The following is a 111,930-nucleotide window of genomic DNA, read 5'->3' on the forward strand; positions in this document are numbered from 1 at the left end:
ATGGATGCTTGGCCCCGTTGCCTGGAACGTCTGGAAGCTGAATTTCCAGCCGAGGACGTTCACACCTGGTTGAAACCGCTGCAAGCCGAACAGCGCCATGACAACAGCATGGTCCTGTACGCCCCGAACGCCTTCATCGTCGAACAGGTGCGCGAGCGCTACCTGGCGCGGATCCGCGAACTGATGACCTATTTCGCCGGCAGCGGCGAAGTGGCGTTGCAGGTCGGCTCGCGTCCGCGCGCGCCGGAGCCGGTGGCCCCGGTCGCCAGCGATGCGGCCGCCGCGCGCACGCCGCCGGCGCCGTTGCTGGAACCGTTCGCCGGCAACCTCGACTCGCACTACACCTTCGCCAACTTCGTCGAAGGCCGCAGCAACCAGCTCGGCCTGGCCGCGGCCACGCAGGCGGCGCAGAAACCCGGCGACCGCGCGCACAACCCGCTGCTGCTGTACGGCAGCACCGGCCTGGGCAAGACCCACCTGATGTTCGCCGCCGGCAACGCGATGCGCGAGCAGAACCCCAACGCGCGGGTCATGTACCTGCGCTCGGAACAGTTCTTCAGCGCGATGATCCGCGCGCTGCAGGACAAGACCATGGACCAGTTCAAGCGCCAGTTCCAGCAGGTGGACGCGCTGCTGATCGACGACATCCAGTTCTTCGCCGGCAAGGACCGCACCCAGGAAGAGTTCTTCCACACCTTCAACGCGCTGTTCGACGGCCGCCAGCAGATCATCCTGACCTGCGACCGCTACCCGCGCGAGGTCGAAGGGCTGGAGCCGCGGCTGAAGTCGCGCCTGGCCTGGGGCCTGTCGGTGGCGATCGATCCGCCCGATTTCGAGACCCGCGCGGCGATCGTGCTGGCCAAGGCGCGCGAGCGCGGCGCCGAGATCCCCGACGACGTGGCGTTCCTGATCGCCAAGAAGATGCGCTCCAACGTGCGCGACCTGGAAGGCGCGCTCAACACGCTGGCCGCCCGCGCCAACTTCACCGGCCGCGCGATCACCACCGAGTTCGCCCAGGAGACGCTGCGCGATCTGCTGCGCGCGCAGCAGCAGGCGATCGGCATCCCCAACATCCAGAAGACCGTGGCCGACTACTACGGCCTGCAGATCAAGGACCTGCTGTCCAAGCGCCGCACCCGCTCGCTGGCGCGGCCGCGGCAGGTGGCGATGGCGTTGACCAAGGAACTGACCGAACACAGCCTGCCGGAGATCGGCGATGCGTTCGCCGGCCGCGACCACACCACCGTGCTGCACGCCTGCCGGCAGATCAAGCACCTGATGGAGACCGACGGCAAGCTGCGCGAGGACTGGGACAAGCTGATCCGCAAGCTGAGCGAGTAGCGGGCCGGCACTGCGCCGGAGAGGCGCGGATCTGCACCCTTGCGAACGCTCCGGTGCGGCATGGTCGGAAGCGCCGGATAAATCGGTGCATGACTTCGCGACAAATCCGGTAGAAACTGTGGATAAAGTGCAGCGCGGCGGCGCCGGCAAAACTATCCACAGGTTTCCCCACCCCTTCAGGGGCAGTAATACCCGGGATTGAGAGGGCGAAAAACCCTTGCATTCCAGATAGTTAAGCTACCTTTGCACCGAAAATCGCTCTACCATCACCACCAAGCTTTTGATTTATTCCATATCTTTTTAAAGCATAGGGGCACGGAACCACATGCGTTTCACACTGCAGCGCGAAGCCTTCCTCAAGCCATTGGCGCAAGTCGTCAATGTGGTCGAACGCCGCCAGACCTTGCCGGTTCTGGCCAACTTCCTGGTGCAGGTGCACGACGGGCAACTGTCGCTGACCGGTACCGACCTGGAAGTGGAAATGGTGTCGCGTATCGCGGTCGACGACGCCCAGGACGGCGAAACCACGATTCCGGCACGCAAGCTGTTCGAGATCATTCGGGCGCTGCCCGACGGCAGCAAGATCACCGTCTCGCAGACCGGCGACAAGATCACCGTGCAGGCCGGACGCAGCCGCTTCACCCTGGCCACGCTGCCGGCCAACGATTTCCCCTCGGTCGACGAAGTGGAAGCCACCGAGCGGGTGCTGGTGCCGGAAGCGGCGCTGAAGGAACTGATCGAGCGCACCGCGTTCGCGATGGCGCAGCAGGACGTGCGCTACTACCTCAACGGCCTGCTGTTCGACCTGCGCGACCAGACCCTGCGCTGCGTGGCCACCGATGGCCATCGCCTGGCGCTGTGCGAGACCGAGCTGGAGAACGCCGGCGGCGCCAAGCGCCAGATCATCGTGCCGCGCAAGGGCGTGACTGAGCTGCAACGCCTGCTGGAAGGCGGCGATCGCGAGGTCGAGCTGGAAGTGGGCCGTAGCCACGTGCGGGTCAAGCGCGACGATGTCACTTTCACCTCCAAGCTGATCGACGGCCGTTTCCCCGATTACGAAGCGGTGATCCCGATCGGCGCCGACCGCGAGGTCAAGCTGGATCGCGAGGCGCTGCGCGCCGCGCTGCAACGTGCGGCGATCCTGTCCAACGAGAAGTACCGCGGCGTGCGCGTGGAAGTCTCGCCGGGCCAGCTGAAGATCAGCGCGCACAACCCCGAGCAGGAAGAAGCGCAGGAAGAGATCGAGGCCGACACCAAGGTCAGCGACCTGGCGATCGGCTTCAACGTGAACTACCTGCTCGACGCGCTGTCGGCGCTGCGCGAGGAGTTCATCGTGATCCAGCTGCGCGACGCCAACTCGTCGGCCCTGGTCCGCGAGGCCAGCAGCGCCCGCTCGCGCCACGTGGTGATGCCGCTGCGCCTCTGACCTGCGCAGGGAGTTAGTGTTCCACGTGGAACACAACAAGAAACCCGGCCTCGTGCCGGGTTTTCTTTTGCCCGGGTGAGCCGGCGCTCTTGACGCCCCGACTTGCTCCCTGTGGGAGCGACTTCAGTCGCGACGGGGGGACTTACCGCTGCCGATCGATGTCTCCAGGAACACGCCTTTGGGCGCGAATGGCCTCGCAGGACCAGCCATTCCCCAGGCTCGCCGACCGCATCGACCCAAACCCCGATCGCCAGGCGCCGCCCGCGACAGGACGTTCGCGACAGCTTTGGGTATGCTGCCGCCCTACCCTGATGAGCCGACCCGCGTGCGCCCGGTGCGAGCGCCTCGCCCCGATTCCGCGTATGCACGTCTCCCGCCTCGATCTTCATCACCTGCGCCGCTTCGCCGCGCTGGAACTGGCGCCTGCGCCGGGCTTGAACCTGATCACCGGCGACAACGGCGCCGGCAAGACCACCATCCTCGAGGCCATGCACCTGATGGCCTACGGCCGCAGCTTCCGCGGGCGGGTGCGCGATGGCCTGGTCAGCCAGGGCCAGGACGCACTGGACGTGTTCGTCGAATGGCAGGAACGCGGCCCGGAGCCGCAGCAACCGCGCCGCCGTCGCGCCGGGCTGCGCCATAGCGGGCAGGACTGGCGTGGCCGGCTCGATGGTGAAGACGTCGCCTACCTCGGCACACTCTGCGCGGCGTTGGCGGTGGTCACCTTCGAACCGGGGAGCCATGTGCTGGTCAGCGGCGGCGGCGAACCGCGCCGGCGTTTCGTCGATTGGGGCTTGTTCCACGTGGAACCTGACTTCCTGGCGCTGTGGCGTCGCTATGCGCGGGCGCTCAAGCAGCGCAATGCCCTGCTGAAAAGCGGCGGCGGCGGCGCGGCCCTGGATGCCTGGGACCACGAGCTGGCCGAGGCTGGCGAACCGCTCACCTCCCGCCGCGAGCACTACCTGGAACGCCTGCTGCAGCGCCTGTTGGCGCTGGGCCCGGGGTTGGCGCCAGCGCTGGGCATGCAGCACCTGCAGTTCGCGCCGGGCTGGCGCCGCCACGAGGTGCCGCTGGCCGATGCGCTGTTGCTCAACCGCGAGCGCGACCGCCAGTACGGCTATACCTCGGTCGGGCCGCACCGTGCCGACTGGAGCCTGGAGTTCGCGGCCATCCCCGGTCGGGACGCGTTGTCGCGCGGCCAGGCCAAGCTCACCGCCCTGGCCTGCCTGCTGGCCCAGGCCGAGGACTATGCCGAGCAACGCGGCGAGTGGCCGGTGATCGCCCTGGACGACCTGGCCTCGGAACTGGACCAGCACCACCAGCGGCGCGTGCTGCAGCGGCTGCAGGCCGGGCCGGCGCAGGTGTTCGTCACCGCGACCGAAACCCCGCAGGCCCTGGCCGACATGGCGTTGCCGATCGCGCGGTTCCACGTGGAACATGGGCGCCTGCTGGTCCAGCCTTAGGCTCGCGGGGGCTGGGTGCCCGTGGCTGCTATAATTCCTGTCATTCCCTTATCGAGCGGCGCGAACCGGCCCCGGCCTGTCTTCGCCGCCTTGTGGAGCCTACGGCACGCGCAATGACCGACGAACAGAACACCCCACCAAGCACCGGCAACTACGACGCGAACAGCATCACCGCCCTGGAAGGCCTCGAGGCGGTTCGCAAGCGGCCTGGGATGTACATCGGCGACGTCCATGACGGCACCGGCCTGCATCACATGGTGTTCGAGGTCGTCGACAACTCCATCGACGAGGCCCTGGCCGGACACGCCGACCACGTCTCGGTGACGATCCACGCCGACGGTTCGGTATCGGTGTCGGACAACGGGCGCGGTATCCCGGTCGGCAAGCACGAGCAGATGAGCAAGAAGCTCGGCCGCGAGGTGTCGGCGGCCGAGGTCGTGATGACCGTGCTGCACGCCGGCGGCAAGTTCGACGACAACAGCTACAAGGTCTCCGGCGGTCTGCACGGCGTCGGCGTCAGCGTGGTCAACGCGCTGTCGGAGAAGCTGCTGCTGGACGTGTTCCAGGGCGGCGCCCATTACCAGCAGGAATTCAGCAACGGCGCGGCCGTCGCCCCGCTCAAGAAGCTGGGCGAGACCGGCAAGCGCGGGACGACCGTTCGTTTCTGGCCATCGGTCCTGGCGTTCCACAACAACGTGGAATACCACTACGACATCCTGGCGCGTCGCCTGCGCGAGCTGTCCTTCCTCAATTCCGGGGTCAAGATCGTGCTCGCCGACGAGCGCGGCGAAGGCCGCCGCGACGACTTCCACTACGAAGGCGGCATCCGCAGCTTCGTCGAGCACCTGGCGCAGCTGAAGACCCCGCTGCACCCGCACGTGATCTCGGTCAGCGGCGAGCACAACGGCATCACCGTGGAAGTGGCGCTGCAGTGGACCGACTCCTACCAGGAGACGATGTACTGCTTCACCAACAATATCCCGCAGAAGGACGGCGGCACCCACCTGGCCGGCTTCCGCGGCGCGCTGACGCGCGTGCTCAATACCTACATCGAGCAGAACGGCATCGCCAAGCAGGCCAAGATCAACCTGACCGGCGACGACATGCGCGAAGGCATGATCGCTGTGCTGTCGGTGAAGGTGCCGGATCCGAGCTTCTCCAGCCAGACCAAGGAAAAGCTGGTCAGTTCCGACGTGCGGCCTGCGGTGGAGACCGCGTTCGGCGCGCGCCTGGAGGAATTCCTGCAGGAAAACCCCAACGAGGCCAAGGCCATCGCCGGCAAGATCGTCGATGCCGCACGCGCCCGCGAGGCCGCGCGCAAGGCGCGCGACCTGACCCGCCGCAAGGGCGCGCTGGACATCGCCGGCCTGCCAGGCAAGCTGGCCGACTGCCAGGAGAAGGATCCGGCGCTGTCGGAGCTGTTCATCGTCGAGGGCGACTCGGCAGGCGGCTCGGCCAAGCAGGGCCGCAACCGCAAGAACCAGGCGGTGCTGCCGCTGCGCGGCAAGATCCTCAACGTGGAACGCGCGCGCTTCGACCGCATGCTGGCCTCCGACCAGGTCGGCACGCTGATCACCGCGCTGGGCACCGGCATCGGCCGCGACGAGTACAACCCGGACAAGCTGCGCTACCACCGCATCATCATCATGACCGACGCCGACGTCGACGGCGCGCACATCCGCACCCTGCTGCTGACGTTCTTCTACCGGCAGATGCCGGAGCTGATCGAGCGCGGCTACATCTACATCGGCCTGCCGCCGCTGTACCGGCTCAAACAGGGCAAGCAGGAGCTGTACCTGAAGGACGACAACGCGCTCAACGCCTACCTGGCCAACAGCGCGGTCGAGGGGGCCGCGCTGATTCCCGCCAGCAACGAGCCGCCGATCACCGGTGCGGCGCTGGAGAAGCTGCTGCTGCTGTTTGCCAGCGCCAACGAGGCGGTGGCGCGCAATGCGCACCGTTACGATCCGGCGCTGTTGACCGCGCTGATCGACCTGCCGCCGCTGGACGTGGCGCAGCTGGAAGCCGAGGGCGACCGCCACCCGAGCCTGGAGGCCCTGCAGGCCGTGCTCAACCGCGGCAGCCTGGGCACCGCCCGCTACGAGCTGCGCTTCGAATCGGCAAATGAGCAGAAATCGGCGACGTTGACTGTTGTTCGTCGCCACATGGGCGAAGAACTGATCAGTTGGGTGCCCATGGCGGCTTTCGAAGGCGGCGAACTGCGTCCGCTGCGCGAGGTCGCGCTGGCGTTGAACGGGCTGGTCCGCGAAGGCGCGCAGATCGTGCGCGGCAACAAGACCCAGTCGATCAGCAGCTTCGCCCAGGCGCATGCCTGGTTGTTCGACGAGGCCAAGAAGGGCCGGCAGATCCAGCGCTTCAAGGGCCTGGGCGAAATGAACGCCGAGCAGCTGTGGGAAACCACGGTGAACCCGGATACGCGTCGCCTGCTGCAGGTACGCATCGAGGACGCGGTGGCCGCCGACCAGATCTTCAGCACCTTGATGGGCGACGTGGTCGAGCCGCGCCGCGATTTCATCGAGGAAAACGCGCTGAAGGTCGCCAACCTCGACATCTGACGCGGCATCGCCGCCCCCCGGCTCGTGCCGGGGGCCGGCATCGTTCCGCTCCCCTAGCCTGCTCTCGCCCAGGATCGCGATGACCTCGCTGCCGTCGCCTACGCCCGCCACGCCCCCGCTCACCCAGGCCGCGCCGCCGTCCGGCTGGGGCAAGCCGGTGCTCGGTTTCGTCCTCGACGTGCTGCTTGCCGCGGTCGTGCTGTTGGCCGTCAGCGTGCTGTCCGGCCTGGTCTGGGGCGTGGTGCGCGGCTTCCAGGTCACCATGGAACTGCGGGCGCAGGGCATTGCCGCCGATCGGCTGGCCTCGGCCGTGGCCTCCCAGCTCGGCCAGCCTGGGGCGCTGGCGCAGCTGCTGATCGCCCTGGTCAGCACCCTGTCCGCGGCCTTGCTGCTGTACTTCCTGCGCCGCCCGGCCAGCGCGGCCGAACGCCGCGCCTCCTGGCAGGCCGCGCGCGTGCCGGCGACCTGGGGTTGGGCGCTGCTGGTCGCGGTGGCGGTGTTCGTGGGCAGCAGCGTGCTGTCCAACCTCGGCGCGCAGCTGGGGATCAAGCCGGTGCCGACCAACCTGCCGCTGATGCGCGAAGCGATGACGCAGATGCCGCTGTTCCTGGTCGTGTTCGCGGTGCTCATCGCCCCGGCCTACGAGGAACTGCTGTTCCGCCGCGTGCTGTTCGGGCGCCTGTGGGATGCCGGCCGGCCGCGGTTGGGCATGGTGCTCAGCGGCGCCGCATTCGCGCTGGTGCACGAATTGCCCGGCACCACCGGTAATGGCGTGGCCGAAACCCTGCAGCTGTGGCTGGTCTACGGCAGCATGGGCGCCGCGTTCGCATGGCTGTACAAGCGCACCGGCACCTTGTGGGCGCCGATCGCCGCGCACGGGCTGAACAATGCCGTCGCTGTCGCGGCGTTGTACTGGTTTGGCACAACTTGAAGATTTGTTTGACGAAAAGTTAAGACGTGTGCCACCACACTGCGATGCGTGTCATAGGGGGACCCGTATGAAGAAGGTTGTACTGGGGGCATCGATCGCGGTGCTGCTGGCAGCGTGCGCGACTACCACTTCGCCGACCGGGCGTACCCAGGTCGTGGGTGGCGTATCGCAGCAGGAACTCGATCAGCTCGGCCTGAAGGCCTTTGCCGAGACCAAGGCCAAGGAGCCGATCGACTCCGATCCGAAGCGCAATGCCTACGTGCGCTGCGTGGTCAATGCCCTGGTCGCGCAGTTGCCGCCGCAGTGGCGCGGCACCGCATGGGAAACCGCCCTGTTCGACGACAAGGAACCCAACGCGTTCGCGCTGCCCGGCGGCAAGGTCGGCGTCAACAGCGGCATCTTTACCGTGGCCAAGAATCAGGATCAGCTGGCGGCGGTGCTCGGCCACGAGATCGGCCACGTGATCTCGCGTCACCACGAAGAACGCATCACCCGCCAGATGGGCACCCAGACCGGTCTCAGCCTGCTCGGCGCGCTGGCCGGCGCGCGCTACGGCAGCGCCGCGGCCGACACGGTGGGCCAGGTCGGCGGCATGACCGCGCAGGCCGCGTTCCTGCTGCCGGGTTCGCGCACCCAGGAAAGCGAGGCCGACGTGGTCGGCCAGCGGCTGATGGCGCAGGCCGGGTTCGACCCGGCGCAGGCGGTGGATCTATGGAAGAACATGATGGCCGCCGGCGGCCAGCGCCCGCCGCAATGGCTGTCCACCCACCCCGATCCCAGTGCCCGCATCGGCGAACTGCAACGCGATGTCGCTACGCTTGAGCCCGTGTATGCGCAGGCGCGCAGCGCCGGGCGGACGCCGAAGTGCGGTTGAGCGCATCGGCGCCGCCGCGCATGGGCGCGCGCCGTGCATGGCAATGCGTCCTAAAAACGTTTTCACCACGTACAGGTTTCTGTTAGTTTTGCTGGCTCGGCCCTGGATGGCCGCTCCGTCTTCCGTGCCGCTCAGGGCGGTTCCACCGAGGTGATCCATGAAATTCAGTATTCGCAAGCAAGCGCTGTTGTCCCTGGTGATCACTGCTGCCCTCGGCGGCGCGGTGGTGACCGACGCTGTCGCGCAGTCCGATCGTTCCGAGCAGCGCTCCTCGCGCAAGTCCAAGAACGAAAAGGCCGCGGTGATGTTCCCCAACGCCACCCGCCAGGAGCCGACCGGCAAGCCGTCGGCCAAGCTCGGCAGCAAGCTGCAGAAGCTGATCGACACCTATAACAAGGGCGAGGACTACGCCGGCGTGCGCACCCAGGCCGACGAGATCCTGGCCAATAGCGCGGCCAACGAATACGACAAGTCGATCGCCGCGCAGCTGGCCGCGCAGGCCGCCTACAACCTGGACGACAGCAAGGCCGCCAAGCAGTACCTGCAGCAGGCGATCCAGTTCAACGGCCTGGACAACAACGGCCACTTCCAGTCGATGCTGATGCTGGCGCAGCTGCAGCTGCAGGACGACGAGACCGCCGCCGGCCTGGCCTCGCTGGACAAGTTCCTGGCCGAATCCAAGTCGACCCGCCCGGAAGACCTGATCCTCAAGGGCCAGGCGCTGTACCAGACCGAGCGCTACCAGGAGGCGATCCCGGTGCTGCAGCAGGCCATCGCCGCGTCGCCCCAGCCCAAGGACAGCTGGAACCAGCTGCTGATGGCGTCCTACGCCGCCGCCGGGCAGACCGGCGAAGCGGTCAAGGCCGCCGAAGCGCTGGCGGCGAAGACGCCGAACGACAAGAAGGCCCAGCTCAACCTGGCCAGCATGTACATGCAGGCCGACCAGATGGACAAGGCCGCCGCGGTGATGGACAAGCTGCGTGCCGCCGGGCAGTTGACCGACGAGAAGGAGTACAAGCAGCTGTACTCGATCTACGCCAACACCGACAAGAAGGAAAAGGACGTCATCTCGGTCATCAACGAAGGCCTGCAGAAGGGCATCCTCAAGCCTGACTACCAGACCTATCTGGCGCTGGCGCAGTCGTACTACTACACCGACCAGGTGCCGCAGGCGATCGAGAACTGGCAGAAGGCCGCGCCGTTGTCCAAGGACGGCGAAACCTATCTGAACCTGGCCAAGGTGCTGCACCAGGAAGGCCGCATCCCGGAAGCCAAGCAGGCTGCACAGCAGGCGCTCGCCAAGGGCGTCAAGAAGCCGGAAGACGCCAAGAAGATCATCAATCTGAAGTAAAAAGCAAAAAAAGCCCCCGAAAACCAGTGCTTAAAGTAGTGCAGGTCGCAGGGATTGGTATAAGCTTGGAGGTTCCTGCGGTGTCAAGCCGCCTGAACTGGGATTCAGATTCGTCGCGAATCCCGGCCCCCCTAAATCGAGTCATTGGCGCATGACGGAACAATTGGTCATCAATCGGCATTACGACAGAGATGAAGCTTCCGGCCTCAGCTGGCCGCGCATCATCGGTATTGCCTTCGTAATCGCGCTGCATCTGGCAGCGCTGATGTTGTTGCTGATTCCAGCCGTTGCGCCGAAGGCGGCAGCGGAGAAGGAACGCAACATCGTCGTCACCCTGGTCGACGCCCCGCCGCCGCCGCCCCCCCCGCCGCCGCCGCCGCCGAAGCCGCCGGAGACCCCGCCGCCGCCGGTCAAGAACCTGGCCCCGCCGAAGCCGACCCCGTTGCCGCCGCCGCCGGAAGCCCCGGTGATCGACGTGCCGGAGCCGCGCCCGAGCGACATCGCCACGCCGCCGTCGCCGCCGTCGCCGCCTGCTGCCGCGACCGACATCGGCGCCAGCGTCGATATTTCGTCGAAGAACATGAACCCGCCGAAGTACCCGCCGTCCGCATTCCGGTCGGGCGCGGAAGGCGAGGTGATCCTGATCATCGATGTCGATGCAAACGGTAACGTCACCAACGTTTCCGTCGAGAAATCCAGCCGCAATCGCGATCTGGACCGCGCCGCCATGGAAGCAGCGCGCAAGTGGCGGTTCAATTCCGCTGTCGTCAATGGACAGAAGACCGCCGGCCGCGTCCGCGTACCGGTCAACTTCGCGCTGAACTGATACAAAGGCAGCAGGCCGGCGCACCCGCCGGTCTGCAGGCCCTGTCTACTCTTTGCACCACCCTCATCACCACACACAACAAAGGTAAGCGTCATGCTGCAGGAAATTTTCATCGCCGCTGCTGCGGGGGGCAACAACGCATCGAACGCCCTGTCGCAGATGGGCTTCGAGCACCTGATCACCGAGATGACCTCCAAGCCGGGTGACTTCGCCGTCTCCTGGGTGGTGCTCATCACCCTTATCATCATGTCGGCGTCGTCCTGGTACTGGACCGTCATCAACATCTTCCGCGCCACCCGTCTGAAGGGCCAGGCCGATCGCGTCACCAGCCTGTTCTGGGACACCCCGAACGCGCAGGACGCCATCCGTGCGATGGAAGAGCAGCCGGCCAGCGAGCCGTTCTCGAAGATCGCGCTCGACGCCGCTCAGGCCGCTGCGCACCACCAGCGCGCCGAAGCCGGTGCCGGCACCGGCCTGGGCGAGACCCTGAGCCGTTCGGAATTCGTCGACCGCGCCCTGCGTCAGGCCGTGACCCGCGAAAGCACCAAGCTGCAGTCGGGCATGACCCTGCTGGCCACCGTCGGTGCGACCGCGCCGTTCGTCGGTCTGCTGGGTACGGTGTGGGGCATCTACGGCGCGCTGATCAAGATCGGTGCCACCGGCTCCGCCTCGATCGACGCCGTTGCCGGCCCGGTGGGTGAAGCGCTGATCATGACCGCGATCGGTCTGTTCGTCGCGATCCCGGCCGTGTTCGCGTTCAACTTCTTCAGCAAGGTCAACAGCTCGACGATCGCCAAGTTCGATACGTTCGCCCACGACCTGCATGACTTCTTCGCCACTGGTTCGCGCGTTCGCTGATCCGCGGTCGAGTAGTCCACGCAACGATTAACGGAGCCCGTTATGGCTTTCAGTAGTGGTAACAGCGGCGGCCCCATGGCCGACATCAATGTCACGCCCCTCGTGGACGTGATGCTGGTGCTGCTGATCATCTTCATCATCACGGCACCGCTGATGTCCCACAAGGTCAAGGTGGAGTTGCCCGAAGCCAACCTCAAGCAGAACCCGGACGAAGCGGAAAAACGCCCAAATCCGATCACGCTGGCGGTCAAGGAAGACGGGTCGCTGTACTGGAACGACGAGCCGATTTCCAAGGAAGCCCTGGAATCGCGCTTCTCCACCGCTGCCCAGCAGACCCCGCAGCCGCCGCTCAACCTGCGTGGCGACCGCACGACCAAGATGCGTACGATCAACGAGATCACCAAGATCGCGCAGGGTCAGGGCATGCTGGACGTCGGCTTCGTTGCGACCAAAGAGAAGGGGAACTGAGCCATGGCGTTCAGCTCAGGAAGCGGCCGTGGTCCCATGGCCGACATCAACGTCACGCCGCTGGTCGACGTGATGCTGGTGCTGTTGATCATCTTCATCGTGACCGCGCCGATCATGACCTACCCGATCGACGTGGACCTGCCGCAGCGAGTGATCAACCCGCCGCCGCAGTTGCGCGATCCGCCGCCGCCGATCGATCTGCGTATCGATGCGTCGAACCAGCTCTTCTGGAACAACAGCCCGGTGGCTGTGACGGCGCTTCCGCAGATGATGGAAAACGAAGTACAGCGCGATCCGACCAACCAGCCGGAACTGCGCATCGATGCCAATCCGGATTCCGAATACGAAGTGATGGCCAAGGTGCTGGCCGCCGCCAAGAATTCGGACATGAAAAAGATCGGCTTCGTGCAGCAATAAGCTCTACCGCAACACCTCAGTCATGACGCGACTGCAACGCCACCGGCAACGGTGGCGTTTTTTTTGGGCGGCGTCGTGCAAACCGGCAGGAGATCGACGCCGGCATACGACTGCTCGCAGGTTCGGCAACGCGCCGTCGGACCCATTGTGGGAGGCGACTTCAGTCGCGACGGGCTGCACCCTCAATGCAACGCTTGTCGACGACCGACGACCGTTTGCGCCGAAAGCCGATGCTTCCCTCCTCTCGGCCCATAAGCAGAAAACCGCGTTGGCAGACGGCTGCGCGATGCGCCGCGGTGCCGCACCGCCAATCACGCCCCACGGCATCTCCAGCGTCCTGCGCCTGGCCCCTCGCGCGACGCCCGGTCCCAGGTGTAGGCTGGAGATGCGACACCACAACCACAGGACAGGAGGCAGGCCATGGCTTTCAGTACCGCAGGGAACCGGGGACCGTTGTCGGAAATCAATGTCACGCCGCTGGTCGATGTCATGTTGGTGCTGTTGATCATCTTCATCGTGACCGTGCCGCTGGTGACGCGGCCGATCACCATGAACCTGCCGCAGCGTGTCGACACGCCGCAGCGGCCGCTCGAGCCGCCGCCGCCGATCCAGTTGCGCCTGGACGCCAGCGGCCAGCTGTTCTGGAACGCCAGTCCCCTGCCCTTGGCCGAGCTGCAGCCGCGGCTGCAGGAGGCGATGGCGCAGGCCGCCGGCAACACCCCGGAGCTGCGTATCGAGGCCAACCCCGATGCCGAATACGAGGTGATGGCCAAGGTGCTGGCCGCGGCCAAGAACGCGCAGGTGGACCGCATCGGCTTCGTGCAGTGATACGTTCTAGCGCAACAGCTCCGCCATGACGGACTGCAAACGCCACCGGCAACGGTGGCGTTCTTCTGTTTGGCGATGGAGCGAAAACAAAAGTGCCAGTGTCGGTTTTGCTGTGGCGTCGATTGGGCCGATATAGCTTCTCGAGAAGAGCGAGCTTCCGATCGCCACGGTGCAGCGCACGCCCAATCCATATGAAATGGATTGGCTCCCGAATGCGCGCGCTCCGCTGTTACCGTCCAGCGCGGCACTAGCGCCGGCTGACAATGCCCATCGTGGGAGCGACTTCAGTCGCGACGAACTCTATCGATAAGGCCCGTCGCGACTGAAGTCGCTCCCACAGGTCGCAATTGGCATGGCGATTCGCAACGGGGCGGCCCAGGCCATTGGTTCCGACGGCCTCAGGTTCGGCAGGCTCGCCCGTTGCCGATGGCCTGCTCTCCCCCAGAGACTCCCGCACAAGCTCCCGTCTCTGCTCGAAACGCAGATGGGCTACCGCGCAGTGGCCAGGATCTCGAGATACGCCTTCACCGTGGCATCGAGCCCGGCGTACAGCGCCTCGCCGATCAGCGCGTGCCCGATCGACACCTCCAGCACCTGCGGCACCGCGGCAAGGAACGCGCCAAGGTTGGCTTGGGCCAGATCGTGCCCGGCATTGACGCCGAGACCGGCGGCCTGGGCACGGCGTGCGGCCGCGGCGAAAGCGGCCGGCGCTGCGGCGTCGCCGCGGTCGAACGCTTCCGCATACGGCCCGGTGTACAGCTCGACGCGGTCGGCACCGAGTTCGGCGGCGCGTGCCAGGTCCGGGTTGTCGGCATCCACGAACAGGCTGACCCGGCAGCCCAGGGCCTTCAGCTCGGCGACCAGCGGACGCAGCCGTTCGCTGTCGCGAGCGAAGTCGAAGCCATGGTCGGAGGTCAGTTGGCCGTCGCCGTCCGGCACCAGGGTGGCCTGCGCCGGACGCACCTGCGCGCACAGCGGAAGCAGCCCCGGATAGCCCGGCCGCGGTGGCGCGAACGGATTGCCTTCGATGTTGAATTCCACGCTGCGCGCGCGGGTCAGCTCGGCCAGCGCCAGCACGTCCTCGGCGTGGATGTGGCGCCGGTCCGGGCGCGGGTGCACGGTGATGCCGTGCGCGCCGGCGTCCAGGCAGGCGCGCGCCGCCTCGAGCACGCTCGGCAGTTCGCCGCCGCGCGAATTGCGCAGCACCGCGATCTTGTTGACGTTGACGCTGAGTCGGGTCATCGGCGGGCGGCGCCTACGAGGAGATCGCGTCGTCGCTGGCCGCGGCGGCCGCCGCGCGGCGCGCCTCGGCCTGTTCGCGCAGCCGGCGCAGCTCGGCCGGATCGATCATCGGCGCCGCATCGCGTTGGCTGGCGTCGCCGATCTTGGCCACGTACCAGCCGCGCGCCCAGGCCAGCAGGAATCCCAGCGCCGCCAACAAGGCCAGCACCAGCAACGACATGTGTGGCGTGGAGAACGCCAGGACGAAGGCAGCGAGCGCGAGCAGCAGAAAAAGCCAGTACATGACGATCTCCCCAAGGATGGGCGCAGTGTAGCGCCGCCCGGGCGACCGGTTCCACGGCGAACCGTCGGAACGGGCGCCGTGCCGCCATTCAAGCCGAGCCCGCAGGGTCTCGCTCGCATACGTCCGCGGCCGCCTCGTCCGGGCGTGGACGTCCCCGCTCGCTGGCATGCGCAAGCAAGGCGCGACCTGTCCGGGGATCGACGACGCGCCTACAGCAGCGGCGAGGTCAGCCGCGCCATCGCCTCGGGCAACCGGTAGCGCCACAGCGAGCGCTTGCGGTCGTCGCGCACCTGCACCGCATCGGCGATCTCGCGGCCGATCAGCGTGGCCAGCTCCTGGGTCATCTGCCGGTCGCGGAACATCGCCGAGACTTCGAAATTGAGGCGGAAACTGCGGTTGTCGAAATTGGCGCTGCCGACGATGCACAGTTCCTCGTCGACGATAAGCGCCTTGCTGTGCAGCATGCGCGGGCCGTACTCGTAGATCTTGACCCCGGCCTGCAGCAATTCGTCGAAATACGAGCGCGCCGCCAGCGTCACCAGCCGCGAATCGCTGCGCTTGGGCACCAGCAGGCGCACGTCGAGCCCGCCCAGCGCGGCCGAGGTCAGCGCCATGCGCGCGGCCTCGCCCGGCACGAAATACGGCGTCACCAGCCACACCCTGCGCTGCGCCTCGTAGATCGCCGCCACCTGCATGCGGTGGATGCTCTCCCACGACGAATCCGGACCGGACACCAGCACCTGCGCCTGGATCGCGCCGTCGTCGCGGCCGGGCATGTCGTGCGGCCAGATCTTCGCCATGTCGAAGGCGTCGCGGCCCTGGCGGGTGGCGTACAGCCAGTCCTCGACGAACACCAGCTGCAGGCTGCGCACCACGTGGCCCTCGCAGCGCACATGCAGGTCGCGGTAGGCGTCGGGGCGCAGCGCCTCATTCTCCTCGTCGGTGACGTTGATGCCGCCGGTGAAGCCGATGCGCCCGTCGATCACCACGATCTTGCGGTGGGTGCGCAGGTTGACCCACGGCCGCTTGAACTTGAACGGGCGCAGCAGCTGGGTGGGATGGAACCAGGCCGCCTCGCCGCCGGCGTCCAGCAGCGGCTGCAGGAAGCGCTTGCGCACCTGCGAGGAGCCCACCGCATCCAGCAGCAGGCGCACCTTGACCCCGGCGCGGGCGCGCTCGACCAGCGCATCGCGGATGCGCGTGCCGCTGCGGTCGGGATTGAAGATGTAGTACTCCAGGTGCACGTGGTGCTGCGCGGCGGCGATGTCGCGCACGATCGCCTCGTAGGTGGCGGCGCCGTCGACCAGCCATTGCGCGGTGGTCGCCGAACTCGGCGCCAGGCCGGTGGTGGCCTGGGCGATCTTGGCCAGCTCGGTGCAATCGGCGTCGGGCGGGCAGACGCTGCTGTAGTGCTCCATGCCCGAGCGCGAGCGGCCGCGGCGCAGGCGCTGCCGCTTCACCTTCTGCGGCCCGAGCAGGTAGTAGATGACGAAGCCCAGGTACGGCAGCGCCGCCAGCGACAGCACCCAGCTCAGCGTGGCCGCCGGCTCGCGCTTCTGCAGCACGATCCAGCCGCTCAGCCACAGGATGTACAGCAGATAGGCAGCGGTGAGGTAGGCGCCGAAATGGGGAATGCCGGTCAGCCAGTCCCAGGTGTTCTGCAGGGTCGCGAATACGAACATCGGCGGATTCTACGGGGCCGGCGCGGCTCCTGCGCGTGGCGCTGAAAGATTCAGCGTTGCCCGCATGCCGTCGCAGTGGCTGAGACCGTGGCGGCGTAGCCTGTGCGCATGAGCACGGCCATCAAGGGACGCGGCGCCGGCAGCCACCTGCCCGGCCGCTTCGAACGCACCATCAGCCAGGCCGAGGACGACGGCTGGCATCCCGACGACAGCGAGGAATTCGCCGCGCCGCGGCTGCGCACCGAGGTGCGCGAGGAGACCGCGCGCAGCATCATCAGCCGCAACCAGTCGCCGGACGTGGGCTTTTCGCAGTCGGTCAATCCGTACCGCGGCTGCGAGCATGGCTGCAGCTACTGCTTCGCGCGTCCCAGCCACGCCTATCTGAACCTGTCGCCGGGGCTGGACTTCGAGACCCGCCTGTTCGCCAAGACCAACGCGCCGGAACTGCTGCGCCGCGAACTGGCCAAGCCCGGCTACGTGCCCAGCCCGATCGCGCTGGGCATCAACACCGACGCCTACCAGCCGATCGAGCGCAAGCTGCAGCTGACCCGGCGGCTGATCGAGGTGCTGTGGGAAACCCGCCATCCGTTCTCGCTGATCACCAAGAACGCGCTGGTCGAGCGCGACCTGGACCTGCTGGTGCCGCTGGCGCGCGAGAACCTGGTCAGCGTGCATTTCTCGGTCACTTCGCTGGACCCGCGCCTGTCGGCGCGGCTGGAGCCGCGCGCCTCGGCGCCGCACGCGCGGCTGCGCGCGATGCGCACCCTGCACGAGGCCGGGGTGCCGGTGGGGGTGATGGTGGCGCCGGTGATCCCATGGATCAACGACCACGAGCTGGAAGCGGTGCTGGAGGCGGCGCATGCCGCCGGCGCCGACTCGGCTGGCTACGTGCTGCTGCGGCTGCCGCACGAGGTCGCGCCGCTGTTCCGCGACTGGTTGCAGGCGCACCATCCCGACCGCGCCGCGCACGTGATGAGCACGGTGCAGCAGCTGCGCGGCGGCAAGGACTACGACGCCACCTTCGGCAAGCGCATGCGCGGCGAAGGCGTCTATGCCGACCTGCTGGCCCGGCGCTTCGCGCTGGCGCACAAGCGGCTGGGCTATGCCGAACGGCTACGCCGGGGGCTGGACTGCAGCCGCTTCGTCAGGCCTGTGCTGCCGCGTGCGCCCTCGCCGCAGGGGGAATTGTTTTGAGGCGGGGATTGGGGATTCGGGATTGGGGATTCGTAAAAGCACGCAAGGGCTTGCCGCACTAGCCGCTGACTTTGCCCAGAATCCCGGCCGTAAGGCCGCCGCGTTGACCGAAACAGATCTGGCTGGTGACGAGAACGTGTGCCAGCCCGCAGCCAAACGAAGGCCGACTGACGAACAGCCGTCGCAACCCGCTTTTGCGAATCCCCAATCCCCAATGCCTAATCCCGGCCATAAAGCGCCTGCGCCGACTGGAACAGGATCCAGCTGGTGGCGATGAACTTGTCGCCGCCCTGCGGGCGGTTGCCGCGGTGGGTGTGGGTGAACGCGGTCGGCGCGATCAGCAGGCTGCCGGCGCGCGGCGCGATCTTGCGCTGCTGGAACAGGAACTCGGTTTCGCCGTCCTGGAAGTCGTCGTTGAGGTACAGCGTCCACAGCAGATGCCGGTGCAGGGTTTCGGCGCCGGGATCGCGCGGGTACAGCTCACAATGCCAGTACGGATAGCCGCCTTCGCCCGCGGCGTACCACTGCAGGTTGATCGCGCCCGGACGCAGGCAGGTGCGGGCCAGGTTGGACAGCGCCGCGTCGTCGAGCAGCGCGAAATCGTCGGCACCGAGCCGGTGTGGCTGGCCGTCGGCGCCGGGCACCTGCAGCATCAGCGGCGAGATCAGCGCCTGCGGATACTTGCGCAGGTAGCCGAGCAGGCCGGCGAACACCGCCTGCTGCAGCCGCTGCTCCACGTCGCGCCACGGCTCCAGGCCGCTGATGCGCAGGTCGCGGCTATGCTTGAGCTCGGGGAATACGCCGCTGCCGACCTCGCCCGGCTGCAACTGCGTACTGCCGCGCAGGCGGCGCATGATCGCGGCGCAGTCCTCGCGGGACATGGCGCCATCGAAGACCTCGATGAAATCGGGAGTGGAATCGGACATCGCGCGACCTTACCAGCGATCCCGCGGCATCGCAGCTGTGTCGTTGGCATCCCTCCATGTGCGCGCCGACAATGAGCGCCCCGCTGCCCACCTGCCCTCGCCGATGATCCGCACGCTGTACCTCGCCGGCCCCGACGTGTTCCGCCCCGATGCCGCCGCCCGCGGCGACGCCTTGAAGGCGCTGTGCCGCGAATTCGGATTCGATGGCCTGTTCCCGCTGGACCAGGCGGTGCCGGCGCACATCGCCGATCCGGCCGCGCAGGCGCGCTGGATCTATGAGGCCAACATCGGCCTGATCGCGCAGGCCGATGCGGTACTGGCCAACCTGGATTTCTTCCGCGGCCCGGAGCCGGACAGCGGCACCTGCTTCGAGGTCGGCTACGCCGTCGCCCTGGGCAAGCCGGTGTACGGCTACATCCCCGACGACGGCAGCTTCGCCCAGCGCATCCGCGCCCGCCATCCCGGCGCGATCGGCGCCGACGGCCGCGTCGACACCCACGGCTGGCACTTCGAGGAATTCGGCCTGCCGCTCAACCTGATGCTGGCGGTCCCGGCGCCGCTGGTGGTCGGCGACGCGCGGCGCGCGTTGGCGCGGTTGCGGGAGGATCTGGGCGTGGAGGGATAGGTGCAGGCGCGCTGAGCGAAGCGGCATGAGGACCGGTCGCGCGCGCCGTTCGCGTCAACCAACCATAGAAATCGTGACCGTAGAATCGACCGGTTGGACCAGGCGCACCCACTACCGGTACCGCCACGAAGGAACGTTGATCTCCTGGGAGCTCAGCTTCCTTTCGAAGAACTTCCACGAATCGAATAGCCGAGCAACACCAGCCACGCGATCAGGGCCAGCAGCGTCGGCAACTGGAACTTGCTCGACGTGCCTAGGGTGAAACTCCTCGCCGCAAAGAAGATGAGCACCCATAGCGCCACATTGGCGATCACGATCGGCCGGCGCGAACGGTGCCGGGTGAGCCAGGAAATGACGCTCGGCATCAGCGCGACCGGTGCCGTGGCGAAGAAGAACATGAGGAAGACCGTCTGGTTCATCGCAATCCTGTTCCCTGCCGCCCTCCCAAGATGGGGCGTTTCAACTTGAAAGGTACCTTCTTGGGCAGGCTCAGGCGACGCGAACGGACGGCGCGACGGACCAGAACGCGGCGGCGCCGGCAGGCAGCGTAGCCAATACCCGGTCCAGCTCGGCGTTGTCGACGTTCCTGCGCAATGCCTGGGCGACCGCCTGCACCGCGTTGGGCGGGGCGAAATTGTGCGCGGCGCGAACCGAGCGGACTTCCGCCAACAAGTCCTCATCCGGGCCGAACGCCAGGATCGGCGCTTCGCTGTCCCAGCCTTCGACGAACAGCGCACGCAGCACTGGCGGCAGGATGTCGGCAAAACGGAGGCCTTCCTGGACAGTGAGGCGACGCCGGAAGGTGTGCAGCACGCCGACCACCATGTTCCAGGCCATGTTGGTCGTCGCCAGATCCGAAGCGTCACGCGCATCGACCATGAAGCGTTCGAACTCCAGCGATGCGTTTTGGTATGCGAAGGGCCATGTCATGCGTGGATCGCCTGATGCTGTGGCCAAACCGTGCGCCGAAGCGGCCTGGCCGGAGTGAAGGGATGCTCCGCAGCGCAATCATCGCGCGGACGGCAATCGACGGCGGGCTACGGCATCCCTGTCCGCCGCCGCGGCCCTGCCGCTACTGCGGCCGGAAGCGCAACAGCACGACGCCGAACCCGATGAAGATGGTTCCGACGACGCGGTCGAACAGCCGACGCAGGCCGGGCCGGGACAGGTAGCGGCGGATGCCGTGCCCGCCGATGCCGTAGACCGCGTACCAGAACAGCTCGCACGCGGCGAAGGTCGCCACCAGGATCGCGAATTGCGGCCACTGCGGCTGGGTCTTGTCGACGAACTGCGGCAGGAACGCGGCGGCGAACAACAGCAGTTTGGGATTGCTCAATCCGATCGCCAGCCCGCCACGGAACAACTGCAGCGGCGACAGCGACGCAGTCAGGGGCGGTGCGCCTTGCGGGTCCAACGGCGCCTCTCCGCTACGCCAGGCGGCGATTCCCAGCCACAGCAGATAGCCGACGCCGGCGTAGCGCAGCACCTCGAACACGCGCGGCGACGCGTCCAGCACCGCGCCCAGGCCCGCCGCCGACGCCAGCAGCACCAGCACTACCGCCAGCAGGCAGCCGGCCATCGCCAGCAGGCTGCGGCGTACGCCGAAACGCACGCTGCGCGTCATCACGTGCAGCATGTTCGGCCCCGGCGTGCCCGACAACACGAACACCGTCAGCAAGAACATCCACCAGACATGCAGGCTCATGGCGCAGCGGCTCGCGGGAAGTGATATCGCATCGTAGCAACGGCGCGGAACGTACGCCATGCAGGGAGCGCCGTCGCCCGCCACTCACGGAGTGCCGCACGACTTCCAGGCGGCGAATGCCGCTGTCAGGCCTGCGCACGGCGACGGCGAAGCGGGAACCGGCGGCGGTCGAACGGCGTGCAGGCAGTGAGGATCACAGACATCGCTGTTGCCGTCGAATGATCGAGTCAAGCCATGCCGCGATGAGCCCCTGGTATGAGCTTGCTGCTATGCACTGCAACAGCGCATGGCGCATGAGGAACCACGCACGCATGAAGAATCGGAAATTCTATCGCCGATTTATGAAAATCAGGATATGGCTAATACAACAGATCGACGTAATAGATTCTCTTCGCTCCGAAAGCGCCGCATCCCTGGGTCGAGGTGTACTGAAGCACCACGGTTGTCCTGGAACTCGCCGCCGAGAGGATCGCCGAATATTTTTCTTTGGCCAGCTGGTCGCTTGAAAAATCTATGACCCATCTGCCATCGGATGCGCATTCGTTGTTCGTTGGCTGGTCCTCGATCCACACCGATGCGTAACTGCCTTCGACGACCACGCGCGATATCTTTCCTCGCTGAGTGGTGTCCGCAAAAGCAAAGCCGGAGACAAGAAGTAATAGCAGGCCAAGTGCAAACTTCATTCAATCCCCCTGTTCGATCAAAAAATAATGTACCGACTGAATTTCTGGCATCTAAAGCCAGAAGAAATCCCGAGGCACCCGATTCGTGCACATGCATCCGCCATGTGGTGTCTTCCCCCGAAGACAACTACCCACATGCGACACAGGCAGAAGCCGCCTGCGCCGCATGACTGGTAAATGACGACCTAGCCCCGCTTGTCGTCGTATTCCGTATGGTACCGCACCGCCTCGGCCACTTCGTTCTTCGAACCCAGGAACACCGGCACGCGCTGGTGCAGCTGCTCCGGTTGCAGGCCGAGGATGCGCTCGCGGCCGGTGCTGGCGGCGCCGCCGGCCTGTTCGACCAGCAGGCCCATCGGGTTGGCTTCGTACATCAGGCGCAGCTTGCCGGCCTTGCCCGGGTCCTTCTTGTCCCACGGGTAGATGAAGATGCCGCCGCGGGTCAGGATGCGGTGCACGTCGGCCACCATGCTGGCGATCCAGCGCATGTTGAAGTTCTTGCCGCGCGCGCCTTCGCTGCCGGCGAGCAGATCGGCCACGTAATGCTGCATCGGCGCTTCCCAGTGGCGCTGGTTGGACATGTTGATCGCGAACTCGGCGGTGTCCTCGGGGATGCGCATGTCGGCCTGGGTCAGCAGGAAGCTGCCTTCCTCGCGTTCCAGGGTGAAGGCATGGGTGCCGTGGCCCAGGGTCAGCACCAGCATCGTGCTGGGGCCGTAGATGCAGTAGCCGGCGGCGACCTGGGCGGTGCCCGGTTGCAGGAAGTGTTCGTCGCCGGGCTTGTCGGTGCCGGGCGGCGCGCGCAGCACCGAGAAGATGGTGCCGACGGAGACGTTGACGTCGATGTTGGAGCTGCCGTCCAGCGGATCGAACAGCAGCAGGAAGTCGCCGCTGGGATATTTGTCGGGCACCGGCTGGCTGTGGTCCATCTCCTCCGACGCGCAGGCGGCCAGGTGGCCGCCCCAGGCGTTGGCTTCGAGCAGGATGTCGTTGCTGAGCACGTCCAGCTTCTTCTGCGCCTCGCCCTGCACGTTGCCGGTGCCGGCGTCGCCGAGCACGCCGCCCAGCGCGCCCTTGCTGACTGCGATGGAGATGCGCTTGCAGGCGCGGGTCACGATGGTGATGAGCTGGCGCAGCTCCGGGCCGATGCGGCCGGCGTGCTGTTCTTCGATCAGGAAGCGGGTCAGCGAGGTTCGCGACATGGGCGCAGGCAGCCTTTCGTGGGGGATTGACCGCCATTGTCGGGATTGCGGCCCACACTGCCAAGCGCGGCTATGCTGGGCGCAACGGGGAGCGATCATGGCGCTGGAGTTGGAACCTGCACTGGTGCGCACGCTGGCAGCGGCGCTCGGACTGGGTTTGCTGATCGGGCTGGTGCGCGAGCGCGGCGGTGCCGCGCACCGTGTCGCGGGATTGCGCACGCATGCGCTGGCCGCGGTGGCGGGGGCGGTGGCGCTTGGCCTGGGCGAGGCGAGCTTCGTGGTGGTGATCGCGACCATCGGCGTGTTCTCCGCGCTGGCGTATCGCAACACGCGCGCGCGCGATGCGGGTCTCACCGGCGAGGTGACGCTGCTGCTGACCGGGCTGCTCGGTGGCCTGGCGACGCGGATGCCGGCGGTGGCCACGGCCCTGGGAATCGTGGTGGCGCTGTTGCTGTACGCCAAGGCGCCGTTGCACCGCTTCAGTCGCACGGTGCTCAGCCAACGCGAGGTGGCCGATGGCTTGCTGTTGCTCGCCGCCGCGCTGGTGGTGCTGCCGCTGCTGCCCGATCGCGGCTACGGCCCGCTGGGTGCGATCAATCCGGCCAAGGTGTGGCGGCTGGTGGTGTTGGTGATGGTGGTCGGTGCGCTCGGCCACGTCGCGCTACGCGTGGTCGGCAATCGCTGGGGGCTGGCGATCGCCGGCCTGTTGGCAGGCTTCGTGTCGTCCACCGCGGCGGTGCTGGATTTCGGCCGCAAGGTGCGCGCGGATCCGACGCTGCTGCGGCCGGGTGTGGCGGCGGCGTTGTTCGCCAACCTGGCCTCGCTGAGTCTGTGTGTGCCGATCCTGCTGACGATCTCGCCGTCGCTGCTGCAGCTGTTGTGGCCGGAACTGGCCGCGGCCGGGGCCACGCTGCTGGTCGGTGGGGTGCTGGGGTTGCGCGCCGGCGACGGCAACGAACCGCCACTGGCGACCGCACAGGGGCGCATGTTCCGCTTCGGCCAGGCGTTGGGTTTTGCAGCGGTGCTGGCGGGGTTGACCTGGGGATCGGCGCTGCTGGCAGGCTGGATCGGGCCCGCTGGCGCGATCGCCGCTTCGGTCGTCTCGGCGTGCGCCGAACTGCACGCGGCGGTGGCCACGATGGCCACGTTGGCCGGAACCGGCGAGATCGCCGCGGACAGTGCGCGGCCGTGGCTGCTGGGGCTGCTGGCGGCCAGCCTGGGAACCAAATCGGTGATTGCGTGGGTCAGCGGTGGGCAGGCGTATGGCCTGCGCGTGACCGCCGGTCTGCTGGCGGCGCTGCTGGCAGCAGCGGGCCCGCTGCTGCTGCGCTGACGGTGCGCGCGACAGATGTCCATGCTGCCGCTTCAATGTTCTTACTCGCCGCCACGCCTGGCGGCGGAACGCCGCGGAACGCCAGGACCGGCAGATGCAGGTCCTGGCGAGTGCAGCGCCGCCGTGCGGATCAGCCCTTGTGCACGGTGGCCACGGCCTGGGTCACGTAGTCCAGGTTGGCCTGGCTCAGCGCGGCCACGCAGATGCGGCCGGTGCCGACGGCGTAGATGCCGAACTCCTCGCGCAGCCGGTCCACCTGCGCCTTGCTCAGGCCCGAGTACGAGAACATGCCGGCCTGCTGCTGGATGAAGCCGAACTCCGGCGCGCCGAGGGCGGCCAGCTTCTGCACCATGCCGGCACGCAATGCGTGGATGCGTTCGCGCATTTCGGTCAGCTCCTGCTCCCACATCGCGCGCAGTTCGGGGCTGGTGAGCACGCCGGCCACCAGCGCGGCGCCGTGCGTGGACGGGCTGGAGTAGATGGTGCGGATGATGCGCTTGACCTGCGACTGCACCGCCTTGCTCTCGGCCGCGGTGGCCGAGACCACCGACAGCGCGCCGACGCGCTCGCCGTACAGCGAGAACGACTTGGAGTACGAACTGGCGACCACGTAGCTGTCCACGCCGGCTTCGGCCAGCAGGCGTACCGCGTAGGCGTCCTCGTCGATGCCCTTGTCGAAGCCCTGGTAGGCGATGTCGACGAACGGGAACAGGTTGCGTTCCTTCAGCAGCGCGGCGACCGTGCGCCACTGCTCCTGGGTCAGGTCGGCGCCGGTCGGGTTGTGGCAGCAGGCATGCAGCAGCACCACGGTGCCCGGCGCGAGCTTGTTCAGGTCGGCGAGCATGCCGTCGAAGTTCAGGCCGTGCGTGGCCGCATCGAAATAGGTGTAGTCGACCACGTCGAAGCCGGCGGCCGAGAACACCGCGCGGTGGTTCTCCCAGCTCGGGTTGCTGATGGCGATGGTCGAGGTGGACAGCAGCTTCTTCAGCAGGTCCGCGCCCACGCGCAGCGCGCCGCTGCCGCCGATGGTCTGCGAGGTGGCGACGCGGCCGGCGGCCAGCAGCGGCGACTCGGCGCCGAACAGCAGCTTCTGCGTGGCCAGGTCGTACGCGGGCAGGCCGTCGATCGGCAGGTAGCCGCGCGGCTTGGCGTCCTGCGCCAGCTGCCGTTCGATCTGCTGGACGGCGCGCAGCAGCGGAATGCGGCCGCTCTCGTCGTAATAGATGCCCACGCCCAGGTTGACCTTGGTCGGGCGGGAATCGGCGTTGTAGGCCTCGGTCAGGCCCAGGATCGGGTCGCCTGGGACCTGTTCCACGTTTGCAAAGAAGGACACGGCGGTACTCGTTTGGTGGCGAAAGGTGGGGGCCGGGAGGGACCGGAGCCGGCGCGGTCAAACGCCCCATCCTAGCAAACGCAGGTCCTTGCGTGGCGGGGCTTTGCGCTAGGGCGCGTCCTCAATCCCCAAGCAGATCGCGCCACTCGCGTGCGTGCACGAGGCAAGCAGCAGAAGGCGTGGAGGATGGTTCCACCCGGGCGATGACGGAGCGCCGAGGACGCACACGCGCGGCCCTGCGGGTTGGGCCTGACAGACCCAACGCGACCCACTTGGGAATCGATGACACGCCCTGGGCGGCGTGCGGCCGGGCGGCGCTTGGGCGATGATGCACGCATGCCCAATCGCCATCCCCTCGCCCTGCTCTGCGGCCTCTGCGCCGCGGGGCTGTCGCCCGTCGTCTGCGCCGCCGCGGCCGATGCCGATCCCGCCACCCTGCCGGTCGTGCAGGTGCAGGCCGCACGGGTCAGCGGGGTGGACGATTTCGACCTGCCCGCCTCGCTGACCGCGATCACCGTCGGCGACAGCAACCGCACCGGCGTGCAGGTCGCCGAGGCCTTGGCCGGCGTGCCCGGGCTGCTGGCCCGCGACCGCCAGAACTATGCGCAGGACACGCAGCTGTCGATCCGCGGCTTCGGCGCGCGTTCGGCGTTCGGCGTGCGCGGCGTGCGCCTGCTGCTGGACGGCATCCCGGCGACGATGCCGGACGGCCAGGGCCAGCTGTCGCACTTCAACATGTTGGGTGCCGAGCGCATCGAGGTGCTGCGCGGCCCGTTCTCGGCGCTGTACGGCAACTCCTCCGGCGGCGTGGTGCAGCTGTGGAGCGCCGACGGCGCGCCCGACGACCCGTGGCGGCTGCGCAGCACCGTCGGCAGCAACGGCACGTATAGCGCCGGGGCGCAGCTGCAGGGCCAGCAAGGCGACGTGCACTACAACGTGGCCGCCACCCACTTCCGCACCGACGGCTACCGCGACCACAGCCAGGCGCGACGCGAATCGGTCAACGCCAAGTTCGGCTTCGACCTGGCCCCCGGCCGGCGCCTGGACCTGGTGCTGAATTACCTGGACGCGCCGTGGGCGCAGGATCCGCTGGGCCTGACCCGCGCCCAGTTCCATGCCGATCCGCAGCAGGCCACCGCCGTGGCGACCCAGTTCGATACGCGCAAGTCCACGCGCCAGGCGCAGGCCGGGGCGATCTTCACCCAGCAGGTGGACCAGCAGACCTGGCGGCTGATGGGCTACGCCGGGCGCCGCGACGTGCAGCAATACCTGGCGGTGCCGGTGGCGGTGCAGGCCAATCCGCTGCATGCCGGCGGGCTGATCGACCTGGACGGCGACTACGGCGGCGTGGACGCGCGCTGGGCCTGGCAGGGCGAACTCGGCGGGCGACCGTTCCAGCTCACCGTCGGCGCCAATGCCGACCGCCAGAAGCAGCACCGCACCGGCTACGAGAACTTCGTCGGCAGCACGCTGGGGGTGAAGGGCCGGCTGCGCCGCGACCAGGAGGACCAGGTGCAGAACGTGGACCAGTTCGCCCAGGCCTGGTGGCAGTTCAGCGAGCGCTGGTCGCTGCTGGCCGGGCTGCGCCACAGCCAGGTGCGGTTCCGGTCCGACGACGCCTACATCGTCGGCCGCAATCCGGACGACAGCGGCAGCACCGATTATTCGGCGACCACGCCGGTGGCCGGGGTGGTGTTCCGCGCCACTGACGACCTGCGCTTCTACGCCTCGGCCGGCCGCGGCTTCGAGACGCCGACCTTCAACGAGCTGGGCTATCGCAACGACGGCGGCGCCGGCCTGGCGCTGGACCTGTCCGCGGCCAGGAGCGAGAACCTGGAACTGGGCGCGAAATGGCGCGACCAGGCCGGCGCGGCCTGGGAAGCGGCGCTGTTCCGCGCCGATACCGACGACGAGCTCGCGGTGGCCAGCAACACCAACGGCCGCAGCACCTACCGCAACATCGGCCGCACCCGCCGCCAGGGCGCCGAGGCCAGCTACCTGCTGCCGCTGGGCGACACCGCGCAGCTGCAGCTGTCCTACACCTGGCTGCAGGCGACCGTGCGCCAGGCCTACCTGACCTGCGCCAGCAGCGGCTGCGCCACGCCCACCGCGCGGGTCGCGGCCGGTTCGCGCCTGCCCGGGGTGCCGCGCCAGCAGTTCTTCGCGCGCTGGCAGTGGCAGCCGCGCGCCTGGCAGTTCGCGGTCGAAGCCGTGGCCGCCGGCGACACCGTGGCCAACGACCTGGCCACCGAGACCGCCCCCGGCTACGCGCTGCTGAACCTGGAGGCCTCGCGCCGCTGGAGCACCGCGCATGGCGCGCTGCGCACCTTCGCGCGCATCGACAACGCGCTCGACCACGCCTACATCGGCTCGGTCATCGTCAACGACAGCAATGGCCGCTACTACGAGCCGGGACCGGATCGCGGCTATACGGTCGGGCTGCAGTGGGATTTCGCGCATTGAGGCGGCTTTCGAAGTAACGCTCTTCCCTCGGCACCATGATCCTGTTCCGGAAGGTGCCCGGCAGGGACGGGCGAAGCCCATGCAACCGAACGTCGCAAACGTTCGGCGCGTACCTGTCCCCTGCCCTCACGGCCACCCCCGCCACGCTTTGGAGACGCTGATGAAAACCGCATTGCTGCTGGCGTTCGCCGTCCTCGCACCGGCCACCGCGCTGGCCGCTTCCGTCACCGGCACACTGGTCGGCGGAGGCGGTGTCGACGACATGACCATCGTCGTGCGCGCGGCCGATGGCCGGGAAGTCGAAGCGTATTGCGCGACCCGGTGCGGCGACTGGTTCGTCGCCGAGCCGGAGAGCGACGTGTTCGCGCTCAACAAGGCATTCAAGGGCAAGCGGGTCGCGCTGGACTACGCGACCGAAGCCAACGGCGACCGGATCGCCGGCCCGGGTCCGGACGACCGGCTGCTGTTCGTGAAAAGCGTGCGCATCGTTCCGTGAGGCCGCGTTCGCGCGACGCGGCTCCTTGCGGACGTCGGTGGCGCGCAGTGCAGCCGTGGTGCGTCTGCGCGTAAGCGCAAGCCGTGCCGCACGCAGCGCATGACATATGCGCTTTTCACAAACGACCACTAGCGACGCTTAGGTGGGAGCACCGATCGAGCGGCGGTCCGACCTGCGCACCGAGACATGCGTCAACTCGCGTGCCACGCCGCACGCCGCCGCGACGGGTGCCGCCGCATGGATGGTCCGTGCAGGCGCCGACCTCGCGAGACGTTGCCGTGGAAGAAAAACTCGATCGCTTGCTGGCCGACATCGCGCACCTCAAGCAGAAGCTGGAGGCGGACAAGACCGTGGCCGAGCGCATTTTCTGGGTCATGGAGAAGACGCTGGCGCCGCTGGCGATCGCGGTGCTGGCGTTCTACGGCAACACCGCCGCCGACAAGATCTCCGCTGGCCAGCTGGCGCTGGCCAGGCTCGGCGTGCAGGACAAGCAGAACGAATTCGCACGCACGCTGCAGAGCAAGTACGTCGAACTGTTCTATGCCGACATCACCTCGGGCGATCCCGAGCGGCAGGGCAATGCGCTGGGCCTGCTGCGGCTGATGGATCCGGGCCTGGCGCTGCAGCTGGCCACGTTCGTGGCGGCCAACCCCGCCGCGTCGCCGTCGATCAAGACCCAGGCCGAGGCCACCCGGCAACAGATCCAGCGCGACAACGGGAACGGGGCACCGGCAGCGAACGCGCCAACGCTGCCCTCGCCGGCCGCCGCGTCGCCGTCGCTCCCGCCTGCGTGGCCGCGTTGATGCACGAGGGTGCATTGCGCCCGTGCATCCGATGCGGAGCGGTGGCCAGCGTGCGCGAGCGCCGCGATCGAATCGGACTGCCGTGGCCGCCGCCAGCGAATCACGTCAGGCAGGTGCCACGATCCGATGCGCGAGCCGGGAGACACGACGCAGTCGCGATAGGCGAAGTGCCGTGACGAAAATCAGAAAATCCCCCTCGTTCCGTCTACAAAACACGGTTGAGGTGTCTACCGGCCACGGCTGGTTCGCTGGCGGCCGCAGCGCTGGCGGGATTAGTTTAAAGCCGCGTTTCGAAGGACCCTTCCACACCTCAATCGATGCATCGCCGGAGAGAGCACATGGCAGAGAAAGCCGACAAGGCCGTCCTGGCCGAGGGCGTCAGCGCGACGCTCTATCAGGGCACGTTCGTCGTCAACAACGGCACCGGGCAGACCATCACCAACGTCAGCGTCAAACACACCTGCGGAAATTTCGTCAACACATCGGTTGCCGTGTCACTGGCGCCGGGCGAGTCGGCCCCGCCGGTGAAACTGGAAGCGCAGACCGGTTCCAACGACTACTGGAGCCTGTCGTTCCAGATGGGCAACGTCTCGCGCAGCCGCAGCAGCAAGCAATGCAATTACGAGACCGAAGATGCGCCGAACACCTGCGTCATCGCCCTGTACGACGACAGCTTCAGCGTGATCACGCCGAAGAGCTCGCCGTGCCTCAACAACGCCTACGACTGAGCGCAGCCGGCAGCGCGTGGCCATCGCAGGCGACGCGCTGCCGATGCCGCGTCGCGTCCGGCAAGCGCGGACGTCGGCACGCCGCTGGCACGGCGTGGCGCATGCGACGCGCAGGAGATCTTCATGTCGGAGCGATGTCAGTCGCGACAGGCTCTACCGGGAATCCCTGTCGCCACGGAAGTCGCTTCTACCCGGGGCATTTCTACGCATCGGAATGCGCCAGTGCCGCAGCGATGCAGGGACAACGGCAGTGCCTGCATACGCGATCGCTCAACCCGCGCCGAGTCCGAGCCGGCGGTACAGCGTGCTGCGGCTGACGCCGAGCTGGCGCGCGGCGCGGGCGACGTTGCCGCCGCACGCATCCAGGGCCTGGCGCATCGCCGCCAGGGCGAGGCTGTCCAGGTCGGTCGCGTGCGGAGAGGCGCTCGCAGGCATCGCCGGCAGTTCGCCGGGCGATCCGCCCTGCCCTGGCGCCGCATCGCCGCCGGCCGCGCGCATGCCGCGCGCCGCGCCGGGCAGGTAGGCCGGCAACGCGTCGACGTCCACCACGGCACCGGCGTCGCTCAGTGCCACCAAGGTCCGCAGGCAGGCCACCAGCTGGCGCAGGTTGCCGGGCCACGGATAGGCGCTCAGCGTGGCCAGCGCCGCGTCGGTCAGGCGCCGGCCCTGCCCCACCCTCGCCCACAGTTCCTGCACCAAGCCGCGCCGATCCGGATGCACGCTCAGCGCCGGAATCTGCACGCTGTGATGGGCGATGCGGTAGTACAGGTCGGGGCGGAAACGCCGCTCGGCCATCGCCTCGTCCAGGTCGCGGTGGGTAGCGCAGATCAGCGCGAAATCCAGCTTCACCGGCTTGCCGCCGCCCAGCGGCAACAGTTCGCGTTCCTGCAGCACGCGCAGCAGGCGCGGCTGCAGCGCCGGCGGCATGTCGCCGATCTCGTCCAGGAACAGCACGCCGCCGTCGGCCTGCCGCAGCAGGCCGGGGCTGCCGTGCTTGCGCGCGCCGGTGAAGGCGCCGTCCTCGTAGCCGAACAGTTCGGCTTCGATCAGGCCTTCCGGCAGCGCCGCGCAATTGACCGCGACGAACGGCTTGCCGGCGCGCGCGCTGCGCCGATGCAGTTCGCGCGCGAACACTTCCTTGCCGGTGCCGGTCTCGCCCTGCACCAGCACCGGCAACTGCGCATCGAGCACGCGCCGCGCGCGTTCCAGCGCCAGTTCCTGCGCGGCATCGAACAGCGGCGCATCGGCGCCGTGCTGCGCGCGCGTGGCCGCGGACACGGTGATCGGCGGCTGCTGCGAACGCCGCCGCGGCCGCGCGTCGCCGATGCTGTCGACGCGCCCGTGCAGGGCGCGGCCCTGCAGGTCGAACACGCTGCCCTGCTGGCGCAGCCGCGACAGCGGCTCTTCGAACAAGGCCGCGTAGGGCGCGCGGCCCAGGTCGTGCCGCTCCAGCCCGAACAGGCGCAAGCCGGCCTGGTTGGCCGCGACCAGCCTGCCGTTGCGGAACGCGAGCAGGCCTTCGCGCGCCGTGCCGAGCAGCGCCGCATCGTGGTGCACGCGCAGCAGTTCGCAATCGGCGATGCCGTCGTCGAAATAGCGGTGTTCGATGCTGGCCACCGCCATCCGCGCCAGTCCCAGCGCGTGCATGTGCTGCACGCTGGCGTCGCCGGAAATGTCCAGCACGCCGGCCAGCTGGCCGTAGGGATCGAAGATCGGCACCGCGGCGCAGCTGAGAATCTGGTGCGGCGCGAAGTAATGCTCGCCGCCGCGCACTTCCACCGAGCGGCTCTCGACGATGGCGGTGCCGATCGCGTTGGTGCCGACCTGGGTCTCGCTCCAGCACGCGCCCGGCATCAGCGCCACGCGCCCGGCCTTGTCGAGGAAGCCCGGGCTGCCTTCGGCGTCGAGGATCCAGCCGGCCTCGTCGGTGAGCAGCACGATGCTGCCGGTGGCGGCGGCATCGCCGGCCAGGCCTTCCAGTTCGGCGCGGGCCAGCCGCCACAGGCGCTCGTGCGCCTCGCGCAATTCGCGCAGGTGCGGCGCGCTGACCGGCTCGATCGGCGGCGTGCCCTGCGCGGGCAGGCCCAGACGCTGGCAGCGCTGCCACGACTGCAGGATGGTGTCCGGCACCTGGCCGACCGGGGCGCCGCCGCGCTCGAAGAAGATCCGGCGGGCGTGGCCAAGCTGGTGCTGCGATTGCTGTTGCGCCATGACGGCTCCGCTGTCGCAAATTGCGACAGGTGTTGGGACAGGTGTTCCGATAAACACCACATCCGCCGCCGCCGCGCAATCGGCACGCGTGACGCACTGCAACAGGAATGGCGCCGCCGTGTCGATTGGCCGCGGCGCGCGGCCATGACGCGGCGCAACAGCGAAAACCTGGCATCGCTCTTGCGGTTACCGCCTACCTGGATGGGCCTGTGCCCCTTCCTTTCCCACCGCCGCAGGAGACCCCGATGAACGCCGTCACCACCGCCAAGCCGCATGCCACCGATCCGCAATCCATCTTCAAGTCGCGCTACGGCAATTTCATCGGCGGACAATGGGTGGAACCCAAGAGCGGCCGCTACTTCGACAACAGCACCCCGATCACCGGCAAGGTGTTCACCTCGGTGGCGCGCTCCGACGCGCAGGACATCGAGGCCGCGCTCGACGCCGCGCACGCGGCCAAGGACGCCTGGGGCAAGACCTCGGCCACCGAGCGCAGCAACGTGCTGTTGAAGATCGCCGATCGCATCGAGCAGAACCTCGAACTGCTGGCCTATGCCGAGACCTGGGACAACGGCAAGCCGTTGCGCGAGACGCTCAACGCCGACGTGCCGCTGTGCGCCGACCACTTCCGCTACTTCGCCGGCGCCATCCGCGCGCAGGAAGGCGGCATCTCGGAGATCGACAGCGACACCATCGCCTACCACTTCCACGAGCCGCTGGGCGTGGTCGGGCAGATCATCCCGTGGAACTTCCCGCTGCTGATGGCGTGCTGGAAGCTGGCGCCGGCGATCGCCGCCGGCAACTGCGTGGTGATGAAGCCGGCCGAGCAGACCCCGGCCTCGATCCTGGTGCTGATGGAGGTGATCGGCGACCTGCTGCCGCCGGGCGTGCTCAACGTGGTCAATGGCTTCGGCCTGGAAGCGGGCAAGCCGCTGGCCAGCAGCCCGCGCATCGCCAAGATCGCCTTCACCGGCGAGACCACCACCGGCCGGCTGATCATGCAGTACGCCAGCCAGAACCTGATCCCGGTGACGCTGGAACTGGGCGGCAAGTCGCCGAACATCTTCTTCGCCGACGTGATGGCCGAGGACGACGATTTCCTGGACAAGGCGATCGAAGGCTTCGTGCTGTTCGCGTTCAACCAGGGCGAGGTGTGCACCTGCCCGTCGCGCGCGCTGATCCAGGAATCGATCTACGACAAGTTCATGGAGAAGGCGCTCAAGCGCGTGGCCGCGATCAAGCAGGGCAATCCGCTGGATCCCAACACCATGGTCGGCGCGCAGGCCTCCAGCGAGCAGTTGGAGAAGATCCTGTCCTACATCGACATCGGCAGGCAGGAAGGCGCCGAGGTGCTGATCGGCGGCGAGCGCAACGCCCTCGACGGCGAGCTGGCCGGCGGCTTCTACGTCAAGCCGACCGTGTTCAAGGGCCACAACAAGATGCGCGTGTTCCAGGAGGAGATTTTCGGGCCGGTGGTGTCGGTGACCACGTTCAAGGACGAGGCCGAGGCGCTGGCGATCGCCAACGACACCCTGTACGGATTGGGCGCCGGCGTGTGGAGCCGCGATGCGTCGCGGCTGTACCGCATGGGCCGCGCGATCCAGGCCGGGCGGGTGTGGACCAACTGCTACCACGCCTATCCGGCGCACGCCGCGTTCGGCGGCTACAAGCAGTCGGGCATCGGCCGCGAGAACCACAAGATGATGCTCGACCACTACCAGCAGACCAAGAACCTGCTGGTGAGCTACTCGCCGAAGGCGTTGGGGTTCTTCTGAGCGCGCCCGTCGATGCGCAACGGAAACGCGGCGGTAGTGGTACTGCCGATCCATCGGCAGTACCACCCCGCGCCAGCCGCGACCGCTAGCGCTCGTCTGCGCGAGCCGGGCCGTTCCGCACGCGCAGGCGAGGACGCCGGCCGCCAGCGACGGCGGACCTTACAGCGACACGGTGCGCGATGCTTCGCGCGCCGGTTCCTGTTCCACCGCGAGCGGCAGATCCTGGCGGAGCTTTTGCGTCGATTGTTCGAGGGTCTGCTGCGTGGCCTGGTCGCGATCGACGAAGGCGCGCCGATGCGCAGGATCGTCCAGCTTGCCTTCCACCGCGATGAAGCCGTTGCCGTTGGTGCTGGCGACCACATGATCGATGCGCTTCATCCCACTGATGCTGGCGTCATGCGTCACTGCGCCCGCGGCCCGCTCCAGTTCGGCCCGGTCCTTGAATCCGCCCGAAGGCCCGAGCTTCTCCAGGGCTTCGACGGACTGCTGATACATCGGATTCTGGGGATGGGCCTTGTCCGACAACAACAGCGGATGCGCCGAAACGTGCTGCTGCGCCGCCGGTTCGGCGGTAGCGGCGCCAGGACGTTGTGCCTGCGCACCGGCAAGCGCCTTGAGCGTGTCCTTCCCCGCGATGCCGTCGACATCGAGATGATGGTCGCGCTGGAACGCCTCGACCGCGTGCTTGGTGCGGTCGCCGAACTTGCCGTCGGTGCCCAACGCCTTGCCCTCGGCATCGGTGTAGCCCAACTGGTTGAGGCGCTCCTGCAGCGCTTTCACCTCCGGGCCATGTTCCTCCTTGCGCAGGACGCCATCGGCCATCGGCGCTGCACCCGCCGCGCTGGTGCCGCCCGGCGCGGCCACCGTGCGGCCATTGCCAGAGATGTTGGTGACCGAGGCTGGCGCGGTCAGGTTGGGCGAGGCGTGCTGCGGGCGCCGGTCGGTGCTGATGGCGCCGCTGTCGATGTCGCGGATGTAGCGGTCGGCCTGCGGCAGGTAGCTGGTGTTGATATCGACATGCGTATGTTTGCCGAATGCGCTGGGATTGCCCTTGTTGAAGCCGCCCTGGATCCCGACCGACTGGCCGTATTCGATCCGGTCGCCGGTTTCGAGCTGGGTGTTACGCAGGTCCAGGTGCCGGTACTGGGCGATCATCTCGCGGCTGGGATCGGTGGCCGGCTTGTCGTAGATCTGCACGATGCCATCGCGGGGATCGACCTTGCCGATGTAGCCGCTGGCGATGGCCGGCACCGGCACGGCGTTGTTATCGCCGACCTTCAGCACGAAATCCTTGGAGACGTAATGGTCGCCGTCGCGCGAAACGGTCGCCGCGCCGTTGTAGTTGCCGAGCAGTTCCTCGCGCTCGCCATTGACCGTGCCGTAGACCCGGCCGCGCTCGTTGCCGCGGGTCGGATGATGGCGCTCGATATCCTCGTAGTCGTGAACCTGCTGCGTGCCGTGTCCGACGGACTCGACGATCGTGTACCTGGGCATCGTCCTTCTCCTTTTTCCATGGTGCCAACAATTGCGGTGCCTGCGTCGTTGCGGGCACCACGCCGATCAACGCAGATGCTGGACCAACCGCCAGCACTGCTGCGTGTACTCGAACACATACGCCTCGGGCGCGCCGAAGGTCTTGACGACATCATCGTCGGCGGAGAATTCGGCTTTCACGAAGTCCACGCGCATCCGATCGCCGTCTTGCTTGAAATCCATCTTGATCCGGGCCAGTTTGCTCGGGTCCTGATCGGGCTCGTCGTAGGACCAGCTGTAGTCGATCAGGGTCAGCCGGAACGGCTCGTTCGGGCGATTCACCGGCTTGGACGGGTCGCGCAGCTCGCGCTCTTCGACGTGAGGGGCACTGTAGGCGGCGCGCAATGCCGGATCGGCAATGATCGCCTCCAGGAACGTGGTGAATCCGTCTTCCGTCTTCTCGCAGGCTCCTTGCGGCAGCGCGGGGCGGTCCGCGGCCGCGGTGGCCGGTGTCGCCGGTTCCGAAACGGCCGCGGCCATGGCCGTCGGTGCGGGAGCAGGGGCCGCGGTGGCGGTGGGCTCCGAGGGCTTGCAGCCTTGCAGGAGCAGGGCCAGCAAAGCGGCGGTAAGCAGGCGTTGTTTCATGGTGTCGTTCCTTTCCCTAGACCGTTCAGGCGCACAGCGGCCCGCGATACGCGGCGGACCGGCGTCGGGCGGCGATCCGCCGCCCAGGAGCGCAGTGTACGAAGCGCGCGTGAGGATGCCGACGACCGGCTGTTCCCCCCGGCGACCGCGTCCTTCTCGGTGTCCACCCTGCATCCGCCGCCTCCCTGCCGTCGTGCAGGCCGGACGCTGGCGCATGTCGTGTCCGGCCGATGTTCGCGCGATCGCCGTATGCGGGCGGTGGCCGGGAATGAACGGCGCGGTGGCGGTTGACTTCGATCAAGGCAGCGGCGTCGCAGGGCGCCTAGTGTGGACTTAACAACGAACCGGAGTACAGCATGAACAAGACGATGAAAGCCGCCGTGGTGCGCGAATTCGGCAAGCCGCTGACGATCGAGGAAGTGGAGGTGCCGCGGCCGCAGGCCGGCGACATCCTGGTCAAGATCGAAGCCTGCGGCGTGTGCCATACCGACCTGCATGCGGCCGAGGGCGACTGGCCGGTGAAGCCGAACCCGCCGTTCATTCCCGGCCACGAGGGCGTGGGCCATGTGGTCGCGGTGGGCGCCGGCGTGGGCCACGTCAAGGAAGGCGACCGGGTCGGCATTCCGTGGCTGTATTCGGCCTGCGGGCATTGCGAGCATTGCCTGGGCGGCTGGGAGACGCTGTGCGAGGCGCAGCAGAATTCCGGCTACTCGGTCAACGGCGGTTTCGCCGAGTACGCGCTGGCCAACGCCGACTACGTCGGCCATCTGCCGAAGAACATCGGCTTCGTCGAGGTCGCGCCGATCCTGTGCGCCGGCGTCACCGTGTACAAGGGCCTGAAGGTCACCGACACCAAGCCCGGCAACTGGGTGGTGATCTCCGGCATCGGCGGGCTCGGCCACATGGCCGTGCAATACGCCAAGGCGATGGGCCTGAACGTGGCCGCGGTGGATGTGGACGACGCCAAGCTGGCGCTGGCCAGGCGCCTAGGCGCCACGGTGACGGTGAATGCGCTGACCACCGACCCGGTGGCCTACCTGAAGAAGGAGATCGGCGGCGCGCACGGTGCGCTGGTCACCGCGGTGTCGCCGAAGGCGTTCGAGCAGGCGATCGGCATGGTCCGCCGCGGCGGCACGGTGTCGCTGAACGGGCTGCCGCCGGGCCAGTTCCCGCTGGACATCTTCGGCATGGTGCTCAATGGCGTGACCGTGCGCGGCTCCATCGTCGGCACCCGCCTGGACCTGCAGGAATCGCTGGACTTCGCCGAGCAGGGCAAGGTCGCCGCGACCGTGGCCACCGCCACGCTGGAGAACATCAACGAGGTGTTCGCCCGCATGCGCGCCGGCCAGATCGAAGGCCGCATCGTGCTGGACATGGCGGCCTGATGGACGCCGCCACGCCCGCCTCCGGCGTGCCGCTGCAGGTGCTGGCGACGTTGCCGGCGCTGCAGCTGATCGACACGCTGCGCGCGCGGCATGGGCCGTTGCTGTTCCACCAGTCCGGCGGCTGTTGCGACGGGTCCTCGCCGATGTGCTATCCGCAGGACGATTTCATCGTCGGCGACCGCGACGTGCAACTGGGCGAGATCGGCGGCGCGCCGTTCTACATCAGCGCCTCGCAGTTCGAATACTGGAAGCACACCCAGCTGATCATCGACGTGGTGCCGGGGCGCGGCGGCATGTTCTCGCTGGAGAACGGCGAGGGCGTGCGCTTCCTGGTGCGCTCGCGGCTGTTCGGCGACGCGGAGTACGCGGCGTTGCAGGCGGCGGGGAAGGTGTGAGGAGCGGGGATTGGGGATTGGGGATTCGTTGACGGCGGGAGCTGCCGAAGGACTGTAGGAGCGGCTTCAGCCGCGACAGGATCTGTCGATTCATGCAGCCTGTCGCGGCTGAAGCCGCTCCTACAGGGGGGGCGATGGCCTACAGGCCTATGGCGCCTTGGACGGCACGAATGGCGACACCGGATCGCTGGCCGGGAAAGTCTCTTCCAGCGCCTCGTCCTGGTTGGCGTCGCTATGGTGCTTGCGCGCGTGTTCCTCGCTGGCGTTATCCGTGCCGGCGTCGGGCGCATGGCGGTCCGCGCCGGTGCGCGGCTCGTGTTCGACGATGGTCTGCGGGCGGTCGCCGGCGCCGCGATCCTCGCGGTCCTGGCCGTCGCGCTTGCCGCGTTGTTCGCCGGGGACGGGGTCGCTGCGACGCAGCGGGTCGGTGGGTGTGGACATGGCCGATTCCTCCTGTGGGGTAGGGCAACGCTGCGCCCAGTGCAGTGCGTTCCCGGTGAAACCCCTGCGAATCGCACCGCGTCCACATGATTGTCACGAACGCCTAACGGCGCCGGCGCTACTGCTGCCCCTCCCCATGCCGCCGATGCCGCCCGGAGCTTCCGCCATGCGCCCCAGCGCCCGCCCCGAACCGCCGTTGTTCAATGTCCACCTGGATCCGTTGCCGGCCGCGCCGCCGCATGGCGCCGACGCGGCAGGTCCGCGTCCGCACGACGCAGCGGACTACCGCCACTACAGCCTGGCCGACTATCGCCAGCGCCGCGACCGTGACGGCACCCCGTGGCGCGACCTGTGCCCGGCCTATGCCTTCGCGCTGCGCACCCACGCCGGCGGCTGGCCGCGCGCGCCGATGGCCGACACCGACGGCGACCTGGCGGCGCACTGGGAGCAGGTCCGCGGCGAATCGCAGCTGGACTGGCGCCAGGCGCGGCCGGTGATCGAGGATGCGTGGCAGGCGCTGGATCATCTGCCGGCGCCGGCGCTGCGCATGGAGGCGCACTGATGGCGCGCCCGATCTGGACCGGCACCCTGTCCTTCGGCCTGCTCAACGTGCCGGTCGCGCTGATGTCCGGCGAACGCCGCGTCGACCTGCACTTCCGCATGCTCGATGCGCGCGACAAGCGCCCGATCCGCTTCGAGCGGGTCAATGCCGACACCGGCGAAGAGGTGCCATGGAAGGACATCGTCAAGGCCTTCGAGTACAGCAAGGGCAACTACGTGGTGGTCGAGCAGAAGGACATCGCCTCGGCCGCGCCGGAAAGCCACGAGACGGTGGAGGTCGAAGCCTTCGTCGATGCCGCCGACATCGACCTGCGCTACTTCGAGAAGCCCTACGTGCTGGTGCCGGGCAAGAAGGCGGAGAAGGGCTACGTGCTGCTGCGCGAGACGCTGCGCGCCACCGGCAAGGTCGGCATCGCGCGGGTGGTGATCCGCACCCGCGAATACCTGTCGGCGGTGCTGCCGCAGGAAGACGCGCTGGTGTTGATCCTGCTGCGCTATCCGCAGGAACTGGTCGACCTGGAGGACTACACCCTGCCCAGCGGCAAGGCCGCCGACTACCGGATCAGCGCCAAGGAAACCGAGATGGCCGCACAGCTGATCGACTCGATGTCCGGCAAGTGGGATCCGGCGTCCTATCACGACGAATTCCGCGAGCGCCTGCAGGCGGTGATCCAGAAACGGATCAAGGCGCAGGAGGGTACCGCGCAGGTGGAGGACGACGCCGACGCGCCGCAGCGCGAGGATGCCGCCACCAACGTGGTCGATTTCATGTCGCTGCTGCAGAAGAGCCTGGACGCCAAGCGCCGCACCCCGGCGAAGAAGGCGGAGGCGTCCGTGCCGGTGCGCAAGACCGCGAAAACGCCGGCCAAGAAAGCGGCGAAGAAGGCGCCCAAGCCTGGCGCGAAATCGGCGAGCAAGGCCAAGCCGGCGAAGAAGGCCGCCGCACGCAAGGCGCCGGCGCGGCGCAAGGCGGGGTAGGGCGCGATGACGCTGCGCGAGTACGCCCGCAAACGCCGCTTCGGCGCGACGCCGGAACCGGCCGACGACAGCGTCGCGACGCCGTCGCGGCGGCCGATCTTCGTCGTGCAGCTGCATCACGCCAGCTCGCGCCACTACGATTTCCGCCTGGAAGCCGATGGCGTGCTGAAGAGTTGGGCGGTGCCGAAGGGCCCGTCATTGCGGGTCGGCGAAAAGCGGCTGGCGGTGCAGGTGGAAGACCATCCGCTGTCCTATGCCGGTTTCGCCGGCGATATTCCCGAGGGCCATTACGGTGCCGGCCATGTCGATGTGTTCGACCACGGCACCTGGTCGTGCGACGGCGAACCGCTGGCCGCGATCGCCGCCGGCAAGCTGGATTTCGTGCTGCACGGCGAGCGCCTCAACGGCAACTGGAAACTGGTACGCACCGCGTTGCGCGGCAAGCAGCCGCAGTGGCTGCTGATCAAGCGCGACGACGCGTTCGCCGCCGATCGCGATGCCGACGACCTGCTGCAGGATTCGCCCGCGGCGTCTGCGACGCATGTCGCCAAGGCAACCAAAGTCACCAAGGTCACTAAAGGCAGCAAGGCCGGCGCGGCCAGCAAGGCAAAACCCACGCGCGGCCAAGCGTCGGCCGCAACACCCGTAGCGCGACCGCGGCGCAGCGACGCGGCCTGGCGCAAGCGCGCGCTGGCGCTGCAGGGCGCGCACGAGCGTCCGTGTCCGCCAGGCGAGCGCGCACAGCTGACCACCCTGCGCGAGCGCGCGCCCGACGGCGCGCAGTGGCTGCACGAAATCAAGTGGGACGGCTATCGCCTGCTCGCCGATCTCGACGCCGGCCAGGCGACGCTGCGCTCGCGCAACGACCAGGCCTGGACCGAGACCTTCCCCGAGGTCGCCCACGTGGTGCAGGCCTTGCCGGTCGGCGAAGCGCGGCTGGACGGCGAGCTGGTGGTGCTCGATGCCGATGGCCGCAGCGATTTCTCCGCGCTGCAACGGGTCATCGAGGGCAGCTCCAAGCAGCCGCTGCGCTACCTGGTGTTCGACCTGCTCGGCGTGGCCGGCGTGGACCTGCGCGACGTGCCGCTGCTGCAGCGCAAGGAACTGCTGCGCGCGCTGCTGGGCGATGCGCCCGGGGTGCTGGCGTATAGCGATCACGTGCTCGGTCATGGCCCGGAGGTGTTCGCCGCAGCGGCCGCGAAGGGCTACGAAGGCGTGGTCAGCAAGCGCGTGGACGCGCGCCATCACGGCGGCCGCGGCGGCGACTGGGTCAAGACCAAGCACGAGAACAGCGACGATTTCGTCATCGTCGGCTATACCGATCCCAAGGGCGCGCGCAACGGCTTCGGCTCGCTGCTGCTGGCGCAGCGCAGCGATGGCGGGTTGCGCTATGTCGGCCGTGTCGGTACCGGCTTCGACGAGGCTGGCCTGCGGCGGCTGCTTGCGCAGCTGCAGGCGTTGCACAGCGCGCAGGAGGTGGTGGATCTTCCTGCGCATGCGCCGTTCCCGCGGCGCAGCGTGCACTGGGTGCGGCCGCAGCTGGTAGCCGAAGTCGCCTTCCGTGGCTGGGCCAAGGAAGGCCTGTTGCGCCAGGCCGCGTTCAAGCGCCTGCGCGAGGACAAGCCGCTGCAGGATCTCGGCGGCGATCGTGCGCCACCACCGCCACAGGCGGCAGGCCACGGCAGTCATGCCGTGGCGGCGCGCGCTGCGGCATCGGCAAAGAAGACCGCGCCGGCCGCGCGCGGATCGGTCAAGCCGGCGAAACGCGGCGCGTCGGCCGGCGATGGCGCGAAAAACGGCGCCGCCAAGCGCAAACCGGCGGCCGCCAAGTCCGCGCCGCGCGCAAGCACCGCAGCGCAGAAAGCCGCTTCCTCCGCTAGCGCCGATGCCGCGGCGGTTGTCATCACCCATCCCGAGCGCGTGGTGTATCCGGGCGCCGGCATCAGCAAGGGCGAGGTCGCCGACTACTACCGCGCCATCGCGCCATGGTTGCTGCAGGAAGTCGCCGGGCGCCCGCTGTCGTTGCTGCGCTGCCCCGATGGCGCCGGCGGCGAATGCTTTTTCCAGAAGCACAACAACCGCGCGCTCGGCCAGCATGTGCATGCGATCGCGCTGAAGCAGAAGAGCGGCACCGAGGACTACCTGTACATCGACGATCTCGCCGGCCTGCTGGAACTGGTGCAGATGAACACCCTGGAGCTGCATCCCTGGGGGTCCACCGTGGACGATCCCGAGCACCCCGACCGACTGGTGTTCGACCTGGATCCGGGCGAGGGCGTGAGCTGGGTGCAGATCAAGGCCGCCGCGCGCGAGATCCGCACCCGCCTGCGCGAGACCGGGTTGGAAAGCTTCGTGCGCCTGTCCGGCGGCAAGGGCCTGCACGTGGTGGTGCCGATCGTGCCCGGCGCGGACTGGGAGCAGGCGCGCGATTTCTGCGAAGCCTTCGCCCAGGCGCTGACCGCGTCCGCGCCCGACCGCTACGTGGCCACGATGAGCAAGGCCAAGCGCACCGGGGTGATCTTCGTCGATTGGCTGCGCAACGGCCGCGGCAACACCAGCGTGTGCTCGTGGTCGCTGCGCGCGCGCGAGCATGCCACGGTGGCGGTGCCGCTGCGCTGGGAGGAACTGGCGCGGATCGCCTCGCCGCAGGCGTTCCCGCTGGCCAAGGCGCTGCAACGCGCCGCGCGTTTGCGCGAGCATCCGTGGAAGGAGATGGACAAGCTGCGGCAGCGCTTGCCGGGGACGTGAAACGGCGATCGGGCGGATCGCCGTGCGGCTGCCTGCGCATGGCAACCCCGGCAGGAGCCATAGCGGGTCACGTTGGTCACCGATCGTGAAACGTCGACACGGAGACGGCGGCGATGCCCGCTGCCGATGTCAGGTACGGTCGCTACCGATTGCGGCAGCTTCGTCTTCCCGGCTGCGGATGCCGTCGCGACTGAAGTCGCTCCTACAGGAAGCACCGCTTGCTACGGACGGGTTGGTCCTCGCGTCTCCACTGCAGGAGCGACTTCAGTCGCGACGAACGGAGCCCCGATCCATCAGTTGGCACGAACCGCCACATGCCGACCGCGTCCACCGCGACACGCAATCTGCAGGTACAGCCTGTTCCGGGCTGCGGATGCCGTTGCGACTGAAGTCGCTCCTACAGGAAGCGCCGCTTGCTATGGACGGGTTGGTCCTCGCGTCTCCACTGTAGGAGCGACTTCAGTCGCGACGAGCGGAGCCCCGATCCATCAGTTGGCGCGAACCGTCACATGCCGACCGCGTCCACCGCGACACGCAATCTGCAGGTACAGCCTGTTCCGGGCTGCGGATGCCGTCGCGACTGAAGTCGCTACTACAGGAAGCGCCGCTTGCTACGGACGGGTTGGCCCTCGCGTCTCCACTGTAGGAGCGACTTCAGTCGCGACGAACGGAGGCTGCATCTCAACGCTGGTACAAGCCGCTCCATGCCGATACCGCAACCCCATCCGCGGCGAACTGCGCCAACGCCATGCATGACGCGCGCGCTCACCGCGCCTCCGCTTCCTCATGCCGGCCATCGCACGCCTGCCAATGCCTGCCCTTCGGCGTCTGCCCGATCCCGGGGTTGAAGCTGTTGGTCGGGTCCAGCGCGCGGTAGAACGCCGCCAGCGCCGGCTTGGCGCGGTATAGATGGCCGACGTTGTGCTCGGCCGGATATTCCGCACCGCGCCGGTCCAGCAGCGCCCACATCGCATGCTCGATCGCCAGCGGATCGTGGCCCTTGCGCACCAGGTAGTCCTGGTGGAACACATGGCAGAAGAAGTGGCCGTAGTAGAGCTTGCCCAACAGCGCATCCTCCAGTTCCGGCGGCAGCGTTTCCTGCCACTGGCGGTCGTTGCGGCGCAGCGCCACGTCCAGCGCCACGATGTCCTCGACCGTGTCGCGGTGCACCTGCCGATAGCGCACCGCCGCGCCGGCCACGGCGAAACGGTGCAGGAACGCCTTGCGGCCCTCGTCGGCGCCGCAGCGGAAATAGGCGCCGCGGTCGCTGCCGGCGAAGTGGCCGGCGAGGAAGGCGTCGGTCGCGGCGGCGTCCTGCGCGGACACGCGCAGCAGCAGGTGGTGCTCGAAGCGGTCGCGGTAGGCGCGCAGGCGCGGCGGCAGGTGCTCGGGCAGCCGGTCGGTCAGCGCCTGCAATGCGCGATCGGCCAGCCCAGGCAGGCCCAGCGCCTCGCACCAGCCGTCCACGCGGCTCTTCAGCGCGAATGCCTTGGGCACCGCGCCGGTGCCGAAGCGGTCGATCAGCAGGAAGGTGTCCTTGCCGTAGCGCGCGCCGATGTCGAACGCGTCGCGGTGCAGGTATTCGCCGCTGATCGGCGGTTGCGCGAAGGCGGTGAGCAGGCCGCGGCGCAGCGCGGTCAGGTCGTCGGTGGCGTTGCTGCCGATGTAGAAGACCGTACTGTCCTCGCGCGGGAACGTGTCCAGCCGCACCGCGAACACGCACAGCCGCCCGGCCGAGCCGGAGGCCTCGTAGTGCCGCGCCGGGTCGGCGTTGAAGCGGGCCGGCGTGTCCGCGTCCACGTCGCGCACGTGCGCGGCGTAGTCCGGGTCGGAGGCGGCGAGGGCAGGGTCGTCGTGGATGTCGGCGGTGCCGTAGTCGCCCGCCTGCAGCCGTACCAGGATCTGCTCGGGCGTGTCGCCCAGCGCGATGCCGAGATGGTTCACCAGGCGCAACTGGCCGTCCGCACCGAGCTGCGCGAACAGCGCCAGCTGGGTATAGGCCGGGCCGCGCCGCACCAGCGCGCCGCCGGAGTTGTTGCATACCCCGCCCAGCACCGAGGCGCCGATGCACGAGGAGCCGATCACCGAATGCGGCTCGCGCTGCAGCGGCCGCAGCTGCCGTTCCAGTGCATCCAGGGTGGCGCCGGGCAGGCAGACGACCTGGCGGCCGTCGTGCAGCGGCTGCACGCCACGCAGGCGCAGCGTGCTGATCAGTACGATCTGCCGGTCGTAGCCGTCGCCGTCCGGGGTGGAGCCGCCGGTGAGGCCGGTGTTGGCGGCCTGCACGATGACGATGCGCCCGGCGGCGACCACCGCCTGCAGCACCCGCCACAGTTCCAGCAGCGTGCCCGGCCGCGCCACCGCCAGCACCCGGCCCTCGCCGAAGCGGTAGCCCTTGCGGAAGCGCCGCGTCGCGCGGTCGCCGACCAGCACGTGGCGGCGGCCCACCGCGTCGCGCAGCTGGCGCAGCAGGCCTGCTTCGGCCACCGGGACGCGCGTGTCGGACATCGGTGCTACGGCGACACGGTGCGTTCGCGGGTGACCCGCGCCAGCGAGTCGCGCGAAATCGCGCCGATGGACTTGGCGCCGGTCAGCGTCATCGCCACCCGCATCTCCTTTTCCACCAGGGTCAGCAGGTTCTCCACCCCGGCCTGGCCGGCCGCGGCCAGCGCGTAGACGAAGGCGCGGCCGAGCAGCACCGCGTCGGCGCCCAGCGCCAGCATGCGCACCACGTCCAGCCCGCTGCGGATGCCGGAGTCGGCCAGGATCTTCAGCTCGCCCTTCACCGCATCGGCGATCGCCGGCAGCGCGCGCGCGCTGGACAGCACGCCGTCGAGCTGGCGCCCGCCATGGTTGGAGACCACGATGCCGTCGGCGCCGAAGTGCACCGCGTCGCGCGCATCGTCGGGGTCGAGGATGCCCTTGATGACCATCGGCCCGGTCCAGAACTCGCGGATCCATTCCAGGTCCTTCCACGAAATCGACGGGTCGAAGTTCGCGCCGAGCCAGCCGATGTAGTCGGCCAGCCCGGTCGGGCTGCCGCGGTAGGCGGAGATGTTGCCCAGGTCGTGCGGGCGCCCCAGCAGGCCCACGTCCCAGGCCCAGCGCGGATGGGTCACGGCCTGCAGCATGCGCCGCAACGGCGCGTGCGGCCCGCTCATGCCCGAATGCGCATCGCGATAGCGCGCGCCGGGCGTGGGCATGTCCACGGTGAACACCAGCGTGGTCACGCCGGCGGCCTTGGCCCGCTCCAGCGCGTTGCGCATGAAGCCGCGGTCCTTGAGCACGTACAGCTGGAACCACATCGGCCGGTCGATCGCCGGCGCCACTTCCTCGATCGGGCACACCGACACCGTGGACAGGGTGAACGGCACGCCCTTGGCCGCCGCCGCGCGTGCGGCCTGCACCTCGCCGCGGCGCGTGTACATGCCGGTCAGCCCGACCGGGGCCAGCGCCAGCGGCAGCGCCAGGCGCTCGCCGAACAGCTCGGTCTCCAGGCTCAGCGCGGCCATGTCGCGCAGCACCCGCTGGCGCAGCGCGATGTCGGCCAGGTCGGCGACGTTGCGCCGCAGCGTGTGCTCGGCGTAGGCGCCGCCGTCGATGTAGTGGAACAGGAACGGCGGCAGCCGCGCTTCGGCGGCGGCACGGTAGTCGGAAGCGGCGGAAATGATCATCGGCGCGGGTCGTCGGGAGAGGAGGGGAGGCGCGAGGCGCGCGCGCGGCGCGCGTCGTCTTCGTCGAGGCTGCGCAGCGAGGTGTGCACGAAGGCCAGGTGCGCGTGTGCGGCGTCGCGCGCCTGTTCCGGCTCGCCGGCCAGGATCGCGTCGCGCAGCGCGCGGTGCTGCGCCAGCAGCGGGGCGAAGGTGCGCGGCGACTGGAACAGCTTGTGCCGGCTCTGCGAGATGTTGGTCTGCAGCAGGTCGAACAGCCCGCGCATCACCTGCAGCAGCACGCGGTTGTGCGCGGCCTCGGCGATGGCCAGGTGGAAGTCGGCATCGGCGCGCGCCTCGGCGGCCGCATCGCCCTGCGCGTGCGCCTGCAGCATGGCCTCGAACGCAGCGGCGATGCGCGCGCGGTCGGCGTCGGTGGCGCGCAGTGCGGCATGCCAGGCGGTGGCGCCTTCCAGTGCGTGGCGGGTCTCCAGCACGTCGAAGCGGTATTCCGGGTCGCCCTGCAACAGGGGCAGGAACGGTTGCAGCGGCGCCACCACCCGCTCTTCGGGGGTATGCGGGCGCTGCACGTAGGTGCCGCCACCGGCGCGGGCGCGCAGCAGGCCCTGGCTGGCGAGCTGGGCGATGGCCTCGCGCAACGCGGTGCGCGACACGCCCAGTTCCAGCGCCAATGCGCGCTCGGCCGGCAGGCGTTGCTCGGGCTGCAGCCGGCGTTCTGCGATCAGCGCCCGCAGTTGCGCGGCAACGCGATCGCTGAGGCGGGCGCCGCCGGGAGCCGACTCAGCATCCGGCGGCGCCGCATCGCGCGAGCCGCGACTTGCCGCTGGCGGGGTCGTCCCGCCTGTCGTCGCGGGTGCTGATAGATTGGTCATACCAATAACTGCCGATGGCGTACCGGGGCAGCCATTAGATCGCCGCGCATTCCGCAAAGTCAACTGTGGAAGGGGCTTTGCCTCAAAATTTGGTCATACCAATCACAGCATGCCGTAACGCGCCATCGTCGCGGCCAGCACGAACAGCAGCGCCAGCAGCGCCAGTTCGGCGCTGACGATGCGATGCAGCGCGGCCACCTGCACCGGCGGCGGCACGAATCCCGGCTGCAGGCGGGCTTGGCGACGCCAGCGCAGCAGCCGCAGCGTGGGCAGCAGCGACAGCAGCCCGATCGCCGCGAACACGCCCAGCTTGGCCCAGAACCACGGGTTGTGCAGGTAGTAGTCCTGGCCCTTGAGTCCGTAGTGCACGCGCAGGCCGCCGACGACCAGGATCAGCAGTGCCGCCGCCCCGTACGCGGCGTCCGCGCGCAGCAGCCGCGCCAGCCGCAGCGCGTGCGGCGGTTCGCGCAGCAGCGTCCACTCGACCACCAGCGCGGCGGTCAGCAGCAGGAACGCGAGGTGGTGGAGGACGGCGAGGGTCAGGTCGAGCGCGCCCATCGGCCGCCCCTCACCAGACGAACGGCAGCAGCCGCCAGCTGTGCGCGGCGTAGTCGGGGTACTCGCGCGGGAACGCCTGGGTCAGCGCGGCTTCCTCCACGCGGATGCGGCGCAGGAACGCCCAGGTCACCGGCAACACGATCACCAGCAGCGACAGCACGTTGCCCAGGCCGACCGCCAGTCCATAGAACGCCAGCAGCGCGCCGGTGTAGGAAGGGTGGCGCAGATAGCGGTACGGCCCATGGCGGATCAGCCGGTGGTCGTCCTGGATGGTCACGTCCACCGTGAACCAGCGCGCCAGCACCCGGATCGCCCACAGCCGCAGCGCCAGGCCGCCGGCCAGCAGCGCGCAGCCCAGCCAGCGCGCCGGCTCCTGCAGCGCCGGCGCATAGCGCCACACGCCGACGAAGGCCAGCAGCACGCCCACCGCCACCGCCGCGTACAGCACGCGCCACAGCAGCTGCAGCGTGCCCTGGTCGCGCGCGCCGCCATCGGCCGCGCGGCGGCGGTGGCTGAGCAGCATCTCGTAGACGCCCCAGGCCAGATTGAGCGCGATGAATAGCGTATCGGGAAGATGCATGGCATGACTCCGTAGATGGATGGATCAGGAAGAATGCGGAAGGACGGCCAGCACGGCGGATAGGATCAGCAGCCAGTGAACGACGATGTTGGGCCATAGGCGGCCACTGACGATGAACTGCAGGCACAGTGCCAGGCCCCATAGGAAAAACCACCAGAACTGGTCGATCGACTTGAGCCCGTGCTGGAACACGAAGGCCAACGTGGCCACGCCGCTGGAAACCCAGGCACCCAGTCCCCGGCTGCGCAGCGCCTGCAGTGCGAAGCCGCGGTAGAGGAGTTCCTCGCACAGGCCGCCGAGCAACGCCATGCAGATGAACACCATGCGGCTGGCGGTGCTCTGCGGCGCCAGGTTGGCTAGGTCGGAAAGCTTGGCCGGATCGACTGCGCCGGTGAGCCGGAGCGCGAATTCGACCGTTGCCACCAGGCATAGCGCGAACAGCAGGTAGCCGCCGATCAGGGCGACGCTGCCCCGCCGGCCGAACCCATAGCCAAGATCGCGCCAGTGCCAGCCGCTGGCACGCAACACGCAGCGAAGCAGCAGGAGCTGCACGGCATACCAGAGCGTCACCAGGATCCAGAACAGGCTCTGGAAATCCAGGCCATGCGCCAGGACTACGGGTCGGGCGAGCAAAAGCAGCGACAGCAAGGTGGAGCCCAGCGGCAGGCCGAGCAACAGGCCCAGCAGATAGCGCATCGGCATCGGGGAAGGCGGGTTGGGGCGGGTCATGGCGGCGTCCATGCGTTGGTTGTTCAAGTCTGGCCGTCCGCGCCGCTGCCGACAGCAGCCGCTGGTCATCGATCCGACATGCCGGAAGTCACTTTCTGCGCTGGCCCCATTGCCGGCCAGGCGGCGCGCGGTCAGCATGCGCGGCATGAACGGTTTCCTGCGCGAGCTCCTCGAACCCAAGCGCCTGGCGGCGCTGGTTACCGTGGCGACCGTCCTGTGGTCGTTCCAGCTGGAGCCGCAGGCGCCGGCCGCCTGGCGCTGGACCGCGATCGGGGTGTTCGCCCTGCCGCTGCTGTTGAGCGGGACCGTCCTGTCGCCACCGCGCCTGCGCGACGTCCTCGTCTGGCTGCAGGCAGGTGCTGCGCTGGCCCTGGTGTGGATGGAACCGCGCGCCGGCACCGCGCCGGTATTGCTGGTGGTTGTGGTCGCGCGCGTGGCGTTGGTGTGGGAGCCGCGTCGGGTGCTGCTGATGGTGCTGCTGGTCAACCTCGGTACGTTCCTGGTGCTGCACGCGGCCGGATTCCGGCGTGCGCTGCTGGTGACCCTGATCTACGCCGGCTTCCACGCCTTCGCCGCGCTGACCGCGCACTACGCCCGCACCGCCGAACTCGCCCGCGAAACGCTGGCCCGGGTCAACGCCGACCTGCTGGCCACGCGCGCGCTGCTGGCCGACAGCGCCCGCGATGCCGAACGCCTGCGCCTGGCGCGCGAGCTGCACGACGTGGCCGGGCACAAACTGACCGCGATGCGGATCAACCTGCGCCTGCTGCTGGCCGATCCGGACCTGGCGCGGCGCGAGGAACTCGGCGTGGTCGAGCGCCTGTCCGGCGAGCTGCTGGCCGATATCCGCAACGTGGTGCAGTCGCTGCGCGACGACCGCGGCCTGGACCTGGAGACCGCGCTGCGCGCGCTGGCCGCGCCGTTCCCGCGGCCGCAATTGCGGCTGCAGATCGCACCGGACGTGCGCATCACCGATCCGCAGCTGGCCGAGACCCTGCTGCGGCTGGTGCAGGAAGCGCTGACCAACGCCGCCCGGCATGCCGATGCCGATGAGGTACAGATACGTCTGCATCATGAGGATGGGCAATTGCGCGTGGACATCGAGGACGACGGCCGCCGTGCCGAGCGTATCCAGGAAGGCAATGGCATCGCCGGCATGCGCGAGCGCCTGGCCGCGTTGCGCGGCCGGCTCGAGCTGGGCCGCACGCCGCTGGGCGGCATGCAACTGACCGCGCGGCTGCCGCTGTGAGCGCCTTGCGCATCGCCCTGGCCGACGACCAGATCCTGGTGCGCGCCGGCCTGCGCGCATTGCTGCAGACCCAGGGCATCGTCGTGGCCTGCGAGGCCGACGACGGCGAAGCGCTGCTGGCCGCGCTGGCGGCCACGCCGGTGGACGTGGTGCTCAGCGACATCCGCATGCCCGGCCTGGACGGCATCCAGGCGCTGCAACGGCTGCGCGCGCGCGGCGACGCCACCCCGGTGCTGCTGCTGACCACCTTCGACGACGCCGACCTGCTGCTGCGCGCCACCGACGCCGGCGCGCAGGGCTTCCTGCTCAAGGACGCCGCACCGGAGGACCTGCGCGATGCGATCGTGCGCGTGGCCGCGGGCGAGACCCTGCTGCAGCCGGTCAGCACCGACCCGGTCCGCGCGCGCTACCGCTACCGCGACGAGGACGCGCCGCGCGACACCTTCAACGAACGCGAAGTGGCGATCCTGCGCCTGCTCGCCGGCGGCTATTCGAACAAGGAGATCGCGCGCAGCCTGTTCCTGGCCGAGGGCACGGTGAAGAATTACGTCTCCACGATCCTGGACAAGCTCGGCACCCGCGACCGCACCCGAGCGGTGCTCAAGGCGATCACGCTGCGGATCATCTGAGCGGGCGGACAGCGCACGCGTGTCGCGAGACCGGCGGCGGATGCAGTCGCGACTGAAGTCGCTCCCACAATGAAGCCGAGGGCTGCGGAATTCCGGCAGCGAACGTCGCCCCTTGTGGGAGCGACTTCAGTCGCGACGCGCAGATCCGCAACGGCTGCGGCCAAAGCGGCATGCCAGGAACACGTTCCACCGATCGGCCATGCCAGTCCAGCGTCCAGCCTCACAGATCCGCACTAGGACAGCCGCCGCATGCCGCGCCATGTCCATACCATGCCGTCTGCTGCACCCGGCCCTTCTGCGCGCGCCGCGCAGACATTAAGATGCCGCGGGGCATCTTGCCGAGAGGACACCACGTTGATCATCCACCCGAAAGTTCGCGGTTTCATCTGTACCACCACGCATCCGCTCGGCTGCGAGCGCAACGTGCTCGAACAGATCGAGGCCACGCGTGCGCGCGGCGTGCGCAGCGATGGGCCAAAGAAGGTGCTGGTGATCGGCGCCTCCAGCGGCTACGGCCTGGCCTCGCGCATCACCGCCGCGTTCGGCTTCGGCGCCGACACGCTGGGCGTGTTCTTCGAAAAGCCGGGCAGCGACAAGAAGGCCGGCACCGCCGGCTGGTACAACTCGGCCGCGTTCGACAAATTCGCCAAGGCGCAGGGCCTGTACAGCAAGTCGATCAACGGCGACGCCTTCTCCGACGAAGCGCGCGCGCAGGTGATCGAACTGATCAAGACCGAGATGGGCGGCCAGGTCGATCTCGTCGTGTATTCGCTGGCCTCGCCGGTGCGCAAGCTGCCCGGCACCGGCGAAGTGAAGCGCTCGGCGCTCAAGCCGATCGGCCAGACCTACACCGCCACCGCGATCGACACCAACAAGGACGCGATCATCGAGGCCTCGATCGAGCCGGCCACCGAGCAGGAGATCGAAGACACCGTCACCGTGATGGGCGGCCAGGACTGGGAACTGTGGATCGACGCGCTGGCCGCCGCCGGCGTGCTCGCGCCGGGCGCGCGCAGCGTGGCCTTCAGCTACATCGGTACCGAGATCACCTGGCCGATCTACTGGCACGGCGCGCTGGGCAAGGCCAAGGTGGACCTGGACCAGACCGCGCAGCGCCTGCACGCGCGCCTGCAGCAAAGCGGCGGCAGCGCCAACGTGGCGGTGCTCAAGTCGGTGGTGACCCAGGCCAGCGCGGCGATCCCGGTGATGCCGCTGTACATCTCCATGGTCTACAAGATCATGAAGGAAAAGGGCCTGCACGAAGGCACCATCGACCAGCTCGACCGCCTGTTCCGCGAGCGCATGTACCGCGCAGACGGCCAGGCGCCGGCCACCGATGAGCAGAACCGCCTGCGCCTGGACGACTGGGAACTGCGCGACGACGTGCAGGACGCGTGCAAGGCGCTGTGGCCGCAGGTCACCACCGAGAACCTGTTCCAGCTCACCGACTACGCCGGCTACAAGCACGAATTCCTCAAGCTGTTCGGCTTCGAGCGCAAGGACGTGGACTACGACGCCGAGGTCGATCCGGATGTGAAGTTCGATTGCATCGAGCTGTAGGAACAGCCGGGATTGGGGATTGGGGATTCGGGATTGGAAAAGCCGGGATTCGTGAGTGGAGAGGCGGCCGGCAGCGATGCCGGCCGTTTTGCGTTGGGTGTCTGTCGCGGCTGAAGCCGCTCCTACAGGGCAGATGCGCGCTTCTGTAGGAGCGGCTTCAGCCGCGACCGGACCGATGAAATTACCGCGGCGCGCATCGGATCGAAGGTCCGGCCGAGGCCTGGAACCCGGCGCGTTCGATGGCGTCCTGCGTCGCGACTGAAGTCGCTTCCACAGTGGCGACCTGCGCAATCCAGGCGGCGACCCGCGCTCCTTGTGGGAGCGACTTCAGTCGCGACGCGGGAAACCAGGGCCGCCGCGGTGCCGAGCATTGCAGGAAGGTCCGCACCACGCCTCAATGGACGCCGCCCGGCGGCTGAAGCGTGTCGCAGCTCGCGGGTGAAGCCGCTTCTGCAAAGGCCGGGATTGGGGATGGGGGATTCGGGATTCGTGGCGGCGTCGATGTCGCGATTCCCATGGGGCCCTGGCATCGTGACCGCCTCATTTTCCTGTCGCGGCTGAAGCCGCTCCTACAAAAGGACCGCGCGCGCTGCCCCTGTAGGAGCGGCTTCAGCCGCGACAGAAAAACGAATGGCCAGCAACGCCAACCCACACGCAAAAACGCCGCAACCAACGCTCTTACGAATCCCCAATCCCAACTCCCCAATCCCGGCTTTTCACCGCTTCACATCGAACCGCGACGTCCCCACGCAAGCCTGCACATCGGCTTCGCCCAACGGATGGAAATCGCCCGGCACCGAGTGCTTCAGGCAGCCGGCGGCCAGGCCGAAGCGGATCGTGGCGGTGTCGTCCCAGCCCTGGCTCAGGCCATGCAGCACGCCCGCGGCGAACGCATCGCCGCCGCCGATGCGGTCGACGATGCCGGTCAGCTCCTCGCTCGGCGCCTGCGCCACGCGGCCGTCGCGGCGCAGCAGCATCGCGCCCAGGCTGTGGTGGTCCACGCTGTGCGCCACGCGCTGGGTGCAGGCCATCGCCTGTAGCTGCGGGAACGCAACGAAGGCGTCGCGCGCGCCGGCTTCCACCCGCGCCTGCGCGCTGTCCTGCGGATACTGGTGGCCGAGCACCACGCCCAGGTCGCGGTAGTCGGCGAACAGCACGTCGGCCTGCGCCAGCAGCTGGTGCAGGATGCCTGGCGCGTCGCCGTTCCAGGCCTCCCACAGCTTGGGCCGGTAGTTGCCGTCGAACGACACGCGCACGCCGAGCGCGCGCGCGCTGCGCGCCGCCGCCAGCGCAGCGGCCGCGCCGCGTTCGCCCAGCGCCGGGGTCACCCCGGACAGGTGCAGCCAGTCCGCACCCTGCAGCAGCGCCGGCCAGTCGTAGGCCTCCGCCTCCGCCAGCGCGAACGCCGAGCCGGCGCGGTCGTAGGTGACCTCGCTGGGGCGGTGCCCGGCGCCGGTGGTCAGGAAATACAGGCCCATGCGCCCGGGCACGAAGCGCACGCCGCGGGTGTCCACGCCGTGCCGGCGCAATTCGCCGGCGGCCGCTTCGCCCAGCGGGTTGTCCGGCAGCACGCTGACCATTGCCACGTCGTGGCCGAAATGCGCCAGCGACACGCCGACGTTGGCCTCGGCGCCGCCGACATGCACGTCCAGTCGCGGCGATTGCAGCAGGCGTTCGTGGCCGGGGGCGCCGAGGCGCAGCAACAGTTCGCCGAAGCAGACGATGCGGGAGGCGGTCATGGCAGGGAAGATCCTGATCGGTCGAAGAGGGGGCCCAGCATGCCGGGAACGGCCGCCCCGGCCAAGTCCATTGGCTATCGGTGTCATTTTTTGCGGCGACCTACGCCGAGCGGTCGCAGCGGCCGCGCCAAGCCAGGCAAGGCTTTGTGCCGAAAGCCTGCAAATTCGCCGGATTTTCTGTTGCGCTGCAAGATGCCGCAATGTTTCGCAACTGTTAACGTCGGTTTTGACCAGCGGTGTCATCCGCGGCAACAGCCCGAAATATCACGCAGTTCATGTAACCCTTGGGAGGGGAGGACATGCAATCTCGTACCGAACGCCGGAAGACACCGGTTACCTTGCTCGCATTCTCGATAGGTCTGGCTCTGCAGGCCGGCGTGGTTCAGGCGCAGGACGTTCCCGCGCAGGATCCTGCGCCCGCCACCGGCTCCACCGAGCCGGCCACCCAGCTCGACACGGTCACCGTCACCGGCTACCGCGCCAGCGTGGAGAAGGCGCTGGACCTCAAGCGCGGCGAGACCGGCATGGTCGACGCCATCGTGGCCGAGGACATCGCCGACTTCCCCGACCTCAACCTGGCCGAATCGCTGCAGCGCATCCCCGGCGTGGTCATCACCCGCGATGCCGGCGAAGGCCGCAGCATCTCGGTGCGCGGCCTGGGCCCGGACTTCACCCGCGTGCGGGTCAACGGCATGGAAGCGCTGACCACGGTCGGCGGCTCCGACCAGTCCGGCGGCTCCAACCGCAGCCGCGGCTTCGACTTCAACGTGTTCGCCTCGGACCTGTTCACCCAGCTGGTGGTGCGCAAGACCGCCTCGGCCGACGTCGAGGAAGGCTCGCTCGGCGCCACCGTGGACCTGAAGACCGCGCGCCCGTTCGACTACGACGGCTTCACCCTGGCCCTCAACGGCCAGGCCGGCTACAACGACATGTCCGACAAGGCCGACCCGCGCGTGGCCGGGCTGATCGCCAACACCTGGGCCGACGGTACCTTCGGCGCATTGCTGTCGGTGGCGTACTCGGAGCGGCAGATCCTGGAAGAAGGCAGCAACAGCGGGCGCTGGGCCAACGGCCCGAGCAACGGCAACTTCAGCGCCGCCTCGCCGTTCGCCGCCGCGCGCAGCGCCGACGTGTTCCACCCGCGTTTCCCGCGCTACACGCTGATGGAGCACGAGCAGAAGCGCACAGGCGTGACCGGCTCGCTGCAGTGGAAGCCGAGCAAGAACACCGAGTTCTCGCTGGACGGCCTGTACTCCAAGATCGACGCCAAGCGCACCGAGAAGTACATCGAGGCGATCTCCTTCAGCCGTGGCGCCTCGCAGGGCGGCAAGCCGCAGACCATCGTCAAGAACGGCTACATCGATCCGAACACCGGCGCCTTGCTGTACGGCGAGTTCGACGACGTCGACATCCGCTCCGAGCAGCGCTACGACGAGTGGAATACCGTGTTCAAGCAGCTCACCCTCAACGGCGAGCACAAGTTCAGCGATTCGTTCAAGATCGACGGCCAGATCGGTACCTCCAGCTCCAAGCACGAGAACCCGATCCAGACCACGATCATCATGGACAAGCTCAACGTCGATGGTTATTCGTACGACTACCGCGGCAACAGCCGTTCGCCGGTCTTCAACTACGGCGTCGATCCCACCGACGGCAGCGGCTGGACCCTGGCGGAAATCCGCCTGCGTCCGCAGTACGTCGAGAACACCTTCGACACCGGCAGCCTGAACTTCGAGTGGACCCTGGGCCCGGGCTTCAGCCTGCGCGGCGGCGTGCTGGCCAAGGACTACACGTTCAAGACCAAGGAACTGCGTCGCGCCTCGGAAGTGTCGGTCCCGACCTTCGCCGGCGGCACCCGCATCGTGCCGGTCAACATGACCGAGCTGGCCAATCTCGGCGGCGTCAGCGGCAGCCCGGGCAGCTGGGTGGTGCCGGACCTCGATGCGGTGGCCAATGCGCTGGACATCTACAGCGGCACCGGCACCTTCGCCCTGGCCGAGCGCGCGGTGAACACGCGCAGCGTCGAAGAGAAGGACCGCGGCGCCTGGTTGATGGGCCAGTTCGGCTTCGACATCGGCTCGATCCCGGTCAACGGCAACCTCGGCGTGCGCTACGTCAAGACCAAGCAGGAATCCACCGGCTATGCCACGGTCGGTACCGGAGTGGTGCAGACCACGGTCAACCGCGAGTACAACGACACGCTGCCGTCGCTGAACCTGGTCGCCGAACTCTCGCCGGACTTCCTGGTGCGCTTCGGCGCGGCCAAGGTGATGTCGCGTCCGGGTCTGGGCAGCCTGACCCCGGGCGTCACCGTCAATGTGTCCGGCGGCGCGCGCACGGTCAGCGGCGGCAATCCGGATCTGGAACCGATCCGCGCCAAGACCGCCGACCTGGGCTTCGAGTGGTACTTCCAGGATGGCGCGATGTTGGGCGCGGCGGTGTTCTACAAGGACATCGAGAGCTTCGTGCAGACCACCCGCGTGACCCAGCCGTATTCGGCCAGCGGCCTGCCGGCCAGCCTGCTCGACGGCACCGGTGCCAGCGTCAACGACGACTTCGTGTTCAGCGTGCCGCTCAACACCCCCGGCGGCGACCTGAAGGGCGTCGAGTTGAATTACACGCAGCCCTTCGCGTTCCTGCCGGGCAAGTGGAGCAACCTCGGCGTGCAGTTGAACTACACCTACGTCGATTCGAAGATCCAGTACCTGACCTCGACCGGCGCGGCCTCGCTGGAAACCGACCTGACCGGCCTGTCGAAGAACTCGTACAACGGCACCCTGTTCTACCAGGGCGAGCAGCTCAGCGCGCGGGTGTCCTACACCCACCGCGACGAGTACCTGACCCAGGTGCCGGCCACCGAGACCGGCTTCGACGTGCACGGCATGACCGCGGTCAACACGGTGGACGCCTCGATCAGCTGGAAGATCGACGACCACCTGGAGCTGAGCCTGGAAGGCATCAACCTGACCAACGAACCGTCCGACGAATGGGTCGGCTCGACCTCGCAGCTGCCGTTGCAGTACAGCGAGACCGGCCGCCAGTACCTGCTCGGCCTGCGCTACAAGTTCTGAAGTCTGCGCCCGCCGGTGTCGCGCCTCGTGCGCGGCACCGGCAGCGCGCCGCTGCCTGCATACTCGCCGGATCGGGGGTAGGGAGGATCGCCATGCGGCGGCACGCGCGCACGGCGATCGCAAAGGAGCGACATGAAAAAGGCAATCCGCCGCAGCGCCGAGCGCGCTGCCGCTACGATGTTCCCCTGTAGGAGCGGCTTCAGCCGCGACAGGCACCCACCATCGCGCGACCGCGCCCCGCACGCGCGCTGCTCCGCACGGACAGGCCAAACACCCCCCACCACCGGCAATCGCCTCCTGGCCCACTGCCTGGCCATGCTGTCCTGCCTGGCACTCCCGGCCTTCGCCGCCCCCGCACCCACCACCACCGCCCCCGACCTCCTGTTCCGCGTCTCCGCCGACAAAGGCTTCGACGCCGACATCGCCCAAGGCGACGCCAAACCCAACTTCCGCGACAAGGTCGCGCTGGTCCCCACCGGCATAAAGGGCAACGCCATCGAATGGGCCGACGACGGCGTCCTCGCCTGGAACGCGCCCGGCAACCTCTACACCCAACGCGGCACCCTCTCCTTCTTCTGGCGCTCGCGCTATCCGGTCGGCGAAGCCCCGTTCGTGATCTTCCGCGTCGGCTACGCCGACCACAGCAGCTGGGACATGGCCTGGCTGCGCATCGACTGGAACGGCCACGGCTTCGACGCCTTCGTCACCGACGCCAACCTGGCGCGCACCCGCGTGTCGTTCACCCTCGACAGGAACCCCGCCGCCAGCGCCTGGACCCACCTCGCCTTCGCCTGGGACGAAACCCTCGGCGTGCGCCTGTACGTGGACGGCAAGGAAGCCGCGCGCGCCGACTGCGCGCAGGCCTGCGCCGACGGCGGTTCGCTCGACTTCGACGCCGCACTCGACCAGCTCGGCCTGGCCGGGCGGGTGATGGCGCCGCACCAGGTGCAGAGCCGCTACAACTTCCTGCGCGGCAGCGATTTCGACGAGATCCGCGTCTACGACCGCATGCTCGACGCCGCCGGCGCCGCCGCCCTGGCGCGCCAGCAGGAACCGCGAACTGCCGAACCGCCGCGCGCCGACGCAGCACGCAACGCCTGGCTGCATCGTTTCGGTTGGGACCACGGCCACGCCCCACCCGCGCTGGACGCACCGTCCACCCGCATCCGCAAGGTCGAATTCGCCGACGCCAAGGACCTCAAGCAATGGATGTGGAAGGCCACCGACGGCATCGCCGAGACCACCTGGCCCGGCGTCTACAACCGCTCGCGCCTGCCCGGCCGCGACGACTACTTCCAGCTGCCCGACTGGAACGTCTACGTCGAAGGCGGCAAGGCGCTGGACCTCACGTTGCCTGACGAACCGTTCAACCGCATCGAACTGCGCGGCGCCGCCTACGGCCAGGCCAGCTACGCCGCCGCCGGCGCAACGCCCGCGCCACTGTTCCAGCGCAGCCAAGGCACCATGCGCAGCGTCGACCAGTTCGAACGCCGCCGCGGCGGCCACCTGCGCTTCGCCAACACCGCGCAGGAAACCCCGATCCAGGAAATCTGGGCCTACGATGTCAGCGCCGGCGCACCGCCGTCCGACCCCAGCGCCACCCTCAGCTACACCGTGCGCAGCGACATCGCACCGGACTACGCCAACCTCGCCGCATTGCGCAGCTACATCGCCGGCCGCTACCCGCCGGCCGAACGCAGCACCGTGGTCGCGCTGCCGAGCAAGGCGCCGACGCGCAAGCGCAGCGACGAAAAATCCGCCGCGCCGTCGCTGCCCATCGTGCACGTCCTGATTCCCTCCAGCCTCGGCGACGCCCCGCCGGACCAACCGCTGATGCGCAGCTGGTCCTACGGCTGGGAGAACATGCACGACGGCCTGGACGGCATCGCCATCGACCTGCCGGCGCTGGACCTGCCCGCCACCCACGACGGCCTGATCCCGCTCAACCTCCGCATCAAGGACCCGATCTGGCCGGCGCGCGACATGCTCGACGTGTCGGTGTCGGTCAAGCCCGGCCAGGCGCGCACGCTGTGGCTGGACCTGCGCGACCGCATCCTCACCAACGACAGCCTGATGCTCAGCATCGCCTCCGCTGCGCCCGGCTTCGACTCACGCGCGCTGGACGGCACGCAACTGCGCCTGCTGTTCAAGCCGCGCGACCAGGCCAAGACCGAACACATCGCCGACCGCTTCAACCAGGTCAAGGACAACTGGGGCTTCCTGGTCGAGGAACACACCACCTCCAAGCGCCAGTTGCTGTACGCGCGCCTGGATGCGGACATCACCGACCTGCTGCGCGTGGATCCGGACAACGCGCTCGGCCGCGAATACTGGAACGACATCAGCTACGGCAACCAGGGCGCGTTGCAGGTGGAGCTGCCCACCCCGCCCAAGGGCGTGCCGGCCTGGGCGTTCTGGCAGCTGGAAGACCTCAAGGCCACGCGCCGCTACATCAACTGGTGGATCGACCAGCGCCAGGTGGCCTACGGCGATTTCGGCGGCGGCATCTCCGACGATTCCGACCTCACCCAGCAATGGCCTGGCGTGGCCTTGATGGGCGTGGACCCGGACAAGCTCAACGCCTCGCTGACCGCGCTGTCCGACGCCAACTACCGCAACGGCATGTTCACCGACGGCCTCTCCACCATCGAGACCGACGAACTGCATGCCTACGAGGAAGGCATCAACCTCAACAGCGCCATGCTCTACCTCAACTGGGGCGACCCGCTGACGGTGGAGCGGCTGATGCGCACGGTGAAGGCCTTCGACCGCATCATCCAGGTCAACCCGCAAGGCCACCTGCTGTTCGCCAGCAACTGGTTCGGCGGGCGCAAGGTCTACCGCGAGCCGAACTGGCAGTGGCAGAAACCCTACTCGTTCCCGGTGCTGCACCCGGCCATGCTGCTCGGCGGCTACAACGCCGACCCCAACAGCCGCCGCATCGTCACCGGCCTGGCCGACGGCTACCTCGCCCACGCCTACACCAATGCCAAGGGCCAATGGGCGCTGCCCAACGAGATCAACTGGAAGACGGGCAAGACCCGCGGCGGCGAACTGTTCGAAGGCAGCGGCGGCGCCGACACCCTGCACACCTTCTGGGCCGCGTACCGCTGGACCGGCGAGGCGCGCTACCTCAAGCCCATCGACTACCGCGTCGCCAACGCCGGCCCGGCCGGCCTGTCGCTGCTCAACGAGAACTTCCTCGACCTGCTCGGCAAGCGCGACAGCTGGGGCGCCGACCTGGCCAAGGCCGCCGCCAAACCCGATGCCGTCCCCGACTTCGCCCACCACGCCGCCTGGGAAGCCAGTGGCGACACCGCCTGGCTGGACGCCCTGTACCGCGCCGAGACCCGCGACAAACTGCAGAGCTTCTACATGAACACCGAAGGTCACTGGTGGAGCGACCGCGTCGAATCGCCCACCGTGAACCTGCAGCGCGCCCGCCTGGGCGGCGTGGCCCTCAAGCGCAACCAGACCTACCCCGGCCACACCGTCAGCTGGCGCTTCGCCGATCCCGAAGGCGCGGTGCAGGTGGCCCTGTTGCTGCCCAAGCCGCGACAGGATCGGTTTACTGTCATCGGCTTCAACGCAAGCGGCAAGGTGCAGCGGGCGCAGATGAAGGGGTGGAACGTCGCCGCAGGGCAATGGCGTATGCGTTCGGGCATCGATCGGGACGGCGATGGGAAGATCGACGGCAAGGCCGCCACACGCGAGTTCGCGTTCCAGAAGAGCGGGGCGGTGGACGTGGAATTCCCGGCCGGCAAAACGGTGGTGATGGAGTTCGAACTGGTCACGCCTGCCGCGGTGCCGGTGGAGCAGCGGCCGGACCTGGGGATTGGCCGTGGCGATGTGCGGGTGAGCGCGGATGCTATCGAGGTCACCGTGCATAGCCTGGGCCATGCGGATGCGCCGGCGGGGTTCGTGGTGCTGGAAGATGCGCGTGGCCGGGAAGTGGCGCGGGCGGCGTTTGCTGGGTTGGAGGCACCGCGGGATTTGGAGCCGAAGATCGCGACGGTGCGGTTGGTGGTGCCGGGGGGTGTCAGTACCAAGGGTGGCCGTTTGCGGGTCGTCAGCGAGGGTGAGGTGGACGAAGTGACGCAACGCAATAACGCGATGGAGTTGCCCTTATAAGCAGGGCATAACGCAGCGGCGACTCCTCCGATGATGGAGGGCGCCGCCGCAAAGAAAGCGGTTCCGGGACAGAATTTGCATTTGTCTCCACGCGCCGCATTGCGTCGTGCTACAACAGAATCGTCTATCTGGGAGAGGGGACTCCCATCCGACCTCATTGAACGGTTGCGCATGCTTGCGTCGTGCGGCGCACACCTCAGCACGCGTCAGGAAAGCTAGAACTCGACATTTCTCAGGGGGAATCGATGTTCACCAGAGTTTCGATCACCACGGCGCCGGTCGTGATTAGGCATGTGCCTGGCCGCCGCATCTGCAGACTCCCGAGTCCGTGCGTCCGGCGCACGTCACACATCCAGTCACGGTGGTCACTACACGTCGGGCCACGGCTCTTCGCATAAGAGTGGTAATTACCGCAGTCCGAGCACCAACAATCAATATCGTCGGCATAAGTCCTAGTCTCTATAAGTTACGAGATTAGTGCCGAAGAGATTAGTTGGGGGGGGCACCTAAATTATATTTAATTTCCTCCGTGACCTTTTATTTACTGTAAAGGGCACTCTGACCCCAGCTCTCAGCTTTATCTTTGCGCCTGCGCTAGAGCAAAGCTTTCTCTACTGCGCGGCGCGGCTTAATACCGGCGTTAGCTATTCACGGAGATATGCATGAGCGACCCAAAAATTAGCCTCAATAAGCTCGGCGAGTATCTGGCAGCTACTCCATCGCGGCGGCGGCGCATTGTGCAAGATCAAAAAGATCCGAAAGCCTTTATCACCACAAGATACAGTGACGCTCGCGAGGCGATAGTTGAGTTCCTCACTTCAGGAATGTCCGACGAGGATAAACTTCTTTCTGTGGCAAAAAAGCTCAGGGAAGATACAAGCGGCAGTGATTTTGCACGACAAGATCGTGTCGCATCAGCCGAGGCTATCGACAATTTCTTGGAAGCATCTGACCAGATTGAACTTGAAGATTTAACGGTGGTACCGGCGGATAACACTTCAGCGGGGTCTATGCACGTTGCTGGTGTAAGAGTTTCAGTCAGACCAGACGCATACCTGCAGGACCCTATTACCGGGGACATCATAGGAGCTATCAAGCTTCATTTCCCAAAGACCACGCCCTTAAACGACACCTCTTCAAAATACGTCGCTAGCACTCTAAAAGTATTTCTGATCGAAGAGCGGGGTTCGAAATTAGTCAACCATAAGAAATGCTATGTCGTTGATGTATCTACGCAGACTACTACGAGCGCGCCAAAATCACATAAGAAAAATATGAACGATATTTCAGCGGCATGTGAGGAAATACGCGCTCGCTGGCAGCTAGGGAATGGCTAACAATTCAAGCCGAAGCCGCTTCGCAGCGCGGCTTAATTCAAGCGTTAGGCCTAATTGGGAAGAGTATGGATACCGAATGGATAGTAGACGCAGATGATCTGGCTTCATCTCTGGCGGAAGAATTCCAGCATGGCCCAATCATCGACGATGCAGGTCGACGCTACCTGACAGAAGAAACAGTAGCGACCCTAAAAGGTCTGAAGATACAGATTTTCTCCAATGAGCATCCACCACCGCACTTCCGTGTAGTTTATGCCGGGGACACTGCTAATTTCTCTATCAAGGACTGCTCCAAGCTCAATGGAGGGCTCGTTCGTTGGGAGCGCAACATTCGGGCATGGCACTCCAAGAACAAGCAGGCGCTCATTGACGTTTGGGATCGCACAAGACCAAGTGATTGTCCTGTGGGCAAGTACCGTGAGTAGGCTAACAATTCGTCCAAGCCGACGCCGCTTCGCGGCGCGATTTAACTCAGGTGTTAGGCCGCTATGGCGCTATCCGCATACGAAAGACTTCCCAAGCAAGAACTTGCGCGCTCACAACTTGAAGTGGCGCTACGCTTCTACATGCAAGGCCAGGAGTACCCTGCCGTCATCACCTTGGCGGGAGCAGCTGAGGAGGTCCTTGGCAAGATCGCTGAGAGCAAGGGGTTTGAGCCAGCGCTAAAGCGGACCTTGCGTGAGCTGTGCGAGACATTCAAGGAGGTTTGGGGCCATAAGGCAAAAGAGAGTGACTTCGCCCAACTTCGCAATCGCGCAAGAAATGAACTCAAGCATCTTTGCTCTGGTGCCGACCTGCACTTGGATTTCGAGCGTGAGGCAGCAGCCATGTTGACACGTGCACTGGAGAACTACGTCCTATGTACTGGTTCTCCCCATCCTGGGCAGTATGCGTTCACCAGCAAGAAGGTCGCTAACTGGCGCTCCAAGCAGGGCGCGGCCTAACAATTCATTCAAGCCGAAGCCGCTTCGCGGCGCGGCCTAATTCAGGCGTTAGGCCACTAAGGAAGATTGGAGTAATGGGGTCAGTGGAGTAATGGGGTCAGAGTGAAATTTCTTCGTGATCGGCAATCTAAAAACTGCACTCTAAAATGGGGTCAGAGTGTATTTTCTATGAGCAAAATGGGGTCAGACTGCACTTTTCTCGTGCGCGGTACCCTTTGAAAGGGTACTCTGATCCAGTTATCTTTTAGAGCGTGTGTGAGTACACATGAGCGATGAGAACAAAGAGCGCCAATTCATGTTTCCCAGCCACCTTTTCGACGAGGTAAAAAAATCAAGGATATGGGTGCTGGAGAACCGGGATATAGTTGACCAACAGGACCTGGAAAGGCTGCTGAGCATTATGTTCAACTATCCAGAGGGTAATTTTTTCCTCTATGTCCAAGAGAATGAATCCATCTGTCCTGTAATACGCAAGGCTATGGAATCAAACCTAATCATCGGAAATGCTTGGAAGCGCAATTTCTACCCTCACCTAGAGTCACATCGCGACTATGTGCATGTTCTCCCGAACAATATTCAGTGGGACTGGGAGCAGGAGCTACTCAATTCGGCACAAGAACATTTGCGTTTTGAACTTACCTTGTCCGAAGCGGTGAAGCGAAAGATGCAGATAAATCAACACGTATCCGCCCAGCAGATGGCTGATTCGAATCCGATTGAATTAAAGCCAAACTTTATGGGTTTTGGTATTGACCTCAACAAAGGCTGGTCTTGGGTGCGTAAGAAGCTAAGATTTTAGTCACACATCAAGACGGCGCTGCTTCGCGGCAGGCTTAACTCCGGTGTTGAAAAACGGGGGTCAGAGCGCAATTTTGTCCATATCCGGAACCCTAGAAGTGCACTCTGACCCCGATTTTTAGTAGTTAGGCTTTGCAACACACTTAGATGAGGGCTTTGAGATGTCCAATAAATACAGCGTTGGCGAGATAGTTAAGCTCCGATCCGGTGGTCCGGATATGACAGTTCAGGACGTACCCGTGGCGGGCAATCAGTACAAAGATCACTACCGCTGCCAATGGTTCGCAGGCAAGAAGCTTGAGAGCGGCAACTTTCAAGAGGAATCATTGGAGCTCGTGCCGGCGTAGGAGCGTTAGCAATGCAATCTCACATCGACTGGATGCTTGAGAGAATCGACAAAGAAGGCTGCCTTTACCAAGACGATGTTGTCGATTACTTAGTAACGAGCAAGAAAGAAGATCTCTTGAGAGAGAACGCGGATGGAAACCTAGTTCTTGGGAGAGCGATTCTAAAAGGCTTTCGCAAGGCTACAGAGAACGATGTTGTCTGGGTCAAGCCAGACTTCTATTGGCGTCGCAGGGTTCCAGAGGACGAGCCTGGCAGAGAAGCTCGTGGCTAGGGCAAAGCCTTTAATTCATTCAAGCCGATGTCGCTTCGCGGCGCGACATGAGATCATGCAAGCTATCTTACCCTTAGTAGGGGCGAAAAAGGCGATCGCCGATGTAGTAAAGCCCCAAAAGGGTAACCCAAAGCATCTGCCAGAACATCAGTAAAACTGTAAATGAGAAAATGAATCGCAAGATCAAATAAGGAATCGGATCAATTATTTTTGTCAAATTGACCCCAATAAGAGAAACGAACATGCAGATGACCATTAGCGCAATGCTTTCAAAGCAAAGAAAAGAGAAAAGATAGGTCAGAAATCTTCTCCGAGTAAGCGGCACGCAGTTGCTTTTCCCGCCTATAATCTGGTTGAGCATGGGGGCAGGAGCGTTCATAACATCATCAATCCCAGGCCGCGTAAATGTTGCTAACGCGGCCAAAGCGCCGATATAAAAGCCAGGAAGAACTGAGCTGACAACTAGAATTTTTGCTAGCAGCCCGTCCTTTCCCGCAACAACACCCACGGCTCCGTATCGTAGCAGCACTATTGTTGACAAAAATGAGCATATAACCGGGAGCACCCAATCCGCCCAGCGCTTCTCCTCATGCCGTATGCGAAGATACGACAGGGGAGAAGAAAGGACGTTGAGCATGCCTATATTCATGGAGTAAGTATGGCGTTGCTAAGTTTTACGCCAGGAGAGGCCATTTTTCTGACTTCGCCCACGATGAAAATATCAATTGCATTGAAGGCGCTTGCAAAGTTTCCTATTGGATTTTTTATCTTGCTCTTTTTGACGTATTTCAAATCATTGACGAGCTGATAATTGCTCGTATAAAATTTCACATCTTTACGCAGATTGCCCGAAGTCTTGAAGACAACGCGCGATTTTTCGTAGTCTTTCTTCACTGCTGCGCTCAATACACCGTCAATGAATGCTTTCGCTGCTGGCACATGCTTTTGCGTACTGGGCTTTAATAGCACCCCTCTATGCTCCTCGACCGCGTAGCCATGGGAGTCCCAGACTTCGGTGTTCTTGGACTCTGTTATCAACTCAAGCTCACCGATCTCGCCAGATTTCAGGTCACTTATGAACTCGGATGAAGGATGTCCGCGCAGCTCAAACACCGGACGCACGCTAATTGCCTTATGGGTTCCATCTGCGTTCATCGCTCCGCTAGGGTCTGGTAGGCTGAAGTGATTCTTATTGGCCTTGCAGAAATTGCGAACTAAATTATTCAAAAATTTTACTATGGCGGCAGAGCTGAGGCCTACTGCTCCTTCTAAATAAAATTCACATGCCGCGCCGTTCGTCTTGCTCTTGTAGTGCCAAACAACATGGGCAGAGTGCTCAAGCCCCTCATTCCCTACCTTCGCAACCACTCGCCGTTTTTTTGCAGGATGGTCATTGAAGGTGGGGTCCGCTGCATTCGTATCTGAGAACCCAATGAGCATCTCACAGCGGTCATTGTAGAGTTTTATTTCAGTGACATATGTGGCCGTCAAATTCTTTCGCACAATTTCCGCTTTCCCAGCCGCGTCCCAAAGTGCGATTGCGCGTGCAATCTCGAAATGTGGGAACACCGGAAGACCGTTGTACTTGCGATTCCAAGTGCGAACCACAGCGTCATAGTGAAAAATATCTCGCTCGTCCTTACTCATTGAAACCTCCTCCCCTAGCTTAAGGGGGATGATCGCACAGGCTGAGACTGGAGTCATTGACAGGGGATACAGGGGGCGGAAAACAGGTGTCAGAGTCTGAGGTATCCCCACGTTTTTCATGAAGGAGCGTCCATCTGGGCGAGGACGTGTTTCGGAAGTTCTCGCAGTCGCTGCAGCCATTTCCAGATCGGCTCCATGGCCAACCTCGGGTCAGTGCTTCCCTCCCCACACGCAGGGTCGAGTACAGCTTGCGCCGCCGTTTGGCCGGATACAGCCATTGATCGATCCCGGTGGCCTCGCAACCCATACCGGCCAGCCACTGGACGAAGCCAGCCAGGGCATCGACCAGCAGCAGGATATCCAGCCGATGGTGCTTGCGGGTCAAGCTGCCCTCGAAGCCATGACCGTAGCGATGCGACTTCAGATCGCGGAAGGAGGATTCGATCTGCATCCTGCGCCCATACAGCGTGACCAGTTGTCGTGCGCTCATGTGCACCAGACCGGGCGAGGCCACGATCAACCACGGTTCGCGTTCCCGCGCTGCACATTGCCGGCTGAGCTTGCTGTGTGCCACGGTTCCGTGCCGGGTGATGTGCTTGCGGCCCTTGGCGCGCTTGCGATAGACCGCCAGGCAGCAGACCAGCGGCCGACTGCGATTGAACAAAGGGGACGGAGGTAATTAAGCCAGATAGCGGGATCAGGTTGAGTTAGATGCTAGCTAATACGCCGCCTTTTCTGGGGTTGACATGACAGGGAACAAGTAGCACTCTTTCAGCCAAGGAGCGTAGAAACTCCTCTAGTAGCGGTACCCACCTCCGACAAACCGGTGGGTTTTTTGTGCCTGATCCTCAGGTGCAAGACGACGCGTAGCCTGCGTCGGGAGGGCGGCTAATACAACACCCTTCGGGGAAATACGCCCGCCGTCTACTAGCGGTTTCTAACCTCCCGACATCCCGTCGCCGGTCGGCGGTGGGTTTCTGGCCGTCAAGGAGGGCTTCGCCATGCATTCACCTTCATCCCGTCCCGCCCCTGCGCGCAAGCGTGCCACGCGCAAGGCCACCTGCTGCCCGAACTGGACCATCGTCGATTCCGAGCTCATCCCCATGCTGACGCCCGAACAGATCGCCGCGGCCGACGCCGCCGATCTCGCCCGCCAGCAACGCGCCCCGCGCCGCACGCGCCCGCCGCAGCACTGCACCGTCGGCTGCGGCCATGCCGCCAACGGCAAGCGCATGCCCGCGCTGCGCCTGGCCGGCCGCTGGATGGAGGAACTGGGCTTCGCCATCGGCAAGAAGCTGCACGTGCGCGTACGCGACGGCGAACTCGTGGTGAGTCTGGTCACCAAGGACTGAGCCGACTGCCGTGCATCGGATGTAATCCGTATGCGGCAAGCTAATGCTGACAATCGTGGCCATGGCGAGGTGATCGATAGGCGCAGCCAGCCTTCCTGAAAGCGCAGACGCTACCTGTGTTTCGTGATGTAGCTAAGCAAAGAAGGAGCGATTCTGCGCTCCTTCTTTGCTTGCAATCGAGTCAGCCCTTTGCACACCGTTGCAGGGACTCCCCATCGGCGGCGCCGGCAAGGCAGGAGAGCGCCGTCAACGCTTCTTTCCGTTGCTCCAGGGTCAGCGATGTTTCGGCAATCGCGTCGGGATGGGCAGAGAGCGACTTGGCCCGCTCGATTACGCGGGCGTGCAGAGCATCGTCTTTCACCTCACCCAGGGTGCTTGCCAGCACGCGGGTTTGCGCCACGAAGTTCGCGTTGAGCGAATCCCGCTGCTGCTCCGCGTTCTTCGGCGATCCGTTGGCATTGGCGAGCATGGCCGATGCGTCCAACCAGTGCCATGCGGCGGCAGACGCTTCGCTACGGAAAAGCGCATAACTACCGCCCACCACGCCGCCGACGATCGCGCTCACGGCACTTGCTACCACGACTAAGGCAATTGTCGAGGCTTTCATAGGCTTCCTTATAGGATTTTGCAGAACCTCAGGGTCAAGTTCACTTAAGAAGTCAATCTGAGCACACTTCCAAAGGATGGGGTCAGCGTGCACTTCTAGCTGCAAATGCGTTACGGCGCGGCGGCCTTGACGTCATACACGACCACGCGCTGCCACAGGTGCTCGCAATCGGCGACGAACTGCTTGTGAATGGGATGGACCTGATAGGCGTTCTGTCCGGCGACATCGTCGAAGAACAGGAGTTCCGAGGCGCTGTAGCTGCCATCGACGACGCCGCGCTGCTCGGTCTCCGCCGGCACGCCGATGTGGATGCCGCGCACGGTGTCGATGTCGGCCAACGTTCGCAAACCAGCGAGCAGCTTGGTCAGATCCTCTTTGGAATCCGGACGCTTCAGCCAGAAGAACACGTGGTGCACGACCGGCGGGAACGCTGCCTTGTTGGCGGACGTGGCCGTGGCCGCGCGGGAGCCGGCGGCAACCACGCCGGCCGCCAGGGCGGTGGCGGCAACGATGAGATCTCGGCGCGTGCGATCGGTCATGATCAGGCCCTTCAGTTCATAGTCTGCGGGCCTGCGAGTATAGGACGGTAATGTCGTCACCGATCGGCCTATGCTTCTCGGTTGGGGGTTCACCTGGTCTATGTGCCGTAGTCGGGCGGCACTAGCAGTCACGCCCGGCCCGCATGCGGGCCGCCGTGTACCTGTCCGGCCGCTGGCTGGAGGAGCTGGGCTTCGCCATCGGCAAGAAGTTGCGCGTGCGCGACGGCGAGCTGGTAGTGAGCCTGGCCACCGAGGACTGACTCGGCACTTACTGGGCCACCGCTCTGCTCGCCGCGCCGGTGGCCGTGGCGTACGCTGAGAGCGCTTCGCAGTGCGGCTCGCCCAAGCGTTAGACTCCTCCTCAGGCGTAGACCCCTTGTGGCTTCAATGACCGAAGAGAATCCCTACCAAGCTCCAGCAACTCTCCCTGTCGCTACCCCGGCAGATCGGCGCTGGCGGATAGCGATGCTTCCTTTCGTATGCATTCAAGCGTTGCTGGCGGCGCTGTATGCGCCGACCGCCCTTGAGAAGTTCCGCAATGGCGAAATCAGTGCAATCGAATTCCTGCCCTGGCTATTGGCCAATGTCACCGTGGTTCTTGGCGGGTTTCGTCTTCTACGTACCCCCAGGAAGGCCAGCTATCTCTTCGCTATATCCTCATTGCTGGCAGTTGTCGCTTACCTGCAATGGCGCCCACGCTTTGTTCTCGCCGGGCTTGTCATCGCCTTGTTTGCCGGTCTGATCAGCCTCGTGTCTTCCTATCGATTGGCAAAGGCCTAACAGTTCGGTCAGGCACAAGCCGCTTCGTGCGTCGGATCAATCAAGGTGAAGTGTAATGCCAAGTATCCGTCCTACTTCAATTAGGATCCTGACGGTCTTCGCCGCGGCGCTAGCGGCAAGTCCTGTTCAGTCGACGTCGCTTGATTGGCGAACGATCGACTTCAAGCAAGGGCATCCGCTTGTAGGGGAGAGCCTTGAGCAATCATTGGATAACTCGGCTAGAAGTCAGATCGAGAACTTACGCGTCAACGTCTCGATCTTGAAGAAGTATCCAACTGTTCCTTACGACTTGATGGGCAGAGCAAACAAGATCGAGTGTAGCCCTGCAGCTTGCATGGCGTTGTCTGGGCGTCGCGCTCAACTCGTATATGACTATCTTCTGGAGCAGGGAATTCCCGCTTGCCAGATCAAATCAGTCATAGCAGCCGGCATCAACAGCCCGGTCGCACTGCCTAGCGAGGATGCGTCACTTGACATGAGCGTAGATCTGTTGGTGACTCGCGGCGAATCGTGTTGAATGCGGTGGGACTTGAGGAAATGGCGTCAGAGCGCACTTCTCTGTACGCAACACCTTAAGGTTGGACTCGGACCCGGTTCTTACACCCCTGGCTGGCAAAGGCTAGGAACCTTCGAGTTCTTGGGTCGATTGACGGTAGTCAACGACTCGGCGAGGATCGCATGCCGTGTTTAAGCGGTCCAATAGCGGTTAGCGCCCATGCTCCGACATATCGTCTTTTTGCTGAGCTTGCTCACCGCGGCATCTAGTGCTGCGAACGCCCAGTGCCTGCCCGGTCAGCCGGCGGTGGTTGGGCTCACTGGGGTACTCGAGCGCGTCACCTTCCCAGGCCCGCCCAACTACGAGAGCGTCCAGGACGGCGACGAGGCCGAGACCTATTTCGTCCTGCGACTGCCGGCGCCGGTCTGTGTGCACGATTCCGAGCAAGGCGTCATCTCGGCCAGCCGCCTGCAACTGTTCTTGGAGCCTGGGCAATACGCTCTATTCCGGCCTCAGCTCGGCAAGCGCATCACCCTGCCGGGCGAACTGTGGCCGGCCGAAACCGGACACCACCACACGCCGCTCATGTTGACGCCGGTACGTGGGAAGACGGGCTAACGATCCGTCCAAACCGACGCTTGTTTGCTGGTAACGGATTCAGCTTCACAAAAAAGACAATCTGACTTCGGCTTCGGAAGAACTGGGCGTTGTCGTCGGCCGAACGCTGTAGATGCCTGTGCGCGACGGCGAACAAGTGGTGAGCCTGGCGGCTGCCGTACCGAAGACTGACTCGGTACGCTTCCCGCAATCGATTCGTCTGGATACTATCCAGAGCGATTTGCGTCTTGTCAGCCGACACTGAGGATCCATGGGCACTAGACAAAGCTATGAAGCATCTTGCCTACGCCTGCAGCCGAGCTACTTGGAACCTGGCGATGTTCCGCCCGTTCCCGACCATCTCCCGCAATACGATGACGAGGAGCCATTGGGCGTCAACTTCTTTCGAACGGCGATAGACGGGGAAGACCTCAGCAATCTGACCTTGCCGCGTACGTTCTTCGGTCGTTCCGAGATCAACAACGTCTCCTTTCAGAACACCGATCTTTCAGAGTCTAACCTTTGCTGGAACGAGTTCATCCAGGTAGATTTTTCATCAGCACGGCTGACGCTGAGTGATCTGCGTGCATCCATCTTTACCGACACGTCGTTTCAATCTGCCGACCTGAGCGGGTCGGATCTTCGCCGCTCCTCGTTTGAGAATTGCATCTTTACGGATGCGCTGATGGCCGGCACTGTCCTCACTCTCGCGCAAGGCAAAATTCTGCCGCTGTCGGATCAGCAGCGAGCGGAAATCGCCTTGGCAGACACGGACGGGGACGAGCCGGGCGGTGGTTAAAATGAATATGGGGTCGGAGTGCATCTTTCCCTGAGCGAAATTCTTGAAAGTGCACTCTGACCCCGGTTTTTCCTGACCCCAGTTCTTCCAACGTGTTTGGCGAACTCGTCCAACTCAGGTAACAGGTGCCATGGCCCAAGATCTCTATTGCTGGCGGTGTGACAAAGTAGTCGCGATGCTCGATGAGCAAGAGTGGGAGGTGATGGGACCTGCGCTCACACAGTCGATCGTCGACATCCAGAACCATCGTAAAGCCGGCGCAACCCTTCAAGAGGCGTTACGCATGCCACATGGGTTGCAGGCACTCCAGCTATACAAAGAGATCACAGGCCACTCGGAGACAAATCCAGATGTCATTCGGCGCCACCGCATCGCCCTCTATGGACCGCCGTGCTGCGCTTGCGGCAAACCATTGCGCACGCCACAAGCGTCGCTCTGTGCTGCCTGCGGGCACCCACGCAGTGTGGGTGCATTGCCATCGATCACATGAACAAGGGATGGAGTCAGAGTGCGCTTCTAATTGCAAACGAGCTACAGCGCGGCGGCCTTGACGTCATACACGACCACGCGCTGCCACAGGTGCTCGCAATCGGCGACAAACTGCTTGTGAATGGGATGGACCTGATAGGCGTTCTGTCCGGCCACATCGTCGAAGAACAGGAGTTCCGAGGCGCTTTAGCTGCCATCGACAACGCCACGTTGCTCGGTCTCTGCCGGCACGCCGATGTGGATGCCGCGCACGGTGTCGATGCCGGCCAACGTTCGCAAACCGGCGAGCAGCTTGGCCAGATCGTCTTTGGAATCCGGATGCTTCAGCCAGAAGAACACATGGTGCACGACCGGCGGGAACGCTGCCTTGCCGGGGTGCGTGGACGTGGCTGCGTGGGAGCCGGTGGCCACCACGCCGGCAGCCAACGCGGTGGCAGCAACGATGAGATCTCGGCGTGTGCGATCGGTCATGACCAGGCCCTTCAGTTCATAGTCTGCGGGCCTGCGAGTATAGGACGACAAGAACGTGGTCAGGTTCACTTGAGAGGAAGTCAGCTTGACCCCGCTTTTCCGCGTTTATCCTTGAAGGCCCACAGTCACTTGTCGAGGATCGCTCCAATCAATCGTCCATGAGCACCTTCCAATTCCAACCGCGCTGGAAAGAAGAACTGGTCTGCACCGGCCCGGGCGGCGCGTTCGTGCTGGACTTCACGATGGGTGTGCCGACCGTGTTCGCGCCCACTGAGCACGCCTGGGCGCAGAGCGCGCCTGCGTGGGCGCAAGCGCTATGGCCGGTGTTCAAGGCCGAGCTGGAGGCCTGGTGCCAGGCGCATGACGTGCAGTTCTTCCTGGACGGAACGGCGAAGTGCTACTGAACGGCGGCCGGAAGCGCCACAACCGTACCCGACGGTGGGTGGAACCGAAGCGCCCGAGACGTATGGCAAGGGCGATGTGTGGGTGTTCGCGGGCCTCGTCGCGCAAAGCGTGGTGCTTTGAAGCAAACGCAGCTACGCCGCGCCACCGGGCGGATCCCACATGGGCCGATTGACGGCAGTCAACGACTCGGCGAGGATCGTTCTACGCGGCGTTGGGTGGTCCAATAGCTATCAGGCCTTCTATGGTTACAAGACCAGTAGTTGATAGTGAGATCTTGGCGGCATGGGCAGCATCAGCTCCTGCGCACAAGCGTCGATGGCAGATCGCGAGATCACTGCTCGCGATCTTGGTGTTGGCAGTTGCATTTCCATTGGTACTTCCGGGTATCCAAGCGGGTAGGTACCTGCCTTTCGCCCTCCCGGTACTGGGAATCGCCATCCTGAGCACATCGCTGTTCGTTCACAGTCTCCGCAGGTGCCCGAAGTGTGGAGAGGTCCCCAACGGTTCAACGTTACGCGTGGTTCCCATGCCTGTGGATTTCTGCATGCACTGCAACCATTGGCTGATTTCGCCTACAGGACGCTAAGCAGGTAGCAGATGGGTTCGGAGTGCACTGGCGCCGCCTACAGAAGTCTCCGCGTTGCGGGCGTATCGCCCTCGGTCGCATGAAGACAATCATCCTGATGTGCTTCGTCGCGATTGCGTCGGGTTGCCATGGCGCCGGGCTTGCACAAGACAATGACGCGCAGGACCAGGACCGCGCCATCCGGTTGTCAGGATCCGATTGTCCCCAGGGCATCGGTCCCACCCAGATTGTTCGCCTCCAAGAGCTGGTGGCGAACGCCCGGACCTACGAGGGCCATAGCGTCTCGGTCACCGGTTACTACAACCACGGTTTCGAGCACTCCGCCCTCTACGCGTCTCCCGGTAGAGATCCATTTGCCCGGACATCCGCTGAGGGCATCTGGATAAACGGCATCTCTCCCTTTTCGGACGGCAATGGGCAGCACATCGGCGTCACAGGAAGCTTCTCGGAAGCCACCAAAGGACACCTTTCGCAATGGTCCGGCTCTATCTGCGTGACCACGGTGGCGCTGCTTGAGCGCGAAGCGCCATAGGACGCAGCGAGCTATCCACCGCCGCGGCGCATGGTCGCCCAGCAGCTGTGCCGACACTGCGGAGATCACGTCCAATGCCAGGCCTCAGCGTCGCGCCGCCGCCTCCCGCCGATACACCCCACCAAAGCTGACATTCGCGCCGCCGCACTGCAGGTTGTCCGCGACCACCAGCAGGTCGCCGAGCAGCTGCAGGCGGACCTTGCACTCGTCCTCGCTGACCTCGACCCGGTTGCCTTCCGGGTAGCCGCGCGCGGTGACGGCGCCAGTGTGCGGGCCGCCCGGCACCTGCTCCGGATCCGGGTTGGCGCTGGGCCAATAGGCATCGCCATTGACGGTGACGCTACCGTCGCCATTGGCGGTCAATTGCAGGTCGTTGTCGCCATCGTGCCAGCGGCCGTTCCAGGCCTGCGGCGTCGGCTGGGCCGCGCTCGGCACCGGCTGCACGCTGGCCTGCGCGACCCAGCCGGCACTGCCGCCGACCTTGTTGGAATAGAACGCGCAGGCAAACCCGCCGCGCCGCTGCGCCAGCACCACCACATCGCCCTTGACCACGTAGGCGCGCTGCCGGCAGGCGGCCTCGCCTTTGCTGGGGCAACCGTCGCTGTCGTCGAGCAGATATAACCGCGGTACCGCGACCTTGGCGAGCGCGAACCCAGCAGGGCTGTTGGTGAACAGGCCATTGCGGCAGGTGGCCGCATCGGCATCGTCCGGCGCGGCATGCGCCATCGCCGGTATCGCCAACAGGGCGAACAGCCAAGCTTTCTGCATCTCGATCACTCCAGGGGTGGGGGCAATAGTGTGGGCCAATGGCAGCGAGTTGGCGTCAAGCGACCCGAGGCGATCCGGCGTCATCCATTTGCGGCTTCACCGCTATTCGGGAAGCGCGGGGCGGACACGCAGGCGCCCGCGCACCACCTCGCGGTCGAATGCGTGGCTATCCGCGAACGAGCACCGATTGCAGCGCGCCCGCTCCCTAGCGCCTGCTTCGGCAAGGATGGGGACAACCTGATGTCAGCGGCGGCCCGGACGCGCTCAGACGTTCCAGCGGTACGCCGACCTCGGTGTCGTCAGGCGAGAGGCTCGCAAGCCTGTCGAAAGGTCTGAGCGCCTGCTCCCGTTCGGCAACCGAAGCCCATACAATCCCGCCCATTCAGTCCGCACAGGCAGGAGGGAACATCATGGAAGAAGATCTCGGCGGTATCGACAAGGAACACGGCCATCCCCGCGCGCTCCAGATCATTCCGGATGAATTCTTCTGGGATTGCACGGACGAGCTTGCCCCGTTCGGATCCGACGAAGGAGACACCGCCCTTCACGAGTACCGCGAATGGCGCAAGCACCATCCAGGTGAACCGCTCGAGGACTGCATCGTCTGGACGATCGAGTCGGTTGGAGAGATGGAGGTGTCCGAGTATTCCGACGCCATCTTCAACGAGTCCACGGTGCGCGAGCAGATCGAAGATCCCGATTTCGACGATCAGCAGTACATCTTCACCACGGACGTCTCCGTGCTGGCGACGGCATTCGGCCAGCTCGCCGATGAGGGCACGATCGATGCCTCGGCCAAGCCTTACGCGGCACGCGCGCTCAAGCGCCAAGCGGTCTGGGCAAGGCTTCAGCCCGATTGGGCGCACACGGACGAATACCTTCACAAGCTTTCGCGGCTGCAGGCAGCGCTGGATGTTGCCTGACGCCATGCCGACCTAGGCCGCTTGCGGCTCGGTCGATCTCACGCATCGCAGCGAACGAACAGCACATGACGACCGACGAGACCTGCCTTGCCGCCCGACAGACGATGGCCAGCATGCGCGACCGCATCGACGGAGATGCCGCGCTCAAGCTGACGCTGGAAGGGATGATCGCCGTCGAAGAAGCGCATTTCCCCGACCGGGCGACGTACGAGGCAATGACGCATATCGAGGAGTGCGCAGCGTGCCAGCGGTGGAGTGCCAGCTGGCTGGACGCCCAGTTTCCCGAGCGTGTGACGCATCGCGAACGGCTGAGCAAGTACTGCTGCATCCACATGCTCGCCGCTGCGACGCATCCCGACGCCGAGGTCCGATTCGCGTTCGAACTGTTCAGGGGTGAGGATGCGTGCTGGTCGATCAACGAGCACTATGCGTTTGCGCGATTCTGTCCATGGTGCGGCCAGCAGCTGCCCAACCAAGCCTTCGAACCGGAGCCGATTGCATGAGCACCTCCCATCCCGTCCATGCCCTCAGCGTGATCTACGCCCGGAACATCGAGCGGGTCGCCGAGTTCTACAGGAAGACGCTTTCGCTCGACCTTGTGGAACAGGACGACGCTTTCGTGGTGGTGGGGAATGCCCACTACGAAATCGCCGTGGTCCGCATGGCGGGCGACAGGGCACCTGCTCCCGCACCTGGGCCGCTCCACGTGAGAGCCGGAACGCCAATCAAATGCTCGTTCCTTGTGGAGAGCCTGGAGCATGCCCGGTCCGCGGCCGAATCCTGCGGCGGTGCCTTCAAGCCGCTCGCGTCCGCGTGGCGCTGGCGCGATCAACTGCATTTGGATGGGCATGATCCGGAAGGCAATGTCGTGCAGGTTCGCGCCCGCGCGACCTGACACTTCGTCACGCCCGCGCCGGTTCGCGCTGCGGCCGTGGCGCTCTATGGCAACGCATTCGTTCCAAGCTGTCTTGAGATTCCGCCGACTCAGGCGACAGGTAGCAATCAGGGGCAACGATGGCCGCACTACTCCTTCCTTTCATGGCATTGGCGGCGGTCGGGCTGCTGCTGAGCCTCTGCGTCCACGTCGCCTCCCTGCTCGGACTCCGGGTTCCAGGCGGTGCATTGGTCTGGTCGCTGCACATCGGCATCTTCGTGGTGTGGCTTCCCGCAGTGCTGGTCGCCACCCGTATCACTCGGGGCAGGCCGCACCGCGACTACTGGAAGACGGTGCTGTCCGGTTGCCCGCCATGGATGCGCTACACGGGATACGCGCTATTCGTCTATGCCGCCGCCAACTTCTTCTGGATCATGGCGACTAGCGAATCGCAGGATCTCAAGAGGATCGGTGACGCTTCGGTCATCCGTGCATTCTCCGGGCATTGGTTGGTGTTCTATGGTGCAGCCTTCGCCATTCTCTACTCGGCGTACCGTACACCGCGCCTGCTATCGCGACAGCGATGCGCCGATGGCCATGAGGTGGCGGGCAGCGACGCGTTCTGTTCCACCTGTGGTAAAAAGATCCAGCGGCCCGTAGTGGCCGATTGACGCGAGGCGACAGCCTTGTCCGGCCGCGGGGGACAGCCGGTTCTGAGCGGTCCAGGGATGTTGGGATCACCTAGGGGGAATCGTATGCGGCGTGTAATGTTGGCTGTCGTTCTTTCGACAGGTCTCGCGGCTTGCCAATCCGCGTCGCCTCCACGGACGGACATCGCCCACGGCGACGGTTCTTCCCCGGAGCATGCAGTCGATCTTTCCGCTGCGCACAGCGAAGGACAGGGAATACGAGCGGAAAGGGACTGGCTCAATCAGCACTACCCCGGTGCGCAGGTAAAATCGCAGTCGCTGCTGTCCGGACCGCCGGTCATGGACCTGATCACGATCTCGCTGCCATCCGGCGAAGAGCGAGACGTCTATTTCGACATTTCGTCGTACTTTGGGAAGTGGTGACGGGAGAGATATGGATATTGTGCAAATATCGATGGCTACACTTCCGACTTTGTTGGTTTGCGTTGGAGTCGCTTTCCCCGTAGCGATCGCTGTCGCATCCCGCTTGACGCTGCTGATTTCTCTTTTGACGTCGACCGCGGCCTTCCTTTCCTTGCTGTGTTTGAGTTGGTTCTTTCGGGATGGACTAGGGCCTGATGCGATAACCTCGGAGGGCCTTGAGGCGGCATCGCGCATCGCTTTCGGCGCGGCATTTCCAGCGTACTGTTGGTTGCTCATCAACGGTTCGGCATACCTTGTCTATCGGGCGCGCCGCAAGACAAGAGTAGAAGATAGAACGCAGCAGTCCCGTCACGTAGCGTGATCGGCGATCCGGATCGACTATGGCACGCAATTTTGAATGCCAGCAGATATCCTTGCACCAAGCTGTTGGAAAGGGATTGCACTATCTCTGGGACCCAATCGGGGTGGCGGGTGCTCCGCAAGCACGCGATGAATATGACGGCTATGTCGATCCATCTGCGGCACGCTGCACCAAGGCATCGACGAGTCTTCGCTTGCTAGACATCTTGTAAACATTGCCGACCGGCATATCGGGCTTTCTGGCACAGAAGACCGTGCTCAATTGGCAGCGCGCAGATTGCGGGCTTGGCGGGATGCGATAACACGCTAGCCTATCTGACGTTCGAGCCGAACCACTTTGCGATGGCTTGCCTCGGCAACCATCGTGTCATCAGTAGACCTAGGGATCAGCGACATGCAGCGGCGCCTTCCTGTTCTTGGAGCAGCAACCCTCACGGCATGCGCCGCAGGGTTTCTGCTGTTCGGCTATTCCCCGGCGCCCTGCGCTTGCGAGACGCCGTGGCAACTCGTGTATGCAGCATCTGGGCTCCCATTCGACCAACCCTATACGTCCTATAGCGCACAACAGGTAGAGCAAGGCTTGAACCGCCATCTTGCAGGATCGCCGGTTTTCGGTTCGGACGACTACTTCCTCGACGCTTGCAAAGAAACGGCTTCGCAGCATCTTCGATGTGTCATAGGCACGGAGCAATCGGTGCTGAGGCAGTCGGGCTACGTCATCGACATGGATACGGATGCGCGCGGACGATTCGAACATGCCCATGTGACGTCCTATTCTGCGTGGCGCTAGGCGACCTTCCTGGCCATCGGGTCGGCGCTACAACACCCTCCATCCTCGATCTAAAGGAAAGAACCATGCGCTTGCTTGCAGGGATGCTTCTGGCAACGATCATGGCGCTCGCGGGGTGTGCGTCCATCCCACTGTCCACGGCATTAAGCCTGTCGTCGCTGTCGCCGCGCACGCTTGCGCAGACCGACCCAGCGCAGGTCCGGGTCCGGCTGTCCGTCCCGGAAGGGTATGAGGTCAACGTTCCCGCCGCGCGCCTGAAGTTGCGTCTCGAGGGGGCGTCCGGGATCAAGTCCGCCTCGATGGGGCTGTCGCTCCTAGGCACCTCGCGCGAGAAGCGTTCGGGCGGCCTGTTCCGCTCGGATGTGCCGGTCTCGACCTACGTGCTGGCCCTGAGCCCGGACGGCGTGCGCGAACTCCAGGGACTCCAGCGCTTCGTCCTCGCCGGCGATCCTTCGACGTTCCTGTTCGGCGTGCAGGCGCCGTTCGCCAAGGTGCCGCCGCAGGCGAGGGAGGTGACGTTCTGGGCAGACCTGAAGCTATCGCTCGCCGAGCCCTACAAGCCGCTGATCGATGGCGCCAGCATCCGCTTCGAAGGCACGCCGCCCGGTGGCTGACGATCGGCGGGGCTGATGATATCGACAACTCGACAATAGGCAGTCGCATGCCACGAAAGCGCGCATTGGCCGAAGCAGAGGCGGGAAAGCTCATCTCCTCCATCCAGAAGGAATGGGGTAAAGACACCGGGACTGCGCAGGCCGACATTTCCGAGCACGTCATGGAATCCGCGCACGCGTTGCTGCAGGCTACGCATGACGATCGCCTGGAAGAGGAACTGGGGGGCAGGTCGGTCGTGGACTACCTGGGTGCGCTTTGGGTAAAGCGCCATCCGTCTGTGCTTCCCGCGATACATGCGCTCGAGGTGGCACGTTGCAAACACTTATAAAGGGCGGCAAAGCTTACCGAGCCGTAACATGGCCATGATCCAAAGCCAAGCCAGACTGCAGTTCCGAACTTCACCACAAGCCGCTCCCGCTTTGCGGATCGGCCCGCATCAGGCGCAACGTCCATGCTGATCAATCGCGGTCGCGCAGTGACATATGGCCTTGTCGCCATTCTTGGCGTCGTGGCCCTGCAAGCATTCAATAGCTTTGCCTGCTACCAGCACGGGTTGCGGGAATTCCTTGCCGCGTTGGGGATGTTCCTGCTCGTTCCCTTGCTGCCGCCAATCATCGCGCTGGCGACGGCCAACCCGTTGCGGGCCGTCGGCGGCTGCCTTCTGTTCGCGCCCTGGCTGGGACTGGCGTACTACACCGATTGCGTACGTCCATACACCGGCGGTGGGGCGTCGATGATTTATGTCGGGGTTCTCTTCTGGGGGACGCCGAGTTCGATCCTTGGCGTGCTCGTGACCGGTCCGATCCTGCGCATGCTCGGAGTTTCCATGGCGGGCGCCGGCGCGAGCGCACGCTAGCCACTTCGAGGTTTCGTATGTCGGACACGTTTACGCAGATCGTCAAGCACGCCATCGATCCATCCAGCGTCAGAACGGAAGGCCCTCTGACCCAGCCACGTTCGTATGGGGTCTATCAGTTGCCGTACGGCGCCGCCGACTCGGGCCGCTTCCGCTTCGGGAATCACCCGGTTCGGATGCAGGAGCTTGAACGGGAGTTCGGTTCCTGCGTCCTTACGTTCCTGTTCGCTGTCAGGGACGATGCGGAGGCAGTTGCACGCGCGCTCAATGGCCGAGAGGTCTAGGAAGTCGCTCAAGCCCATCGTAGTCTGCAGGCCGGCTTGAGATTTGGACGCTAACGGTAGAGTTCACTGCATGCGCATCTATCTGGACGACGAAAGACCCACCCCTCCCGGTTGGACACGGGTGTACTGGCCCGACGAGGCGATCGCGCTTCTCGAGCAAGGTCGCGTCCTCGAGATCAGCCTCGACCACGATCTCGGCGACGACCAGCGAGGGACGGGGTACGACGTTGTCGCCTGGATCGAGGAAGCCGTCGTCACGCGTGGCTTCGTACCGCCGGCTATCCGAGTGCACTCCGCGAATCCGGCCGCTCGCAAGCGGATGGAGGCCGGTATCGCGGCCATCCATCGGCATGTCGAGCGCCGCACAGGCGCCTGAAGCCGTCGCTTTCCCGCAACGCGCAGCGGTCATGCAGCTCCCGTATCCTTGCCCGCCTCCCTGGCCCACGGATAAATCCAATGTCGCTGCGCACCGTGTTCTTGTTCGCCTGCCTGTCGCTCGGCGCGGCACCGTTGGCGCAGGCGCACTGCCTGCCCTATGGCCCGATCAAGGTCACGCTGTCCGGCAAGTTGGAGCCGCACGCAAAAGCCGCGCCGGCCAGCGAAGCTGCTGCAGCCGACGCCGCCAGCGAGGTGCTGGTGCTGCCGACGCCGGTCTGCGTGGCGGCGTCGCCCGCCGGTCAGGCGCCGCGCCACGACGCTGTGCGGCGCCTGCGCCTGGCGGTGACCAAGGACCAGGCGGCGCATCTGGAAGAAGAAGGCGCCGGGCAGATCGTGCGCGTCACCGGCATGCTGTCGGAGGTGGCGGGGAGTGGTGACTCACCCAGCCTGCTGTTGACGGTGATCGGGATCGATAGCGACTGACGCGGCGCTGCACGCGCCGAGGCTGCAGGCGCAGGCCCGCCTCCTGGCGAGGACCGCGCTTTCGTTGCATGCCGTCACGCGCATGCCGGCGATGCCACGGAGTTGCAACATGGATGACATATCGTGCCGCGCTACGCCATCGTCTGGCGCGCCGTCGCGGGCTGCTGCGCAAGCCGAACGGAATCGTCATCCAGCCCAAAGGAATCGCCATGTTGCTGCATCCCGATCTTTCCGCGTGCCGCTCGGCCACGCGTTCGTCGCGCCTGTCCGCTGCCCCGGTCCGTAACCGCCTGGCCCAGGCCTGCGCCGGCCTGCTGCTGGCGTCGATCGCCACCGCGGCCGCCGCCCAGGACATGGCGCCGTCGCTGGCCGGTAGCGAGCAGCAGGCCACGCGCGGCGCCGCGACCGGCGATGCGGCGACCTCGCTGGACACCATCACCGTCACCGCCGAGCACCGCGAGCAGAACCTGCAGGAAGTGCCCGTGTCGGTGGGCGTGGTGCAGGGCGATGCGATGCGCAATTACACCGCCGGCGGCGACGACACGTTGCTGGCGCTGTCCGGCCGGGTGCCCAGCTTCTACGCCGAGACCACCACCGGCCGCATCTTCCCGCGCTTCTACATCCGCGGCCTGGGCAACATCGACTTCTATCTCGGCGCCTCGCAGCCGGTGTCGATCATCCAGGACGACGTGGTGCTGGAGCACGTGGTGCTGAAGTCCAACCCGGTCTACGACCTGGACCAAGTGGAAGTGCTGCGCGGTCCGCAGGGCTCGCTGTTCGGCCGCAACACCACCGCCGGCATCGTCAAGTTCGACAGCATCAAGCCCAGCGACGACTACAGCGGCCGGCTCAGCGCCAGCTACGGCAGCTACGGCACCACCTCGCTCGACGGCGGTTTCGGCGGCCCGATCAACGACGTGCTGTCGTTCCGCCTGTCGGCGTTGTACCAGCACCGCGACGATTGGGTGGACAACACCTACAGCGGCCCCAGCGCCGACGGCACGGTGACGCCGAAGAAGGATGCGATGGGCGGCTACGACGACCGCAATGCGCGCCTGCAGCTGCTGCTCAAGCCGAGCGAGGACTTCTCGCTGCTGGCCTCGGCGCATACCCGCGATTACGACGGCACCTCCACGCTGTTCCTGCGCAACGCGGTCACCAAGGGCTCCAACAAGGTCGATGTGCCGCGCGACCAGGTGGCCTACGATGAGGCGCACGACAATCCGCAGGCGTACAAGACCCATGGCGGCTCGCTCAAGGCGGTGTACGACTTCGGCGGCGTGTCGCTGACCTCGATCAGCGCCTACGAGACCACCTCCGGCTACAGCCGCGGCGACACCGACGGCGGCGCGGCGGCGAACTATCCGGTCAACGGCGTGGCCAACGGCTACGGCCAGTCGATGGGCCAGGTGCGCGACCTGGACCAGTACACGCAGGAGCTGCGCCTGGCCAGCGAAGGCGACGCGGCGCTGCAGTGGCAGGCCGGCGCGTTCTACTTCGACGGCAAGGACACCACCGATTTCTACCAGCGCGCGTACTTCCTGCAGACCGCGGCGCGCAACCCGAACAACTGGGTGCGCCTGCGCAACAGCAACACCTCGTGGGCCGGCTTCGGCCAGCTGACCTACAAGGCCACCGATGCGCTGACCCTGACCGCGGGCGTGCGCCAGACCCGCGACAGCAAGGAAACCAAGCTGCTCAAGACCGCCGACACCGCCGCCGGCGTGGTCACCTACCGCGGCCGCCGCGACGTGCGCATGGCCGATACGCAGCCGAGCTGGGATTTCAGCGCGATGTACGCGATCGACGACAACGTCAGCGTGTACGCGAAGGTGGCGCGCGGTTTCCGCGGCCCGACCATCCAGGGCCGTTCGGCGGTGTTCAACTCCGACTTCACCACCGCCGATTCGGAGACGATCCTGTCCTGGGAAGCGGGCATCAAGAGCAGCCTGTTCGACAACCGCCTGCGCCTGAACGTCACCGGCTTCACCTACACGGTCGACGACATCCAGCTCAACGGCAACGACTCCAACGGCAACGGCGTGCTGTTCAATGCGGACAAGGCCAAGGCCTACGGCATGGAAGCCGATCTGGACTGGCGTCCGATCCCGAACCTGTCGCTGAGCGCCGGCCTGAGCCTGCTGCACAGCGAGATCCAGGACAAGCGCGTGTACGCGCAGGTGTGCGCGCTGAACGGCGTGGTGGTGTGCACGGTGAACGATCCGACGATCAAGGTCGGCGCCAACACCTTCGCCCAGATCGACGGCAATCCGCTGCCGAACGCGCCCACCTACAACGTCAACCTGGCCGCGCGCTACGACATCCCGGTCGCCGACGGCGGCGCGTTCTTCGTCGCCACCGACTGGAACAAGCAGGGCAAGACCAGCTTCGTGCTGTACGACTCGACCGAGTTCAATTCCAAGGGCAGCTTCGAAGGCGGGCTGAAGCTGGGCTACAGCGGCGACTACGGCGCGTGGGAAGTGGCGGCGTTCGCGCGCAACATCACCAACGAGAAGAACCTCAAGGGCGTGATCGAGAACTACATGGCGGCGGTGTACAACGAGCCGCGCATCGTCGGCCTGTCGGTCGACGTCCATTGGCATTGATGCGCAAAAGGCCGGTAGTCCTGTAAAGCGGCTCCGGTCGGCCTCGGGCTGGCGGCCGCGATGGCGCGGCCTGCCGGTTGGCGGGCTGCGCCGTCTCGCCTGCCCGTGTAGGAGCGGCTTCAGCCGCGACAGGATCTATCGGTAACGCCCGTCGCGGCTGAAGCCGCTCCTACAGAAGGCCGCTCCATCCTGGAGAACGGGAAGAACCTATCCCGAAGATCCGCCATGGCAGCCTTTGATACACCGCACAAATTTGTAGCAGCCATCTTCACGCTCTGTTAAAGTCCGCGCCCAGCGCTGCCGGGTCCGGCAGCCAGGCACAGCCGTCGCCATGCCTCCGTCCGATCTTCTTTCTACGGAGCGATGCGCGTGCGCGTCAATTTGCTGCCCCTGTCTGTTTCCGTCGCCGCGGTTCTGGCCTTGCATGCTCCAGCGCCTGCGCTGGCCGCCGAAGCGGATGTCGCCGATCCCACCACCCTGGACCGCGTCGTCGTCACCGGCGAAAAGCGCGCGCGCACGCTGCAGGACACCACCAGCAGCGTGGCGGTGACCACCCAGGCGCGGATCGAGCAGGAAAACCTGCAGAACCTCTACGAGGTGTTCAACCGCACCGCCAACGTGGCGCAGAGCTACGGCGATACCGGCTTCACCATCCGCGGCATCCGCGAGATCGACGGCGGCGGCGATGCGCCGCTGGCCACCATCTACCTGGACGGCGCGGCGTTGCCGCAGAACGCGATCAGTTCGGCGCCGCTGAGCCTGTGGGACCTGCAGCAGGTGGAGATCCTGCGCGGGCCGCAGTCCACGCTGCAGGGCGAGAACGCGCTGGCCGGCGCGGTGATCCTGCGCACCGCCGAGCCGACCATGGACTGGGAGGGCAAGCTGCGGGTGCTGGCCTCCGATCCGTCCGACCGGACCCTGGCCGCGGCGTTCGGCGGTCCGCTGGTGGCCGACGAACTGGCGTTCCGCGCCTCGGTCGAGCAGCGCAGCTTCGAGGGCTACAGCTGGAACGACACGCGCCAGGCCTCCGACGATGCGCAGCACGCGCTGACCTACCGCGGCAAGCTGCTGTGGACGCCGTCGGCGATCGAGGGGCTGAAGGTCCAGCTCGGCTACACCAAGGCGCATCGCAACGGGCCGTACCTGTACGTGTACGTGCCCACCGACGAGGCGGACTACTTCAAGCGCCGCGTCAATCACGACAACACCCCGAACCGCAGCCAGACCGACAGCGACATCGCCACCCTCGACGTCGATTACGCGATCGATGCGGCCTGGTCGCTGTCGGCGGTGACGGCCTGGAACAAGGTGGACATGGACAGCAGCTGGGACGGCGACCGCAGTGCCGCCCAGGTCGCCTACGCCAGGCGCCTGGCCACCACCCGCACCACTTCGCAGGAAGTGCGCCTGAACTACGACGGCCAGGCCGTGGACGGCCTGTTCGGGCTGTACTGGGCCAAGCACGACACCCAGAACGACGTGGTCAACCGTCTCAACGTGAATACCCCGCTCGCCACCATCACCCGCCTGCTGACCGGCGCCGGCTTCCCGGCCGCCAATGCCGCGGCGATCTCGGCCGCCTACGGCCAGGCGTTGCCGGTGATCCCGGTGCTGTACGTCAGTGACGCGCCGACCACCTCGGAGAACCGCGCGCTGTTCGCCGACGGGCAATGGCATGTGGGTGGCGGCTTCTCGCTGATCGGCGGCTTCCGCTACGACCGCCAGCGCTACGAGATGGCCTCCAGCACCACCGCGACCTTCGTCGGCAGCTATCCGAGCGCGGCCAGCTTCGCCAGCCCCGGCACCGCGCTGTACCAGGCGATCACCGCGATCAATGCGGGCGTGGCCGGCATCGTCGATGCGGCCAGCGGCGAGGTGCCGGACAACACGCGCGACTTCAGCGCGTTCCTGCCCAAGCTCGGCGCGCGCTACGAATGGAGCCCGGACCTGGCCGCCAGCCTGGTGGTGCAGCGCGGCTACCGCTCCGGCGGCTCCAGCTTCAATACCGCGCGCAGCCAGGCCTTCGCCTACGACCCGGAATACACCTGGAACTACGAGGCCTCGCTGCGCTCGCAGTGGCTGGACGGGCGCCTGAGCGTCAATGCCAACGCCTACTACATCGACTGGAAGGACAAGCAGGTCTTCGCCTTCTTCGGCCTCAACGACTACGACTACAACACCGTCAACGCCGGCCGCGCGCACCTGTACGGCTTCGAGCTGGAGGCCAGCCACCGGCTCGGCGAAGGCTTCGACTGGTACGCCTCGCTGGGCTATTCGCGCACCCGCTTCGACGAGTTCAAGACCGTGGCCGATGCCGAGATCACCGACTATGCCGGCCGCGAGTTCGCCTATGCGCCGCGCTGGACCGCCGCGCTCGGCGGCAACTGGCGCTTCGGCGCGGGCTGGGTCGCCAATCTCAACGCCAACTTCCGCGACACTGTCTACACCGACATCGGCAGCGATGCGCCGCGGCTGGCCTCGCGCACGCTGCTCAACGCCAAGTTCGGCTACGAGAACCTGGACTGGAGCGCGTGGGTGTTCGCCAACAACCTGCTCGACCGGCAGTACATCCAGTACCGCTGGGCGGATCAGCCGATCGCCATCCTCGGCGCACCGCGCGTGGTCGGCGTCGGCTTCGAAGCGCGCTGGTAACCCACGATGGCCATGCACGCGCTGACCACCGCCCTGTACCTGCTCGCCGCGCCGCTGGCGGCGCTGGCGTTCTACCTGGCCACCGCGCACCAGCGCCTGTGTCCGGCCTGGCGCCGGCATGCGCGCGCGCTGAACGTGGCCGGCGTGGTGTCGAGCGTGCTGGCGCTGGCCGCGGCGATCGCCGCGCTCGGCGTGTGGGCCGGCATCTTCGCGGCGCTGAGCGCGCTGATGCTCGCCGCGGTCGCGCTGCCGTACCTGGATGCCTGGCGGCAGCTGCGTGGAGGCCGCGCCGATGTGGGCTAGGTGGCTGGCGGCGATCGTGCTCGGCCTGCCGCTGGCGGTGGGCGTGGTCGGGCTGTGCGTGCTGCTGTGGCCGGGCGCGCTGCAGGTGCACACGCTGCCGTGGTTGCTGCTGGTGTTCCCGCTGTGGATCGGCGCGATGTCGCTGGCGTTCGTGTTCCGCAGCGGCGCGCGCGCCTGGCTGTGGCTGGGCCTGGCGACGTTGCTGTGCCATGGCCTGCTGTACGCGTTGAAGGCCGCCGGCCTGGTGCAGGTGACGGTATGAAGGCGGCGACCTTGCGCCAGTTCCTGTCGGCCCACAGCTGGATGGGCCTGCTGGCCGGCATGGCCTTGTTCATCGCCTTCTATGCCGGCGCGATCACCGTGTTCACCCACGAGCTCAACGACTGGCCGCGCGCGGCGGCGGTCGCCGCCCCGGCGACGCAGACGCCGGAACAGGCGGCGCAGGCCCTGCAGGATGCGGTGCTGGCGCGGCATCCGGCGCTGGCCGAATCGTTCTCGCTGATGCTGCCGGGGGAACACGGCGCGTTGCCGCGGCTGTATGCGTTCGGGCCGGCGGCGCAGCCGTTCGGCGGGGCGGTGCAGTTCCAGCTCGGTGCGGACGGGCGACTGGTGCAGCTGCCGCAGCGCAGCGGCTTCGCCGATTTCCTGTACGACCTGCATTTCACCGCCGGGCTGCCGCGCACCTTCGGCACCTACCTGTTCGGCGTGGTCTGCATCCTGTACGGCCTGGCCCTGGTCAGCGGCGTGGTGCTGTATGCGCCGGTGTTCCTGAAGGACCTGTTCGCGCTGCGCCTGGGGCGCAACGTCAAGCGCCTGTGGCAGGACGCGCACAACGCGATCGGCATGCTGTCGCTGCCGTTCCATGTGATCTTCGCCTGGTCCGGCGCGGTGCTGACCCTGGGCGTGCTGCTGCTGGCGCCGTTCCAGTACCTGGTGTTCGACGGCAAGCTGATGCAGGTGCTGGAGCCGGATTTCGAACTGACCCCGCATGTGCAGCCGGCGCAGACGAAGGCGCCGCCGTTGCCGGTGGCCGACCTGCTGGCGCGCGCGCGTGCGGCCAGCCCCGGCTTCGTGCCGGAGAGCCTGTCCTTCCACGATGCCGGCGACGCCAACGCGCGCGTGGAGATCTACGGTCACCAGCCGCAGCGCCGGCTCAACACGCTTGCCGGCGTCGCGATGGAAGCGGCCACCGGCAAGGTGCTGCGGGTGCTGGCGCCGCAGAGCATGTCGCCGGGCGTGGCCTCGCTGCGCGGACTGCAGGCGCTGCATTTCGCCAACTTCGGCGGGGCGCCGCTGCAATGGCTGTATTTCCTGCTCGGCCTGGCCGGTGCGTTCCTGTTCTACAGCGGCAACCTGCTGTGGGTGGAGGCGCGGCGCAAGCGGCGCCAGCCGGCGCAGCCGTGGCGCACGCATGCGCTGGCGCGGCTAACGACCGGCGTCTGCCTGGGCTGCGTGGCCGGCGTGTCGGCGTTGTTCGTCGCCGCGCGGCTGTTGCCGCCGGGGCAGGAGCGTGGCGTGTACTACGCCGTGTTCGGGCTGGGCGTGGCCTGGGCGTTGCTGCGTCCCACCGCGCGCGGCGCCTACGAGCTGCTGTTGGCCTGCGCGGTGCTGACCGCGCTGGTGCCGTTGGCCGCGCTGCGCGGCGCCGGCGGCTGGGTGGCGCCGTGGAGCAGTCCGCTGCTGCTGGCGGTGGACGGCTGCGCCGTGGCCCTGGCCTGGGCGTACTGGCAGATGGCGCGCGCCACCCATCGCCGTGGCCGCAACGGCGATCCCAACAGCGTGTGGGCGCTGCCGGCGAAGACCTGAGCGCTGGCGCTGTACGTCGGCCGTCGTTCGGGCCGCTGCGGCAACGCCGCGCGCGCTGTGGCATGCCGCGGCGCCTCCACGCCGCATCCTGTCGCCCGCATGCGCTGCGCATCGCACGCATGCCCGACCGCGAAAAGTGGACAATCGCGCGCCAGTGATTTCTCATGTACATGGAAGTCGAAGTCTGCAGCGTTGGCGCTGGGCGTCGCACGGCAATTTTTGTGACAGCCACCACGTTCTGTTCCGCGCTGCCGCGTACAGGGGATTGCATGCACCAACGCTACGAAGGACCGCCCGACGCTCCGTCCGGCGAGGCCTACGCCAGGCAGTTGCGTAGCGGCTTCGCCGCATTGCGCTTCGATCCGCCGCTGGAGCTGGCGTATCGCCGCTATACCGCATCGACGATGGGCTTCGCGCAGCGTGTGGCGGCCTCGCTCGGGGTGCTGATCGCGCTGGCGTTGCTGGCCTGGGACGCGTTGCATTTCGGCTGGACCGGCAGCACCGGGCTGGTCGGCTACGCGGTGGCGGTGCGCGCGGCCACCTTGCTGGCGTTGCTGTGGGTGGCGGTGGCGATCCATCGCGCGCATGCGCACGGGCCGGGCCGGGCGGCGCTGCTGCTGCTGGTCGGCGGCACCGGGCTGGTGCTGTCGAGCATCGGCTATCCGCCGCAGGAACTGCGCTATGCCGCCGCGGTGATGACCCTGGTGATCGTCGCCGGTTTCTTTCCGCTGGGCCTGGCGCTGTGGCAGAGCGTGGCGGTGGCGCTGACGCTGTGTGCGATCAGCGCCGCGGCCGCGCATCTGCTGCTGGACGGCGCCGCGCAGGCTGGCTACCTGCGGCTGCAATGGTTGCTGTGGGCGGCGGTACCGATCGGCGCGGTCGGCGGCTATCTGCGCGAGCATTCGCGCCGCGAGGGCTTTCTGCAGCGGCGGGTGCGCGACGACGAAGCCTTGCGCGACGCGCTCACCGGCCTGGGCGACCGCCGCCGTTTCGACGAGCACCTGGCGGTGGCGTTGGCCGAGACCCGGCGCCTGCAGCGCGGCCTGGCGTTGATCCTGGTCGAACTGGATGGATACGCCGCCTTCTTGCAGCGCTACGGCCCGCGCGAGGCCGACCGCGCGGTGGTGGACGTGGCCGAGGTACTGCAATGCCTGCTGCGGCCGATGGACGTGACCATGCGCATCGACGATGGCCGCTTCGCGCTGGTGCTGTACGACGCCAGCGGCGCGCACCTGCGCCAGGTGGCGCCGGCGCTGCGCGACATGGTCGAGCTGCTGGCGATCGCGCACGCCGACATGGCCAACGAACAGCTCGGCGTCAGCGTCGGCGCCTTGCTCGCCACAACCGCCGACACCGCCGCCACACTGATGCAACGCGCCGAAGCGCTGCTGCAGCGCGCGCGCATCGGCGGCGGCAACCAGGTGGTGCTGGCCGAGGACACGGGTTGGTAATAGCGCCGGCGCGGGTCGGATGCGCAGTGCGATGCCGGCCGCGAACGCTTGTGGTCTTTTGCGGAATGGAGGCTTTGCATGCATCTGCGCAACATCGTGCTGGTGCTTGTGATCGTGGCGGCGGCAGCGGTACAGGGATGCGTCGCGCTGGATCTGCTCCCGCCCAACCCCGTTTCCAAGGCCATCGAACGCAGCGACGATGCCGGCCGCCTGCGCGAGACGATGCGGCAGGCCGGACTCGACGATGCGGTGACGCGCGTGCGCCGGATGGAGCACGCCTGCAAGCCACCCGATGAACTGATGCAGCGCGATTACGCGTATTTCTATGTGGCCGAGGTGGCGAAGATTCCCGACGCGTTCTGGGCCGGCGAGGCGGCGCAGCGCCACTGGCAGCGCGGACCGGCGCATGGCGCCGTGCAGAAGGACGCATTGCGCACGGCGATCGGGTTCAACGATTCGCCGGACTGCCCGTGGCTTCCCACGCAGGCGGACATGGATTCGCCGCGCTTCATGCTGGCGTTCCTGCGCATCGCGTCGAGCGACGGAGGGTCCGAGGATCCTTCCTGGCAGGAAGTCGACGAGGTCAGCATGCTGGCCTACGACACCCGGACCTCCAAGCTCTACTACCTTTCTGCCAGCTTGTGAGCGCGATGGTGTGCGGCTTCCACGGAATGTCCTGCACATTGTAGGAGCGGCTTCAGCCGCGACAGGCTTTCCCGGTAACGCCCGTCGCGGCTGAAGCCGCGCCTACAGGGCGTGGCGCGATCTCGAGCGAAGACGCGCTGGCGAATGCGATCGGAAGCAGCTAGCCGTCACCAAGCTCGGATGGCATGCGCGCGTCGGCGGCCTGCACCACCTCAGAACGTCCCGCGCTGCACGAACGGCACCTGCTGGTAGAGGCGCCGTTCGCCGCCGCGCGGGTCGTGCGCCAGGCGGCTGTCGGCATCGAACAGCATGGTCTCGCGCAGTGCCAGCGAATACGGTTCCCAGTGCGGCAGTCCGGCGTGGTTGGGATCGCCGTGGCGGGCGAAGGCGAGCAGCGCTTCGCTCATCGCATCGGCCACGCGCTGCGCGTCGGCGCCGTCGCCGGTGCGCGAACCGGGCTGGCGAATGTTGTCGAACACCAGCGGGATGTCGAGGGTGTGGAACGCGCCGAACTTGCCGCCGTCCAGCGGCGAGCCCCAATCGAGTTGGTAGGCCCAGGTCGGCGCGCCCTGCCGCGCGCGCGCCTCGGCTTCCTCGATCGCGCCACGCCACGAGCGCCCGGCCGTGGTCGCGGCGAAGAACACCTCGCTCGGCGTGTAGTGCGGATACAGCCGCCGGTATTCGGCGATCACCACCTGCGGCAGCAGATCCACGAATTGCTCCTGCTCCAGTCTGGCCGGCAGCGTGTCCCAAGTCAGCGCGAAGTTGGCCGGATCGTTGCCGAGGAAGGCGCGGGTCTCGTCGTGGGTGTTGCCGATCACCATCGGGATGCGCGCCGACTGCGGCGGCGCGTCCGGCCAGAACGGGTGCCGGTGCAGCACCTGTGCATCCAGCACCGGGCCCAGATACAGGGACGTGTTCTCCACCCGCGACGGATCGCGCGTGCGCGTGGCCTCGAGCAGGCGTTGCATCGGCAGCGTGCGCAGCGCCGCCAGTTGCGTGGCATCGAGCTGCAAGGCCTGCAGCAGCAACTGCGCGCGCTGCGTGGCCGCGCGCGGCCCGGCGGCGGTGACCTGCTGGCCGCTCATGGTCCACGCGCGGTGGAACAGGCCCTGCGCGGCCGGCATCGCCATCAGCGTGGCGATCTTGGCGCCGCCGCCGGATTGGCCGAACACGGTGACGTTGCCGGCGTCGCCGCCGAACTCGGCCGCATGCGCGCGCACCCAGTGCAGCGCCTGCACCAGGTCGAGCTGGCCGACATTGCCTGACGCGGCGAACGCGGCGCCGCCCAGCTGCGCCAGGTACAGGTAGCCGAAAGCGTTGAGGCGATGGTTGACGCTGATCACCACTGCGTCGCCGCGCCGGCACAGGCGCGCGCCGTCGTACTGCGGATCGCTGCCGGAGCCGTTGTTGTAGGCGCCGCCGTGGATGTAGAACAGGATCGGACGCTTGGCGCCGTCGCGCAGGGCGGGCGTCCACACGTTGAGGAACAGGCAGTCCTCGCTGACCGGGTCGAGCTTGAGCTGCGGTGCGGAGGCGGCGTAGCCGCTGCAATCGCGCACGCCGCGCCAGGGCTGTTCCTGCAGCGCCGGCTGGAAGCGGCGCGACGCGGTGTCGGCACCATAGGGAATGCCCTTGAACACCTGCACGCCCTGCTCGCGATAGCCGCGGATGCGGCCGCTGCGGGTGCGCGCCAGCGGCGCGTCCGGATCGTTGGGCACGGGCGCGGCGCCGGCGTTGCCGCCAGGCAGGGCGCCGCTCAACGCCAGTGCGCCGAGCGCGCTGCCGTGCAGGAAGCGGCGCCGGCCGTGGTCGCCGGGTGCGGTGGACGCGGTGGTGGCAAGGTCGGCAGGCGGGATGGCGGCGAGTGGAGTCATGCGTGGCGGAGTCCGTGGGCAAACGCCGCCGGCCATGGGCCCGGGCTGGCAGCGGAAAGGGTCGGGTGGATGCGGCGCGGCACGCCTATGCCGAGCGCGGCGCAAGACGGCCCGATGCGGGCGGCGTTCGGGCGCGGGGTCATGGCGGCGTGGTGCATGGCGATGCGGCAGCGCCGGCTACTGCTTCGGCGCGGCAGGCGGGATCGGTGCCAGCGCGGCCGGGTCGCCCTGCACGCTGCGCATCCATTCCAGCGCCTGGGTCGGCCATGCGGCCAGCGGCAGGCCGGCGATGCCGCGGGTGCCGAAGCCATGGCCGCCGTGCGCGAACAGGTGCAGTTCCGCCGGCACGCCGGCCTGGCGCAGCGCCTGGTAGAACAGCAGGCTGTTCTCCACCGGCACCACCCGGTCGTCCTGCGCGTGCACCAGGAACGTCGGCGGCATTGCCGGTGTCACGCGGTTCTGCAGCGAATAGGCTGCCATCGTGGCGGCATCGGGATGGCGGCCGAGCAGCCGCAGGCGCGACCCGGTATGCGCCGCGGTGCCGCTGCCCATGTCGATGACCGGGTACAGCAGCAGCAGGAAGTCCGGCCGCGCGCTGAGCCGGTCGATCGCATCGCGCGCCGGAGAGACGCGTTCGTCGTAGCGGGTGCCGAGGCTGGCGGCGACATGGCCGCCGGCAGAGAAGCCGATCGCGCCGACCCGGTGCGGGTCCACGCCGTAATCGGCGGCGCGCGCGCGGATCAGGCGCAGCGCGCGCTGCGCGTCGGCCAGCGGCAGGTCGCGTTGCGCCGCGGCGTCGGCGCCCGCCGCTTCCGCATCGGGCAGCCGATAGCGCAGCACGAACAGGGTGATGCCTGCCTGTTCGGCGAAGATCGGCAGCAAGGCGCTGCCTTCCTTGTCCAGCACGATGCGCGCGTAGCCGCCGCCAGGGGCGACCAGCAGCGCGCTGCCGTTCGGCGTCTTCGGCCGGTACACCACCAGGTAGGGCTGGTAGCGGCCGCTGATGGCGCGGTCGGGCAGCGCCGGGTCGTCGCTGCGGTCGACGATGCGCGCCTGGTCGGGGCCGGGCACGGAGCCTGGCGCCGGATCCGGCCACAGCGGGATGCGCGCCGCTTGCTCGGCCGCGGTTTCGCTGCTCGGGTGCTCGGCGGCGAGCGCGGGGCCGGCGAGCGCCAGTGCCAGCAAAACGCCCAGTGCGCCCTGCCGGCGCTGGCGCCACGCCAGCGCCAGCACGCCGGCCGCCTGTCTCAGGATCGGGCGCGAGGCCCGGCGCTGCCGGCCGGTGTCGTCGGCAGCATCCGCCAGCGCCACACCAGCGCCTCCCGTTGTCGTCGTGTTCCGCATCCGTCGCCCTCCCAGGTCAAGGATGTGCAGCTAATCCGCTCGCACGGCGCCGCGCAAGCGACGGGTTCTTGCAGAAGGGATCGGGTCGCAGCGCTTCAGCGAATCCCCACTCCCGAATCCCCGATCCCGGCTTTTTGCCGCACCGCACATTGCCAATGACACCGGTTTACCATATACAACTGCGCAACGCGCTGTCGATGAGCGGCGCAGCAATTCTTCCGATCCCCCACATTCTTGCGGAGATGCCCTTGAGCACTCATTCCGGTCCTTCGGACACGCCACCGCCCGCGCTGGCCGACATCGCGGCCCGCTTCGTCCAGGCCCGCCAGCAGGGCCGTTCGCTGCCCGATTTCCCCGGGATCATCCCCGACGACCTGGAAAGCGCCTACCGCGTGCAGGACCTGGCGATCGCGCAATGGCCGGACCGCGTGGTCGGCTGGAAGGTCGGCTACATCGCCGCCGAGCGCCGCGACCACTCCGGCGACGAGCGCCTGCTCGGCCCGATCTTCGCCCGCAACCTCTGGAATGCTACCGGTGGAACAACGGATATTCCGGTGTTCGACGGCGGCTTCGGCGCGGTCGAGGCCGAGTACGTGATGCGGCTGGACGCGGACGTGCCGGCCGACCAGTTGCACTGGACGCCGGAGCAGGCCGCGCAGGTGCCGTCCACGCTGTTCATCGGCGTGGAAGTGGCCAGCAGCCCGCTGGCCACGATCAACCAGCTGGGGCCGCGCGTGGTGATTTCCGACTTCGGCAACAACAACGGCCTGATCCTGGGGCCGCAGGTCGCCGACTGGACCACGCTGGACGAGGCCGCGCTGCTGGCGGAAACCTTGATCGAGGGCCAGCGCGTCGGCAGCGGCGGTGCCACCCTGTTGCCGGGCGGGCTGCGCACTGCGTTCGCGTTCGCGCTGGCGCGTTCGGCGCGGCGCGGCCGGCCGCTCAAGCGCGGCGAGCTGATCGCCACCGGCAATGCCACCGGCATCCACGACATCGCCATCGGCCAGCACGCGACGATCCGTTTCGACGGCTATGGCGAACTTCATTGCAGGGCGGTCGCGGCCTGAGCCGCGGCATGCCGACGACGCGCGGGAGGGCGCAGCATGATCACTCGTAGAGGTTTCCTGGGCGCAGGATTGGCCGCGGCGGCGGCGGCCCCGCTGGGCACGCTGGCCCAGGCCGGCGGCGGCAGCCGGCTGCTCACCGCCACCGACGTGCACGTGGCCGACTACCCCACCGTGGAGGCGGTGCGCTGGTTCGGGCAGACCCTGGAACGGCAGACCGGCGGGCGGCTGAAGCTGCGCCAGTACCACTCCGGCCAGCTCGGCCGCGAAGCGGAAGCGATCGACATGGCCCGCTTCGGCGCCATCGACATCACCCGCGTCTACTCCGGCGCGCTCAACAACACCTTCCCGCTGACCCAGGCGCTGTGCCTGCCATACGTGTTCGACTCGGTGCCGCACCTGCGCCGCGCGATCGACGGCCATGTCGGCGACAGCATCCTGGCCAGCTTCGAGCAGCGCGACCTGGTCGGCCTGGCCATCTACGATTCCGGCGCGCGCTGCTTCTACAACACCAAGCACCCGCTGCACCGTCCCGAAGACCTGCATGGCCTCAAGCTGCGCGTGGCCTCGTCGGACATCTTCCTCAAGCTGATGCGCATGCTCGGCGCCAATCCGACGCCGATGTCGCTGGGCGAGACCTTCTCGGCGATGGAGACGCACATGATCGACGGCGCCGAGAACAACATGCGCAGCTTCCAGTCCAGCCGCCATTTCGAGGCCGCGCGCTACTGGTCGCAGAGCGAGCATTCCTATGCGCCGGACGTGCTGGTGATGTCGCGGCGCAGCTTCCAGGCGCTGTCGCCGGGCGACCGTGCGCTGGTGGTGGAGACCGCGCGGCAATCGGTGGCGGTGATGCGCAAGCTGTGGGACGCATCCGAGGCGCAGGCGCGCCAGGAAGTGCTCGACTACGGCGTGGCGGTCAACGAGGTGGACATGCCCGCCTTCCGCAAGGCCGCCGCGCCGCTGCTGGCCGACTACCGGCGGCAGCCGGAGATCGAAGCCCTGTACCGCCGCATCCGCGATTTCGCCTGAGGCCATGCCGATGACCGACCACGCCATTGCCGTCCCGGTGGCGCCGCTGCAGCGGCTGCTGGACCGGATCTCCAACCTCGCCATCGGCATCGCCGCCGCCGCCCTGCTCGGGCTGGTGGTGGTGCAGGGCTGGCAGGTGTTCACCCGCTACGTGCTCAACGATTCGCCGAGCTGGACCGAGCCGGTGACGCTGCTGCTGCTGAGCACCGCGATGAGCCTGGCCGCCGCCGCCGGCGTGCACACCAAGCGCCACTTCGGTTTCTTCCTGCTGGCCGAGAAGATGCACGCCCGCGTGCGCCGGGCGATCGACCTGATCCGTCCGCTGATGATCGTCGCCATCGGCGCGGTGATCGCCTGGTGGGGCGGGGTGCTGTTGCTGGACGGGCTGGACATCAAGATGGCCGGCGCCACGCTGCCGCAGAGCATCAACTACCTGCCGCTGTCGATCGGCGGCGCGCTGATGAGCGTGTTCGCGCTGTACCAGGCGTGGCAGGTGCTGCGTCCGGCCACCGCTGAAGGAGTGAACTGAGCCATGGCCATTGCAATCCTGCTCGGGCTGTTCGTGCTGTTGCTGTTGATCGGCGTGCCGGTGGCCTACGCGCTGGGCGCCGCGGCGCTGGCGACCATCCTCTACCTGGACCTGCCGGCGATCGTGCTGGTGCAGCAGATCTCCGCCGGTAGCGGTTCGGCATCATTGATCGCCATTCCGTTGTTCATCTTCGCCGGCGAGCTGATGCTGCGCGGCGGCATCTCCGATCGCCTGATCGCGCTGGCCTCGTCGCTGGTGGGGCGCATGCGCGGCGGCCTGGGCCAGGTCAGCGTGCTGTCCTCGCTGTTCTTCGGCGGCGTGTCCGGCTCGGCCATCGCCGACGTGTCGGCGGTCGGCGGCACCATGATTCCGCAGATGATCAACCGCGGCTACGACCGCGACTACGCGGTCAACGTGAGCATGACCGCGGCGCTGGTCGCGCTGCTGGTGCCGCCCTCGCACAACCTGATCCTGTTCTCGGCCGCGGCCGGCGGCGGCTTGTCGATCGCCGATCTGTTCGCGGCCGGCATCTTCCCGGCGCTGCTGATGACCGCGGCGATGATGATCACCGGCTACGCGGTGGCGCGCCATCGCGGCTACGGCACCGAACCGTTCCCGGGCTGGCGCGCGGTGGCGCTGCGCCTGGTCGGCGCGCTGCCCGGGCTGGGCCTGGTCGCGCTGATCTTCGTCGGCATCCGCGCCGGCATCTTCACCGCGGTGGAGAGCGCCGCCATCGCGGTGGTGTACGCGCTGATCGTCACCGCGCTGCTGTATCGGCAATTGCGTTGGGCCGAGTTCTTCGCCGCGGTCACGCATGCGGCGCGCACCACCGGCGTGATCCTGTTCGTGATCGCCACCGCGGCGGTGTTCGGCTGGCTGCTGGCCTACCTGCAGGTGCCGGCGGCGGCGGTGTCGCTGCTGCAGTCGATCGCCGACGGCAAGAACACCGTGCTGCTGATGATCGTGGTGATGCTGCTGCTGCTGGGCATGTTCATGGACCTGGCGCCGAAGATCCTGATCTGCACGCCGATCTTCCTGCCGGTGGTGAAGGCCTACGGCATCGACCCGATCCATTTCGGGCTGGTGATGGTGCTGGCCGGCGGCATCGGCCTGATCACCCCGCCGATCGGCTCGGTGCTGTTCATCGGCACCTCGATCGGCCAGATCACCGTGGCCCAGAGCATGCGCACGATCTGGCCGTTCTGGCTGGCGGCGCTGTGCGTGCTGCTGATCGTGGCGTTCTTCCCGGAACTGTCGCTGTGGTTGCCGCGCGCGCTGCGCGCCTGATACGCCGCGCCGCACGCAGCCGCTGCGGCGCGAACCAAGGAGTGCATGGCATGAGCTCGTCCACGATCCCGCGTTCCCTGCGCTGGCTGCTGCTGGCCGGCCTGCTCGCCGCCAGCGCGCTGGCGGCGGCGGCCGACTGGAAGCGCGGCATCGAACACCAGCGCATCGCCGACCAGGGCAACGGGACTTTTCTCAATCCGGTGCTGGCCGGCGACCATCCCGATCCGTCGGTGCTCAAGGACGGCGACGACTACTACCTCACCCTGTCCTCGTTCGATGCCTACCCCGGCCTGCCGATCTGGCACTCGCGCGACCTGGTCAACTGGCAGCCGCTGGGCCACGCCATCAGCGAGAACGTCGGCGCGATCTGGGCGCCGGACCTGGTCAAGCACGGCAACCGCTACTACATCTATTTCCCGGCGCGGCGCGGCGAGCAGGGCCAGCGCAGCAACTTCGTGGTCTGGGCCGACGACATCAGGGGTCCGTGGAGCGCGCCGATCGACATTGGCCTGGGCAAGTACATCGACCCCGGCCATGCGGTCGGCGAGGACGGCAAACGCTACCTGTTCCTCAGCGGCGGCGACTACGTGCAGTTGTCCGACGACGGGTTGAAGGTCGTCGGCACGCCCAGGCATGTCTACGACGGCTGGACGTACCCGGAAAGCTGGGACGTGGAAGCCTATGCGCAGGAAGGGCCGAAGATCACCCGCCACAACGGCTGGTACTACATGACCACCGCGGTCGGCGGCACCGCCGGTCCGCCGACCGGGCACATGGTGATCACCGCGCGCGCGCGCTCGATCCACGGGCCGTGGCGCAACGCGCCGAACAACCCGATCACCCGCACCACGAGCGCGGCCGAGCCGTGGTGGTCGCGCGGCCATGCGACCCTGGTCGAAGGCACCGACGGGCGCTGGTGGATGCTCTACCACGGCTACGAGAACGGCTACTGGACGCTGGGCCGGCAGGCGCTGCTGGACCCGATCGCCTGGACCGCCGACGGCTGGTTCGTGGCCAAGGGCGGCGATCTCGGCATGCCGCTGAAAAAGCCCAGCGGGCAGGCGCTGCCGCACGGGCTGGCGTTGTCGGACGATTTCCGCGGCGGCCGGCTCGGCCCGCAGTGGTCGTTCTTCAATCCGGGCCGCGACGAGTCCCAGCGTCTGTCCTTCGGCGACGGCACGCTGAGCGTGCAGGGCAAGGGCCGCGCCCCGCGCGACAGCTCGCCGCTGACCGTGATCGCGCCCGATCCCGCCTACCAGTTCGAGGTGGAGATGGAGATCGAACCCGGCGCGCAGGGCGGCGCGCTGCTGTTCTACAGCGAGCGCCTGTACGCCGGGGTGGGCAGCAATGGCGAGGCCTTCGTCATGCACCGCTACGGCGAGGAGCGCCCGGCGCAGCTGGCGCCCAGCGCCAAGGGCGGCCGCTTGTGGCTGCGGGTGCGCAACGACCGCCACATCGTCACCATTCACAGCAGCCGCGACGGCACCACCTGGACCAAGTACCCGGTGCAGATGGAAGTGTCCGGCTATCACCACAACGTCGCCGGCAAGTTCCTGGCGCTGAAACCGGCGCTGTATGCGGCCGGAAATGGAAAGGTGCATTTCCGCCAATTCCGCTACCGTGCGCTGGAGTGAACATGACTACCGGTAGAATCCGTCCTCTTCCGTCCGGTTTTCCGTCCATGGCGCCGAGCAAACCCCCTTCCGCCGATGTCCACGCCTCCGTCCACGGCAAGGCCGCGACGATCAACGACATCGCGCGCCTGTCCGGGGTCTCGAAGAAAACGGTGTCGCGGATCATCAACAACTCGCCGCTGGTGCGCAAGGACACGCGCGAGAAGGTCGAGGCGCTGATGCGCGAAGTCGGCTACGCGCCGGATCCGCTGGCGCGCGGGCTGGCGTTCCGGCGCTCGTTCCTGATCGGCATGGTCTACGACAACCCGACCGCGCAGTACATCGTGGACATGCAGTACGGCGCGCTGGACGCGCTGCGCGGCTCCAGCTTCGAACTGGTGGTGCATCCCTGCGACAGCCGCAGCCCGGGCTACATCGAGGGCGTGCGCCGCTTCGTGCAGCAGCAGAAATTGCACGGCGTGATCCTGGTGCCGCGCGCCTCCGAAGACCAGGCGCTGGCCGACATGCTCGCCGGCATCGGCGTGCGCTACACCCGCATCGCCTCGCTGCCGCTGGACGAGACCTCGCAGATGGTGGTCACCCACGACCGCGACGGCGCCGCCGAAGCGGCCGACTACCTGCTGTCGCTGGGCCACCGCGAGATCGCGCTGATCACCGGTCCCAGCGCCTACCGCTCCGCGCACGAGCGCACCGCCGGCTTCATCGACGCGCTGACCCGGCGCGGCATCGAGCTGCCGCCGGAGCGCATCGTCGAGGCCGGCTACACCTTCGAATCCGGCGTGGCCGCGGCCGAGAAACTGCTGCTCGGCAAGCAGCGCCCGAGCGCCATCTTCACCGGCAACGACGAGATGGCAGCCGGCGTGTACAAGGTCGCGTTGCGCGCCGGCATCAACATCCCGCGCCAGCTGTCGATCATCGGCTACGACGACAGCCCGCTGGCCTCGCGCCTGTGGCCGTCGCTGACCTCGGTGCGCCGCCACACCCGCGACACCGGCCGCACCGCCGCGGCGATGCTGATCCAGCCCGAAGGCACCCCGGCGCTGGCGATCGCCAGCGTGCGCCCGCACCTGATCGTGCGCGACTCCTGCCAGCCGCCGGAAGACTGAGCGCGGCAACTGTCCGCTGCGCGGGCAGTTGCCCCCAAGGTTCTGCTTTGCAGAACCTTGGGCCCCGGCGCCGAGCCTGCCGAATCCCCGCGCCTTCGGCGCGCCCCCTTTACCAAAGGGGGCTTTTCTCCAGACGGGATGCAGCAATCGTCGCCAAGAAGATCGGCCTGCCCGATATGTCGCCGTGTCCGTGAGCGCCAGCGGCGCGCGGCGCCGATTGCCCGTCCAAACTCTCCGCCGCTGGCCCCGAATCCCCAATCCCGAATCCCAGCCTTTCGTGCACTGCGCAATGACACCGGTTTACCAGAGCCGCTAGAATGCCCTCATGCGGGCTGCCGCGTGTCCCTGCTTGCCCCGGAGATCCCCATGTCCCTGTACTGCAAGACCCACTACGCCACCCATCCCGACGCCATCAAGGGCGCCAGCAACGACCAGTTGCGCGAGCTGTACCTGCTCGATGGCTTGTTCGTCGCCGACGCGGTCACGCTGAAGTACACCCACTACGAGCGCTTCGTGCTCGGCGGTGCCGCACCGGTGAGCAAGCCGGTGGCGCTGCCGCAGCAGACCGAACCGGCCTCGGCCGCCGGCCACCCGTTCCTGGAGCGCCGCGAGCTGGGCGTGATCAACGTCGGCGCCGGCAGCGGCACGGTCACCGTGGACGGCACCGCCTATGCGCTGGGACCGAAGGACGGGCTGTACGTGGCGATGGGCAGCAGCGAGGTCAGCTTCGCCTCCGACGACGCGGCCAACCCGGCCCGGTTCTATCTGGCCTCGACCCCGGCGCATGCGCGCTTCCAGACCAAGCAACTGTCGATCAAGGACGCGGTGGCGCTGGACCGCGGCGCGCTGGAGACCAGCAACGAGCGCACCATCTACCAGTACATCGTGCCGGCCACCTGCCAGTCCTCGCAGCTGCTGCTGGGCCTGACCGTGCTCAAGCCGGGCAGCGTCTGGAACACCATGCCGCCGCACCTGCACGACCGCCGCAGCGAGGTCTATTTCTACTTCGACCTGGACGCCAACGACCGCGTCTACCACTTCATGGGCGAGCCCGACGCGCAGCGCCACATCGTGATCCAGAACGACGAGGCGGTGGTGTCGCCGCCGTGGTCGATCCACATGGGCGCCGGCACCAGCAACTACGCCTTCATCTGGGCGATGGGCGGCGAGAACCTGGACTACACCGACATGCACGTGCTGGACATCTGCCAGCTCAAGTAAGCCGCCGCGCGCGCCACCTGCGCCGCCGCCCGCCACCGTATCCGCATCACTCTAGGAGCACCCGCAATGACGAATCCGTTCAGTCTCGAAGGCAAGGTCGCACTGGTCACCGGCGCCAACACCGGCCTCGGCCAGGGCATCGCGCTGGCGCTGGCGCAGGCCGGCGCCGACATCGCCGCCGCCGGCATCCAGGCGCCCACCGAGACCGAGGAAAAGGTCAAGGCGCTGGGTCGCCGCTTCGTCGCGATCGAGGCCAACCTGATCAGCATCGAGCCGGTGCAGCGCGTGCTCGACGAGACCCTGGCCGGCCTCGGCCGCCTCGACATCCTGGTCAACAACGCCGGCCTGATCCGCCGCGCCGACGCGGTGGATTTCAGCGAGCAGGACTGGGACGACGTGATGAACGTGAACATCAAGTCCGCGTTCTTCATGTCGCAGGCCGCCGGCCGCCACTTCATCGCCCAGGGCAGCGGCAAGATCATCAACATCGCCTCGATGCTGTCGTTCCAGGGCGGCATCCGCGTGCCCTCGTACACCGCCAGCAAGTCCGGCATCGCCGGCATCACCCGCCTGCTGGCGAACGAATGGGGCGCCAAGGGCCTGAACATCAACGCCATCGCGCCCGGCTACATGGCCACCGACAACACCGCGCAGCTGCGCGCCGACGCCGCGCGCAACCAGTCGATCCTGGAACGCATCCCGGCCGGGCGCTGGGGCGTGCCGGAAGACCTGGGCGGCACCGCGGTGTTCCTGGCCAGCAGCGCCTCGGACTACGTCAACGGCACCGTCATCCCGGTCGACGGCGGCTGGCTGGCGCGCTGAGCCAAGCACGTGCCGCCGCAGCCGACGCTCCTCCCTTCTCCCTGCGGGACCATGGCCCCCTTTTTGGGAGAAGGTGCCCGCAGGGCGGATGAGGGTCGGCCCCCACGCATACCAACCAGATGCAAATGAAGGTCGGCACCGCAGGCACCGCATCGATCACACGCAACACTCTTCCCCCGCAATCGGAGACACCCATGAAAATCGCACTAATGAACGAGTTCAGCCAGGCCGGCAAGAACCCGGTGATCCTGCAGCAGCTCACCGACGTGGCCGGCGAACAGGGCCACAGCGTGTTCAACGTCGGCATGGACGGCGACAACGATCACCGCCTGACCTACATCCACCTGGGCATCGTCGCCAGCCTGCTGCTGAATTCGAAGGCGGTCGATTTCGTCGTCGCCGGCTGCGGTACCGGCCAGGGCGCGATGATGTCGCTCAACGCCTACCCGGGCGTGTTCTGCGGCTACTGCATCGAGCCGACCGACGCCTACCTGTTCGCCCAGGTCAACAACGGCAACGCGCTGGCGCTGGCCTTCGCCAAGGGCTACGGCTGGGGCGCGGAGATCAACGTGCGCTACATCTTCGAGAAGGCCTTCAGCGGCGAACGCGGCATGGGCTATCCGGCCGAGCGCCGCGAATCGCAGCAGGCCAACGCCGGCATCCTGGCGCAGGTCAAGCAGGCCACCGCCAAGTCCTACCTGGACGGCCTGCGCGCGCTGGATCCGGAACTGGTCAAGCAGGCGGTCGGCGGCGAGCGCTTCCAGCAATGCTTCTTCGGCAACGCGCAGGACGCGGACATCCGCGCCTTCGTCGCCGGCGTGCTGGGCAAGCCGGAAGCCGCCGCGGCCTGACCGCACAGCGCCGCGCTCGAGCTCCTCTCCCGCGGGAGAGGGGTTGGGGTGCGGGCCGAACAGGATCGACCCACCGGCACCACGCTTCCCTATCGGCTTGGCGTGCTTCCGGCCGACAGGCGCAGGGTGCCAAGCGCAGACACAGTGCAGCGGAGTCCACCACATGCGCCTGCTCCTTTCTGCATTGCTGTTGCTCTGCGCCGGTGTCGCCTGCGCCGAACCGCAGCGCGTGTTCATCGCCGGCGATTCCACCGCGGCCGACTACGGCCCCGAGCGTGCGCCGCAGGCCGGCTGGGGCCAGGCGCTGCAGAGCTATCTGGATCCGGCCGCCTGGCAGGTGCGCAACCATGCCAAGGGCGGGCGCAGCGCGCGCAGCTTCATCGCCGAGGGCCGCCTCGACGCGATCGCCAAGGACCTGCGTCGCGGCGACGTGCTGCTGATCCAGTTCGGGCACAACGACGCCAAGGTCGAAGACCCCAGTCGCTACGACGATCCGCAGCAGGCCTATCCGCAGTTCCTGGCGCGCTACGTGGCGCTGGCCCGCGACAAGGGCGCCACGCCGATCCTGCTCACCCCCGCCGCGCGTCTGCTCTACGACTTCGGCTCGCTGCTCGACACCCACGGGCTGTACACCCAGGCGATGCAGCGCCTGGCCGCCGAGCAGCAGGTGGCGCTGATCGATCTCAACGCCAGCAGCAGCGCCTGGATCCGCGCGCTGGGCGAGCAGGCGGCCAGGCCGTATTTCCTGTTCGTGCCGGAACAGGGCAAGGCCGACGGCACCCATTTCAGCCACGCCGGCGCGGCCGCGGTGGCCTGCCTGGTGGTGCGCGACTGGGCGGCGTTGCAGCCGACGCTGAAGGCGCAGCTGCGCCGCGACATCGACTGCGGGATGCCGGCCGGCAGCGCGCCGATGGCGCCGCCTCCGACGGTCGCGCAATCGATGCCGCCGACATCGCGGGTGGTGCAGGAACGCGAACTCGCCCGCACGCAACCCGGCCCGCACGGCGGGCCAGGCGAAACCACCGCCTATCCGTTCTTCGCCGACACCCCCGGCCTGGCCTTCGTGCTGCGCAAGCGCGTGCTGCACAAGGGCGCCGGCATCGGCCTGCACCTGCACGACAAGGACGAGATCTACTACATCGTCAGCGGCCGCGGCCTGTACGCGCTGGACGGCAAGCAGTATGCCGTCGGTCCCGGCCACGCGCTGCTGACGCGGCCGGGCAGCACGCATGCGCTGCAGCAGGTGGGGGAGGAGGACCTTGTGGTGCTGCTGGCCTATCCGACGGCCACGCCGCGTTGAGTGCGAGTGTGGCGTCATCGATGCGCTGCAGGCGCCAGCGCGGGCGTGCCGTGCTCGCTAGCGGGTGTCGTTCAACAGGTCTTGCAGCACGTCCGCGTCGGCTGGATAGCTGAACTGGGCCTCGTCGGCCGGCTGGAAGTCCGGCCCGCGCAGGAAAAAGACGCGCTGCGTGCCGGTAGCGCTCCGCTGTATCACGCCAAGCCTGTAGTGCCACATCTGCCACTCGGGGACCACCAGCGTCGCCGGCACGTTGGTGGCCTCGGACGCGACGATCCGATCGATGCGCAGGCGGTAGCGGATCTGGTTTGGGCTACCGGGGCCGGTGCGCGCCTGCGGATCGGTCACCGGCTTGCCTTGTCCGTCGACCATGTCCACGGCGGTGATTGTGGCGACCAGGACGTGGTCGGTCTTGCCGAGTAACGCATCCAGCGACATCGGCACGATCGAGGTGGCCCAAGCCGGTATCGCCAACGCCAATGCCAGCAACAGCATCCACCGCTTCATCTTCATCGCATGCTCCCATGTGCGCTGTGCGCCGTCAGGTCCGTAATCCGCTGGCAACGACGGCCTTGCCACCACGCTACACGTCGCCGTCGCGGCTCCAGCCCTCGCCGGTACCGCGCTGGTAAACGCGGTCCTCGGTCTGCACGTCGCCAGCGGCGATGTGCTCCTGCCGGCTCAGCTGCGCATAGAGCGGAGTGAAGTCCGGCGCGGTCGCCTGCATCAGCTGTTCGAAGCTGTCGATGACGAAGTAGGTCTTCTGGAAGGTGTCGATGCGGTAGCGGGTGCGCATGATCCGCGCCAGGTCGAAGCCGATGCGGTTGGGCGCGGCCGATTCCAGCGCGTACAGCGATTCGCCCTTGGACGAGACGATGCCGGCGCCGAAGATGCGCAGGCCGTCGGCGCTGGCGATCAGTCCGAATTCCACCGTGTACCAGTACAGGCGGGTGAGGTTCTGCAGCGCGTCCGGACCGATGCCGTGCGCCTTCACCCCGCCGCGGCCGTAGGCCTGCATGTAGTCGGCGAACAGCGGATTCATCAGCAGCGGCACGTGGCCGAACAGGTCGTGGAACAGGTCCGGCTCGGCGATGTAGTCGATCTGCTCGGGGCGGCGGATCCACCAGGTCACCGGGAAGCGGCGGTTGGCCAGGTGGTCGAAGAAATCCAGTTCCGGCAGCAGGCCTTCGACCCCGACCAGGGTCCAGCCGGTGGCGGCGCCCAGCACTTCGTTGAGCTGTTCGAAGCGCGGGATCGCCTGCGGGCTCATCCCCATCGCGTCCTGCGCCTGCAGGAATTCGTCGCAGGCGCGGCCGACCAGCAATTCGCGCTGGCGCTGGTACAGCGTGCCCCAGGTGGCATGGTCGTCGGCGCTGTAGCTGTCCCACGGCTGCGCAACCACGGCGGTGGTGTAGACCGGCACGTAGCCCTTGTCGGTCTGCTGGTGTTCGACGCGGCGCGGTGCGGTGTCCATGGGCGGCGGCTCCGGAAGGGGGATACCGACGATGGTAGGCGCCAGGCCACGCAATGAGCTTGCGAAGTTGCGCGATTCCAGCGGTTGCGCGCAAGATTGTTGCAACGAACCCATGCTGCAGAGCAATAAATGACCGAATCGGCCCTGTTCGACCGCACCGACCTGCGCCTGCTGGCGCTCCTGCAACGGCAGGGCCGGGCCAGCAACGCCGAACTGGCCGCGCAGGTGAACCTGTCGCCGTCGGCCTGCCTGCGCCGGGTGCAGCGGCTGGAGGCCGATGGCGTGGTCGCCGGCTACGCCGCACGGCTGGTGCCCGGCGCGATCGGTCTGGGTCTGCAGGCGTTCGTGCGTGTGCAGCTGGAAAAGCACGGGCAATCCGGCATCGCCCATTTCGCCGACAGCGTGCAGGGCTGGGACGAGGTCGTCGCCTGCCACGCGCTGACCGGCGACATGGACTACCTGCTGCACGTGTACGTGCGCGACCTGACCCATTTCTCCGCATTCCTGCTGGACAAGCTACTCAACGCCGCCGGCGTGGCCGACGTCAACTCCAGCTTCGTGCTGCGCACGGTCAAGGACTTCACCGGCCTGCCGCTGCCGCGCGGCTGAGCCTGCGTCCGGGTCGCCCGGGCAACGGCGGATGCGTGTCGAAGTGCGACAACGCTTGTTAAGTTGTTGCTAACGATTTACATTTGCGTCTACGACGGCCGCAACCGGCCAGCGCCTCCCCGCTCGATCCCGCCAGCCCCGACCCTGGGCCAGCCATGCCGGATATCCGTGCCGTGGAGCCCGTCTGCGCCCGTCCGTTTCCTCTCCCTTTCCCGGTGGTGCGCCAGCGCTGGTGCCGCCGCCCAACGACGACGCCGATTCCATGACCCGCTCCGCTCCGCGCCACCTGCTGCACCTCGCCCTGCTGTCCGTCCTGTCCGCCGCCGCCGTGCCGTTGCGCGCCGCCGAGGCCGACGCCAGCCAGCCCACCACCCTGGACAAGGTCGAGGTCAACGGCAGCCCCACCCGCGCGCAGCCATCGACCACCACACGCCTGCCGCTGACGCTGCAGGAGACGCCGCAGTCGGTCAGCGTGCTCGGGCTGCAGCGGCTGGAAGAGGAATCGCTGTTCAGCATCAACGACGTGTTGCGCAACGTCACCGGCGTCAACGTGTCCTTCTACGACACGCAGCGCCCGCTGTATTTCGCGCGCGGCTTCCAGATCACCGACTTCCAGGTCGACGGCCTGCCCACCTACAGCGGCTCCACCAACCAGGAATACGACATGGTCTTCTACGACCGCGTCGAGGTGATCCGCGGCGCCAACGGCCTGCTCAGCGGCGCGGGGATTCCCTCGGCCACGGTCAACATGCTGCGCAAGCGCCCCGGCAAGACCTTCGATGCGTCGTTCGCGGCCAGCGCCGGCAGCTGGGACTTCCGCCGCACCCAGGCCGACGTGACCGCGCCGCTTACCGACGATGGCCGCTTCCGCAGCCGCTTCGTCGCCGCCTGGCAGGACCGCGACTATTACTACGACCATTACCGCGAGCAGAAGATGTCGGGCATGGCGGTGCTGGAAGGCGACCTGACCGAGTCCACCACGGTGACCGTCGGCTACCAGCGCCAGGACAACGATCCGGTCGGCTCGACCTGGGGCACGGTGCCGTACTTCGCCGCCGACGGTTCCTTCGCCGATCTGCCCAGCTCGACCAACCTGGCGCCGGAATGGGCGTACTGGAAGCGCAACACGCATACCGCCTTCGCCAATCTGGAGCAGCGCTTCGGCGAGGACTGGCTGCTGAAGGTCAACCTGGCCCGTACCGAAGGCGACGTGCGCAACCTGCGCGTGTACGGCAGCGGCTATCCGGACACGCGCGACGGCAGCGGCATCTACCTGCGCGCCGCCGCAGGCGAGACCACGGACAGGCGCGACGGCGCGGATGTATACCTGTCCGGTTCGTTCCCACTGTTCGGCCGCGACCACGACCTGGTCGTCGGCGGCAGCTGGCAGGACCTGCAGTCGACCGCCTCCACCCTGGCGCTGCGCTATCCCAGCGACTGGGCAACGTGCGGACGCGAGCGCTGCTACTACATTCCCAACGTCTACGACTGGGACGGCGACATTTCCGAGATCACCTACGCGCGCACCGGCGCCTCGCGCGTGGCCCGCACCACCCAGCGCGGCGTGTACGCGTCCACGCGCCTGCGCCTGGCCGAGCCGCTGTCGCTGATCGCCGGCGCGCGGCTCAGTTCGTGGACGACGCGCACGCACAACTTCAACGCCAGCGGCGTCTACACGGGCAGCAGCGGGCGTTACCGGGTCAGCGACGAGGTCACGCCTTACGTCGGCCTGGTCTACGCGCTCACTCCGGACATCTCGGCCTACGCCAGCTACACCGAGATCTTCAATCCGCAAAACTACAAGGACAAGGACAACAACCTGCTGGCGCCGGTGCAAGGATCCAACCGCGAAGCGGGCCTCAAGGCCACGCTGTTCGGCGGCCGCGCGCTGCTCGGCGCCGCACTGTTCGAGGCGCGCCAGGACAACTACGCGGTGCGCGACATGAGCCAGCCCGAGGCTTCGCTGCCGGACGGCAGTTCGGCCTACATCGGCATCGACGGCACCAAGAGCCGCGGCTGGGAACTGGACTTCAACGGCGAGCTGCGCCCGGGCTGGACCCTCAACGCCGGCTACACCCGCGCCAAGGTCACGCGTGCGCCCACCGACGCGATCTACGCCAACCTGCCCGAGGACTACCTGCAGCTGTCCACGCAGTTGCGCCTGCCCGGCGCCTGGCAGCGCCTGAGCATCGGCGGCGGGCTCAGCTGGCAGAGCGCGGTGCGCGGCTACAACATCCCGCGCCCGGTCGGCGACGGCAGCGGCGCCGAGACCGCGGTCACCGTGGTGCAGGACGCGTACACGCTGGTGCACCTCAACGCGAACTACCAGCTCGGCGCGCAGTGGACCGCGACGCTGGCGGTGCGCAATGCGCTGGACAAGAAGTACTGGGCCAACCTGGACTACCAGAACTACGGCGAGCCGCGCTTCGTCAGCTTCACCCTGCGCTGGCGCTACTGAGGATCGGCAAGGCGGTGGCTGTTCCTTCTCCCATCGGGAGAAGGTGGCCCGTAGGGCCGGATGAGGGTACGGGCGCAGCCTCGTGTACCCAACTCCGCGAGGCGCTTCGCGCCGTACCCTCACCCCAACCCCTCTCCCGGTGGGAGAGGGGTTAGCTCACTTCTGTTCCTTGCACGGATCGTCGCGGCCGATCAGGCGGCCCAGGCGCGAGCGTGGTTCGCACGGCGGCGGCGCCGGTTGCGCGGCCTTGGCCGCGGCCGCGGCGGCCGCCGCGCGCTGTTGCTGCAGCTGCGCCAGCTTGGCCTTGATCTGCGGCATCGCCGCCAGCGCGGCCTTCTCGCCTTCCAGGATGGCGGCGTTGCGCTGGGCGAAATCGGCGGCGCCGATGTCGTTGACCTTGGGCCGGATCACGATGTCCGCGCGCGCCAGTTCCTGCTGGCCCAGGCGCTGGCCCATGATCGCGATCGACTGGTTGACGATGCCGAGCATGCCGGCCGGGTTCTTGCCGCTGGCCTTGCTGGAGATGTCCACCGCGACCACGAAGTCGGCGCCGAGCTGGCGCGCGGCGTCCACCGGCACCGGGCTGACCACGCCGCCGTCCACGTAATGGAACTTGCCGATGGTCACCGGCTCGAACACCCCGGGAATGCTGCTGGAGGCGCGCACCGCCTGGCCGGCGTTGCCGCGCACGAACACGGTGCGCTCGCCGTCTTCCAGGCGCGTGGACACCGCGGCGAAGGGCTTGCCGAGCTTTTCGATCGGGCGGTTCTTGAGCTGGGCGTTGACGTAGTCCTGCAGGGCCTGGCCCTGCACCAGGCCGCCGGAGAACAGGCGCATGTCGCGGATGCTGGTCTCGTCCAGCGCCACCGCGGCCTGCTGCATCTGGAACGCGTCCATGCCGCTGGCGTACAGCGCGCCGACCACACTGCCGGCGCTGGTGCCGGACACCACCACCGGCTCCAGTCCGTTGGCCTGCAGCATCTTGATCACGCCGATATGGGCGAAGCCCTTGGCCGCGCCGCCGCCCAGAGCGATGCCGATGCGCAGCGGCTTGGCCGCGGCGGTCGGTGCCGGCCCCACCACCACCGGTGCCGGCGTCGCCGGCTTGGGCTCGCCGCCGCACGCCGCGAGCAGGCCGAACAGGGACAGGGACAGGAGCAGGCGCGGGGAACGGAAGGCGGTCATGGATGCGGCGTCGTGGAGGGAGAGGGCGGAGCCGGCGCGAGCATACCGGGATACGCCTGCACCGCCCACGACCGGAGGTCATGCAGGCTGGCGCACGCGGCGCCGCCGCGGCTACCAGCGCAGCAGGCGCGGGCCGAGCGCGGCGCCGAGCGCGGTCGGCAGCGCCATCCCCAGCGCGTACCAGAGTGCCCAGAACGGGACCGCCATCTCCGGGCAATGGAGGCAATAGGCCATGGTCGCCAGCGCGCCGCCGAGCAGCCCGCCGGCGGCGCCGGCCGCGCGCAGGCGGGTCGGCGCCAGTCCGCGCAAGGCCCAGAACACGCTGGCGAAGGTCGGAATCGACAGCAGCGCGATGTTGAACGGACAACTGTGCCAACTCTGGCCCTGCAGCAACGGCAGGCGCAGGTCCGCCGGTGCCGTCCACAGCGCGGCGATGGCGGCGATCCACACCGTTGCGACCGGGACGCCGATCGCGACGGCGGCTGCGCCGACCCGCCGCCCCGGCGTGGCCAGGCGCCAGGTCGCCAGGCCGGCGCCGGCGGCCATGCAGGCGGCGAAGCCCAGCTTCGCCCAGAACGCCGGATCGACGGCCGCCGCGGCCAGGTCCGGGCGGACACCGAACACCGCCGCCGCCAGCAGCAGCGCACCCAGCATCCCGCACGGCAGCGCCAGCGCGAACCGCCGGGCGGAGACATGCCGGTCCACGCGCAGCGGTTCCTGCGCCAGCAGCGCGATCAGCTCATCGGTCTTCATGTCGTACTCCTGATCTTCAGCGCCAGCGCCTTGAGTCCGCGATGCACGCCGATCTTGACCGCCG

The 111,930-nt window shown here is 66.9% G+C and carries 108 protein-coding genes and 1 pseudogene (1 of these 109 only partly in view); 73 read left to right on the plus strand and 36 right to left on the minus strand.

Annotation, left to right across the window (positions count from 1 at the left end):
- From dnaA to AB8810_RS00060, 12 genes are all read left to right on the plus strand, one after another.
- Positions 1-1,341 (plus strand): chromosomal replication initiator protein DnaA, encoded by a 1,341-nt coding sequence (dnaA, locus tag AB8810_RS00005; RefSeq protein WP_179570243.1) that lies wholly within the window; start codon positions 1-3, stop codon positions 1,339-1,341.
- Between the two features lie 325 nt (positions 1,342-1,666).
- The gene (gene dnaN, locus AB8810_RS00010) at positions 1,667-2,767 is read left to right on the plus strand and encodes a DNA polymerase III subunit beta (protein ID WP_179570245.1); all 1,101 of its coding nucleotides are present in this window, start codon (positions 1,667-1,669) and stop codon (positions 2,765-2,767) included.
- Positions 2,768-3,129: 362 nt separating this feature from the next.
- Positions 3,130-4,230 (plus strand): DNA replication/repair protein RecF, encoded by a 1,101-nt coding sequence (recF, locus tag AB8810_RS00015; protein WP_369915137.1) that lies wholly within the window; start codon positions 3,130-3,132, stop codon positions 4,228-4,230.
- Between the two features lie 113 nt (positions 4,231-4,343).
- Positions 4,344-6,806, plus strand: a complete 2,463-nt coding sequence (gyrB, locus tag AB8810_RS00020; protein WP_179570249.1) for a DNA topoisomerase (ATP-hydrolyzing) subunit B — start codon at positions 4,344-4,346, stop codon at positions 6,804-6,806.
- Between the two features lie 79 nt (positions 6,807-6,885).
- A complete protein-coding gene (locus AB8810_RS00025; RefSeq protein WP_369915138.1) occupies positions 6,886-7,737 on the plus strand; it encodes a lysostaphin resistance A-like protein in 852 nt (283 codons plus the stop codon).
- Positions 7,738-7,804: 67 nt separating this feature from the next.
- Positions 7,805-8,611 carry a M48 family metallopeptidase gene (locus tag AB8810_RS00030; protein WP_179570253.1) on the plus strand — a complete coding sequence of 269 codons (807 nt, stop codon included), beginning with the start codon at positions 7,805-7,807 and terminating at the stop codon, positions 8,609-8,611.
- A gap of 157 nt (positions 8,612-8,768) precedes the next feature.
- Positions 8,769-9,962, plus strand: a complete 1,194-nt coding sequence (locus tag AB8810_RS00035; RefSeq protein ID WP_179570255.1) for a lipopolysaccharide assembly protein LapB — start codon at positions 8,769-8,771, stop codon at positions 9,960-9,962.
- Positions 9,963-10,113: 151 nt separating this feature from the next.
- A complete protein-coding gene (locus AB8810_RS00040; protein WP_179570257.1) occupies positions 10,114-10,788 on the plus strand; it encodes an energy transducer TonB in 675 nt (224 codons plus the stop codon).
- Positions 10,789-10,881: 93 nt separating this feature from the next.
- Positions 10,882-11,646 (plus strand): TonB-system energizer ExbB, encoded by a 765-nt coding sequence (gene exbB / locus AB8810_RS00045; protein WP_179570259.1) that lies wholly within the window; start codon positions 10,882-10,884, stop codon positions 11,644-11,646.
- A 42-nt stretch (positions 11,647-11,688) separates the two neighbouring features.
- Positions 11,689-12,114 carry a biopolymer transporter ExbD gene (locus AB8810_RS00050; RefSeq protein ID WP_179570261.1) on the plus strand — a complete coding sequence of 142 codons (426 nt, stop codon included), beginning with the start codon at positions 11,689-11,691 and terminating at the stop codon, positions 12,112-12,114.
- 3 nt (positions 12,115-12,117) lie between these two features.
- Positions 12,118-12,531: a biopolymer transporter ExbD gene (locus tag AB8810_RS00055; RefSeq protein WP_039004766.1), complete on the plus strand. Its 414-nt coding sequence runs from the start codon at positions 12,118-12,120 to the stop codon at positions 12,529-12,531.
- Between the two features lie 420 nt (positions 12,532-12,951).
- Entirely contained in the window at positions 12,952-13,359 is a 408-nt protein-coding gene (locus AB8810_RS00060) for a biopolymer transporter ExbD (protein WP_179570263.1), read from the plus strand.
- Between the two features lie 489 nt (positions 13,360-13,848).
- Here the strand turns inward: AB8810_RS00060 and AB8810_RS00065 are convergent, their stop codons facing one another.
- The 3 genes from AB8810_RS00065 to cls form a co-directional block, all read right to left on the minus strand.
- Positions 13,849-14,601 carry a pyridoxine 5'-phosphate synthase gene (locus AB8810_RS00065; RefSeq protein ID WP_369915139.1) on the minus strand — a complete coding sequence of 251 codons (753 nt, stop codon included), beginning with the start codon at positions 14,599-14,601 and terminating at the stop codon, positions 13,849-13,851.
- A gap of 13 nt (positions 14,602-14,614) precedes the next feature.
- The gene (locus AB8810_RS00070) at positions 14,615-14,884 is read right to left on the minus strand and encodes a hypothetical protein (RefSeq protein WP_179570267.1); all 270 of its coding nucleotides are present in this window, start codon (positions 14,882-14,884) and stop codon (positions 14,615-14,617) included.
- 209 nt (positions 14,885-15,093) lie between these two features.
- The gene (gene cls, locus AB8810_RS00075) at positions 15,094-16,566 is read right to left on the minus strand and encodes a cardiolipin synthase (protein WP_206230189.1); all 1,473 of its coding nucleotides are present in this window, start codon (positions 16,564-16,566) and stop codon (positions 15,094-15,096) included.
- Positions 16,567-16,674: 108 nt separating this feature from the next.
- Between cls and AB8810_RS00080 the strand changes: the two genes are divergently transcribed.
- Positions 16,675-17,760, plus strand: a complete 1,086-nt coding sequence (locus AB8810_RS00080) for a PA0069 family radical SAM protein (RefSeq protein WP_369915140.1) — start codon at positions 16,675-16,677, stop codon at positions 17,758-17,760.
- Between the two features lie 218 nt (positions 17,761-17,978).
- Here the strand turns inward: AB8810_RS00080 and AB8810_RS00085 are convergent, their stop codons facing one another.
- Positions 17,979-18,686: a 2OG-Fe(II) oxygenase gene (locus AB8810_RS00085; RefSeq protein WP_369915141.1), complete on the minus strand. Its 708-nt coding sequence runs from the start codon at positions 18,684-18,686 to the stop codon at positions 17,979-17,981.
- A gap of 58 nt (positions 18,687-18,744) precedes the next feature.
- Between AB8810_RS00085 and AB8810_RS00090 the strand changes: the two genes are divergently transcribed.
- Entirely contained in the window at positions 18,745-19,311 is a 567-nt protein-coding gene (locus tag AB8810_RS00090) for a nucleoside 2-deoxyribosyltransferase (RefSeq protein WP_338123897.1), read from the plus strand.
- A 152-nt stretch (positions 19,312-19,463) separates the two neighbouring features.
- Here AB8810_RS00090 and AB8810_RS00095 read toward each other — a convergent pair whose 3' ends face one another.
- The 5 genes from AB8810_RS00095 to AB8810_RS00115 all read right to left on the minus strand — a co-directional run bounded on the left by AB8810_RS00095 (position 19,464) and on the right by AB8810_RS00115 (position 22,901).
- On the minus strand, positions 19,464-19,730 hold the full coding sequence (locus AB8810_RS00095) for a hypothetical protein (protein ID WP_179570275.1): 267 nt from the start codon (positions 19,728-19,730) through the stop codon (positions 19,464-19,466).
- Between the two features lie 70 nt (positions 19,731-19,800).
- Positions 19,801-20,241 carry a DUF2267 domain-containing protein gene (locus tag AB8810_RS00100; RefSeq protein ID WP_191826681.1) on the minus strand — a complete coding sequence of 147 codons (441 nt, stop codon included), beginning with the start codon at positions 20,239-20,241 and terminating at the stop codon, positions 19,801-19,803.
- 142 nt (positions 20,242-20,383) lie between these two features.
- The gene (locus AB8810_RS00105; RefSeq protein ID WP_179570279.1) at positions 20,384-21,016 is read right to left on the minus strand and encodes a LysE family translocator; all 633 of its coding nucleotides are present in this window, start codon (positions 21,014-21,016) and stop codon (positions 20,384-20,386) included.
- A gap of 359 nt (positions 21,017-21,375) precedes the next feature.
- Positions 21,376-21,699, minus strand: coding sequence for a hypothetical protein (locus AB8810_RS00110; protein ID WP_179570281.1), 324 nt, complete (start codon positions 21,697-21,699; stop codon positions 21,376-21,378).
- Between the two features lie 185 nt (positions 21,700-21,884).
- Positions 21,885-22,901 (minus strand): class 1 fructose-bisphosphatase, encoded by a 1,017-nt coding sequence (locus AB8810_RS00115; protein ID WP_179570283.1) that lies wholly within the window; start codon positions 22,899-22,901, stop codon positions 21,885-21,887.
- A gap of 97 nt (positions 22,902-22,998) precedes the next feature.
- Between AB8810_RS00115 and AB8810_RS00120 the strand changes: the two genes are divergently transcribed.
- Positions 22,999-24,234 (plus strand): DUF4010 domain-containing protein, encoded by a 1,236-nt coding sequence (locus AB8810_RS00120; RefSeq protein WP_179570286.1) that lies wholly within the window; start codon positions 22,999-23,001, stop codon positions 24,232-24,234.
- A gap of 130 nt (positions 24,235-24,364) precedes the next feature.
- Here the strand turns inward: AB8810_RS00120 and AB8810_RS00125 are convergent, their stop codons facing one another.
- A complete protein-coding gene (locus AB8810_RS00125) occupies positions 24,365-25,567 on the minus strand; it encodes an amino acid aminotransferase (protein ID WP_179570288.1) in 1,203 nt (400 codons plus the stop codon).
- A gap of 336 nt (positions 25,568-25,903) precedes the next feature.
- Between AB8810_RS00125 and AB8810_RS00130 the strand changes: the two genes are divergently transcribed.
- The 4 genes from AB8810_RS00130 to AB8810_RS00145 all read left to right on the plus strand — a co-directional run bounded on the left by AB8810_RS00130 (position 25,904) and on the right by AB8810_RS00145 (position 30,057).
- Entirely contained in the window at positions 25,904-28,030 is a 2,127-nt protein-coding gene (locus AB8810_RS00130; protein WP_369915143.1) for a TonB-dependent receptor family protein, read from the plus strand.
- Positions 28,031-28,190: 160 nt separating this feature from the next.
- Positions 28,191-28,526, plus strand: a complete 336-nt coding sequence (locus AB8810_RS00135; protein ID WP_369915144.1) for a hypothetical protein — start codon at positions 28,191-28,193, stop codon at positions 28,524-28,526.
- A 278-nt stretch (positions 28,527-28,804) separates the two neighbouring features.
- A complete protein-coding gene (locus AB8810_RS00140) occupies positions 28,805-29,329 on the plus strand; it encodes a hypothetical protein (RefSeq protein ID WP_369915145.1) in 525 nt (174 codons plus the stop codon).
- 338 nt (positions 29,330-29,667) lie between these two features.
- Positions 29,668-30,057, plus strand: a complete 390-nt coding sequence (locus tag AB8810_RS00145; RefSeq protein WP_225210138.1) for a hypothetical protein — start codon at positions 29,668-29,670, stop codon at positions 30,055-30,057.
- Positions 30,058-30,327: 270 nt separating this feature from the next.
- On the opposite strand, the gene AB8810_RS00150 is transcribed toward AB8810_RS00145, so the two are convergent.
- Complete coding sequence (locus AB8810_RS00150; protein ID WP_369915146.1) at positions 30,328-32,268, minus strand: sigma-54-dependent Fis family transcriptional regulator; 1,941 nt, start codon at positions 32,266-32,268, stop codon at positions 30,328-30,330.
- Positions 32,269-32,513: 245 nt separating this feature from the next.
- On the opposite strand from AB8810_RS00150, the gene adh reads away from it, so the two are divergent.
- Positions 32,514-34,043, plus strand: coding sequence for an aldehyde dehydrogenase (adh, locus tag AB8810_RS00155; protein ID WP_179570300.1), 1,530 nt, complete (start codon positions 32,514-32,516; stop codon positions 34,041-34,043).
- Between the two features lie 159 nt (positions 34,044-34,202).
- Here the strand turns inward: adh and AB8810_RS00160 are convergent, their stop codons facing one another.
- Positions 34,203-35,537 (minus strand): XVIPCD domain-containing protein, encoded by a 1,335-nt coding sequence (locus AB8810_RS00160; protein WP_369915147.1) that lies wholly within the window; start codon positions 35,535-35,537, stop codon positions 34,203-34,205.
- 66 nt (positions 35,538-35,603) lie between these two features.
- Positions 35,604-36,161 carry a hypothetical protein gene (locus AB8810_RS00165; RefSeq protein ID WP_369915148.1) on the minus strand — a complete coding sequence of 186 codons (558 nt, stop codon included), beginning with the start codon at positions 36,159-36,161 and terminating at the stop codon, positions 35,604-35,606.
- 356 nt (positions 36,162-36,517) lie between these two features.
- Here AB8810_RS00165 and adhP point away from each other — a divergent pair, with 356 nt between their 5' ends.
- Positions 36,518-37,546, plus strand: a complete 1,029-nt coding sequence (adhP, locus tag AB8810_RS00170; protein ID WP_058363131.1) for an alcohol dehydrogenase AdhP — start codon at positions 36,518-36,520, stop codon at positions 37,544-37,546.
- Complete coding sequence (locus AB8810_RS00175; protein WP_058363130.1) at positions 37,546-37,941, plus strand: DUF779 domain-containing protein; 396 nt, start codon at positions 37,546-37,548, stop codon at positions 37,939-37,941. Before adhP ends, AB8810_RS00175 begins: the two co-directional genes overlap by 1 nt.
- A 147-nt stretch (positions 37,942-38,088) precedes the next feature.
- Here the strand turns inward: AB8810_RS00175 and AB8810_RS00180 are convergent, their stop codons facing one another.
- Positions 38,089-38,382: a hypothetical protein gene (locus AB8810_RS00180; RefSeq protein ID WP_179570306.1), complete on the minus strand. Its 294-nt coding sequence runs from the start codon at positions 38,380-38,382 to the stop codon at positions 38,089-38,091.
- Positions 38,383-38,548: 166 nt separating this feature from the next.
- On the opposite strand from AB8810_RS00180, the gene AB8810_RS00185 reads away from it, so the two are divergent.
- Genes AB8810_RS00185 through ligD form a run of 3 tightly spaced genes read left to right on the plus strand, consistent with a single transcriptional unit; the run spans position 38,549 to position 42,669 of the window.
- Complete coding sequence (locus AB8810_RS00185; protein ID WP_369915149.1) at positions 38,549-38,944, plus strand: hypothetical protein; 396 nt, start codon at positions 38,549-38,551, stop codon at positions 38,942-38,944.
- Positions 38,944-39,921 (plus strand): Ku protein, encoded by a 978-nt coding sequence (locus tag AB8810_RS00190; protein ID WP_369915150.1) that lies wholly within the window; start codon positions 38,944-38,946, stop codon positions 39,919-39,921. Before AB8810_RS00185 ends, AB8810_RS00190 begins: the two co-directional genes overlap by 1 nt.
- Positions 39,922-39,927: 6 nt before the next feature.
- Positions 39,928-42,669 carry a DNA ligase D gene (ligD, locus tag AB8810_RS00195; protein ID WP_369915151.1) on the plus strand — a complete coding sequence of 914 codons (2,742 nt, stop codon included), beginning with the start codon at positions 39,928-39,930 and terminating at the stop codon, positions 42,667-42,669.
- A 765-nt stretch (positions 42,670-43,434) separates the two neighbouring features.
- Here ligD and dld read toward each other — a convergent pair.
- From dld to AB8810_RS00225, 6 genes are all read right to left on the minus strand, one after another.
- Positions 43,435-45,177, minus strand: a complete 1,743-nt coding sequence (gene dld / locus AB8810_RS00200; protein WP_369915152.1) for a D-lactate dehydrogenase — start codon at positions 45,175-45,177, stop codon at positions 43,435-43,437.
- Between the two features lie 5 nt (positions 45,178-45,182).
- Positions 45,183-46,343, minus strand: a complete 1,161-nt coding sequence (gene lldD / locus AB8810_RS00205) for an FMN-dependent L-lactate dehydrogenase LldD (RefSeq protein ID WP_369915153.1) — start codon at positions 46,341-46,343, stop codon at positions 45,183-45,185.
- A complete protein-coding gene (gene lldR, locus AB8810_RS00210) occupies positions 46,340-47,212 on the minus strand; it encodes a transcriptional regulator LldR (protein WP_369915154.1) in 873 nt (290 codons plus the stop codon). Before lldR ends, lldD begins: the two co-directional genes overlap by 4 nt.
- Positions 47,213-47,314: 102 nt before the next feature.
- Positions 47,315-47,770 (minus strand): DUF2214 family protein, encoded by a 456-nt coding sequence (locus AB8810_RS00215; RefSeq protein ID WP_369915155.1) that lies wholly within the window; start codon positions 47,768-47,770, stop codon positions 47,315-47,317.
- Between the two features lie 10 nt (positions 47,771-47,780).
- A complete protein-coding gene (locus AB8810_RS00220; protein WP_369915156.1) occupies positions 47,781-48,350 on the minus strand; it encodes an isoprenylcysteine carboxylmethyltransferase family protein in 570 nt (189 codons plus the stop codon).
- Between the two features lie 24 nt (positions 48,351-48,374).
- A complete protein-coding gene (locus AB8810_RS00225) occupies positions 48,375-49,226 on the minus strand; it encodes a CPBP family intramembrane glutamic endopeptidase (protein WP_369915157.1) in 852 nt (283 codons plus the stop codon).
- On the opposite strand from AB8810_RS00225, the gene AB8810_RS00230 reads away from it, so the two are divergent.
- The 3 genes from AB8810_RS00230 (at position 49,225) to fabV (ending at position 52,517) form a co-directional block, all read left to right on the plus strand.
- Entirely contained in the window at positions 49,225-50,328 is a 1,104-nt protein-coding gene (locus AB8810_RS00230) for a sensor histidine kinase (protein WP_369915158.1), read from the plus strand. The two genes, AB8810_RS00225 and AB8810_RS00230, sit on opposite strands and share 2 nt — an antisense overlap.
- A complete protein-coding gene (locus tag AB8810_RS00235; protein ID WP_191826662.1) occupies positions 50,325-50,957 on the plus strand; it encodes a response regulator in 633 nt (210 codons plus the stop codon). Before AB8810_RS00230 ends, AB8810_RS00235 begins: the two co-directional genes overlap by 4 nt.
- Before the next feature lie 354 nt (positions 50,958-51,311).
- Positions 51,312-52,517, plus strand: coding sequence for an enoyl-ACP reductase FabV (fabV, locus tag AB8810_RS00240; RefSeq protein ID WP_206259166.1), 1,206 nt, complete (start codon positions 51,312-51,314; stop codon positions 52,515-52,517).
- A gap of 716 nt (positions 52,518-53,233) precedes the next feature.
- Here fabV and AB8810_RS00245 read toward each other — a convergent pair.
- Positions 53,234-54,256, minus strand: coding sequence for a PfkB family carbohydrate kinase (locus AB8810_RS00245; RefSeq protein ID WP_369915159.1), 1,023 nt, complete (start codon positions 54,254-54,256; stop codon positions 53,234-53,236).
- Positions 54,257-54,555: 299 nt separating this feature from the next.
- On the opposite strand from AB8810_RS00245, the gene AB8810_RS00250 reads away from it, so the two are divergent.
- The 8 genes from AB8810_RS00250 to AB8810_RS00285 all read left to right on the plus strand — a co-directional run bounded on the left by AB8810_RS00250 (position 54,556) and on the right by AB8810_RS00285 (position 65,156).
- Entirely contained in the window at positions 54,556-57,327 is a 2,772-nt protein-coding gene (locus AB8810_RS00250; RefSeq protein ID WP_369915160.1) for a TonB-dependent receptor, read from the plus strand.
- 315 nt (positions 57,328-57,642) lie between these two features.
- Complete coding sequence (locus AB8810_RS00255) at positions 57,643-61,458, plus strand: LamG-like jellyroll fold domain-containing protein (protein WP_369915161.1); 3,816 nt, start codon at positions 57,643-57,645, stop codon at positions 61,456-61,458.
- Positions 61,459-62,120: 662 nt separating this feature from the next.
- Positions 62,121-62,795 (plus strand): hypothetical protein, encoded by a 675-nt coding sequence (locus AB8810_RS00260; RefSeq protein ID WP_369915162.1) that lies wholly within the window; start codon positions 62,121-62,123, stop codon positions 62,793-62,795.
- 65 nt (positions 62,796-62,860) lie between these two features.
- Positions 62,861-63,220 carry a DUF4160 domain-containing protein gene (locus AB8810_RS00265; protein WP_369915163.1) on the plus strand — a complete coding sequence of 120 codons (360 nt, stop codon included), beginning with the start codon at positions 62,861-62,863 and terminating at the stop codon, positions 63,218-63,220.
- Positions 63,221-63,283: 63 nt separating this feature from the next.
- Positions 63,284-63,739, plus strand: coding sequence for a hypothetical protein (locus tag AB8810_RS00270; protein ID WP_369915164.1), 456 nt, complete (start codon positions 63,284-63,286; stop codon positions 63,737-63,739).
- Between the two features lie 265 nt (positions 63,740-64,004).
- On the plus strand, positions 64,005-64,538 hold the full coding sequence (locus AB8810_RS00275) for a hypothetical protein (protein WP_369915165.1): 534 nt from the start codon (positions 64,005-64,007) through the stop codon (positions 64,536-64,538).
- A gap of 160 nt (positions 64,539-64,698) precedes the next feature.
- A complete protein-coding gene (locus AB8810_RS00280; RefSeq protein ID WP_369915166.1) occupies positions 64,699-64,884 on the plus strand; it encodes a YodC family protein in 186 nt (61 codons plus the stop codon).
- An 11-nt stretch (positions 64,885-64,895) separates the two neighbouring features.
- Entirely contained in the window at positions 64,896-65,156 is a 261-nt protein-coding gene (locus AB8810_RS00285; protein WP_369915167.1) for a hypothetical protein, read from the plus strand.
- A 73-nt stretch (positions 65,157-65,229) separates the two neighbouring features.
- Here AB8810_RS00285 and AB8810_RS00290 read toward each other — a convergent pair whose 3' ends face one another.
- From AB8810_RS00290 to AB8810_RS00300, 3 genes and pseudogenes are all read right to left on the minus strand, one after another.
- Complete coding sequence (locus AB8810_RS00290) at positions 65,230-65,793, minus strand: hypothetical protein (protein ID WP_369915168.1); 564 nt, start codon at positions 65,791-65,793, stop codon at positions 65,230-65,232.
- 8 nt (positions 65,794-65,801) lie between these two features.
- The gene (locus tag AB8810_RS00295) at positions 65,802-66,803 is read right to left on the minus strand and encodes a hypothetical protein (protein ID WP_369915169.1); all 1,002 of its coding nucleotides are present in this window, start codon (positions 66,801-66,803) and stop codon (positions 65,802-65,804) included.
- Between the two features lie 116 nt (positions 66,804-66,919).
- A pseudogene (locus AB8810_RS00300) lies at positions 66,920-67,482 on the minus strand (transposase); the annotation flags it as partial.
- A gap of 322 nt (positions 67,483-67,804) precedes the next feature.
- On the opposite strand from AB8810_RS00300, the gene AB8810_RS00305 reads away from it, so the two are divergent.
- A complete protein-coding gene (locus AB8810_RS00305; protein ID WP_372530406.1) occupies positions 67,805-68,155 on the plus strand; it encodes a SymE family type I addiction module toxin in 351 nt (116 codons plus the stop codon).
- A gap of 181 nt (positions 68,156-68,336) precedes the next feature.
- Here the strand turns inward: AB8810_RS00305 and AB8810_RS00310 are convergent, their stop codons facing one another.
- On the minus strand, positions 68,337-68,720 hold the full coding sequence (locus AB8810_RS00310) for a hypothetical protein (protein ID WP_369915171.1): 384 nt from the start codon (positions 68,718-68,720) through the stop codon (positions 68,337-68,339).
- Positions 68,721-68,872: 152 nt separating this feature from the next.
- Positions 68,873-69,301, minus strand: coding sequence for a Dabb family protein (locus tag AB8810_RS00315; protein WP_369915172.1), 429 nt, complete (start codon positions 69,299-69,301; stop codon positions 68,873-68,875).
- Between the two features lie 143 nt (positions 69,302-69,444).
- On the opposite strand from AB8810_RS00315, the gene AB8810_RS00320 reads away from it, so the two are divergent.
- From AB8810_RS00320 to AB8810_RS00335, 4 genes are all read left to right on the plus strand, one after another.
- Positions 69,445-69,561, plus strand: a complete 117-nt coding sequence (locus tag AB8810_RS00320; RefSeq protein ID WP_369915173.1) for a SymE family type I addiction module toxin — start codon at positions 69,445-69,447, stop codon at positions 69,559-69,561.
- Positions 69,562-69,688: 127 nt separating this feature from the next.
- A complete protein-coding gene (locus AB8810_RS00325; RefSeq protein WP_369915174.1) occupies positions 69,689-70,081 on the plus strand; it encodes a hypothetical protein in 393 nt (130 codons plus the stop codon).
- Between the two features lie 715 nt (positions 70,082-70,796).
- Positions 70,797-71,195, plus strand: a complete 399-nt coding sequence (locus tag AB8810_RS00330; RefSeq protein ID WP_206231080.1) for a DUF4431 domain-containing protein — start codon at positions 70,797-70,799, stop codon at positions 71,193-71,195.
- Between the two features lie 250 nt (positions 71,196-71,445).
- Entirely contained in the window at positions 71,446-71,973 is a 528-nt protein-coding gene (locus AB8810_RS00335; protein WP_369915175.1) for a pentapeptide repeat-containing protein, read from the plus strand.
- A gap of 531 nt (positions 71,974-72,504) precedes the next feature.
- On the opposite strand, the gene AB8810_RS00340 is transcribed toward AB8810_RS00335, so the two are convergent.
- The gene (locus AB8810_RS00340) at positions 72,505-72,618 is read right to left on the minus strand and encodes a Dabb family protein (protein ID WP_369915176.1); all 114 of its coding nucleotides are present in this window, start codon (positions 72,616-72,618) and stop codon (positions 72,505-72,507) included.
- 30 nt (positions 72,619-72,648) lie between these two features.
- Positions 72,649-73,002 carry a hypothetical protein gene (locus AB8810_RS00345; RefSeq protein ID WP_372530407.1) on the minus strand — a complete coding sequence of 118 codons (354 nt, stop codon included), beginning with the start codon at positions 73,000-73,002 and terminating at the stop codon, positions 72,649-72,651.
- An 89-nt stretch (positions 73,003-73,091) separates the two neighbouring features.
- On the opposite strand from AB8810_RS00345, the gene AB8810_RS00350 reads away from it, so the two are divergent.
- Together AB8810_RS00350 and AB8810_RS00355 are read left to right on the plus strand one after the other, a co-directional pair.
- Positions 73,092-73,337 carry a hypothetical protein gene (locus AB8810_RS00350; protein ID WP_179570352.1) on the plus strand — a complete coding sequence of 82 codons (246 nt, stop codon included), beginning with the start codon at positions 73,092-73,094 and terminating at the stop codon, positions 73,335-73,337.
- 666 nt (positions 73,338-74,003) lie between these two features.
- Positions 74,004-74,456, plus strand: coding sequence for a hypothetical protein (locus AB8810_RS00355; RefSeq protein ID WP_369915178.1), 453 nt, complete (start codon positions 74,004-74,006; stop codon positions 74,454-74,456).
- An 84-nt stretch (positions 74,457-74,540) separates the two neighbouring features.
- Here AB8810_RS00355 and AB8810_RS00360 read toward each other — a convergent pair whose 3' ends face one another.
- Entirely contained in the window at positions 74,541-75,224 is a 684-nt protein-coding gene (locus tag AB8810_RS00360; RefSeq protein ID WP_369915179.1) for a hypothetical protein, read from the minus strand.
- Positions 75,225-75,634: 410 nt separating this feature from the next.
- Between AB8810_RS00360 and AB8810_RS00365 the strand changes: the two genes are divergently transcribed.
- From AB8810_RS00365 to AB8810_RS00450, 18 genes are all read left to right on the plus strand, one after another.
- Positions 75,635-76,147: a hypothetical protein gene (locus AB8810_RS00365; RefSeq protein WP_369915180.1), complete on the plus strand. Its 513-nt coding sequence runs from the start codon at positions 75,635-75,637 to the stop codon at positions 76,145-76,147.
- A gap of 65 nt (positions 76,148-76,212) precedes the next feature.
- Complete coding sequence (locus tag AB8810_RS00370) at positions 76,213-76,650, plus strand: hypothetical protein (RefSeq protein WP_369915181.1); 438 nt, start codon at positions 76,213-76,215, stop codon at positions 76,648-76,650.
- Positions 76,647-77,042 carry a VOC family protein gene (locus AB8810_RS00375; protein ID WP_369915182.1) on the plus strand — a complete coding sequence of 132 codons (396 nt, stop codon included), beginning with the start codon at positions 76,647-76,649 and terminating at the stop codon, positions 77,040-77,042. Before AB8810_RS00370 ends, AB8810_RS00375 begins: the two co-directional genes overlap by 4 nt.
- 119 nt (positions 77,043-77,161) lie before the next feature.
- Complete coding sequence (locus AB8810_RS00380; protein ID WP_191826343.1) at positions 77,162-77,692, plus strand: hypothetical protein; 531 nt, start codon at positions 77,162-77,164, stop codon at positions 77,690-77,692.
- Positions 77,693-77,788: 96 nt separating this feature from the next.
- A complete protein-coding gene (locus AB8810_RS00385; protein ID WP_191826344.1) occupies positions 77,789-78,094 on the plus strand; it encodes a hypothetical protein in 306 nt (101 codons plus the stop codon).
- Between the two features lie 1,215 nt (positions 78,095-79,309).
- Positions 79,310-79,858 (plus strand): hypothetical protein, encoded by a 549-nt coding sequence (locus AB8810_RS00390; RefSeq protein ID WP_369915183.1) that lies wholly within the window; start codon positions 79,310-79,312, stop codon positions 79,856-79,858.
- Positions 79,859-79,905: 47 nt separating this feature from the next.
- Positions 79,906-80,187, plus strand: coding sequence for a hypothetical protein (locus tag AB8810_RS00395; RefSeq protein WP_369915184.1), 282 nt, complete (start codon positions 79,906-79,908; stop codon positions 80,185-80,187).
- Between the two features lie 123 nt (positions 80,188-80,310).
- Positions 80,311-80,715: a Na+:solute symporter gene (locus tag AB8810_RS00400; protein WP_369915185.1), complete on the plus strand. Its 405-nt coding sequence runs from the start codon at positions 80,311-80,313 to the stop codon at positions 80,713-80,715.
- A 17-nt stretch (positions 80,716-80,732) separates the two neighbouring features.
- On the plus strand, positions 80,733-80,999 hold the full coding sequence (locus tag AB8810_RS00405) for a hypothetical protein (RefSeq protein ID WP_369915186.1): 267 nt from the start codon (positions 80,733-80,735) through the stop codon (positions 80,997-80,999).
- 70 nt (positions 81,000-81,069) lie between these two features.
- The gene (locus tag AB8810_RS00410) at positions 81,070-81,375 is read left to right on the plus strand and encodes a cyclic-phosphate processing receiver domain-containing protein (protein ID WP_369915187.1); all 306 of its coding nucleotides are present in this window, start codon (positions 81,070-81,072) and stop codon (positions 81,373-81,375) included.
- A gap of 80 nt (positions 81,376-81,455) precedes the next feature.
- Complete coding sequence (locus AB8810_RS00415; RefSeq protein WP_369915188.1) at positions 81,456-81,860, plus strand: hypothetical protein; 405 nt, start codon at positions 81,456-81,458, stop codon at positions 81,858-81,860.
- A 209-nt stretch (positions 81,861-82,069) separates the two neighbouring features.
- Positions 82,070-84,466 (plus strand): TonB-dependent receptor, encoded by a 2,397-nt coding sequence (locus tag AB8810_RS00420; protein WP_369915189.1) that lies wholly within the window; start codon positions 82,070-82,072, stop codon positions 84,464-84,466.
- Positions 84,467-84,835: 369 nt separating this feature from the next.
- Positions 84,836-87,118 carry a TonB-dependent receptor gene (locus AB8810_RS00425; RefSeq protein ID WP_372530408.1) on the plus strand — a complete coding sequence of 761 codons (2,283 nt, stop codon included), beginning with the start codon at positions 84,836-84,838 and terminating at the stop codon, positions 87,116-87,118.
- Positions 87,119-87,124: 6 nt separating this feature from the next.
- On the plus strand, positions 87,125-87,421 hold the full coding sequence (locus tag AB8810_RS00430) for a hypothetical protein (protein WP_179570376.1): 297 nt from the start codon (positions 87,125-87,127) through the stop codon (positions 87,419-87,421).
- On the plus strand, positions 87,411-87,683 hold the full coding sequence (locus tag AB8810_RS00435) for a hypothetical protein (RefSeq protein WP_179570378.1): 273 nt from the start codon (positions 87,411-87,413) through the stop codon (positions 87,681-87,683). Before AB8810_RS00430 ends, AB8810_RS00435 begins: the two co-directional genes overlap by 11 nt.
- On the plus strand, positions 87,680-89,227 hold the full coding sequence (locus AB8810_RS00440; protein ID WP_369915191.1) for a PepSY-associated TM helix domain-containing protein: 1,548 nt from the start codon (positions 87,680-87,682) through the stop codon (positions 89,225-89,227). The genes AB8810_RS00435 and AB8810_RS00440 overlap by 4 nt, the downstream gene beginning before the upstream one ends.
- Before the next feature lie 269 nt (positions 89,228-89,496).
- A complete protein-coding gene (locus tag AB8810_RS00445) occupies positions 89,497-90,678 on the plus strand; it encodes a GGDEF domain-containing protein (RefSeq protein WP_369915192.1) in 1,182 nt (393 codons plus the stop codon).
- Positions 90,679-90,756: 78 nt separating this feature from the next.
- Positions 90,757-91,323 carry a hypothetical protein gene (locus AB8810_RS00450; RefSeq protein ID WP_372530409.1) on the plus strand — a complete coding sequence of 189 codons (567 nt, stop codon included), beginning with the start codon at positions 90,757-90,759 and terminating at the stop codon, positions 91,321-91,323.
- Between the two features lie 212 nt (positions 91,324-91,535).
- On the opposite strand, the gene AB8810_RS00455 is transcribed toward AB8810_RS00450, so the two are convergent.
- A complete protein-coding gene (locus AB8810_RS00455; protein WP_369915194.1) occupies positions 91,536-93,200 on the minus strand; it encodes a carboxylesterase/lipase family protein in 1,665 nt (554 codons plus the stop codon).
- A gap of 177 nt (positions 93,201-93,377) precedes the next feature.
- Positions 93,378-94,433 carry an alpha/beta hydrolase gene (locus tag AB8810_RS00460; RefSeq protein ID WP_369916719.1) on the minus strand — a complete coding sequence of 352 codons (1,056 nt, stop codon included), beginning with the start codon at positions 94,431-94,433 and terminating at the stop codon, positions 93,378-93,380.
- A 353-nt stretch (positions 94,434-94,786) separates the two neighbouring features.
- Between AB8810_RS00460 and AB8810_RS00465 the strand changes: the two genes are divergently transcribed.
- The 10 genes from AB8810_RS00465 (at position 94,787) to AB8810_RS00510 (ending at position 105,390) form a co-directional block, all read left to right on the plus strand.
- Positions 94,787-95,611, plus strand: a complete 825-nt coding sequence (locus tag AB8810_RS00465) for a 2-keto-4-pentenoate hydratase (RefSeq protein WP_369915195.1) — start codon at positions 94,787-94,789, stop codon at positions 95,609-95,611.
- 36 nt (positions 95,612-95,647) lie between these two features.
- Positions 95,648-96,640 carry a TRAP transporter substrate-binding protein gene (locus AB8810_RS00470; RefSeq protein WP_369915196.1) on the plus strand — a complete coding sequence of 331 codons (993 nt, stop codon included), beginning with the start codon at positions 95,648-95,650 and terminating at the stop codon, positions 96,638-96,640.
- Between the two features lie 10 nt (positions 96,641-96,650).
- Complete coding sequence (locus AB8810_RS00475; RefSeq protein WP_206229790.1) at positions 96,651-97,169, plus strand: TRAP transporter small permease; 519 nt, start codon at positions 96,651-96,653, stop codon at positions 97,167-97,169.
- A gap of 3 nt (positions 97,170-97,172) precedes the next feature.
- On the plus strand, positions 97,173-98,456 hold the full coding sequence (locus AB8810_RS00480; protein ID WP_369915197.1) for a TRAP transporter large permease: 1,284 nt from the start codon (positions 97,173-97,175) through the stop codon (positions 98,454-98,456).
- Between the two features lie 50 nt (positions 98,457-98,506).
- The gene (locus tag AB8810_RS00485; RefSeq protein ID WP_369915198.1) at positions 98,507-100,090 is read left to right on the plus strand and encodes a family 43 glycosylhydrolase; all 1,584 of its coding nucleotides are present in this window, start codon (positions 98,507-98,509) and stop codon (positions 100,088-100,090) included.
- Positions 100,091-100,137: 47 nt separating this feature from the next.
- Entirely contained in the window at positions 100,138-101,196 is a 1,059-nt protein-coding gene (locus AB8810_RS00490) for a LacI family DNA-binding transcriptional regulator (protein WP_179570398.1), read from the plus strand.
- Positions 101,197-101,562: 366 nt separating this feature from the next.
- A complete protein-coding gene (gene kduI / locus AB8810_RS00495) occupies positions 101,563-102,417 on the plus strand; it encodes a 5-dehydro-4-deoxy-D-glucuronate isomerase (protein WP_369915199.1) in 855 nt (284 codons plus the stop codon).
- A gap of 66 nt (positions 102,418-102,483) precedes the next feature.
- A complete protein-coding gene (gene kduD, locus AB8810_RS00500) occupies positions 102,484-103,239 on the plus strand; it encodes a 2-dehydro-3-deoxy-D-gluconate 5-dehydrogenase KduD (RefSeq protein ID WP_179570402.1) in 756 nt (251 codons plus the stop codon).
- A gap of 194 nt (positions 103,240-103,433) precedes the next feature.
- Positions 103,434-104,090: an RpiB/LacA/LacB family sugar-phosphate isomerase gene (locus AB8810_RS00505; protein WP_369915201.1), complete on the plus strand. Its 657-nt coding sequence runs from the start codon at positions 103,434-103,436 to the stop codon at positions 104,088-104,090.
- 163 nt (positions 104,091-104,253) lie between these two features.
- Complete coding sequence (locus tag AB8810_RS00510) at positions 104,254-105,390, plus strand: GDSL-type esterase/lipase family protein (protein WP_369915202.1); 1,137 nt, start codon at positions 104,254-104,256, stop codon at positions 105,388-105,390.
- A 57-nt stretch (positions 105,391-105,447) separates the two neighbouring features.
- Here the strand turns inward: AB8810_RS00510 and AB8810_RS00515 are convergent, their stop codons facing one another.
- Both AB8810_RS00515 and phhA read right to left on the minus strand, forming a co-directional pair.
- Entirely contained in the window at positions 105,448-105,882 is a 435-nt protein-coding gene (locus AB8810_RS00515) for a hypothetical protein (protein ID WP_369915203.1), read from the minus strand.
- Between the two features lie 88 nt (positions 105,883-105,970).
- Positions 105,971-106,861 (minus strand): phenylalanine 4-monooxygenase, encoded by an 891-nt coding sequence (phhA, locus tag AB8810_RS00520; protein WP_369915204.1) that lies wholly within the window; start codon positions 106,859-106,861, stop codon positions 105,971-105,973.
- Positions 106,862-106,990: 129 nt separating this feature from the next.
- Here phhA and AB8810_RS00525 point away from each other — a divergent pair, with 129 nt between their 5' ends.
- Both AB8810_RS00525 and AB8810_RS00530 read left to right on the plus strand, forming a co-directional pair.
- Entirely contained in the window at positions 106,991-107,470 is a 480-nt protein-coding gene (locus AB8810_RS00525) for an Lrp/AsnC family transcriptional regulator (protein WP_369915205.1), read from the plus strand.
- Positions 107,471-107,732: 262 nt separating this feature from the next.
- Positions 107,733-109,928: a TonB-dependent siderophore receptor gene (locus AB8810_RS00530; protein ID WP_369915206.1), complete on the plus strand. Its 2,196-nt coding sequence runs from the start codon at positions 107,733-107,735 to the stop codon at positions 109,926-109,928.
- A 156-nt stretch (positions 109,929-110,084) separates the two neighbouring features.
- Here the strand turns inward: AB8810_RS00530 and AB8810_RS00535 are convergent, their stop codons facing one another.
- From AB8810_RS00535 to AB8810_RS00545, 3 genes are all read right to left on the minus strand, one after another.
- The gene (locus tag AB8810_RS00535) at positions 110,085-111,113 is read right to left on the minus strand and encodes a patatin-like phospholipase family protein (protein WP_179570416.1); all 1,029 of its coding nucleotides are present in this window, start codon (positions 111,111-111,113) and stop codon (positions 110,085-110,087) included.
- A 111-nt stretch (positions 111,114-111,224) separates the two neighbouring features.
- Positions 111,225-111,866 carry an NrsF family protein gene (locus AB8810_RS00540; protein WP_369915207.1) on the minus strand — a complete coding sequence of 214 codons (642 nt, stop codon included), beginning with the start codon at positions 111,864-111,866 and terminating at the stop codon, positions 111,225-111,227.
- A protein-coding gene (locus AB8810_RS00545) for a sigma-70 family RNA polymerase sigma factor (protein WP_206258926.1) crosses the window boundary here: on the minus strand, positions 111,863-111,930 show its 3' end. The gene runs 496 nt beyond the window's last position; 68 of the gene's 564 nt are visible here — the last part of the coding sequence; its start codon lies off the right edge, out of view; it ends in the stop codon at positions 111,863-111,865. The genes AB8810_RS00540 and AB8810_RS00545 overlap by 4 nt, the downstream gene beginning before the upstream one ends.

The organism is Xanthomonas sp. NCPPB 3005 (assembly GCF_041228095.2).
In the GTDB taxonomy this organism is placed as follows: domain Bacteria; phylum Pseudomonadota; class Gammaproteobacteria; order Xanthomonadales; family Xanthomonadaceae; genus Xanthomonas_A; species Xanthomonas_A bonasiae.

Bases quoted from the DNA above. Each gene is read 5' to 3' on its own strand.
- dnaA (WP_179570243.1), top strand. From the start codon at position 1: ATGGATGCTTGGCCCCGTTGCCTGGAACGTCTGGAAGCTGAATTTCCA.
- dnaN (WP_179570245.1), top strand. From the start codon at position 1,667: ATGCGTTTCACACTGCAGCGCGAAGCCTTCCTCAAGCCATTGGCGCAA.
- recF (WP_369915137.1), top strand. From the start codon at position 3,130: ATGCACGTCTCCCGCCTCGATCTTCATCACCTGCGCCGCTTCGCCGCG.
- gyrB (WP_179570249.1), top strand. From the start codon at position 4,344: ATGACCGACGAACAGAACACCCCACCAAGCACCGGCAACTACGACGCG.
- AB8810_RS00025 (WP_369915138.1), top strand. From the start codon at position 6,886: ATGACCTCGCTGCCGTCGCCTACGCCCGCCACGCCCCCGCTCACCCAG.
- AB8810_RS00030 (WP_179570253.1), top strand. From the start codon at position 7,805: ATGAAGAAGGTTGTACTGGGGGCATCGATCGCGGTGCTGCTGGCAGCG.
- AB8810_RS00035 (WP_179570255.1), top strand. From the start codon at position 8,769: ATGAAATTCAGTATTCGCAAGCAAGCGCTGTTGTCCCTGGTGATCACT.
- AB8810_RS00040 (WP_179570257.1), top strand. From the start codon at position 10,114: ATGACGGAACAATTGGTCATCAATCGGCATTACGACAGAGATGAAGCT.
- exbB (WP_179570259.1), top strand. From the start codon at position 10,882: ATGCTGCAGGAAATTTTCATCGCCGCTGCTGCGGGGGGCAACAACGCA.
- AB8810_RS00050 (WP_179570261.1), top strand. From the start codon at position 11,689: ATGGCTTTCAGTAGTGGTAACAGCGGCGGCCCCATGGCCGACATCAAT.
- AB8810_RS00055 (WP_039004766.1), top strand. From the start codon at position 12,118: ATGGCGTTCAGCTCAGGAAGCGGCCGTGGTCCCATGGCCGACATCAAC.
- AB8810_RS00060 (WP_179570263.1), top strand. From the start codon at position 12,952: ATGGCTTTCAGTACCGCAGGGAACCGGGGACCGTTGTCGGAAATCAAT.
- AB8810_RS00065 (WP_369915139.1), bottom strand. From the start codon at position 14,601: ATGACCCGACTCAGCGTCAACGTCAACAAGATCGCGGTGCTGCGCAAT.
- AB8810_RS00070 (WP_179570267.1), bottom strand. From the start codon at position 14,884: ATGTACTGGCTTTTTCTGCTGCTCGCGCTCGCTGCCTTCGTCCTGGCG.
- cls (WP_206230189.1), bottom strand. From the start codon at position 16,566: ATGTTCGTATTCGCGACCCTGCAGAACACCTGGGACTGGCTGACCGGC.
- AB8810_RS00080 (WP_369915140.1), top strand. From the start codon at position 16,675: ATGAGCACGGCCATCAAGGGACGCGGCGCCGGCAGCCACCTGCCCGGC.
- AB8810_RS00085 (WP_369915141.1), bottom strand. From the start codon at position 18,686: ATGTCCGATTCCACTCCCGATTTCATCGAGGTCTTCGATGGCGCCATG.
- AB8810_RS00095 (WP_179570275.1), bottom strand. From the start codon at position 19,730: ATGAACCAGACGGTCTTCCTCATGTTCTTCTTCGCCACGGCACCGGTC.
- AB8810_RS00100 (WP_191826681.1), bottom strand. From the start codon at position 20,241: ATGACATGGCCCTTCGCATACCAAAACGCATCGCTGGAGTTCGAACGC.
- AB8810_RS00105 (WP_179570279.1), bottom strand. From the start codon at position 21,016: ATGAGCCTGCATGTCTGGTGGATGTTCTTGCTGACGGTGTTCGTGTTG.
- AB8810_RS00110 (WP_179570281.1), bottom strand. From the start codon at position 21,699: ATGAAGTTTGCACTTGGCCTGCTATTACTTCTTGTCTCCGGCTTTGCT.
- AB8810_RS00115 (WP_179570283.1), bottom strand. From the start codon at position 22,901: ATGTCGCGAACCTCGCTGACCCGCTTCCTGATCGAAGAACAGCACGCC.
- AB8810_RS00120 (WP_179570286.1), top strand. From the start codon at position 22,999: ATGGCGCTGGAGTTGGAACCTGCACTGGTGCGCACGCTGGCAGCGGCG.
- AB8810_RS00130 (WP_369915143.1), top strand. From the start codon at position 25,904: ATGCCCAATCGCCATCCCCTCGCCCTGCTCTGCGGCCTCTGCGCCGCG.
- AB8810_RS00135 (WP_369915144.1), top strand. From the start codon at position 28,191: ATGAAAACCGCATTGCTGCTGGCGTTCGCCGTCCTCGCACCGGCCACC.
- AB8810_RS00145 (WP_225210138.1), top strand. From the start codon at position 29,668: ATGGCAGAGAAAGCCGACAAGGCCGTCCTGGCCGAGGGCGTCAGCGCG.
- AB8810_RS00150 (WP_369915146.1), bottom strand. From the start codon at position 32,268: ATGGCGCAACAGCAATCGCAGCACCAGCTTGGCCACGCCCGCCGGATC.
- adh (WP_179570300.1), top strand. From the start codon at position 32,514: ATGAACGCCGTCACCACCGCCAAGCCGCATGCCACCGATCCGCAATCC.
- AB8810_RS00160 (WP_369915147.1), bottom strand. From the start codon at position 35,537: ATGCCCAGGTACACGATCGTCGAGTCCGTCGGACACGGCACGCAGCAG.
- AB8810_RS00165 (WP_369915148.1), bottom strand. From the start codon at position 36,161: ATGAAACAACGCCTGCTTACCGCCGCTTTGCTGGCCCTGCTCCTGCAA.
- adhP (WP_058363131.1), top strand. From the start codon at position 36,518: ATGAACAAGACGATGAAAGCCGCCGTGGTGCGCGAATTCGGCAAGCCG.
- AB8810_RS00175 (WP_058363130.1), top strand. From the start codon at position 37,546: ATGGACGCCGCCACGCCCGCCTCCGGCGTGCCGCTGCAGGTGCTGGCG.
- AB8810_RS00180 (WP_179570306.1), bottom strand. From the start codon at position 38,382: ATGTCCACACCCACCGACCCGCTGCGTCGCAGCGACCCCGTCCCCGGC.
- AB8810_RS00185 (WP_369915149.1), top strand. From the start codon at position 38,549: ATGCGCCCCAGCGCCCGCCCCGAACCGCCGTTGTTCAATGTCCACCTG.
- AB8810_RS00190 (WP_369915150.1), top strand. From the start codon at position 38,944: ATGGCGCGCCCGATCTGGACCGGCACCCTGTCCTTCGGCCTGCTCAAC.
- ligD (WP_369915151.1), top strand. From the start codon at position 39,928: ATGACGCTGCGCGAGTACGCCCGCAAACGCCGCTTCGGCGCGACGCCG.
- dld (WP_369915152.1), bottom strand. From the start codon at position 45,177: ATGTCCGACACGCGCGTCCCGGTGGCCGAAGCAGGCCTGCTGCGCCAG.
- lldD (WP_369915153.1), bottom strand. From the start codon at position 46,343: ATGATCATTTCCGCCGCTTCCGACTACCGTGCCGCCGCCGAAGCGCGG.
- lldR (WP_369915154.1), bottom strand. From the start codon at position 47,212: ATGACCAATCTATCAGCACCCGCGACGACAGGCGGGACGACCCCGCCA.
- AB8810_RS00215 (WP_369915155.1), bottom strand. From the start codon at position 47,770: ATGGGCGCGCTCGACCTGACCCTCGCCGTCCTCCACCACCTCGCGTTC.
- AB8810_RS00220 (WP_369915156.1), bottom strand. From the start codon at position 48,350: ATGCATCTTCCCGATACGCTATTCATCGCGCTCAATCTGGCCTGGGGC.
- AB8810_RS00230 (WP_369915158.1), top strand. From the start codon at position 49,225: ATGAACGGTTTCCTGCGCGAGCTCCTCGAACCCAAGCGCCTGGCGGCG.
- AB8810_RS00225 (WP_369915157.1), bottom strand. From the start codon at position 49,226: ATGCCGCGCATGCTGACCGCGCGCCGCCTGGCCGGCAATGGGGCCAGC.
- AB8810_RS00245 (WP_369915159.1), bottom strand. From the start codon at position 54,256: ATGACCGCCTCCCGCATCGTCTGCTTCGGCGAACTGTTGCTGCGCCTC.
- AB8810_RS00250 (WP_369915160.1), top strand. From the start codon at position 54,556: ATGCAATCTCGTACCGAACGCCGGAAGACACCGGTTACCTTGCTCGCA.
- AB8810_RS00255 (WP_369915161.1), top strand. From the start codon at position 57,643: ATGCTGTCCTGCCTGGCACTCCCGGCCTTCGCCGCCCCCGCACCCACC.
- AB8810_RS00260 (WP_369915162.1), top strand. From the start codon at position 62,121: ATGAGCGACCCAAAAATTAGCCTCAATAAGCTCGGCGAGTATCTGGCA.
- AB8810_RS00265 (WP_369915163.1), top strand. From the start codon at position 62,861: ATGGATACCGAATGGATAGTAGACGCAGATGATCTGGCTTCATCTCTG.
- AB8810_RS00270 (WP_369915164.1), top strand. From the start codon at position 63,284: ATGGCGCTATCCGCATACGAAAGACTTCCCAAGCAAGAACTTGCGCGC.
- AB8810_RS00275 (WP_369915165.1), top strand. From the start codon at position 64,005: ATGAGCGATGAGAACAAAGAGCGCCAATTCATGTTTCCCAGCCACCTT.
- AB8810_RS00280 (WP_369915166.1), top strand. From the start codon at position 64,699: ATGTCCAATAAATACAGCGTTGGCGAGATAGTTAAGCTCCGATCCGGT.
- AB8810_RS00285 (WP_369915167.1), top strand. From the start codon at position 64,896: ATGCAATCTCACATCGACTGGATGCTTGAGAGAATCGACAAAGAAGGC.
- AB8810_RS00290 (WP_369915168.1), bottom strand. From the start codon at position 65,793: ATGCTCAACGTCCTTTCTTCTCCCCTGTCGTATCTTCGCATACGGCAT.
- AB8810_RS00295 (WP_369915169.1), bottom strand. From the start codon at position 66,803: ATGAGTAAGGACGAGCGAGATATTTTTCACTATGACGCTGTGGTTCGC.
- AB8810_RS00305 (WP_372530406.1), top strand. From the start codon at position 67,805: ATGCATTCACCTTCATCCCGTCCCGCCCCTGCGCGCAAGCGTGCCACG.
- AB8810_RS00315 (WP_369915172.1), bottom strand. From the start codon at position 69,301: ATGACCGATCGCACGCGCCGAGATCTCATCGTTGCCGCCACCGCCCTG.
- AB8810_RS00320 (WP_369915173.1), top strand. From the start codon at position 69,445: ATGCGGGCCGCCGTGTACCTGTCCGGCCGCTGGCTGGAGGAGCTGGGC.
- AB8810_RS00325 (WP_369915174.1), top strand. From the start codon at position 69,689: ATGACCGAAGAGAATCCCTACCAAGCTCCAGCAACTCTCCCTGTCGCT.
- AB8810_RS00330 (WP_206231080.1), top strand. From the start codon at position 70,797: ATGCTCCGACATATCGTCTTTTTGCTGAGCTTGCTCACCGCGGCATCT.
- AB8810_RS00335 (WP_369915175.1), top strand. From the start codon at position 71,446: ATGGGCACTAGACAAAGCTATGAAGCATCTTGCCTACGCCTGCAGCCG.
- AB8810_RS00350 (WP_179570352.1), top strand. From the start codon at position 73,092: ATGAGCACCTTCCAATTCCAACCGCGCTGGAAAGAAGAACTGGTCTGC.
- AB8810_RS00355 (WP_369915178.1), top strand. From the start codon at position 74,004: ATGAAGACAATCATCCTGATGTGCTTCGTCGCGATTGCGTCGGGTTGC.
- AB8810_RS00360 (WP_369915179.1), bottom strand. From the start codon at position 75,224: ATGCAGAAAGCTTGGCTGTTCGCCCTGTTGGCGATACCGGCGATGGCG.
- AB8810_RS00365 (WP_369915180.1), top strand. From the start codon at position 75,635: ATGGAAGAAGATCTCGGCGGTATCGACAAGGAACACGGCCATCCCCGC.
- AB8810_RS00370 (WP_369915181.1), top strand. From the start codon at position 76,213: ATGACGACCGACGAGACCTGCCTTGCCGCCCGACAGACGATGGCCAGC.
- AB8810_RS00375 (WP_369915182.1), top strand. From the start codon at position 76,647: ATGAGCACCTCCCATCCCGTCCATGCCCTCAGCGTGATCTACGCCCGG.
- AB8810_RS00380 (WP_191826343.1), top strand. From the start codon at position 77,162: ATGGCCGCACTACTCCTTCCTTTCATGGCATTGGCGGCGGTCGGGCTG.
- AB8810_RS00385 (WP_191826344.1), top strand. From the start codon at position 77,789: ATGTTGGCTGTCGTTCTTTCGACAGGTCTCGCGGCTTGCCAATCCGCG.
- AB8810_RS00390 (WP_369915183.1), top strand. From the start codon at position 79,310: ATGCGCTTGCTTGCAGGGATGCTTCTGGCAACGATCATGGCGCTCGCG.
- AB8810_RS00395 (WP_369915184.1), top strand. From the start codon at position 79,906: ATGCCACGAAAGCGCGCATTGGCCGAAGCAGAGGCGGGAAAGCTCATC.
- AB8810_RS00400 (WP_369915185.1), top strand. From the start codon at position 80,311: ATGCTGATCAATCGCGGTCGCGCAGTGACATATGGCCTTGTCGCCATT.
- AB8810_RS00405 (WP_369915186.1), top strand. From the start codon at position 80,733: ATGTCGGACACGTTTACGCAGATCGTCAAGCACGCCATCGATCCATCC.
- AB8810_RS00410 (WP_369915187.1), top strand. From the start codon at position 81,070: ATGCGCATCTATCTGGACGACGAAAGACCCACCCCTCCCGGTTGGACA.
- AB8810_RS00415 (WP_369915188.1), top strand. From the start codon at position 81,456: ATGTCGCTGCGCACCGTGTTCTTGTTCGCCTGCCTGTCGCTCGGCGCG.
- AB8810_RS00420 (WP_369915189.1), top strand. From the start codon at position 82,070: ATGTTGCTGCATCCCGATCTTTCCGCGTGCCGCTCGGCCACGCGTTCG.
- AB8810_RS00430 (WP_179570376.1), top strand. From the start codon at position 87,125: ATGGCCATGCACGCGCTGACCACCGCCCTGTACCTGCTCGCCGCGCCG.
- AB8810_RS00435 (WP_179570378.1), top strand. From the start codon at position 87,411: ATGTGGGCTAGGTGGCTGGCGGCGATCGTGCTCGGCCTGCCGCTGGCG.
- AB8810_RS00440 (WP_369915191.1), top strand. From the start codon at position 87,680: ATGAAGGCGGCGACCTTGCGCCAGTTCCTGTCGGCCCACAGCTGGATG.
- AB8810_RS00445 (WP_369915192.1), top strand. From the start codon at position 89,497: ATGCACCAACGCTACGAAGGACCGCCCGACGCTCCGTCCGGCGAGGCC.
- AB8810_RS00450 (WP_372530409.1), top strand. From the start codon at position 90,757: ATGCATCTGCGCAACATCGTGCTGGTGCTTGTGATCGTGGCGGCGGCA.
- AB8810_RS00455 (WP_369915194.1), bottom strand. From the start codon at position 93,200: ATGACTCCACTCGCCGCCATCCCGCCTGCCGACCTTGCCACCACCGCG.
- AB8810_RS00465 (WP_369915195.1), top strand. From the start codon at position 94,787: ATGCCCTTGAGCACTCATTCCGGTCCTTCGGACACGCCACCGCCCGCG.
- AB8810_RS00470 (WP_369915196.1), top strand. From the start codon at position 95,648: ATGATCACTCGTAGAGGTTTCCTGGGCGCAGGATTGGCCGCGGCGGCG.
- AB8810_RS00475 (WP_206229790.1), top strand. From the start codon at position 96,651: ATGACCGACCACGCCATTGCCGTCCCGGTGGCGCCGCTGCAGCGGCTG.
- AB8810_RS00480 (WP_369915197.1), top strand. From the start codon at position 97,173: ATGGCCATTGCAATCCTGCTCGGGCTGTTCGTGCTGTTGCTGTTGATC.
- AB8810_RS00485 (WP_369915198.1), top strand. From the start codon at position 98,507: ATGAGCTCGTCCACGATCCCGCGTTCCCTGCGCTGGCTGCTGCTGGCC.
- AB8810_RS00490 (WP_179570398.1), top strand. From the start codon at position 100,138: ATGGCGCCGAGCAAACCCCCTTCCGCCGATGTCCACGCCTCCGTCCAC.
- kduI (WP_369915199.1), top strand. From the start codon at position 101,563: ATGTCCCTGTACTGCAAGACCCACTACGCCACCCATCCCGACGCCATC.
- kduD (WP_179570402.1), top strand. From the start codon at position 102,484: ATGACGAATCCGTTCAGTCTCGAAGGCAAGGTCGCACTGGTCACCGGC.
- AB8810_RS00505 (WP_369915201.1), top strand. From the start codon at position 103,434: ATGAAAATCGCACTAATGAACGAGTTCAGCCAGGCCGGCAAGAACCCG.
- AB8810_RS00510 (WP_369915202.1), top strand. From the start codon at position 104,254: ATGCGCCTGCTCCTTTCTGCATTGCTGTTGCTCTGCGCCGGTGTCGCC.
- AB8810_RS00515 (WP_369915203.1), bottom strand. From the start codon at position 105,882: ATGCTGTTGCTGGCATTGGCGTTGGCGATACCGGCTTGGGCCACCTCG.
- phhA (WP_369915204.1), bottom strand. From the start codon at position 106,861: ATGGACACCGCACCGCGCCGCGTCGAACACCAGCAGACCGACAAGGGC.
- AB8810_RS00525 (WP_369915205.1), top strand. From the start codon at position 106,991: ATGACCGAATCGGCCCTGTTCGACCGCACCGACCTGCGCCTGCTGGCG.
- AB8810_RS00530 (WP_369915206.1), top strand. From the start codon at position 107,733: ATGACCCGCTCCGCTCCGCGCCACCTGCTGCACCTCGCCCTGCTGTCC.
- AB8810_RS00535 (WP_179570416.1), bottom strand. From the start codon at position 111,113: ATGACCGCCTTCCGTTCCCCGCGCCTGCTCCTGTCCCTGTCCCTGTTC.
- AB8810_RS00540 (WP_369915207.1), bottom strand. From the start codon at position 111,866: ATGAAGACCGATGAGCTGATCGCGCTGCTGGCGCAGGAACCGCTGCGC.